Origin of the sequence: Erythrobacter donghaensis (assembly GCF_002155425.1) — a bacterium.
GTDB classification, from domain to species: domain Bacteria; phylum Pseudomonadota; class Alphaproteobacteria; order Sphingomonadales; family Sphingomonadaceae; genus Erythrobacter; species Erythrobacter donghaensis.
The window spans coordinates 267,501-376,237 of the sequence record NZ_MUYG01000008.1; the positions used below are offsets into that span (position 1 = coordinate 267,501).

At 67.0% G+C, this 108,737-nt stretch carries 107 protein-coding genes, 2 tRNA genes and 2 rRNA genes (1 of these 111 only partly in view); 49 read left to right on the top strand and 62 right to left on the bottom strand.

Annotation, left to right across the window (positions count from 1 at the left end; all coding sequences use genetic code 11):
- From BZF59_RS05700 to BZF59_RS05715, 4 genes are all read right to left on the bottom strand, one after another.
- A 23S ribosomal RNA gene (locus BZF59_RS05700) occupies positions 1-646 on the bottom strand; it reaches 2,145 nt to the left of the window's first position.
- A gap of 276 nt (positions 647-922) precedes the next feature.
- Positions 923-998 (bottom strand) — tRNA-Ala (locus BZF59_RS05705).
- A gap of 10 nt (positions 999-1,008) precedes the next feature.
- A tRNA-Ile gene (locus BZF59_RS05710) sits at positions 1,009-1,085 on the bottom strand.
- Between the two features lie 193 nt (positions 1,086-1,278).
- A 16S ribosomal RNA gene (locus BZF59_RS05715) occupies positions 1,279-2,763 on the bottom strand.
- The 16S and 23S rRNA genes sit together here with 2 tRNA genes alongside, the layout of an rRNA operon.
- A gap of 710 nt (positions 2,764-3,473) precedes the next feature.
- On the opposite strand from BZF59_RS05715, the gene BZF59_RS05720 reads away from it, so the two are divergent.
- The 3 genes from BZF59_RS05720 to BZF59_RS05730 all read left to right on the top strand — a co-directional run bounded on the left by BZF59_RS05720 (position 3,474) and on the right by BZF59_RS05730 (position 8,406).
- Entirely contained in the window at positions 3,474-4,448 is a 975-nt protein-coding gene (locus BZF59_RS05720; RefSeq protein WP_086607275.1) for a retroviral-like aspartic protease family protein, read from the top strand.
- Between the two features lie 60 nt (positions 4,449-4,508).
- Positions 4,509-6,368: an ABCB family ABC transporter ATP-binding protein/permease gene (locus tag BZF59_RS05725; RefSeq protein WP_086607276.1), complete on the top strand. Its 1,860-nt coding sequence runs from the start codon at positions 4,509-4,511 to the stop codon at positions 6,366-6,368.
- A 91-nt stretch (positions 6,369-6,459) separates the two neighbouring features.
- Entirely contained in the window at positions 6,460-8,406 is a 1,947-nt protein-coding gene (locus tag BZF59_RS05730; RefSeq protein ID WP_086607277.1) for a S9 family peptidase, read from the top strand.
- Here the strand turns inward: BZF59_RS05730 and BZF59_RS05735 are convergent, their stop codons facing one another.
- On the bottom strand, positions 8,407-8,802 hold the full coding sequence (locus tag BZF59_RS05735) for an ACT domain-containing protein (protein ID WP_211277357.1): 396 nt from the start codon (positions 8,800-8,802) through the stop codon (positions 8,407-8,409).
- Entirely contained in the window at positions 8,799-10,127 is a 1,329-nt protein-coding gene (gene hslU / locus BZF59_RS05740; protein ID WP_086607278.1) for an ATP-dependent protease ATPase subunit HslU, read from the bottom strand. The genes BZF59_RS05735 and hslU overlap by 4 nt, the downstream gene beginning before the upstream one ends.
- Positions 10,128-10,270: 143 nt before the next feature.
- Between hslU and BZF59_RS05745 the strand changes: the two genes are divergently transcribed.
- Entirely contained in the window at positions 10,271-10,729 is a 459-nt protein-coding gene (locus tag BZF59_RS05745; protein ID WP_143738105.1) for a hypothetical protein, read from the top strand.
- A 9-nt stretch (positions 10,730-10,738) separates the two neighbouring features.
- Here the strand turns inward: BZF59_RS05745 and hslV are convergent, their stop codons facing one another.
- Together hslV and BZF59_RS05755 are read right to left on the bottom strand one after the other, a co-directional pair.
- A complete protein-coding gene (gene hslV / locus BZF59_RS05750; protein ID WP_086607280.1) occupies positions 10,739-11,296 on the bottom strand; it encodes an ATP-dependent protease subunit HslV in 558 nt (185 codons plus the stop codon).
- Positions 11,297-11,352: 56 nt separating this feature from the next.
- On the bottom strand, positions 11,353-11,847 hold the full coding sequence (locus BZF59_RS05755) for an outer membrane protein assembly factor BamE (RefSeq protein WP_086607281.1): 495 nt from the start codon (positions 11,845-11,847) through the stop codon (positions 11,353-11,355).
- A gap of 254 nt (positions 11,848-12,101) precedes the next feature.
- Between BZF59_RS05755 and BZF59_RS05760 the strand changes: the two genes are divergently transcribed.
- Positions 12,102-12,629 carry a ubiquinol-cytochrome C chaperone family protein gene (locus BZF59_RS05760; RefSeq protein ID WP_086607282.1) on the top strand — a complete coding sequence of 176 codons (528 nt, stop codon included), beginning with the start codon at positions 12,102-12,104 and terminating at the stop codon, positions 12,627-12,629.
- The gene (locus BZF59_RS05765; protein ID WP_086607283.1) at positions 12,626-13,159 is read left to right on the top strand and encodes a YceD family protein; all 534 of its coding nucleotides are present in this window, start codon (positions 12,626-12,628) and stop codon (positions 13,157-13,159) included. Before BZF59_RS05760 ends, BZF59_RS05765 begins: the two co-directional genes overlap by 4 nt.
- A 3-nt stretch (positions 13,160-13,162) precedes the next feature.
- On the opposite strand, the gene BZF59_RS05770 is transcribed toward BZF59_RS05765, so the two are convergent.
- From BZF59_RS05770 to BZF59_RS05790, 5 genes are all read right to left on the bottom strand, one after another.
- On the bottom strand, positions 13,163-13,363 hold the full coding sequence (locus BZF59_RS05770; RefSeq protein ID WP_086607284.1) for a helix-turn-helix transcriptional regulator: 201 nt from the start codon (positions 13,361-13,363) through the stop codon (positions 13,163-13,165).
- A complete protein-coding gene (locus BZF59_RS05775; RefSeq protein WP_143738106.1) occupies positions 13,360-13,755 on the bottom strand; it encodes a hypothetical protein in 396 nt (131 codons plus the stop codon). Before BZF59_RS05775 ends, BZF59_RS05770 begins: the two co-directional genes overlap by 4 nt.
- Before the next feature lie 143 nt (positions 13,756-13,898).
- Positions 13,899-14,438 carry a single-stranded DNA-binding protein gene (gene ssb, locus BZF59_RS05780; RefSeq protein WP_086607286.1) on the bottom strand — a complete coding sequence of 180 codons (540 nt, stop codon included), beginning with the start codon at positions 14,436-14,438 and terminating at the stop codon, positions 13,899-13,901.
- 119 nt (positions 14,439-14,557) lie between these two features.
- Positions 14,558-15,220, bottom strand: a complete 663-nt coding sequence (locus BZF59_RS05785) for a COQ9 family protein (RefSeq protein ID WP_086607287.1) — start codon at positions 15,218-15,220, stop codon at positions 14,558-14,560.
- A gap of 1 nt (position 15,221) precedes the next feature.
- Entirely contained in the window at positions 15,222-15,794 is a 573-nt protein-coding gene (locus BZF59_RS05790) for an ankyrin repeat domain-containing protein (protein ID WP_245806044.1), read from the bottom strand.
- Positions 15,795-15,943: 149 nt separating this feature from the next.
- Here BZF59_RS05790 and BZF59_RS05795 point away from each other — a divergent pair, with 149 nt between their 5' ends.
- The 6 genes from BZF59_RS05795 (at position 15,944) to BZF59_RS05820 (ending at position 20,067) form a co-directional block, all read left to right on the top strand.
- Positions 15,944-16,561 carry an SCO family protein gene (locus tag BZF59_RS05795; RefSeq protein WP_086607289.1) on the top strand — a complete coding sequence of 206 codons (618 nt, stop codon included), beginning with the start codon at positions 15,944-15,946 and terminating at the stop codon, positions 16,559-16,561.
- Positions 16,549-17,031: a YcgN family cysteine cluster protein gene (locus tag BZF59_RS05800; RefSeq protein ID WP_086607397.1), complete on the top strand. Its 483-nt coding sequence runs from the start codon at positions 16,549-16,551 to the stop codon at positions 17,029-17,031. Before BZF59_RS05795 ends, BZF59_RS05800 begins: the two co-directional genes overlap by 13 nt.
- Positions 17,028-17,762 carry a M48 family metallopeptidase gene (locus BZF59_RS05805; protein WP_086607290.1) on the top strand — a complete coding sequence of 245 codons (735 nt, stop codon included), beginning with the start codon at positions 17,028-17,030 and terminating at the stop codon, positions 17,760-17,762. The genes BZF59_RS05800 and BZF59_RS05805 overlap by 4 nt, the downstream gene beginning before the upstream one ends.
- A gap of 211 nt (positions 17,763-17,973) precedes the next feature.
- Positions 17,974-18,438, top strand: coding sequence for a hypothetical protein (locus BZF59_RS05810; protein ID WP_086607291.1), 465 nt, complete (start codon positions 17,974-17,976; stop codon positions 18,436-18,438).
- 32 nt (positions 18,439-18,470) lie between these two features.
- Complete coding sequence (gene ribD, locus BZF59_RS05815) at positions 18,471-19,421, top strand: bifunctional diaminohydroxyphosphoribosylaminopyrimidine deaminase/5-amino-6-(5-phosphoribosylamino)uracil reductase RibD (RefSeq protein WP_211277360.1); 951 nt, start codon at positions 18,471-18,473, stop codon at positions 19,419-19,421.
- 22 nt (positions 19,422-19,443) lie between these two features.
- Positions 19,444-20,067 (top strand): riboflavin synthase, encoded by a 624-nt coding sequence (locus BZF59_RS05820; RefSeq protein WP_086607293.1) that lies wholly within the window; start codon positions 19,444-19,446, stop codon positions 20,065-20,067.
- On the opposite strand, the gene BZF59_RS05825 is transcribed toward BZF59_RS05820, so the two are convergent.
- The 4 genes from BZF59_RS05825 to BZF59_RS05840 all read right to left on the bottom strand — a co-directional run bounded on the left by BZF59_RS05825 (position 20,064) and on the right by BZF59_RS05840 (position 24,731).
- Positions 20,064-22,163 (bottom strand): S9 family peptidase, encoded by a 2,100-nt coding sequence (locus tag BZF59_RS05825; RefSeq protein ID WP_086607294.1) that lies wholly within the window; start codon positions 22,161-22,163, stop codon positions 20,064-20,066. The two genes, BZF59_RS05820 and BZF59_RS05825, sit on opposite strands and share 4 nt — an antisense overlap.
- Positions 22,164-22,242: 79 nt before the next feature.
- Positions 22,243-22,824, bottom strand: coding sequence for a Smr/MutS family protein (locus BZF59_RS05830; RefSeq protein ID WP_086607295.1), 582 nt, complete (start codon positions 22,822-22,824; stop codon positions 22,243-22,245).
- A complete protein-coding gene (gene mltA, locus BZF59_RS05835; RefSeq protein WP_086607296.1) occupies positions 22,821-24,020 on the bottom strand; it encodes a murein transglycosylase A in 1,200 nt (399 codons plus the stop codon). The genes BZF59_RS05830 and mltA overlap by 4 nt, the downstream gene beginning before the upstream one ends.
- A 57-nt stretch (positions 24,021-24,077) precedes the next feature.
- Entirely contained in the window at positions 24,078-24,731 is a 654-nt protein-coding gene (locus tag BZF59_RS05840) for a Tim44/TimA family putative adaptor protein (RefSeq protein WP_086607398.1), read from the bottom strand.
- 298 nt (positions 24,732-25,029) lie between these two features.
- Here BZF59_RS05840 and secB point away from each other — a divergent pair, with 298 nt between their 5' ends.
- From secB to BZF59_RS05865, 5 genes are all read left to right on the top strand, one after another.
- Positions 25,030-25,575, top strand: coding sequence for a protein-export chaperone SecB (gene secB, locus BZF59_RS05845; RefSeq protein ID WP_086607297.1), 546 nt, complete (start codon positions 25,030-25,032; stop codon positions 25,573-25,575).
- Between the two features lie 28 nt (positions 25,576-25,603).
- Positions 25,604-27,169 carry a murein biosynthesis integral membrane protein MurJ gene (gene murJ, locus BZF59_RS05850; protein ID WP_086607298.1) on the top strand — a complete coding sequence of 522 codons (1,566 nt, stop codon included), beginning with the start codon at positions 25,604-25,606 and terminating at the stop codon, positions 27,167-27,169.
- Positions 27,170-27,187: 18 nt separating this feature from the next.
- Entirely contained in the window at positions 27,188-28,204 is a 1,017-nt protein-coding gene (gene trpS / locus BZF59_RS05855) for a tryptophan--tRNA ligase (RefSeq protein WP_086607299.1), read from the top strand.
- Positions 28,205-28,356: 152 nt separating this feature from the next.
- A complete protein-coding gene (locus BZF59_RS05860; protein ID WP_245806045.1) occupies positions 28,357-29,007 on the top strand; it encodes a DUF4136 domain-containing protein in 651 nt (216 codons plus the stop codon).
- A gap of 105 nt (positions 29,008-29,112) precedes the next feature.
- The gene (locus BZF59_RS05865) at positions 29,113-29,493 is read left to right on the top strand and encodes an energy transducer TonB (RefSeq protein ID WP_086607301.1); all 381 of its coding nucleotides are present in this window, start codon (positions 29,113-29,115) and stop codon (positions 29,491-29,493) included.
- Between the two features lie 5 nt (positions 29,494-29,498).
- On the opposite strand, the gene BZF59_RS05870 is transcribed toward BZF59_RS05865, so the two are convergent.
- The 7 genes from BZF59_RS05870 to BZF59_RS05900 form a co-directional block, all read right to left on the bottom strand.
- A complete protein-coding gene (locus BZF59_RS05870) occupies positions 29,499-30,134 on the bottom strand; it encodes a hypothetical protein (RefSeq protein ID WP_086607302.1) in 636 nt (211 codons plus the stop codon).
- Positions 30,135-30,213: 79 nt separating this feature from the next.
- The gene (locus tag BZF59_RS05875; RefSeq protein WP_143738108.1) at positions 30,214-30,771 is read right to left on the bottom strand and encodes a hypothetical protein; all 558 of its coding nucleotides are present in this window, start codon (positions 30,769-30,771) and stop codon (positions 30,214-30,216) included.
- Positions 30,758-31,216, bottom strand: coding sequence for a dUTP diphosphatase (gene dut / locus BZF59_RS05880; RefSeq protein ID WP_086607304.1), 459 nt, complete (start codon positions 31,214-31,216; stop codon positions 30,758-30,760). The genes BZF59_RS05875 and dut overlap by 14 nt, the downstream gene beginning before the upstream one ends.
- The gene (locus tag BZF59_RS05885; RefSeq protein WP_086607305.1) at positions 31,213-32,895 is read right to left on the bottom strand and encodes a bifunctional phosphopantothenoylcysteine decarboxylase/phosphopantothenate synthase; all 1,683 of its coding nucleotides are present in this window, start codon (positions 32,893-32,895) and stop codon (positions 31,213-31,215) included. Before BZF59_RS05885 ends, dut begins: the two co-directional genes overlap by 4 nt.
- Positions 32,896-32,979: 84 nt before the next feature.
- A complete protein-coding gene (locus tag BZF59_RS16220) occupies positions 32,980-34,107 on the bottom strand; it encodes a hypothetical protein (RefSeq protein WP_158094280.1) in 1,128 nt (375 codons plus the stop codon).
- Positions 34,104-35,663, bottom strand: a complete 1,560-nt coding sequence (gene ubiB, locus BZF59_RS05895) for a 2-polyprenylphenol 6-hydroxylase (RefSeq protein WP_086607307.1) — start codon at positions 35,661-35,663, stop codon at positions 34,104-34,106. The genes BZF59_RS16220 and ubiB overlap by 4 nt, the downstream gene beginning before the upstream one ends.
- A gap of 4 nt (positions 35,664-35,667) precedes the next feature.
- Positions 35,668-36,423, bottom strand: coding sequence for a class I SAM-dependent methyltransferase (locus BZF59_RS05900; RefSeq protein WP_086607308.1), 756 nt, complete (start codon positions 36,421-36,423; stop codon positions 35,668-35,670).
- Between the two features lie 71 nt (positions 36,424-36,494).
- On the opposite strand from BZF59_RS05900, the gene mutM reads away from it, so the two are divergent.
- From mutM to BZF59_RS05925, 5 genes are all read left to right on the top strand, one after another.
- Positions 36,495-37,310, top strand: a complete 816-nt coding sequence (mutM, locus tag BZF59_RS05905) for a bifunctional DNA-formamidopyrimidine glycosylase/DNA-(apurinic or apyrimidinic site) lyase (RefSeq protein WP_086607309.1) — start codon at positions 36,495-36,497, stop codon at positions 37,308-37,310.
- 165 nt (positions 37,311-37,475) lie between these two features.
- Complete coding sequence (rpsT, locus tag BZF59_RS05910) at positions 37,476-37,736, top strand: 30S ribosomal protein S20 (RefSeq protein WP_086607310.1); 261 nt, start codon at positions 37,476-37,478, stop codon at positions 37,734-37,736.
- Between the two features lie 485 nt (positions 37,737-38,221).
- Positions 38,222-39,670, top strand: a complete 1,449-nt coding sequence (gene dnaA / locus BZF59_RS05915) for a chromosomal replication initiator protein DnaA (RefSeq protein ID WP_086607311.1) — start codon at positions 38,222-38,224, stop codon at positions 39,668-39,670.
- Between the two features lie 97 nt (positions 39,671-39,767).
- The gene (locus BZF59_RS05920; protein ID WP_086607312.1) at positions 39,768-40,187 is read left to right on the top strand and encodes a DUF983 domain-containing protein; all 420 of its coding nucleotides are present in this window, start codon (positions 39,768-39,770) and stop codon (positions 40,185-40,187) included.
- Positions 40,184-40,957, top strand: coding sequence for a HesA/MoeB/ThiF family protein (locus BZF59_RS05925; RefSeq protein ID WP_086607313.1), 774 nt, complete (start codon positions 40,184-40,186; stop codon positions 40,955-40,957). The genes BZF59_RS05920 and BZF59_RS05925 overlap by 4 nt, the downstream gene beginning before the upstream one ends.
- Here BZF59_RS05925 and BZF59_RS05930 read toward each other — a convergent pair.
- On the bottom strand, positions 40,946-41,650 hold the full coding sequence (locus BZF59_RS05930; RefSeq protein ID WP_245806046.1) for an NAD-dependent deacylase: 705 nt from the start codon (positions 41,648-41,650) through the stop codon (positions 40,946-40,948). The two genes, BZF59_RS05925 and BZF59_RS05930, sit on opposite strands and share 12 nt — an antisense overlap.
- Before the next feature lie 107 nt (positions 41,651-41,757).
- Between BZF59_RS05930 and dapB the strand changes: the two genes are divergently transcribed.
- From dapB to BZF59_RS05955, 5 genes are all read left to right on the top strand, one after another.
- Complete coding sequence (gene dapB / locus BZF59_RS05935) at positions 41,758-42,486, top strand: 4-hydroxy-tetrahydrodipicolinate reductase (RefSeq protein ID WP_086607314.1); 729 nt, start codon at positions 41,758-41,760, stop codon at positions 42,484-42,486.
- Positions 42,487-42,490: 4 nt separating this feature from the next.
- Positions 42,491-43,126, top strand: coding sequence for a DUF6891 domain-containing protein (locus BZF59_RS05940; RefSeq protein WP_086607315.1), 636 nt, complete (start codon positions 42,491-42,493; stop codon positions 43,124-43,126).
- A gap of 3 nt (positions 43,127-43,129) precedes the next feature.
- A complete protein-coding gene (gene nth / locus BZF59_RS05945; protein WP_086607316.1) occupies positions 43,130-43,777 on the top strand; it encodes an endonuclease III in 648 nt (215 codons plus the stop codon).
- An 86-nt stretch (positions 43,778-43,863) separates the two neighbouring features.
- On the top strand, positions 43,864-45,621 hold the full coding sequence (locus BZF59_RS05950) for a vWA domain-containing protein (RefSeq protein ID WP_086607317.1): 1,758 nt from the start codon (positions 43,864-43,866) through the stop codon (positions 45,619-45,621).
- 90 nt (positions 45,622-45,711) lie between these two features.
- Positions 45,712-46,134 carry a hypothetical protein gene (locus BZF59_RS05955; RefSeq protein WP_086607318.1) on the top strand — a complete coding sequence of 141 codons (423 nt, stop codon included), beginning with the start codon at positions 45,712-45,714 and terminating at the stop codon, positions 46,132-46,134.
- Here BZF59_RS05955 and BZF59_RS05960 read toward each other — a convergent pair.
- Together BZF59_RS05960 and dapE are read right to left on the bottom strand one after the other, a co-directional pair.
- Positions 46,131-47,387: a dicarboxylate/amino acid:cation symporter gene (locus BZF59_RS05960; RefSeq protein ID WP_086607319.1), complete on the bottom strand. Its 1,257-nt coding sequence runs from the start codon at positions 47,385-47,387 to the stop codon at positions 46,131-46,133. The two genes, BZF59_RS05955 and BZF59_RS05960, sit on opposite strands and share 4 nt — an antisense overlap.
- A complete protein-coding gene (gene dapE, locus BZF59_RS05965; protein ID WP_086607320.1) occupies positions 47,384-48,553 on the bottom strand; it encodes a succinyl-diaminopimelate desuccinylase in 1,170 nt (389 codons plus the stop codon). The genes BZF59_RS05960 and dapE overlap by 4 nt, the downstream gene beginning before the upstream one ends.
- A gap of 29 nt (positions 48,554-48,582) precedes the next feature.
- Between dapE and BZF59_RS05970 the strand changes: the two genes are divergently transcribed.
- Both BZF59_RS05970 and BZF59_RS05975 read left to right on the top strand, forming a co-directional pair.
- Positions 48,583-49,050, top strand: coding sequence for a cupin domain-containing protein (locus tag BZF59_RS05970; protein WP_086607321.1), 468 nt, complete (start codon positions 48,583-48,585; stop codon positions 49,048-49,050).
- Positions 49,047-49,655, top strand: a complete 609-nt coding sequence (locus BZF59_RS05975) for a LysE family translocator (protein ID WP_245806047.1) — start codon at positions 49,047-49,049, stop codon at positions 49,653-49,655. The genes BZF59_RS05970 and BZF59_RS05975 overlap by 4 nt, the downstream gene beginning before the upstream one ends.
- Here BZF59_RS05975 and BZF59_RS05980 read toward each other — a convergent pair.
- Both BZF59_RS05980 and BZF59_RS05985 read right to left on the bottom strand, forming a co-directional pair.
- A complete protein-coding gene (locus BZF59_RS05980) occupies positions 49,652-50,533 on the bottom strand; it encodes a S1/P1 nuclease (protein WP_086607322.1) in 882 nt (293 codons plus the stop codon). The two genes, BZF59_RS05975 and BZF59_RS05980, sit on opposite strands and share 4 nt — an antisense overlap.
- Positions 50,533-51,195 carry a glutathione S-transferase family protein gene (locus tag BZF59_RS05985; RefSeq protein WP_086607323.1) on the bottom strand — a complete coding sequence of 221 codons (663 nt, stop codon included), beginning with the start codon at positions 51,193-51,195 and terminating at the stop codon, positions 50,533-50,535. The genes BZF59_RS05980 and BZF59_RS05985 overlap by 1 nt, the downstream gene beginning before the upstream one ends.
- Before the next feature lie 108 nt (positions 51,196-51,303).
- Here BZF59_RS05985 and BZF59_RS05990 point away from each other — a divergent pair, with 108 nt between their 5' ends.
- Entirely contained in the window at positions 51,304-51,723 is a 420-nt protein-coding gene (locus BZF59_RS05990) for a VOC family protein (RefSeq protein ID WP_086607324.1), read from the top strand.
- 24 nt (positions 51,724-51,747) lie between these two features.
- Positions 51,748-53,811 (top strand): TonB-dependent receptor, encoded by a 2,064-nt coding sequence (locus BZF59_RS05995; RefSeq protein WP_086607325.1) that lies wholly within the window; start codon positions 51,748-51,750, stop codon positions 53,809-53,811.
- A 4-nt stretch (positions 53,812-53,815) separates the two neighbouring features.
- On the opposite strand, the gene BZF59_RS06000 is transcribed toward BZF59_RS05995, so the two are convergent.
- Genes BZF59_RS06000 through BZF59_RS06010 form a run of 3 tightly spaced genes read right to left on the bottom strand, consistent with a single transcriptional unit; the run spans position 53,816 to position 57,626 of the window.
- A complete protein-coding gene (locus BZF59_RS06000; RefSeq protein ID WP_086607326.1) occupies positions 53,816-54,556 on the bottom strand; it encodes a TonB family protein in 741 nt (246 codons plus the stop codon).
- A gap of 53 nt (positions 54,557-54,609) precedes the next feature.
- Positions 54,610-55,944 (bottom strand): sigma-54-dependent transcriptional regulator, encoded by a 1,335-nt coding sequence (locus BZF59_RS06005; protein ID WP_086607327.1) that lies wholly within the window; start codon positions 55,942-55,944, stop codon positions 54,610-54,612.
- Positions 55,941-57,626, bottom strand: a complete 1,686-nt coding sequence (locus BZF59_RS06010) for an ATP-binding protein (protein ID WP_158094281.1) — start codon at positions 57,624-57,626, stop codon at positions 55,941-55,943. The genes BZF59_RS06005 and BZF59_RS06010 overlap by 4 nt, the downstream gene beginning before the upstream one ends.
- A 208-nt stretch (positions 57,627-57,834) precedes the next feature.
- Between BZF59_RS06010 and BZF59_RS06015 the strand changes: the two genes are divergently transcribed.
- From BZF59_RS06015 to BZF59_RS06030, 4 genes are read left to right on the top strand one after another with little or no spacing between them, the layout of a single operon-like run.
- On the top strand, positions 57,835-59,217 hold the full coding sequence (locus BZF59_RS06015) for a dicarboxylate/amino acid:cation symporter (RefSeq protein WP_086607329.1): 1,383 nt from the start codon (positions 57,835-57,837) through the stop codon (positions 59,215-59,217).
- Positions 59,214-60,155, top strand: a complete 942-nt coding sequence (locus BZF59_RS06020; RefSeq protein WP_086607330.1) for an alpha/beta hydrolase — start codon at positions 59,214-59,216, stop codon at positions 60,153-60,155. Before BZF59_RS06015 ends, BZF59_RS06020 begins: the two co-directional genes overlap by 4 nt.
- A 2-nt stretch (positions 60,156-60,157) precedes the next feature.
- Positions 60,158-63,205, top strand: a complete 3,048-nt coding sequence (locus tag BZF59_RS06025; protein WP_086607331.1) for a TonB-dependent receptor domain-containing protein — start codon at positions 60,158-60,160, stop codon at positions 63,203-63,205.
- A gap of 26 nt (positions 63,206-63,231) precedes the next feature.
- The gene (locus BZF59_RS06030) at positions 63,232-64,389 is read left to right on the top strand and encodes a M14 family metallopeptidase (protein WP_158094282.1); all 1,158 of its coding nucleotides are present in this window, start codon (positions 63,232-63,234) and stop codon (positions 64,387-64,389) included.
- Between the two features lie 5 nt (positions 64,390-64,394).
- Here the strand turns inward: BZF59_RS06030 and BZF59_RS06035 are convergent, their stop codons facing one another.
- The 8 genes from BZF59_RS06035 to BZF59_RS16510 all read right to left on the bottom strand — a co-directional run bounded on the left by BZF59_RS06035 (position 64,395) and on the right by BZF59_RS16510 (position 71,758).
- Positions 64,395-66,230, bottom strand: a complete 1,836-nt coding sequence (locus BZF59_RS06035; RefSeq protein ID WP_086607333.1) for an ABC-F family ATP-binding cassette domain-containing protein — start codon at positions 66,228-66,230, stop codon at positions 64,395-64,397.
- A gap of 455 nt (positions 66,231-66,685) precedes the next feature.
- Positions 66,686-66,997, bottom strand: a complete 312-nt coding sequence (locus BZF59_RS06040) for a GIY-YIG nuclease family protein (protein WP_086607334.1) — start codon at positions 66,995-66,997, stop codon at positions 66,686-66,688.
- Positions 66,998-67,140: 143 nt separating this feature from the next.
- Complete coding sequence (gene yihA / locus BZF59_RS06045) at positions 67,141-67,821, bottom strand: ribosome biogenesis GTP-binding protein YihA/YsxC (protein WP_086607335.1); 681 nt, start codon at positions 67,819-67,821, stop codon at positions 67,141-67,143.
- Between the two features lie 5 nt (positions 67,822-67,826).
- Positions 67,827-69,590, bottom strand: coding sequence for a membrane protein insertase YidC (gene yidC, locus BZF59_RS06050; RefSeq protein ID WP_086607336.1), 1,764 nt, complete (start codon positions 69,588-69,590; stop codon positions 67,827-67,829).
- A gap of 68 nt (positions 69,591-69,658) precedes the next feature.
- Entirely contained in the window at positions 69,659-69,868 is a 210-nt protein-coding gene (gene yidD / locus BZF59_RS06055) for a membrane protein insertion efficiency factor YidD (RefSeq protein WP_086607337.1), read from the bottom strand.
- On the bottom strand, positions 69,865-70,269 hold the full coding sequence (rnpA, locus tag BZF59_RS06060; RefSeq protein WP_086607338.1) for a ribonuclease P protein component: 405 nt from the start codon (positions 70,267-70,269) through the stop codon (positions 69,865-69,867). Before rnpA ends, yidD begins: the two co-directional genes overlap by 4 nt.
- Before the next feature lie 251 nt (positions 70,270-70,520).
- Positions 70,521-70,655 (bottom strand): 50S ribosomal protein L34, encoded by a 135-nt coding sequence (rpmH, locus tag BZF59_RS06065; RefSeq protein ID WP_026092078.1) that lies wholly within the window; start codon positions 70,653-70,655, stop codon positions 70,521-70,523.
- Positions 70,656-70,753: 98 nt separating this feature from the next.
- A complete protein-coding gene (locus BZF59_RS16510; protein ID WP_086607339.1) occupies positions 70,754-71,758 on the bottom strand; it encodes a hypothetical protein in 1,005 nt (334 codons plus the stop codon).
- A gap of 172 nt (positions 71,759-71,930) precedes the next feature.
- Here BZF59_RS16510 and BZF59_RS06075 point away from each other — a divergent pair, with 172 nt between their 5' ends.
- Entirely contained in the window at positions 71,931-73,421 is a 1,491-nt protein-coding gene (locus tag BZF59_RS06075; RefSeq protein ID WP_086607340.1) for a YifB family Mg chelatase-like AAA ATPase, read from the top strand.
- Between the two features lie 45 nt (positions 73,422-73,466).
- A complete protein-coding gene (locus tag BZF59_RS06080; RefSeq protein WP_245806048.1) occupies positions 73,467-74,306 on the top strand; it encodes a hypothetical protein in 840 nt (279 codons plus the stop codon).
- Positions 74,307-74,313: 7 nt separating this feature from the next.
- Here the strand turns inward: BZF59_RS06080 and recQ are convergent, their stop codons facing one another.
- Positions 74,314-76,107: a DNA helicase RecQ gene (recQ, locus tag BZF59_RS06085; protein WP_086607341.1), complete on the bottom strand. Its 1,794-nt coding sequence runs from the start codon at positions 76,105-76,107 to the stop codon at positions 74,314-74,316.
- A gap of 76 nt (positions 76,108-76,183) precedes the next feature.
- Positions 76,184-76,735 carry a winged helix-turn-helix transcriptional regulator gene (locus tag BZF59_RS06090; protein ID WP_086607342.1) on the bottom strand — a complete coding sequence of 184 codons (552 nt, stop codon included), beginning with the start codon at positions 76,733-76,735 and terminating at the stop codon, positions 76,184-76,186.
- Positions 76,736-76,944: 209 nt separating this feature from the next.
- On the opposite strand from BZF59_RS06090, the gene BZF59_RS06095 reads away from it, so the two are divergent.
- Positions 76,945-77,289 carry a CC_3452 family protein gene (locus BZF59_RS06095; protein ID WP_086607343.1) on the top strand — a complete coding sequence of 115 codons (345 nt, stop codon included), beginning with the start codon at positions 76,945-76,947 and terminating at the stop codon, positions 77,287-77,289.
- A 189-nt stretch (positions 77,290-77,478) separates the two neighbouring features.
- Here BZF59_RS06095 and BZF59_RS06100 read toward each other — a convergent pair whose 3' ends face one another.
- The 3 genes from BZF59_RS06100 to galE all read right to left on the bottom strand — a co-directional run bounded on the left by BZF59_RS06100 (position 77,479) and on the right by galE (position 79,494).
- Positions 77,479-78,093, bottom strand: a complete 615-nt coding sequence (locus BZF59_RS06100) for an HAD family hydrolase (RefSeq protein ID WP_086607344.1) — start codon at positions 78,091-78,093, stop codon at positions 77,479-77,481.
- Between the two features lie 102 nt (positions 78,094-78,195).
- Complete coding sequence (ykgO, locus tag BZF59_RS06105; RefSeq protein WP_017666014.1) at positions 78,196-78,321, bottom strand: type B 50S ribosomal protein L36; 126 nt, start codon at positions 78,319-78,321, stop codon at positions 78,196-78,198.
- 165 nt (positions 78,322-78,486) lie between these two features.
- Positions 78,487-79,494 carry a UDP-glucose 4-epimerase GalE gene (gene galE / locus BZF59_RS06110; RefSeq protein ID WP_086607345.1) on the bottom strand — a complete coding sequence of 336 codons (1,008 nt, stop codon included), beginning with the start codon at positions 79,492-79,494 and terminating at the stop codon, positions 78,487-78,489.
- A gap of 84 nt (positions 79,495-79,578) precedes the next feature.
- On the opposite strand from galE, the gene BZF59_RS06115 reads away from it, so the two are divergent.
- From BZF59_RS06115 to BZF59_RS06125, 3 genes are all read left to right on the top strand, one after another.
- A complete protein-coding gene (locus tag BZF59_RS06115; RefSeq protein ID WP_086607346.1) occupies positions 79,579-80,217 on the top strand; it encodes a hypothetical protein in 639 nt (212 codons plus the stop codon).
- Positions 80,214-81,350 (top strand): M14 family metallopeptidase, encoded by a 1,137-nt coding sequence (locus tag BZF59_RS06120; RefSeq protein ID WP_086607347.1) that lies wholly within the window; start codon positions 80,214-80,216, stop codon positions 81,348-81,350. Before BZF59_RS06115 ends, BZF59_RS06120 begins: the two co-directional genes overlap by 4 nt.
- A 200-nt stretch (positions 81,351-81,550) precedes the next feature.
- The gene (locus tag BZF59_RS06125) at positions 81,551-82,087 is read left to right on the top strand and encodes an outer membrane protein (protein WP_158094283.1); all 537 of its coding nucleotides are present in this window, start codon (positions 81,551-81,553) and stop codon (positions 82,085-82,087) included.
- A 73-nt stretch (positions 82,088-82,160) separates the two neighbouring features.
- Here BZF59_RS06125 and BZF59_RS06130 read toward each other — a convergent pair whose 3' ends face one another.
- The 3 genes from BZF59_RS06130 to BZF59_RS06140 are packed head-to-tail and all read right to left on the bottom strand — an operon-like array spanning position 82,161 to position 83,842.
- Positions 82,161-82,604: a cytidine deaminase gene (locus tag BZF59_RS06130; protein WP_425429560.1), complete on the bottom strand. Its 444-nt coding sequence runs from the start codon at positions 82,602-82,604 to the stop codon at positions 82,161-82,163.
- Positions 82,583-83,305 (bottom strand): glycoside hydrolase family 25 protein, encoded by a 723-nt coding sequence (locus tag BZF59_RS06135; RefSeq protein ID WP_086607350.1) that lies wholly within the window; start codon positions 83,303-83,305, stop codon positions 82,583-82,585. Before BZF59_RS06135 ends, BZF59_RS06130 begins: the two co-directional genes overlap by 22 nt.
- A gap of 3 nt (positions 83,306-83,308) precedes the next feature.
- The gene (locus tag BZF59_RS06140) at positions 83,309-83,842 is read right to left on the bottom strand and encodes a UPF0262 family protein (protein ID WP_245806049.1); all 534 of its coding nucleotides are present in this window, start codon (positions 83,840-83,842) and stop codon (positions 83,309-83,311) included.
- Between the two features lie 137 nt (positions 83,843-83,979).
- Between BZF59_RS06140 and BZF59_RS06145 the strand changes: the two genes are divergently transcribed.
- On the top strand, positions 83,980-85,500 hold the full coding sequence (locus BZF59_RS06145; RefSeq protein ID WP_086607351.1) for a replicative DNA helicase: 1,521 nt from the start codon (positions 83,980-83,982) through the stop codon (positions 85,498-85,500).
- A 6-nt stretch (positions 85,501-85,506) separates the two neighbouring features.
- Here BZF59_RS06145 and BZF59_RS06150 read toward each other — a convergent pair whose 3' ends face one another.
- The 7 genes from BZF59_RS06150 to BZF59_RS06180 form a co-directional block, all read right to left on the bottom strand.
- A complete protein-coding gene (locus BZF59_RS06150) occupies positions 85,507-86,667 on the bottom strand; it encodes a GGDEF domain-containing protein (RefSeq protein ID WP_086607352.1) in 1,161 nt (386 codons plus the stop codon).
- Between the two features lie 157 nt (positions 86,668-86,824).
- Positions 86,825-88,015 carry a phospholipase D-like domain-containing protein gene (locus tag BZF59_RS06155; RefSeq protein WP_086607353.1) on the bottom strand — a complete coding sequence of 397 codons (1,191 nt, stop codon included), beginning with the start codon at positions 88,013-88,015 and terminating at the stop codon, positions 86,825-86,827.
- An 84-nt stretch (positions 88,016-88,099) separates the two neighbouring features.
- Complete coding sequence (locus BZF59_RS06160) at positions 88,100-89,515, bottom strand: cytochrome P450 (protein WP_086607354.1); 1,416 nt, start codon at positions 89,513-89,515, stop codon at positions 88,100-88,102.
- A 92-nt stretch (positions 89,516-89,607) separates the two neighbouring features.
- On the bottom strand, positions 89,608-90,240 hold the full coding sequence (locus BZF59_RS06165; RefSeq protein ID WP_086607355.1) for a hypothetical protein: 633 nt from the start codon (positions 90,238-90,240) through the stop codon (positions 89,608-89,610).
- Positions 90,231-91,265 (bottom strand): ferrochelatase, encoded by a 1,035-nt coding sequence (gene hemH, locus BZF59_RS06170; RefSeq protein ID WP_086607356.1) that lies wholly within the window; start codon positions 91,263-91,265, stop codon positions 90,231-90,233. Before hemH ends, BZF59_RS06165 begins: the two co-directional genes overlap by 10 nt.
- A gap of 79 nt (positions 91,266-91,344) precedes the next feature.
- Positions 91,345-93,630: a molybdopterin cofactor-binding domain-containing protein gene (locus BZF59_RS06175; RefSeq protein ID WP_086607357.1), complete on the bottom strand. Its 2,286-nt coding sequence runs from the start codon at positions 93,628-93,630 to the stop codon at positions 91,345-91,347.
- 4 nt (positions 93,631-93,634) lie between these two features.
- On the bottom strand, positions 93,635-94,642 hold the full coding sequence (locus BZF59_RS06180; protein WP_211277358.1) for an Mrp/NBP35 family ATP-binding protein: 1,008 nt from the start codon (positions 94,640-94,642) through the stop codon (positions 93,635-93,637).
- Between the two features lie 132 nt (positions 94,643-94,774).
- Between BZF59_RS06180 and hflK the strand changes: the two genes are divergently transcribed.
- The 3 genes from hflK (at position 94,775) to BZF59_RS06195 (ending at position 98,458) form a co-directional block, all read left to right on the top strand.
- A complete protein-coding gene (gene hflK / locus BZF59_RS06185) occupies positions 94,775-95,896 on the top strand; it encodes a protease modulator HflK (protein WP_086607358.1) in 1,122 nt (373 codons plus the stop codon).
- Between the two features lie 4 nt (positions 95,897-95,900).
- Positions 95,901-96,746 carry a protease modulator HflC gene (gene hflC / locus BZF59_RS06190; protein ID WP_086607359.1) on the top strand — a complete coding sequence of 282 codons (846 nt, stop codon included), beginning with the start codon at positions 95,901-95,903 and terminating at the stop codon, positions 96,744-96,746.
- A gap of 176 nt (positions 96,747-96,922) precedes the next feature.
- On the top strand, positions 96,923-98,458 hold the full coding sequence (locus BZF59_RS06195; protein WP_086607360.1) for a Do family serine endopeptidase: 1,536 nt from the start codon (positions 96,923-96,925) through the stop codon (positions 98,456-98,458).
- Positions 98,459-98,548: 90 nt separating this feature from the next.
- On the opposite strand, the gene BZF59_RS06200 is transcribed toward BZF59_RS06195, so the two are convergent.
- Both BZF59_RS06200 and msrB read right to left on the bottom strand, forming a co-directional pair.
- Positions 98,549-100,741 (bottom strand): transglycosylase domain-containing protein, encoded by a 2,193-nt coding sequence (locus BZF59_RS06200; RefSeq protein WP_086607361.1) that lies wholly within the window; start codon positions 100,739-100,741, stop codon positions 98,549-98,551.
- Between the two features lie 123 nt (positions 100,742-100,864).
- Positions 100,865-101,269, bottom strand: a complete 405-nt coding sequence (gene msrB, locus BZF59_RS06205; protein WP_086607362.1) for a peptide-methionine (R)-S-oxide reductase MsrB — start codon at positions 101,267-101,269, stop codon at positions 100,865-100,867.
- A 110-nt stretch (positions 101,270-101,379) separates the two neighbouring features.
- On the opposite strand from msrB, the gene BZF59_RS06210 reads away from it, so the two are divergent.
- Positions 101,380-101,580: a hypothetical protein gene (locus BZF59_RS06210; protein WP_086607363.1), complete on the top strand. Its 201-nt coding sequence runs from the start codon at positions 101,380-101,382 to the stop codon at positions 101,578-101,580.
- A gap of 33 nt (positions 101,581-101,613) precedes the next feature.
- Here the strand turns inward: BZF59_RS06210 and BZF59_RS06215 are convergent, their stop codons facing one another.
- A complete protein-coding gene (locus tag BZF59_RS06215; protein ID WP_086607404.1) occupies positions 101,614-102,282 on the bottom strand; it encodes a glutathione S-transferase family protein in 669 nt (222 codons plus the stop codon).
- A 76-nt stretch (positions 102,283-102,358) separates the two neighbouring features.
- On the bottom strand, positions 102,359-102,751 hold the full coding sequence (locus BZF59_RS06220; RefSeq protein ID WP_086607364.1) for a hypothetical protein: 393 nt from the start codon (positions 102,749-102,751) through the stop codon (positions 102,359-102,361).
- 110 nt (positions 102,752-102,861) lie between these two features.
- Here BZF59_RS06220 and BZF59_RS06225 point away from each other — a divergent pair, with 110 nt between their 5' ends.
- Positions 102,862-103,251, top strand: coding sequence for a VOC family protein (locus tag BZF59_RS06225; RefSeq protein ID WP_086607365.1), 390 nt, complete (start codon positions 102,862-102,864; stop codon positions 103,249-103,251).
- 130 nt (positions 103,252-103,381) lie between these two features.
- Here BZF59_RS06225 and metW read toward each other — a convergent pair whose 3' ends face one another.
- Positions 103,382-103,969 (bottom strand): methionine biosynthesis protein MetW, encoded by a 588-nt coding sequence (metW, locus tag BZF59_RS06230; RefSeq protein WP_086607366.1) that lies wholly within the window; start codon positions 103,967-103,969, stop codon positions 103,382-103,384.
- Positions 103,966-105,066 (bottom strand): homoserine O-acetyltransferase MetX, encoded by a 1,101-nt coding sequence (gene metX / locus BZF59_RS06235; RefSeq protein ID WP_086607367.1) that lies wholly within the window; start codon positions 105,064-105,066, stop codon positions 103,966-103,968. Before metX ends, metW begins: the two co-directional genes overlap by 4 nt.
- 108 nt (positions 105,067-105,174) lie before the next feature.
- Between metX and BZF59_RS06240 the strand changes: the two genes are divergently transcribed.
- Entirely contained in the window at positions 105,175-106,272 is a 1,098-nt protein-coding gene (locus BZF59_RS06240; RefSeq protein WP_086607368.1) for a pyridoxal phosphate-dependent aminotransferase, read from the top strand.
- Positions 106,269-107,177, top strand: coding sequence for a prephenate/arogenate dehydrogenase family protein (locus tag BZF59_RS06245; RefSeq protein ID WP_086607369.1), 909 nt, complete (start codon positions 106,269-106,271; stop codon positions 107,175-107,177). Before BZF59_RS06240 ends, BZF59_RS06245 begins: the two co-directional genes overlap by 4 nt.
- Positions 107,178-107,281: 104 nt before the next feature.
- Here BZF59_RS06245 and BZF59_RS06250 read toward each other — a convergent pair whose 3' ends face one another.
- Complete coding sequence (locus BZF59_RS06250) at positions 107,282-108,658, bottom strand: IS1182 family transposase (RefSeq protein ID WP_086606213.1); 1,377 nt, start codon at positions 108,656-108,658, stop codon at positions 107,282-107,284.
- Between the last annotated feature and the right edge of the window lie 79 nt (positions 108,659-108,737).

Consider the following 108,737-nt stretch of genomic DNA (forward strand, 5'->3'; position numbering starts at 1 on the left):
CCTAACGGCTTAAGCTCGCATGCTAGATTAAGTCACTGACCCATTATGCAAGAGGTACGCTGTCACCCCCTATGGGGCTCCAACTGCTTGTAAGCATCCGGTTTCAGGTACTGTTTCACTCCCCTAATCGGGGTGCTTTTCACCTTTCCCTCACGGTACTGTGTTCGCTATCGGTCATGTACGAGTATTTAGGCTTGGAGGGTGGTCCCCCCATGTTCAGACAGGATTTCACGTGTCCCGCCCTACTCTAGTCCTTCATCATCACTTTCGCATACGGGGCTGTCACCCGCTATGGCCAAACTTTCCAGAATGTTCTGCTAGTTGAAATGAAGGCACTGGCCTGGTCCCGGTTCGCTCGCCACTACTACGGGAATCTCTGTTGATGTCTTTTCCTCCGGGTACTGAGATGTTTCAGTTCCCCGGGTTCGCTTCACCAAGCCTATTTTATTCAGCTCGGTGATACCTTATCCACCTCGCCCGGCTGGCCCTAAAGCCAACTGGAAGAAATGGTGAAGGTGGGTTTCCCCATTCGGAAATCGCCGGATCAAAGTTTGCTCACAACTCCCCGACGCTTATCGCAGCGTGCCACGTCCTTCATCGCCTGTACATGCCAAGGCATCCACCAAATGCTCTTACCTCACGCTTGAGAATCCACACTATCAACGACAGGCCTGCATAAAAGCCTGACGCTTGAAGATAGTGGGAGAATTATCTCAGCCAGATAATCAATTTGATTGATTTGTGATGCACGATCGTGCGCCACAAGCCCGAGAGCTTGCGCGTTACAATCCATGCGCCACGGCATCGATTTAAAAACCCATTCACAATGTCAAAGATCGGCGACGCTGACTAATCAGCACGATCGCCTGCCCTGCCGAAGCAGGATCTGGTTTCGTTTCATCTATCGGAAATTTGATGTGCCTGGTGGAGCCTATCGGGATCGAACCGATGACCCCCTGCTTGCAAAGCAGGTGCTCTCCCAGCTGAGCTAAGGCCCCTTATAAGGCATGGTGGGCCTGAGAGGATTCGAACCTCTGACCTCACCCTTATCAGGGGTGCGCTCTAACCAACTGAGCTACAGGCCCACACCACCGCATCCGGCCGCCATTCCCGAAGGAACAGGCTGCCGCGTGGGCGTGAGCCGGCTCAGGCACACAGCACACCAGTGGCGTGCTGTATTCCGATTGATGAAAGGACATGAGGACGACGGCAATGTTCTTTGGAAGACCGCGAAGCACTTCCGGAGGCTAGCCCCGGCGCTTTCGCAAGTATCCTTAGAAAGGAGGTGATCCAGCCGCAGGTTCCCCTACGGCTACCTTGTTACGACTTCACCCCAGTCGCTGAACCCACCGTGGTCAGCTGCCTCCTTACGGTTAGCGCACTGCCTTCGGGTGAATCCAACTCCCATGGTGTGACGGGCGGTGTGTACAAGGCCTGGGAACGTATTCACCGCGGCATGCTGATCCGCGATTACTAGCGATTCCGCCTTCATGCCCTCGAGTTGCAGAGGACAATCCGAACTGAGACATCTTTTGGAGATTAGCGCATCCTTGCGGAATAGCTGCCCACTGTAGATGCCATTGTAGCACGTGTGTAGCCCAGCCTGTAAGGGCCATGAGGACTTGACGTCATCCCCACCTTCCTCCGGCTTATCACCGGCAGTTTCCTTAAAGTGCCCAACTTAATGATGGCAACTAAGGACGAGGGTTGCGCTCGTTGCGGGACTTAACCCAACATCTCACGACACGAGCTGACGACAGCCATGCAGCACCTGTCACTAGGTCCCCGAAGGGAAGAAATCTGTCTCCAGAAGTCGTCCTAGGATGTCAAAGGCTGGTAAGGTTCTGCGCGTTGCTTCGAATTAAACCACATGCTCCACCGCTTGTGCAGGCCCCCGTCAATTCCTTTGAGTTTTAATCTTGCGACCGTACTCCCCAGGCGGATAACTTAATGCGTTAGCTGCGCCACCCAAGCTCTATGAGCCCGGACAGCTAGTTATCATCGTTTACGGCGTGGACTACCAGGGTATCTAATCCTGTTTGCTCCCCACGCTTTCGCACCTCAGCGTCAATACTTGTCCAGCGAGTCGCCTTCGCCACTGGTGTTCTTCCGAATATCTACGAATTTCACCTCTACACTCGGAATTCCACTCGCCTCTCCAAGATTCTAGCTTCCCAGTTTCAAGGGCAGTTCCGGGGTTGAGCCCCGGGATTTCACCCCTGACTTAAAAAGCCGCCTACGTGCGCTTTACGCCCAGTAATTCCGAACAACGCTAGCTCCCTCCGTATTACCGCGGCTGCTGGCACGGAGTTAGCCGGAGCTTATTCTCCCGATACTGTCATTATCATCTCGGGTAAAAGAGCTTTACAACCCTAAGGCCTTCATCACTCACGCGGCATTGCTGGATCAGGCTTTCGCCCATTGTCCAATATTCCCCACTGCTGCCTCCCGTAGGAGTCTGGGCCGTGTCTCAGTCCCAGTGTGGCTGATCATCCTCTCAGACCAGCTATGGATCGTCGCCTTGGTAGGCCTTTACCCCACCAACTAGCTAATCCAACGCGGGCCCATCTAAAGGCGATAAATCTTTGGTCCGAAGACATTATCCGGTATTAGCTCAAATTTCTCTGAGTTATTCCGAACCTAAAGGCAGGTTCCCACGCGTTACGCACCCGTGCGCCACTAGACCCGAAGGTCTCGTTCGACTTGCATGTGTTAGGCATGCCGCCAGCGTTCGTTCTGAGCCAGGATCAAACTCTCAAGTTGTGTCACACACCAAACCAGCATGGGTATAACCCCACCCTCCAGTCTGGCATGAGCTGCAAGGAGCCAATACCTGCACTGTCAAACGTAATGGATACGAATGAACATGCTTACCATCCGGGCAGGCGTGGAGCCTGCGATCGGATGTGGCATCGGCTTGAATTAACCGGTTACCGGAGCCTTGAGGTCCCCGGACCGGGCGCCGTCGCCCACATGTCCCTTCATCAAAAACCAACGATGTCAAAGAGCCGCCAGACAGTAATAGCGGACAGCGCTTGGTTCCCCGATTTACACCGGGGGACCGGCTATCCGAATTTGTTGGCGACCGAAGCGTTGTTGCGGTGGCGGTGGAAGCCGTCAGCGCCGCGTCGGTGGAGCCCATCTATGAGGGGTTCGTGATTCGGTCAACGGCTTTTTGCAATTTTATTTCAGAGCCGCGCAAGAACCGCAGAATTCCGCCATTTTTTCCCTATTTTTGCGGGCCGTCCACCCCTTCGCACCGGGGCAGAGGCACGAATCAGACCCGTAAATCGGGGTGAATCGGGGGGTGAATCGCGTCTTAGACCCCCGTTTTGCCCGCTCAGACCCGCTTCGGACCGCGATCCTGCCGTGAATCACCCTGTGCCGCTCGGCCACCACGATTCGAGCCGTTGTTGGGACTATCGCGCGGCAGTGGTAGGATGGCGCCAACACACGCGGGAGAGTGCCTTTATATGAAACCACCTCTTATGCTGGCGGCCTGTGCCCTTGCCCTGCCGGGGATCGCCGCAGCCGAAACCCCCGCTCCGCTTCCTGCTGCGCCATCGGCCACCGGACTGGTCGATCCCGCCGCCGAGGTGCTCGCGATCGAGCATGAGCGCTACAGCCGCATGACGCTGCCCGTGATGGTCGAAGGGGTCGGCCCCTTTGCCTTCATGATCGACACCGGCAGTCAGGCCACGGCGATCACCCATGATCTGCGCGCGCGCGTGCCCCTACCCGCGGCGGGCCGCGCCACGCTGGTGGGCATGGCCAGCCGCCGAGAGGTGGAGCTTGCCAGTGTCGGGCGGATCGACTTCGGTTCGAGCAGCTTTACCGACTTCCTCGCCCCGGTGCTGGAGCGCGAGCATGTCGGCGCGGACGGGATCATCGGGCTCGACGCGCTGCAGGACTTCCGCGTGCTGATCGACTTCCGCAAGCAGACCATCGCAGTCGAGGACGCGACGGAAAAGCTCAAGCGCGGCGGGTTCGAAATCGTGGTGCGGGCGCAAGGGCGGCTAGGGCAGCTGCTGATCACCAACGCCATGGTCGAAGGGGTGCGTGCCACCGTCATCATCGATACCGGCGCGCAATCGAGCCTCGGCAATATGGCGCTGCGCGAAAGGATCCGATCCAAGCGTGCCGAGCAGGTGATCACCACCGACGTCAACGGTGTCGATATCGTCGGCCAGCTCGCCTTCGTGCGTTCGCTCGATATCGAGGGACTCTCGCTCACCAATGTGCCGCTGACCTTTGCCGACACTCCGGCCTTTGCCGCGCTTGGCCTGACCGATCAGCCGGTGCTCAGCCTCGGGATGCAGCATCTGGCGCTATTCGACCGGGTGGCGATCGATTTCAGCCGCAAGCGCATCATGTTCGACGTGCCCGCCGATATCGCGCGTGCCATGCGCGAGGCGAAGCGCGGCGGGAGCTACCGCCCGCGGTTCTGACCCGGCGTCCCCAGCGCTCATGGGTTGCGGTGATGGGCCTGCGCGCCCACATCAGGGGCCATGCCCCCCGAAACCGCCCCCGCCGCCGATCCTGCCAACCCGCATAAGAAGACTCGCGCGCGCGACGTGGAGAGCTGGCCGACGCTGAAGCGCTTCCTTCCCTACCTGTGGCCCAAGGATAATACGCCGCTGCGCCGCCGCATCGTGATCGCGATGACGCTGGTGCTGGCGGCCAAGGCCGTCACCCTCGCCCTGCCCTTTGCCTACAAGGGGGCGGTCGATGCCATGTCCGGCACGGCAAGCGAGGGGCTGACGGTCGCGCTCGCGCTGGTGGCTGCCTATGCGCTGGGGCGCTTCACCTCGGTCGCCTTCGACAACCTGCGCAATATCGCCTTCGAGCGGGTCGGGCAGGTCGCCTCGCTGCATCTGGCCGAAGACGTGTTCCACCGTCTGCACCGCCTGAGCCTCAGGTTCCACCTCGCGCGGCGCACCGGCGAGGTCACCAAGATCATCGAACGCGGGACCAAGAGCATCGACCAGATGCTCTATTTCCTGCTGTTCAACATCGCGCCCACCATCATCGAGCTAATCGCGGTAGGCGTGATCTTCTACATCAATTTCGGCATCGACCTGGTGCTGGCGACTGCAGTGACGGTTGTCGCCTATGTATGGGTGACGCGCGCGATCACCGAATGGCGCACCAAGCTGCGGCGCGAGATGAACGATCTCGACGGCAAGGCGCTGCACCGGGCGGTCGATTCGCTGCTGAATTACGAGACGGTGAAATATTTCGGCGCCGAAAAGCGCGAGGAAGAACGCTATTCGCAGGCCGCGCGCGCCTATGCCGAAGCGGCGATCCGGTCGGAGAATTCGGTCGGCCTGCTCAACATGGCGCAATCAGTCATCACCAACGCGCTGGTCGCGGGCGCGATGGCCTATACCGTGTGGGGGTGGAGCACCGGCAGCCTGACCGTGGGCGATCTAGTGCTGGTCAACACCTACCTGATCCAGCTGTTCCGCCCATTGGACGTGCTCGGCTGGGTCTATCGCACGATCCGCCAGGGGCTGATCGACATGGCCGAGATGTTCCGCCTGATCGACACCGATATCGAGGTGAAGGACAAGCCCGGCGCACCCGCGCTGATCGTCAATCGGCCGACCGTCGTGTTCGACAATGTCACCTTCGGTTACGATCCTGGGCGCACGATCCTCAACGGCCTGAGCTTCGAGGTGCCCGCCGGTTCGACGACCGCGATCGTCGGCCCTTCAGGCGCGGGCAAGAGCACGATCGGGCGGCTGCTGTTCCGCTTCTACGATCCGCTGCAAGGCCGCGTGCTGGTGGGGGGCGAGGATATCGCCACCGTCACGCAGGATTCGGTGCGCGCCGCGATCGGGATCGTTCCGCAGGACACCGTGCTGTTCAACGAGAGCCTTGCCTACAACATCGCCTATGGCGCCGAAGACGCGGATCTGGCGCGGGTCGAACAGGCGGCGCGCGATGCCGCGCTCACCCCGCTGATCGAACGCTTGCCGGATCGCTACGCCACCATGGTGGGCGAGCGCGGGCTGAAGCTGTCGGGCGGGGAGAAGCAGCGCGTCGCGATTGCCCGCACGCTGGTCAAGAACCCGCCGATCCTGCTGCTGGACGAAGCGACCAGTGCGCTCGACACCCGCACCGAGCAGGAGATTCTCGGCACGCTGAAGCGCATCGCGCAGGGCCGCACCACCATCGCTATCGCGCACCGCCTGTCGACGATTGCCGATGCGGACAACATCCTCGTGCTCGACCACGGCCGGCTGGTGGAAAGCGGCGATCATGCCGGCTTGCTGCGCGCGGGCGGGCTCTATGCCGAAATGTGGGCGCGGCAGGCGAACGAGCGGCGCGAGGATGATACGGCCCCGGCCGAGGCCGCCGAATAGGAGGCCATTGCCCCGCCGCCGGGCGCTCGTTACCTCTCGTGGCATCGCCCCCGCCGCCGCGCGGGGGGCCATGGAGAGAGAGCCCCGAACGATGAGTCACCTTCGTCTGCTTGCCGCCCTGCTTGCCACCGCCGCCGCGCCGCTGGCCGCGCAGGATGCAACTGCCCCTGCCGAGACCCCCGCCGTGCCGATCCCTGCTGCGCTCACCGCCGAGGCAATGCCGCCGATCCCGCTCGACATGGCCGAGCGTGCCCGGCCCTATCTCGAAGCGCGCGGCGCAGGCTTTGCCGGGTGGGATCCCAAAAGCCGCGCGGTGCTGATTGCCACCCGCTTCGCCAACGTCAGTCAGCTTCACCGGGTCGAGATGCCGATGGGCGCGCGCACCCAGATCAGCTTCGAGGCCGAGCCGGTGCGCGGCTCCTACGCGCCGGAAAAAGGTGACATCATCCTCGTCACCAAGGATCGCGGCGGGGACGAATATTTCCAGCTCCACAGCCTCAAGGACGGCCGCCTCACGCTGCTGACCGACGGGAAGAGCCGCAACCAGCCGGGCGCGTGGAGCGCGGACGGCGCGCTGGTCGGTTTCAGCTCGACCCGCCGCAACGGGGTGGATTCCGACCTCTACGTGATGGACCCGCGCGACCCCGCGACTGCGCGGATGGTGCACCAGAGCGCGGGCGGCGGCTGGGCGATCACCGCCTTCTCGCCCGACAAGGCGAGCGCCTATGTTGCCGATTACAACTCGGTGCAGGATGTCGACCTCTACCGCCTCGATCTCGCCAGCGGCAAGATGACCGCGATCGGCGATCCCAAGGCCGAGATCGCCTATGGCGGCATGGAAATCGCACCCGACGGCACCTTGTGGGTGACGAGCGATCAGGGCTCGGACTTCCAGCGCCTCGGCACGCTCGACCCGGCAACGGGCAAGTTCACCCCCGTCACCACCGAACAATGGGATGTCGACGGGTTCGACATCTCCGATGACGGCACGACCATCGTTTACGAGGTCAACGAGGCGGGCTCCGACCGGATGCGCATCCTCGATGTCGCGAGCGGCACGGTCACGAAGGTCGATGCGCTCCCCGCAGGCCAGATCGGTGGTATCGAAATCGCGCCATGGGGCGAGATCGGCTTCAGCTTTTCGAGCGCCAAGAGCGCGGCCGATGTCTGGTCATTGGACCCCAAGACGATGCAGCTGACCCGCTGGACCCGCAGCGAGACCGGCGGGCTCGACACCGAGGTCAATGTCGAACCGCGCATCGTCACCACCAAGAGCTTTGACGGGCTGGAGGTGTCGGGCCTGCTCTACCTGCCCGATCCGGCGAAGTTCACCGGGCCCCGCCCGCTGATCGTCAGCGTCCATGGCGGGCCGGAAGGGCAATCGACCGCGGGCTTCATGGGGCGCAACAACTACTACCTCAACGAGCTCGGCATCGGGGTGTTCTACCCCAACGTGCGCGGCTCGACGGGGTTCGGCAAGACCTTCGTCAGCCTCGACAACGGCCCCTTCAAGCGCGAGGATTCGGTGCGCGACATGGAGGCGCTGATCGACGCGGTGCGCGCCGATCCGGCAGTGGACGCCGACAAGGTGGGTCTGACGGGCGGCTCCTATGGCGGCTACATGTGCTATGCCGCCGCCGTGCAGTTGAAGGCCAAGCTCACCGCCACGCAGTGCACCGTCGCGATCAGCAACTTCGTCAGCTTCCTCGAGAACACCAATCCTTACCGTCAGGACCTGCGCCGGGTGGAATATGGCGACGAGCGCATCCCCGAACAGCGCGCCAAGCTGACCGAGATCAGCCCGCTGACCCGCGTCGGCGAGATCGAAAAGCCGATGTTCGTCATCACCGGTGCCAACGACCCGCGCGTGCCGAAGTCGGAAGCCGACCAGATGGTCGCCGCAATCCGCGCGAATGGCGGGGAGGCGTGGCACCTTGTGGCCGCCGACGAAGGCCACGGCTTCGCCAAGAAGGCCAATTCCGACTACGCCTTCCTCGCGCAGCTCGTGTTCTGGGAAAAGCACCTGCTGGGCGAATAGTCAGCCTGCTTGCGAGAGGCGCTGGAGCCGTTCCAGCGCCTCCTCGCGCCGTTCCCATGGCACGAAGATATGATCGTGGTGGAAGCCTGCCACGACATTGCAGGCGATCCCCGCGCTGGCGAGCGTGCCGGAGACCGCCGCCGTCAGCCCCACGCCGTCGAGCGCGGAATGCACCATCAGCGTGATCCGCGCGAGGTCGCCCGCCGTGCCCTCGCGCGCCTGCGGCATGATCGCGGTGACGCCTTCATCCTCGCGGATCAGCGCGAAGGCCTTCATCAGCTCCGGCGTCGGCTTGGCCTCGTCGAGCAGATCGAACCGCCAAGGCTCCGGGTGCAGCTGCGGGGCCATGCCCGCCAGCATCCCGGCAAGATCGCCGACCGGGCCGCTCCCGCTCACAGGATGTACTTGGAAAGGTCGGTGTTGCCCGCGAGCCCTTCGAGCCGGCCGCGAACGTAAGCCGCATCGATGGTGATCGTCTCGCCGACATGATCTTCGGCCTCGAAGCTGATCTCTTCAAGCAGCCGCTCCATCACCGTCTGCAAGCGCCGTGCGCCGATGTTCTCGACGCTCGCATTCACCTGCGCAGCGATGCGGGCGATTTCGGGGACGGCATCCTCGGCGAAATCGAGCGTCACCTGCTCGGTGCCCAGCAGCGCCTTGTATTGCGTCACCAGATTGGCACGCGTTTCGTTGAGGATCCGCACGAAATCCGCCTCGGTCAGCGCGCGCAACTCGACCCGGATCGGCAGGCGGCCCTGAAGCTCGGGCAGCATGTCCGAAGGCTTGGCGACATGGAACGCGCCCGAGGCGATGAACAGCACGTGGTCGGTCTTCATCGGGCCATATTTGGTTGCGACCGTCGTGCCCTCGATCAGCGGCAGCAGGTCGCGCTGCACGCCTTCGCGGCTGACGCTCCCGCCGCGCACGTCGCTGACCGCGATCTTGTCGATCTCGTCGAGGAAGACGATCCCGTTGGTTTCGGCATTGGCAAGCGCCGCGCGGGCGACATCGTCCTGATCGAGGCGCTTATCGGCCTCTTCGTCGACCAGCCGGTCCCACGCATCGGGCACGCGCAGTTTTTGGCGGCGGGTATTCTTCCGGCCCAGCGCCTTGCCCATCATGTCGGAGAGGTCGATCATCCCCATCTGGCCGCCCATATTGCCCATGTCGAAGGGCGCTGCGGGGGTGTCACGCACCTCGATCTCGACCTCGACATCGTTCATCGCGTTCTGGACAATCCGCTGGCGGAAGCTTTCGCGGGTCGCCTCGGAGGCGTTGTCGCCCACCAGCGCGTTGAGCAGCCGCTCCATGGCGGCGGTGCTGGCGGCCTCGCGTACGGCTTCACGGCGGCGCTCTTTCTCGAGCCGGATCGCTTCCTCGACCAGATCGCGGGCGATCTGTTCGACATCGCGGCCGACATAGCCCACTTCGGTGAACTTGGTCGCCTCGACCTTGATGAAGGGAGCCTCGGCGAGCTTCGCCAGCCGCCGGCTGATCTCGGTCTTTCCGCAGCCCGTGGGGCCGATCATCAGGATGTTTTTCGGCGTCACCTCGTCACGCAAATCCGCGCCGAGGCGTTGGCGGCGCCAGCGATTGCGAAGCGCGACGGCGACGGCGCGCTTGGCATCGGCCTGACCGATGATGTGTTCGTCAAGAGCGGCGACAATCGCCTTGGGGGTCAGCGCGCGCGATCCGGGCGCTTCGGGATGTTCGATCGGCATGGGGTCTTTCTGAATTGCGTCTTCGTTCCATGTGGTCCCCCATGGCGCGCGGTTCAAGCACCCGGGGACTGTGCGGTTTTGCGCTTGTGAGCGCTCGGGCTTGGGCATAGGCTGGCTGCCGACGACATCGGAAGGGGGTTGAAATGCGTATGATTTTCGCAGGCGCGCTGGGTCTGGCGCTGACGGGCTGCGGCCCTTCGTTTGAAGACAAGATCGTGGGCACCTGGGAATGCATTCCGGCCGATCAGCCCGAAAAGGTCTCGGTGGTGCTGACCATGATCTACGGCAAGGACGGCTCGGTGAAGGGCGGCATGGCGGTCAACGACACATCCGGCCCGCAGGCGCTCGAATTGCGCGGCAAGCTCGATGGCACCTGGACCTATGACGGGACGACGCTGGGCCACACCATGACCGAAAGCTTCGAATCGCTGGCGGTCGACGGCAAGACCCTGCCCGATGCCGAGGTGCCGCCCGAGGTGAAGGCCAATTTCCGCAGCCAGGACAGCTACGACGATCCGGTCGATCTCGTCGAAGACCAGTTGGTCTGGTACGAAGGCGAGGAGCGCAAGACCGTCGCCGCGCGCTGTTCCAAGAAGGTGTAAGGCCGGCCGCTAGACGGTCTCGACTGTCAGGTTGCCGTTGGTGAAGACGCAGATCTCCGCCGCGACCGCCATCGCCTTTCTCGCGATGGTCTCCGCGTCGCTCTCGTAATCGGCGAGCGCGCGGGCGGCGGCGAGCGCGAAATTGCCGCCCGATCCGATCGCGGCGATCTCACCGATGGGTTCAAGCACGTCGCCATTGCCGGTCAGCACCAGCAGCGTGTCATGGTCGGCGACGATCATCAGCGCTTCGAGATTTCGCAGATACTTGTCGGTGCGCCAGTCCTTGGCGAGCTCGACAGAGGCCCGCATCAGCTGGCCGGAATATTGCTCAAGCTTCTTTTCCAGCCGCTCGAACAGGGTAAAGGCATCCGCCGTCGCTCCTGCGAAGCCGGCGATGACGCTGCCGTCGCCGATCCGGCGCACTTTGCGCGCATTGGGCTTCATCACGGTGTTGCCCATCGACACCTGCCCGTCCCCCGCGATGACGGTCGTGCCGCCGCGCCGGACGCCGATGATGGTGGTGCCGTGCCATTGCACGAGGCCGTGGGCCGAGGGATCGTGTGTCATGCCGCGCAATATGGCGCGCAGGCTGTCAGGATCAAGCGGGCAGGATCAAGCCGCGCCTACGGCCCGCCCGCACCGCCGCCCGGCAAGCCACCGCCACCGACCTGGCCGATATTGCCGAACAGGTCTTCGAGGAAGCCGCGCTCGCGGCCCAGCGTCGGGGTCTTGTTGCCATTGGGGTCGAGATAGACCACCTTGTCCACGCCGCTGCGCCGCACTTCGGTCACCTTGCCTGCCGCATCGAACTGCACCGCCAGCACGCCATGCTCGCGAATACGCGGGCGGCTGAAGGGGCGCTGGCCGGTGATGCTCGAGACATAATACCACGTCGGCGTGCCGAATTGGCTCGTAAAGGTCGGGCGGCCCAGCGTGCCTTCGACCGAGCGCTGGTTGTCGATTCCGGGCTGGATGGTCGACGTCAGCAGCGGATCGTCGATATAGCCGCGCGACTCCCGGATCGCCGTGCAGCCGGGCAGCAGCGCCGCCGCGCCCGCCAGCATCAGCGCAAGTCCAGCCTTGCGCCCGTTCGTCCTGATCGCGCCTGCTTGTGTCATCTGCGCCAAACCGTCTCAATCCCGTCCTGCATTCGCGCACCCGCGCGCACTTGTCCCTTGGGGGAAGGCCTTTAAGGGTCTAGTCGCCTGCTGGCAACGCACCATATGGGAAAGCGGTGGCGGCATTGCGTTGAACCGCAGTTGAACGCATCCGCCGCTCGTGCGTTGGCGTAGTCAGCGATGGGCGTTGTCAGCAAGGGGTAGCGCGGCCCCGCGCATCATCGAACCCTCCCGCGTGAAAGGCTGTGCATCCGATGTCGTTCCTCTCCCGCCTGCTCGGCACTGCCCCTGACCCGCGCGAAGGCGTGCGGCCGCTGTGGCACCGCGTGATCGAGCTGGCCCGCGATCCCGACTATTTCACCCAGTGCGGGGTGGCGGATTCGATCGCCGGGCGGTTCGACATGATCACCGCCGTGCTGAGCGCGGTGATGGTGCGCATCGAAGCGTCCGACCTGCGCGCCGAAAGCGCGCTGCTGGCGGAATTGTTCGTCGAGGACATGGACGGGCAATTGCGCGAATTCGGCGTGAACGACGTGGTTGTGGGCAAGCGCATCGGCAAGCTGATGAGCGTGCTGGGCGGGCGCCTCGGGGCCTATCGCAGCGCGCTCAACGCCGGGGACATGGACAAGCTGACCGCCGCGATCGGGCGCAACGTTACCTTTGCCGAAGGCGCGGACGAAGCCGCCAGCGCCGCCGCCGTGGCGCGCCGCGTGATGGCGCTTTTCGAGCGGTTGAAGCGCTTCTCCGACGCGGAAATGCTGAAAGCGAGCGCGATCTGGTGAGCGCCGCCCTGCCCCCGTCCGAACTCGCGCGCTGGATCAAGACCCGCCCGCTCCCCGGCGCGCCGGTGGTGATCGAGGCGAGCGCCGATGAGCGCGCGGCGCTCGCGGCGCGGTTCGGCCTTGGCGCGGTCGAGAGCCTACGCGCCGAAATCGCGCTCGAACAGCGCCCCCGCGCGATCCGCGCGACTGGACGGCTGACAGCGGCGATCATGCAGCCCTGCGCAATTTCGGCGGAGGATTTTCCCGTCGCGATCGACGAGCCGGTCGACCTGCGCTTCGTCGCAGCGGACGCCCGCCCCGCGACGCCGGAGGAAGAGATCGAGCTCGAAGCCGATGATTGCGACGAGATCGAATATGACGGCGACATGTTCGACCTGGGCGAAGCGGTCGCCCAGACCCTGGGCCTCGCGATCGACCCCTATGCCGAAGGGCCGAACGCCGACGCCGCGCGGGCCGCGGCGGGGATCGTCAAGGAAGGCGAACAGGACGGCCCGCTCGCCGCGCTGCTGGCGGGGCTGAAGCGAGACTAGGCTTCATCCCTTCCACGGGTTGAAGAACAGCGCCTCCACCGGAACGTCGAAGAAGGCCGCCATGCGATAGGCCATCGGCAGCGAGGGATCATACTTGTCGGCCTCGATCGCGATGATCGTCTGGCGCGAGATTTCCAGCCGGTCCGCAAGGTCCGCCTGATTGAGCCCCCGCCCCTTGCGCAGGTCGCGCAGGCAGTTCTTCACTCCGTCTGCCCCCGCCCGCGCAACCGCCAGACCAGCCAGACGACGAAAAAGCCCGCGAACTCGGCAAAGAACAGATAGATCGCGCCGAGGCTGATGTCGCTATGGCGGCCGAAGAACACGGCGAGATAGACCAGCATCACCAGCGCGCCGAAGTTGCCGCCCCAATACCAGCTGATGAGCTGGCCCTGCTGCTGCAGATCGTCGGTCTTGCGCCACCACAGCCAGCCTGCCGCCATGACGAGGCCACACACCCCGACCAGCAGCGGGAACACCCAGACCGGATTGTCGCTCGCCCGCGCTGCCGGAACGATGAGGCCGATCACCACCCCCGCCAGCGCCGCCACGCCGAAGGAGAGCGCGCAGAGCATCCAATATTTCATCCGGTGAGACATGATCGCGGCTCCTTGGGCGGCTTCAGAATGTTCAGATGCTTTTACATTTCTCCGCGAATGTCAAAACCTTTTTACATCGCGCCCACGAAAAAGCCCCGCAATCGCTTGCGGGGCTTTTGGAATTGCCGTGTTGCCGGTGCCGATCAGAACGGGATGTCGTCGTCCAGATCGTCGTAGCCACCGCTGCCGCCCGAGGGCCCGCCGCCGAAGCCGCTGCCGCCACCGCCGCCGCCGCCGCCGCCCGAGGAACCGCCGCCCTGATCCCAGCTGCTACCGCCGCCCCCACCCGAACGACCGCCGCCCGAACCGCCACCCATCCCGCCGCCGCCACCGGCGCCGTCAAGCATGGTGAGCGTGCCACCGAGGCCCTGGATCACGATCTCGGTCGAGTAGCGATCCTGCCCGTTCTGGTCCTGCCATTTGCGGGTCTGGAGCTTGCCTTCGACGAAGACCTTACTGCCCTTCTTGAGGTAGCGTTCGACCACGCCGACCAGCCCTTCGGAAAAGATCGCGACGGTGTGCCACTCGGTCTTTTCCTTGCGCTCGCCGGTCTGGCGGTCCTTCCACTGTTCGGAAGTCGCGATGCGCAGATTGGCGACCTTGCCGCCATTGCCGAAGGTGCGGATTTCCGGATCGGCCCCCAGATTGCCGATCAGCATGACCTTGTTGAGCGAACCCGCCATCAAATACCCTTCCCGTCAATATCTTGATCCCGCGGCCGCCAAGATGCGCCGCGAATCCGAGTCAGGCAATAGGCAAGCTTGGGGCGCGGCGCATCCGCGCAGGACTGGTAATCCCCGGCTTACCGCGCCGGATAGCGCAGCCGTCCGAGGAACCGCGTCAGGCTCGGCAATTCGCGGTCCTTGTTCAGGAACTGCGCCTTGACCTTCTCGAACCGCATCACCCCGTCGATCCGCCGGTCGAGGAAGGCGTAGGTATCGGCCTTGCCCTCGCTGTCGTCATTGACGAACACGGCCAGTGTCGCCGAGTAGATTCCGGCGAGGATCGCGCGCTTGGTGTAGTGGTTGTAATCGGTCGCCGTGTCGCCCGCGAGCCGCCACATGATATCCGCCGATTGCCAGCCGAGCTTCAGCGCGCGGGCCGCGTTCTGCGGCTGCGCCATCACCGCAAGCGCGCGGCGCACGGCTTCGTCGATATGCGCGACCGCCTCCAGCCTGGAGGCGACCAGCGTGCGGATCCGTTCGCGGATCTTCAGCGTGGCGAGCTTTTCGGCGGGCCATTCCTCCGCCATCGCCTGATCGACGCTGGCGATCCATGCCGCGATCATGTCCATCGGCTTCGCCCCCGGAAAGGCGAGCCGCGCGATATCGACGTCGGCCCCCGCCATTTCGGCGGCGGCCACCAGAGCGGTCTCGTTCCACCCATCGAAAATCGCCGAGGCGGCAATATCAGGGGCGAGGGCGACGCGCAGTTCGTCGAGCGTCAGATCAGCAAAATCGGTCATGTCAGAAGGAAGGCCCATAGTCTTTCTTGGTTCCCGCCTCGCTGCGTTTTGCATCGGCGTTGGCGAATTCCTGCTTCATCAGCGCATTGCCGTTCTGAAGCTCCATATAGTCGCGCGCCGAGCGGCCGGAATTGTCGTTGCGGTCGGGATCGGCGCCCTTGGCGAGCAGCAGCCGCACCATCGCCACGTCGCGCGCGTGCACGGCGGCGATCAGCGGGGTTTCGCCCGTCTGGTCGGAGACATTAATCTGCGCGCCCTTCTTGATCAGCTCCTCGACCCCATCGGTAAAGCCGCGCGCGGTCGCCAGCTGAAGCGGGGTCATGCCCTTCTTGTTGCGGATGTTCGGATCGGCCCCGCGTTGCAGGAGAAACCGCACCCACAACAGATCGCCGCGCTGGACCACCAGATGCAGGCCGGTGTCGCCGCTGGTGATGTCGCGGGTGTTGATCAGCTGGCTGCCCGGCTGATCGAGCATCTCGGTCGCCTCGTTGCCGTCACGGTCCTTGACCGCTTCGAGAAACTTGTAGCCTTCCGACTGGAACTGCGCGGCCACCGGAGCGGTGAGCGCGAACATGCTGGCAATCGCGGCGATAGCCCCTAATTTGCGCAAAACACCATGAGGCAAGGTTTGATCCTTTCGCATTACCTGTCACACGTCAGCCGTGTGGGACGGCGCGCGAGGCTTAGCCGCAGCGCCTTTCGCAAGCCACCAGTTAGCAGAGCATGAACCGCAACAACAACCCTTCCGCCGCCCGCACCGTCGCTTTCGCCTTCGCCGCCGCCTGCGCGCTGGCGCTTGTCGGCTGCGACAGCGCGCCGCCTGCGCCCGAGCCACCGCTGGCAGGCGCCGCGATCGGCGGCGACTTCGCGCTGACGAACAGCGCCGGCGAGACGGTGAAGTGGAGCGATTTTGCAGGCAAATACCGGATCGTCTATTTCGGCTACGCCTTCTGCCCCGACATCTGCCCGACCGACATGCAGCGCGTCGCGCAAGGCCTCAAGCAGCTGAAGGAAAGCGACCCGGCCAAGGCGGGCAGGATCGTGCCGATCTTCATCACCGTCGATCCCGAGCGCGACACGCCTGCGGTGGTGGGCGAATTTGCCGCAGCCTTCTCTCCCGACATCATCGGCCTCACCGGCACGCCCGAACAGATCGCCGCCACCGCCAAGGCCTTTGCGGTGGGCTACAGCAAGGGCGAGCCGGTCGAAGGCGGGGGCTATCTCGTCGACCACACCACCGTCACCTACCTGTTCGGCCCTGATGGCGCGCCGATCGCCACCCTGCCGACCGACAAGGGCGCCGAAGCGGTCGCGGCGGAACTGGACCGATGGGTGAATTGAGAGACCGCTTCTGGGAGCTGCCGCTGGGCGAGCTGACCCGGCCCGAATGGGAGGCGCTGTGCGATGGCTGCGGGCGCTGCTGCCTGCACAAGCTGGAGGACGAGGACACCGGCGAGGTGGTCGACACCAACATCGCCTGCCGCTTGCTCGACACCCGCACCGCGCAATGCTCCGACTACCGCAACCGCAAGGCCTTCGTCCCCGATTGCCTGCGGCTGACCTTACGGATCGTCGAGCAGGTCAGCTGGCTCCCGCCAACCTGCGCCTATCGCCTGCGCGCCGACGGGCGGCCCTTGCCCGGCTGGCATTACCTCCTCTCGGGGGACCGCGATGCGGTGCGGCGTGCGGGCGTCTCGATCGTCGGGCGGGTGGTGAGCGAGGTCGATGCCGGGCCGATGGAGCATCACATCACCGAATGGCCCGCGCCTCGCAGGGACTGGCAAATCGATGCCGAAGAGGCCGGATCATGATCGACTGGCTGCGCGGAGCCTCGGCGCGGCAGGCGCTTGATCCCGAGATCGAGCTGGGCGGCACGCGCGTGCCGATCGTGCTCAAGCGGCTGCGCTCGGCGCGGCGGCTGACGCTGCGGCTCGCGCCCGATGGGTCGGAAGTGCGCATCACCATGCCCGCCTGGGCCGAGGGCCGCGAGGCGATCGCCTTTGCCCATTCACGCACGGGCTGGCTGGCGCAGCAGCTCGCCAAGCTGCCGCCGCGCGCCGCGCCAGCACCCGGGGGCGAGGTGCGCTACCGGGGGCAGGCGCTGCGGCTGGAATGGGCCGCGCAGCACCCGCGCCGCCCGGCGGTCGCCAATGACACCCTGCGGATCGGCGGGCCGGAGACCGGGCTGGAAGCGCGGCTCAAGCGCTGGCTCGAGGCCGAGGCGCTGGCGCTGGCCGAAGCCGACATGCGTGACTATTGCGCCGTCGCCGGGCTCGATCCCGTACCGATCGGGCTGACCCGTGCGCAGCGCCGCTGGGGATCGTGCTCGGACAAGAGCCGCATCCGCATCAACTGGCGGCTGGTGCAGGCCCCCGATTTCGTCCGCCGCTCGGTGGTCGCGCATGAGGTCGCGCATCTCGTCCATTTCGACCATTCGCCCGCCTTCCACTGCCTGCTGGCGCGCATCTTCGAAGGCGAGATTTCGGCGGCCGACCTGTGGCTGAAGGAGCATGGGCGCGGGCTCTACGCGAGCTTCGGTTAGAGCGGGTTGCTAGGCGCTCCGAATTGTGCAGGCATGGCGGCGATGGTTGCACCCCGCCTCTTCAACCTCGGCTTCATGACAACGGCGGCAGAGGGGTTGGTCCGGACCGGAGTTCTGTCCTTGGACATTGTCACACGTGTCTCCCACACGGCGCGGCGCGGGATAAGGCGCACCCTTTGCCAACGGCCTCCGCGCACCCTATAATGCAGTCATGCGCATCCTCCCCTCCCGCTTCAACCCCGTTGGCGGCATTGCCGATTTCTGGAACGAGATCCGGCGGCCCCAACCCTATCGCTGGCCGATTCTGGGCCTGTCGATCCTGCCGGTCGCGCTCGCGCTCTATTGGGGGGCGACGGGCACCACCGTCTATGCCGAGCCCGAACGGCCGAAGATCGAGTACATCACCACGCTCGACCCGACCCGCACCGACGCCGAGATCGCCGCGGAAAACCGCGCCAATCAGGAAATCAACGAGCTGCGCAAGGCCGAGGAAGCCCGCATCGCCGAGCGCAAGCGCGATTTGTACAAGGCGTTGGGCGCGGCGAGCGGCATGGATGTCGAGGCGATCGAAGCCAAGGCCGAGGCCGAACGCAAGGCCGCAGCCGAACGCGAAACTAAAGCCAAAGGGGCCGAGGTTGCTGCCGCTAATCGTCCGGGCGAAGGCACCGCCCAATAGCCGCCGCTCTGCCGCCTTCCGATCACGACTGGATCGCCGCCGCCGCGCGCCTCGCGGCGCGCGCGCGTCCCACGAGCCGCCCCAATCCCGGTGTCGCGGCGCTGGTGGTGCGTGATGGCCGTGTGATCGCGCGCGGCTGGACGCAGGCCGGCGGGCGGCCCCATGCCGAGGCGCAGGCGCTGGAAGGCCTCTCACCCGAGCAACTGACTAAGGCCACGCTCTACGTCACGCTCGAACCCTGTGCCCACACCTCGCCGCGCGGCCCCGCCTGTGCTGACCTGATTGCCGCCGCGCGTCCGGCGCGAGTGGTGGTGGGCCAGCGCGACCCCGACCCGCGCACCGCGGGCAAGGGGATCGCGCGGCTGGAGGCGGCGGGGATCGCGGTGACACTGCTCGACGATCCAGCATCGGCAGCCAGCCTTGCAGGCTTCCTCACCCGCCAGCGGCAGCGACGCCCATGGGTGACGCTCAAGCTGGCGATGTCGCTCGATGGCTGCATCGCGCTCGCCGACGGCACCAGCCAGTGGATCACGGGCGACGCGGCGCGCGCCCATGTCCATGCTCACCGTGCGCGGCACGACGCGATTCTGGTCGGCGGCGGGACATGGCGCAAGGATGCGCCCCGGCTCGACGTGCGCCTGCCGGGACTGGAAGCGCGCTCGCCCCGCCGGGTGGTGCTGTCCCGTGGCAATGATCCCGCCCAAGGCGTCACCGCCCTCCCCGCGCCCGAAGCCATCGCCGATCTGGAGGGGGTGCAATACCTCTATGTCGAAGGCGGCGCGGCCACCGCTGCCGCCTTCCTTGCCGCCGATCTGGTGGACGCGCTCCACATCTACACCGCCCCGATCCTGATCGGTGAGGGCCTGCGCGCGCTCGGTCCGCTAGGCCTCGCCGGATTGGCCGAATCCCATGGCCGCTGGCAGCTGGCCGAGCGCCGCCAGCTTGGCAGCGACCTCCTCACCGCCTATTGGCGCACCCGCTAGCTTCGCAAGGAACCGCCCGCTCATGTTCACCGGCATCGTCACCGCCATCGGCACCATCGCCGCCGCCGAGCAGCGCGGCGACCTGCGCCTGCGCATCACCGCCCCGCTCGACCCTGCGCGGATCGACATCGGCGCTTCGATCGCCTGTTCGGGCGTGTGCCTGACCGTAATCGAGCGCGGCGGAGAGCCGGGCGCGGCGTGGTTCGATGTCGACCTTTCGGGCGAGACCGTCAGCCGCACCGTGCCGGGGATGTGGAACGCGGGCGCTCAGCTCAACATCGAACCCTCGCTGCGGCTGGGCGACGAGCTGGGCGGGCACATCGTCACCGGCCATGTCGATTCGGTCGGCGAGGTGGTCAAGGTGGCGCAGAGCGGCGACAGCTGGCAGGTCGCGATCCGGGCGCGGGCGGACATGGCGCCCTTCATTGCCGAAAAGGGCTCGATCACGGTCAACGGCGTGTCGCTGACGGTCAACGACGTGCGCGACCGGGCCGACGGGGCGTGCGACTTCCTGCTCAACATCATCCCCCACACCGCCGCGGTCACCACGCTGGGCGCGCTGGCGGTGGGCGACCGGGTGAACCTCGAGATCGACGTGCTGGCACGCTATCTCAAGCGGATGCAGAGCCTCGCAGCGATGCGTTAGGGAGTGGCGGGCGCGCCTGCCTTGTAGCGCGCGAACCACGCCAGCACCGCCGCCGCCTTGGCCGCGCTTTGCGAAGGCCGCGCGGCGATTCCGCCGTGGCTGGCGCCGGGCACCTTGACCAGTGCGGTGGGCACGCCGCGCAGCCGGAGCGCGGTGTAATACTGCTCCGCCTCGCTCACCGGGGTGCGGTAATCCTCCGACCCCACCACCACCAGCGTCGGCGTGGTGACATTGCCGACGAGCGAGAGCGGCGAGAGCTTCCAGTAGAGCTCCGGGTTCTCCCAGGGCTGCGCGCCCAGCCAGTAGCGCCCGAAGAAGGCGGGGTTGTCGGCAGTGAGCACCTGCGTCGTCCAGTTGATCACCGGCTTCTGCGTGACGGCCGCCTTGAAGCGGTCGGTCTTGCCGACGATCCAGCTGGTGAGCACCCCGCCGCCCGATCCGCCGGTGACGAACAGCGCCTCGGGGTCGGCCACGCCTTCGGCAATCGCGGCGTCGACGATGCTGATGAGATCGTCATAGTCGTTGCCCGGATAGGCCTTGTCGATGCGATTGGCGAAGTCCTCGCCGTAGCTCGTCGACCCGCGCGGATTGGCCGATAGCACCGCGTAGCCCGCGGCGGCGTAGAGCTGGTTGTCACTGGCAAAGTGCGGGCCATAGGCGGCGAAAGGCCCGCCGTGGATCTCGAGGATCAGCGGCACCCGCGTGCCGGGGGTGTAGCCAGGCGGCAGGGTCAGCCAGCCTTCGATCGGCAACCCGTCGAAGCTGGAGGTGGCGGTGATCTTGCGCACCGCGCCCATCGTCTTCACGGCCTTCAACGCGGCGTTGAGGTCGGTGAGCGTGCGGGTCTTGCCGCCCCCCGCCAGCATCAGCTCCGCCGGAAAGGTCGGCGCGCCGCCGGTGAAGGTGATGGCATCATTGGCCGCGACCGAGAAGCTGCCGCCGGTATAGGGCCGGTCGAGCCCGCCGCCGCTCAGCCCCTCGGCAACATCGCGAATACGCCCGTCGAGCCCGATGCGCGCCACCCGCGTCTCGCCGCCGATGTCGTATTGGGCGTAGAGCCCGGTGCCATCCGCATCCCACACTACGCCTGCCGGGCTGTAGTCCCAGTCGGCGGTCAGGTTGCGCAGGCCTCCGCCGTCGGGAGCCATGACGTAGAGATCGTCATTCTCGTAAGCCCGCCCCGCATCATCGAAGCCGAGGAAGGCGATCAGCTTGCCATCGGGCGAGACCGCCGGGTCGTGGTCGGGCCCGTCGCGGCTGGTGAGCGCGCGCACCTGCCCGCTGGCGATATCGAGCGCGTGGATCTCGCTTTCGACCGGATCGCTCTGCCAGTCCGCCTTGCGGTTTGCACCGAAGAAGAGCGTCTTGCCATCGCGCGAGAAAGCCAGCGTGCCGCCATCATGATACTCGCCGAAGGTCAGCTGCCGCGCCGCGCCGCCGGTGGCTGGGATCATGAACAGCTTCTCGAACCCCGGCTTGAGATACCCCGCCCCGTCGACGCGGTAGGCGAGCAGATCATAAACCTCGAGCGGCTCAGCCCACTTCGCGCCTTCGGGCTTGCCGTCGGGGGCCTTGCCCAGCTTCGGCCCCTCGGCTGCCACCAACATCGAATAGGCGATCTGCGTGCTGTCGGGCGACCAGGTGATGCCCGAGGGGCTGGTGGGCAGGCCTGTCAGCCGCACCGCCTCGCCGCCTTTCAGCCACGTGACCCACAGCTGCGCGCTGCCCCCGCTTGTGGCGACATAGGCGAGGCGCGTGCCGTCGGGCGACCAGCGCGGGGCGAAGGCATCGCCCTCGCCCGTGGTGCCCGCCAGCGGCACCTGCTCGCCGGTGCGCGTATCGACCAGCCAGATCGTGCGGCGGGCGCGGTCGGTCATGATGTCGTTGGCGGCGCGCACATAGGCGATGCGGCTGCCATCGGGGCTGATCTGCGGGTCGCTCGCCATCGACAGGTCGAACAGATCGCGCGCGGTGAAGCGGGTCTCCGGGCCGGTCTGAGCGGCTGCCACAGCTTCGGCAGGCGCGTCCTGTCCCAGCGCGGGGGCGGCCGTCAGCAGCAGCGTGGCAGCGGCAAGGGCAAGCGAGGAGGACTTCATGCGGCAGGGCTCCCGTCAGGCAGGGGATGACAATGGCGGCAAGGCTAGCCGCCCTGCCCCCGCGCGCCAAGCGCCGGTTTCAGCCCCGGCGCTTGAGGATCAGGTAGAGCGCGCCCTCGCCCCCGTGGCGGATATGCGCGCGGCGCACCGCGGTGATCGCATCGGCGTGGCGGCTGGCGGCGAGCCAGTCGAGCAGCTTGGCGCGGATCGCCCCGCGTTTGGCCATGCGGTCAGCCGGATCGACCGGCCGCTCGCGCCCGGCCACCACCAGCACCACCCGCGCCTGCATCGCCCGGGCCTGATCGAGCGCGGTCATGATGCGGTCATAGGCGGTATTGAGCGTGTGGCCGTGCAGATCAAGCGTCAAGTCGGGTTCAAGCCGCCCGGCCTTCATCCGCCGGTCCCAGTGCGAATCGAGCCCCGGCGCACGCGGCGGCGGCGGAGCGGCAGGAGGCTTGGCGATGAGTGGTCGGGGAGCGGGCTTCGCCGGTTTGACGAATTTGCCCGGCGGGGCCGGCGTGGCCTTGGCCGGTTCGGCAATCCCAGCCTTGGCGAGGGCAGGCGGCGCGGGACGCTTCTTCCCCGGCAGCGGCTTCACGCTCGAAGCCAGATGCGCCCAGGCGGTCTGCTCGCCAGCGGTCAGCCCGCGCGGTGCCTTCATCGCCCGGAGAGCCGCGCGGCGGCGGCGCGCGGGATCAGCACCAGCGCGCGCCCGCGCCCGCTCATCCCGCCCGCGATCCGGCGCGCATCCTCGCCCGCACCCCAGAAGGTGTCGAACCGGTTCGCGCCCTTGATCGCCCCGCCGGTGTCCTGCGCGATCCACAGCCCGCTGGCCTCGGCCCGGTCGAGTTCGAGCCACACCGGCGCGCCCAGCGGGACAAAGGCCGGGTCTGCCGCGACCGAATTTCCGCGCCGCACCGGCACGCCGAGCGCTCCCAAGGGCCCGTCGCCGTGCAATTCCTGAAAGAAGATCCAGCTCTTGTTGAGGCGCATCAGATCGCGCCCTTCCGCGAGATTCTCGCGGATATAGGCCATGATCCCCTGCATCGATCCCGAATATTGCCCCGGCCCGCTGCCCAAAAGGCCGCGCTCGCGCATCACGCCGCCGATGCCGACATATTCGCGCCCGTTCTGCCCGGCATAGCCGATACGGATCACCTCGCCCTCGGGCGTGCGCAAGCGGCCCGAGCCCTGGATCTGGAGGAAGAAGAATTCCACCGGATCGGCGGCCCAGGCGATCACCGGCACGCGGCCCATCAGCGCCCCATCCTCGATCGCGGCGCGGTCATGGTAGAGCACGAAGCGGCCCTGTTCGTCATAGCGGCCCAGCGGCGGGCGGCCGGTGCGCTCGGCTGGCGGGATATCGTCGGGCCAGCCGCGCACCAGATCGGCGGGCATGGCATAGACCGGCACCTCATATCCGGCCCGCCGCGTGCGGCTGCCGGCGATCTCGGGCTCGAAATAGCCGGTGGCGAAGGCCTTGCCGTCGCCGACCTGCACCGGGGTGAAGTGTTCGGCGAAGAATGCGCGGGCGCCCGAAGGCGACGCCGAGCGCGCGGCCTCGCAGGCGCTGCGCCAGTCCTCGCGGCGGGTCAGCCCGCTGGCATCATCGCGGTTGAGCAGCTTGGGGCAGGATTCGATGAAGCTCGCGAGCGCGCCGCGCGCGTCGGCATCATTGACCCCAAGCCCGGCGAAAGCGGGGCCAAAGGCGACTCCGGTCAGCATTGCATTGGCGCCGACGGGTGCGGTTGGCAGGCTCGGCGCGGTCACGACCGGCGGAGGCGTAGTGCCTTGCGGAATGATCCGGCCACAGGCACTCAGCGCCAGAAGCAGGGCGACAGCAAGCACCGCACGCATGGTTCTACTCTCCCTTGCGGACAGGCCCTGCCGACCCGCCTTACGCCGTCGCCGAAATTAACCCTCGTCGGTTTCGTCGAGCAGCCAGTTGGGATCGCGCGAGGAAATATTGCGCGAGAAGGTCCACACGTCGCGGCTCTCGATCGCATCGTCGAGCGATCCGGCGATGACATTGCCATCTTTGTCGCGGGTGACGGCGGCAATATCGGCCACGAACAGCAGCGCGATGCGCGCCATCCGCCCGTCGAGCGAGGCCGAGTGGATGCGCACTTCCTCGATCCGGATCAGCGAGTTGGCGAGCGTTTCGCCCGCTGCCTCGCGCGCGTCAATGGCGGCGGTGAAGCCGGCATAGACATCATCGTCGCACAGATCGCGCAGGGTCTCGCGGTCGGCGTTCCAGAAGGCTTCGAGGATCATCCGGTAGGCGCCCTTGGCCCCATCGAGGAACTGGGCGAGGTTGAACTGGCTGTCTGCCGCCGCGATTTCGCGCAGCGCGCGTTCGACCGCGGGCATCACGCCTTCAAGCTCGACCATGCGCGGCGGCGCGACCGGAGCGGGCGCCGCAGCCGGGCGCACCGGCGCCTTTTCGTCCGATTCGAAGCGCTGCGGCACAGGCTCCTCCTCCTGCTCCGCCCGGCGGCCCAGCACCGAATAGAGGCGCAGGCCGAGGAAAGCGGCGACCATGGCGAGGATGATGATTTCGGGCACTATACCAATCCGATCTTCGAACAATGGAGAGGGGCAAAGCTACGGTGCACCTTTGTCCAACGATGCTACCCTGCCTTAAATGGGGCCCAATTACAATTCGACAACGCTGCATAGGTTCCGTTGCGGGCTTAACGGGACGGGCCGAGTGACGCAGGCCGGGCGTGCGGCGATGCAGGCGCGGTTGCGGCGGCTGCGCGCCCCTGCTAGGCGCTCGCGCAAGCGCAGGGCACCTGCCGGGATGCACCGTGCGCATGAACTGTTACCCTTTATTCCAGCAACCTTGCGAAAGACACCCAGCACCATGGCCGATGAAGAAGGCGTCCTCACCAACCTCGACAATCAGAACGCCGACACGCCGCAGCCCAATGGCGCCGATACAATGCCCGCGGTCGGCCTGATCACGCAATATGTGAAGGACCTTTCGGTCGAGAACCCCCATGCGCCCGACTCCTTCCAGTGGCCCGAGCCGCCGCAGATCGACGTGCAGTTCAACATCGGGGCCGAACCCGCCGGGCAGGACGTGCATGAGGTGACGCTGAAGCTGACGCTCACCGCCGCTTCGCAGCGCGGGACGATCTACGTGATCGATCTGGCCTATTGCGGGCTCGTGGGGATGCGCAACGTGCCCGAGGATCAGGCCCACGCCTTCCTTTATGCCGAAGCGCCGCGCCTGCTGTTCCCCTTTGCCCGCCGCGTCGTCGCCGATGCGGTGCGCGATGCGGGCTTCCCGCCGCTGCTGGTCGATCCAGTCGATTTCGGCGGGATCTATGCCCAGCAGCTCGCCGCGCGCCGCGCCGAGGAAGCTGCGGGCGGCGATCCGGTCAAGCCGGTCACCGGCAACGCCTGATCTGCACGCCCGGCACGGGGCCTGAGCGATGAGCCTGCTCAAGAACGTCGGCACCATCGGCGGGCTGACCGCTGTCAGCCGCCTGTTCGGCTTCGCGCGCGACATCCTGCTCGCGCGGGTGCTGGGCGCGGGCGGGGTGGCGGATGCGTGGCAACTGGCGTTCCAGCTGCCCAACCTGTTCCGCCGCCTGTTCGCCGAGGGCGCCTTCGCCTCCGCCTTCGTGCCGCTGTTCAACCGCCACATGGCCGCAGACGAGAACGCCGCGCGGCGCTTTGCCGGCGAGGTGCTGGCGGTGCTGCTGCCGATCCTCGTGCTGTTCGGCGCGGTGATGATGGTGGCAATGCCGTGGGTGCTGTGGGCCTTCGCCAACGAAGACCTGCGCGGCGATGCGGCGACGTATGACCTTGCTGTCACCATGGGGCGGATCGCCTTTCCCTACCTGATGTTCATGAGCCTCGCGACGCTGGTGGCGGCGATCCTCAATTCGCTGTCGCGCTTTGCCGCCGCCGCCGCCGCGCCGATCCTGCTCAATATCTGCCTGCTGACCGCGCTCACCTGGGGCGCGCTGCAACCCGCGGGCGAGGCGACCCGCGCCGCGACCGGCGTAGGCCTTGCCATCGCGGTGTCGGTCAGCGGGCTGCTGCAATTGCTGTGGCTCTACTGGTTCATGCGCCGCGCAGGCTTCCGCATTCCGCGATCCATGCCGCGCATCACCGCCGAGGTGAAGCAGATGGGGGTGCTGATCGTGCCTGCCGTGTTCGGCGCGGGTGTCTATCAGATCAGCCGCTTCATCGACCTCGCCTTCATCCGCGGTTTGCCCGACGGGAGCCTCACCTACATGGCGATGGCCGACCGCTGGAACCAGCTGCCGCTCGGCATCATCGGCATCGCGCTGGGCACAGCGATCCTCCCCGCGCTGTCGCGCTACATTGCCAAGGCCGAAGACGAGGAGGCGGTGCGCCTGCAGGCCAATGCGGTCGAGCTGGCGATGCTGCTGACGCTCCCCTGCGCGGTGGCGCTGTTCGTGACCGGCTTTGCCTTCGTGAAGGCCTTCATGGAAGGACAGGCCTTCACCGCCGAGGATGCGCAGACCACCGGGATGGTTACCTCCGCGCTGGTTGTCGGCCTGCCCGCCTATGTGCTGGTCAAGGTGCTGACCCCCAATTTCTTCGCCCGCGCCGACACCCGCACGCCGGTCTATACCGCCGCTGCTTCGCTGGTGGTCACCGTGGGCCTCAACATCGCGTTGGTGCCGGTGCTGGGCGTGGTCGGGCTGGCGCTGGCAGGCGCGATCGGGGCGTGGGTCAACATCGCGCTGCTGGGCACCATCCTCGCCCGGCGCGGCTATTTCCGCCTGCCGCCACGCGTGCTCGGCCGGATCGGGCGGATCGCGCTTGCTTCGGGCGCGATGGGCGCGGCGCTGTGGGGGTTGATGCAGGCGATCACGCCGTGGCTCGATGGCCCCTTCCTCACCCGCCTTGCCGCGATCGGCGCGATCCTTGGCGTCAGCTTCGTCACCTATGGCGCGGGCACGGTGCTGCTCGGGGTGCTCGACAAGGCGACGGTCCAGCGCCTATTGCGCCGCCAGCCTTAAGCAATTCACGGGAACATCATGCGCGTCGTCTCCGGCATCCAGCCCACCGGCAATCTCCACCTTGGCAATTACCTGGGCGCGATCCGCAACTGGGCGGCGATGCAGGATTCGCTGGAGCCGGGCTCCGAGGCGCTGTTTTTCCTCGCCGACCTGCACGCCCTGTCGCAGCCGCATGACCCGGCGGGCCTCAAGGCCGCGACGCTGGAAATGACGGCAGCGCTGGTCGCCTGCGGGATCGATCCCGACCGTTCGGTGCTGTTCAATCAGGCGCAGGTGCCCCAGCATGCCGAGCTGCAATGGCTCTTGAACGGCACCGCCCGGATGGGCTGGCTGAACCGCATGACCCAGTGGAAGGACAAGGCCGGCAAGAACCGTGAGGGCCAGTCCGTGGCGCTGTTCACCTACCCCGTGCTGCAGGCTGCCGACGTGCTGCTCTACCAGACCACCCACGTGCCGGTGGGCGAGGATCAGAAGCAGCACCTCGAGCTTGCCCGCGACATCGCTCAGAAGTTCAACAACGATTTCTGCCCCGAGGACGCGCCGGTCTTCACCCTGCCCGAACCGATCATCCCCGCAGAAGCAGCGCGGATCATGTCCCTGCGCGACGGCAGCGCCAAGATGTCGAAGTCCGACCCCAGCGACATGAGCCGCATCAACCTCGCGGACGATGCCGACACCATGGCGCAGAAGGTGAAGAAGGCGAAGACCGATCCCGAGCCCCTGCCCTCGGAAGAGGCGGGCCTCGCCGACCGGCCCGAGGCGAAGAACCTCGTGGGCATCTACGCCGCTTTGTCGGGCGATCCGGTGGCGGCGGTGCTAGCGCAATACGGCGGGCAGGGTTTCGGCGCGTTCAAGCCCGCGCTGGCGGACCTGCTGGTGACGACGCTCGGCCCGATCCGCGACCGCTTCGTGGCGCTGAAGGAGGATACCGAAGCGCTCGACGCGATCCTCGCCCGCGGCGCGGCCAAGGCGCGCGAGCGCGGCACGCCGACGCTCGATGCGGCCTACAAAGCGCTCGGACTGGTGCGACACTGACGCGGCATTTCTGCGACGAACCGCTGGCACGCCGCGACGAATATTCAATTCCGGTTCATTCGCGGGTAATATGGTATCGCGGGTAAGCGCCGTTGCCTTGTATGCAATGGCCTCCAGACAAGGGTTGTGCCATGTTGCCGAAGATGAACTCGATGAAGCCTCTTGCCCGCGTCGCGCTGCCATTGGCGCTCGCACTCGGGCTTTCCGCCTGCGCCACGCCGTTCAAGGCGGATGTGTCGCGCTTTGCCGTGCCGCTGCCTGCGCCGCAGGGGCAGACCTTTGCGGTCGTGCCGGAAGACCCCAAGCTCGCCGGCGGGCTTGAATTTGCCACCTATGCCAACGCCGTCGCGGCCGAAATGCAGCAGCTGGGCTACACCCGCGCCGCCTCGCCCGAGACGGCGGACATGCTGGTGCGCTTCGATTACGACGTCGACAACGGGCGTGAGCGGGTGCGCAGCACGCCGGGTGTCGGCGGTGCCTTCGGTCCGTGGGGTCGGTGGGGCGGTTGGGGCGGCGGCTTCGGTGCCTGGGGCTTCGGCTTCAACGATCCGTTCTTCGGCGGGCCCGATGTGCGCAGCTACACCGTCTACACCAGCGCGGTCGACCTGAAGATCGACCGCCGCGCCGATGGCCAGCGCCTGTTCGAAGGCAAGGCCGAAGCCGTGTCGCGCTCCAACCGCCTGCCGCGCCTGGTGCCGAACCTCGTGGATGCGCTGTTCACCGACTTCCCCGGCAATTCGGGCGAGACCGTGCGCATCACGATTCGCGACGATGGCGAAAATACCGTGCGCCCCACCGATTGATGGTGTAGACCAACAGACAAGAGTCCCTTGGACGGGAAAAGAGAGGCGGCGCCAGGGGATCGGCGCCGCCTTTTTTGTTGCGCCGGACAGGGGTATGCTGTGCCCATGATAGCCCGCTTCGCCATCGCCATGCTTGGCCTAGGCCTCTCCGCTCCGGCGCTGGCCGGGAGCGACCCGGTGCCGCTTGCGCCGGAGCGGTGGGTGTCGTCATATTGGCCGCACTGTCTCTATCACGGCTGCGGCGGCGAGGGGACGGTGCGGTTCGCGGTGACGGTGTCGCCGCAGGGCCGGATCACCGCCTGCACGATCCTCGAAAGCAGCGGCGATTCGCACCTCGACCGTGAGGCTTGCGAGCTGGTGACCCGGCGTGGGCGCTTCAATCCTGCGCGCGATGATGACGGCGAACCGGTCGAAGGACGGTGGGAATCGCGCATCACCTGGAAAGTCCCCGACGCACCGCCCGAAAGCGAAAGCCCCGCAGGCTGAGGCGATCAGGGTCCGGCGTCCTCCGCCGCATCGGCTTCCATCGGGTCGGCCTCGCTCTTCAGGGTGAAGTCGTTCGAATCCACCGCCAGCCTCGCATCATCCTGCCACGCGAGCGCATCCAGCGCGGCGGCGCGCAGGCGGGCGTAATCGTCGAAGATGCAGAACCGATCCTCCCGGCGCGCCGCCAGCGCCTCGGCCGCCTTGGAGCACAATACGCTGTAATGCTGGAACGTTTCGGCAGGTTGTCCGCCACTTACCCGGACGATACCATAGGCATAGGCGGTCTTGCCCTCATCACCCTCGACGGGAAATTCCACCAGAAAGGATCGGTCGGGCACAATCGGCGCGGCGTTTTCATCCTCGACCGCCTCCGCAGCGAAGAGCGCGGGCCGAGGTGGCTCTTCGCGCAGTAGATCGAAGGCGACATCGGAAGAGCCCCCGCCATCGGGGTCGGAAAATCGCAGGAAGCCCTCGTCGCCCGGCGCGATCAGTGCAGAGAGGCCCTCATCCCCGACATAGAGACCCATCAGACCGGGCGTATCGCGTTCGTCGACCGGGATCAGCCGGGTCTCCGCCACCCACCCCACGCATCCGCCGAGCAGCAAAGCCAAACCAGCGGCAAGCAGACAGCGCATGAACATCGGCGGGCCTCCCTTTGCATCGATGCTAACCGCCGCGCACGCCTGCAGCAATCGACCTGTCGGAGCGTCACATGGCGCCTCAGTCGCGCGCCGCCTCCGTCTCCTCCAGCAGCGCCAGCGTTTGCGGATGGGTGGAAAGCGCGGCGCTGCTCCAGTCGATGACGGTCGCATCGGACAGTGTGCCGCTGCGGGCGAACAGGACCAGCGAGCCTTCGATGGGGTAGACCGGCCCCTGCGGCCCGAAACAGGCGTCACCGCCATCATAGCTGCGCAGTTTGAGGCGCCGGGGCACGCGTGGTCCGCGCGCCTCGCTGTGGAGCCGCAGTGTCGCGACGCGGTATTGCGCGCCCCGCCGGTCTTTGCGCCAGCCGGACAGACGCACGACCTCGGCAAGGACGATCCGGTCGGCGGTGCGCCACAGCTGGTCTTCCCGCGCCAACTGAGCCGCTTCGGCCTGCACCCGCGCCCTTTCCTGATCGCGCCGCGCCTGCGCTTCGATGCGCACACGATAGACTTCCTCGGTTTCGCCGGGGAGCATGGGTGGGGGCGGAAGATAGGGCGGCGAGCACGCGGCGGCAGGGGCTGCAAGCAGGGCGATGCCGACCCCTGCGGCCAGCCACAGATCAGAGCTTGGCATGACCCCCGGTCGAGCCGAAGCCGCCCTCGCCGCGTGTCGTCGCGTCCAGTTGCTCGACCTCGTCCCACGCGGCCTGCACCACGGGGGCGAGCACCAGTTGCGCCACGCGGTCGCCGCGGGCGATGACGAAGGGCTCGGTGCCGTGGTTGATCAGGATCACCTTAAGCTCGCCGCGATAGTCGCTGTCGATCGTGCCGGGGGTGTTGGGCACGGTGATGCCGTGTTTCAGCGCCAGCCCCGATCGCGGGCGCACCTGAATTTCGTAGCCCTCGGGGATCGCCAGCGCGAGGCCGGTCGCCACCGCATGGCGCGCTCCGGGCGCGAGCGTCACGTCCTCGGCGCTGACCACGTCCATCCCGGCGGCACCTGCCGTGGCATAGGCGGGGAGCGGCAGGCCCGATCCGTGCAGCAGGCGCTTCACGGCAACCCTGACAGGTGGGCTCATTCCGCAGCCTCAGCGTGGAGCGTTGCCGCGATGCGCTCGACCAGCGCCATCGCGACCGCGGCCTTGGGCATTTCCTCGAGCGTTTCGATCCCGTCTGCGCTGATGATGCTCACACGGTTGCGGTCCCCGCCCATCACGCTTCCGCTGACATCATTGGCGATGATCCAGTCGGCGCCCTTGCGCTTACGCTTGGCCTTGGCGTTTTCGATCACCTTGTCGGTTTCGGCGGCAAAGCCGATCAGCAGACCGGGGCGGTTCACCCCGGCGGAGAGGTTGATGAGGATATCGGGGTTTTCGGTCAGCATCAGCACCGGCGGCGCCGATTCGCGCTTCTTGACCTTGCGGTTGCGGTAATCCCGCGGCCGCCAGTCCGCCACCGCGGCGACCATGACCGCAACATCGGCGGGCAGCGCCTGCCGCACGGCCTGGGCCATGTCGTTGGCGCTTTCGACATCGATGCGGTTCACCCCCAGCGGAGTCTTGAGCGCCACGGGCCCTGCCACCAGCGTCACCTCGGCACCCAGCGCGGCGGCGGCGGCAGCGATGGCGAAGCCCTGCTTCCCGCTCGAGCGGTTGGCGATGTAGCGCACCGGGTCGATCGCTTCCCAGGTCGGCCCGGCGGTGACCAGCACGTGTCGCCCGGCGAGCGGACGATAGCCCGCATCGACCCCGAAGGAATCGCCATCGGGCACTTCGCCCAGATCGGCCTCGATCTCTTCAGGCACTTCGGGGGCGAGGAATTCGGGCGCGGCCTTGCGCGGATCGACGGTGTGGTTGATCGCCCCCGCGTCGATCGGCGGCGCAGCCGCGGCGCTGCCCTTGCGCGCGAGCAGCGGTCCGCCCAGATCGGGCGCGAAGTCGGGGGTGGGTTCTTCCTCGGGCAGCGGCAGGTCCTCGGGCTCGGGCAGTTCCTCGAACTCGGCCTCGATCTCCTCGTGCGTGCGCTTGGCAGTGGAACGCGGGATGAGGCGCGACAGGAACCCGCCGAGACCGCCTTCGGGCATGGCGGCGCTGCCGTCATCCTCTTCCTCGGGCTCAAGCGCTTCGACCTCGAAATCGGGCGCAGGCAGGCGCGCGGGGGACGGGGCAGACGCAAGTGCAGGCTCGGGCACTTCAAGGCCGAGAGCGCCGGCGACTTCGCGCCAGATCGCCTCGGGCTCGGGCAGGCGGCCATAGCCGAATTCGCCGCAGGCCATCGGGCCTTCATCCGGGTGCAGCACGGTGACGCCCGCCGCCTTGAGCGTGGCGATGTTGCGACGGGTCGCTTCGTGCTCCCACATCCGCACGTTCATGGCAGGCACGGCCATCACCGGCTTGTCAGTGGCGAGGATCAGTGTGGTGGCAAGATCGTCGGCGATGCCATTCGCCATCTTGGCGACGAGATCGGCGGTCGCCGGGCAGACGACCACCAGATCGGCCTCGCGGCTGAGCTGGATATGCCCCATCTCGGCCTCGTTCTTGAGGTCGAAGAGGTTGGTATAGACCTGATTCTCGCTGAGCGCGGCGAGCGAGAGCGGGGTGACGAATTGCTGGCCGCCCTTGGTCAGCACGCAGGTGACCTCGGCCCCGCCCTTGCGGGCAAGACGCACCAGTTCGCAGGCCTTATAGGCCGCAATCCCGCCGCCCACGACCAGCAGGATGCGGGGCGCTTTGCCCAGTTTCGCCTCCTGTTTGCTCATAATGCCTCTGCCTCTTGCCCCGCTGTGCCGGATGTCAGCCATAACCGAGGCTGCTTCCATCGCAAAGCTTGGTTAACTTTGCCTTTAGCCCCGCGCAAAAGCACGGCCAGCCAGCTCGTAGAGTCCGCGCGGGGCGAAAGCCAGACCGATGCCATAGGCGGGGAGCGCCAGCTGCGACCAGTAGAAATTCTCCGGCCGGGCGAACAGCGCGACCATCGTGAACAGGCCGGCAAACCACAGCAATGCAAACAGCCCCAGCCGCCCGCCGATCGCGGCCCAGCCGACCAGCGGGAGGATCGCGATGGGCGCGGCAAGGGTCACGGGGAGCAGCGCCAGCCCGGTCAAGCGCGCCAGCGCCATCAGCGGCAGGCCATATCCGATCAGCGCATCCCACCCCTGCGAAGCGCCATCGCCCGGCATTCGTCCGGCCTCGACCGCAAGGTAATGCAGCACCATCCCGCCCGCGAACACCGCCAGCAGCATCGCCACCCCCGCCGCCTCGCGCCAGCGCCGCGCGGCCAGCGCGAAGACCAGCCACAGCAACACGAAGGGCACCGCCAGCTCGCGCACCGCCAGCGCCGCGGCGGCGGCGAGCAGTGCCGGCCACCAGCGCTCGGGCCGATAGAGCAGCAACGCGAAGGTCAGCCACAGGCCCGCCCACAATTCGTGGATCAGCCCCGCCAAAGGCACCACCGCCGCCGCGCCGCCGAATGCCAGCAGCACCAGCGCTGCCACTCTTTCCGGCAGCGCGACCAGCCCGTTCAGCCGGGTATTGGCCGCCCACAGGCAGGCGGCCACCAACCCCAGTTCCAGCCAGCGCACCCCGTCCACCCCGATGAGGGCTTGAAGCCACGCCAGCGTCGGCTGGCGCACCGCGACGAAGGGCTGGGTCGGATAGTTGCTGGCGCGCTGTTCGTCCATCGCGGCGGCGTAATAGCCCTCGCCCGCGCTTACCCGCGCGGCGATGCGGGCATAGAGCGCCAGATCGCCGTTAGACTTGGGACGCGCGGCGGCAGAGGCGGCCTCGGCCTTGGCGGTGATGCGTGCGCGTTCGGCCTGATCGACCGGCGCGGCGGCAGCCACGGCCCAGGCCATCGCTCCGGCAAGCAGCGCCAGCACCAGCACCGCGGCCCAGCGCGGCAGCCGGGCCAGCGGGCGGCCGAGCGCCTCCCACCGGTCCAGCAGCGTCACGCCCCCCGGCGCGAGGCTCATCCGATCCAGCCGAGCGCCACCGCGCCCCACATCGCGCCCGCACCCACCAGCGCGCCCAAGATGAGGTGGCCAAGAAGCCCGCTCCCTTCGCGCTTGTCGGTGATCAGCCGCACCTCAGGCAGCGGCGGCGGTTCAGGGGCGCCGCCCTTGGGCGGGAACATTTCCTCCACGCGCCGGATCAGGCCCGGCAGGCGCAGCAGGGTTTCGGTGTCCTGCTTGACCCGGTCCGCCAGCGCCGCTTCCGGCCCGAGCTCGTCACGGATCCAGCTGCGCACATAGGGCGCGGCGGTGTCCCACATGTTGATGTCGGGATTGAGCTGGGTGGCGATGCCTTCGACCATCACCATCGTCTTTTGCAGGAGCAGCAGGTGCGGCTGGGTCTGCATGTCGAAATCGCGGGTGATCGCGAACAGCCCGTCGAGCATCTGCCCGACGCTCAGCTCCTTCACCGGCTTGCCCCGCATCGGCTCGCCCACGGCGCGCAGCGCGGTCGCGAATTCGCCGACCGAGTGGTAGCTCGGCACATATTGCGCCTCGAAATGGATTTCGGCGACGCGCTGGTAATTGCCGGTGGTCAGCCCGTAGAGAATCTCCGCCAGCCATTGCCGCGCGCGCCGGTCGATCCGGCCCATGATCCCGAAATCGATCGCGACGATGGTGCCGTCATCCTCCACGAACAGGTTGCCCTGATGCATGTCGGCATGGAAAAATCCCGCGCTGATCGCCTGGGTCAGGAAGCTGATGACGAGCTTTTCCGACAGCGCCGCCAGATCATGCCCGCGCGAGCGCAGTTCGTCGACGCGGCTGATCTTGATCCCGTCGATCCATTCAATGGTCATCACCCGGCCATTGGTGCGGTCCCAGTCGATACCGGGGATGCGATAGCCGGGAACGCCCGCCATCTGTTCGGCCAGTTCGCTGGCGGAGGCCGCCTCGCGCCGCAGATCGAGTTCCGAGTTCGTCCAGCGCTTGAAATTGGCGATGGTCAGGCGCGGGCGCAGGCGGCTGGCCTCGCCGCCCATCGCCTCGACATGGGCCGCGGCCCATTCATAGGTGGTGATGTCGCGCGCGAATTTCTCGCGGATGCCGGGCCGCAGCACCTTGATCGCGACCTTGCGGCCATCGGTGGTGACGCCCTTGTGCACCTGCGCAATGCTCGCCGCGCCAACCGGCTCGGGATCGATTTCGGCAAACAGCTTGTCGATCGGCTGACCGAAGCTCGATTCAATCGCCGCCTTGATCTGCGCGAAGGGCACCGGAGGGAGCGAATCTTGCAGGCTCAGCAGATTGTTCGCCGCTTCCTCGCCGACCAGATCGGGTCGGGTGGCGAGGCTCTGCCCCAGCTTGATCGCCGCCGGGCCGATCGCGCGGAACGCTCCGGCATAGTCGCGCGTGCCGCCTTTGCCGGTCAGCGTTGCAAGCCGCGCCAGCCGCACGAACTGGCGCACCGGCGCGGGCGCATTGGGATCATTCTCGATCCCCACCAGGGCGCGCCTGCGGGCGAGCGTCACGCCCCAGCGGGCGAGGCGGATCAGGTGCGTGGCTGAACTCGTCACGCGCCTAGATCTTCCACCCCGAATGGATCGCCACCGCGCCGCCGAGGATGATTTCGGCCTTGGTGTTCACGAACCCGGCCGCGCGGATCATGCTCTCGAACTCAGGCGCGCGCGGGAACTTGCGGATCGATTCCGCCAGATAGCGATAGCTGTCCGCGTCCCCCGCAATCGCCTGTCCCATGCGCGGCATGATGTGCATCGAATAGAGATCGTAGATCTCGCGGAAACCCGACCAGTCGGTGACCGAGAATTCCATGCAGAAGAACCGCCCGCCGGGCCGCAGCACACGGTAGGCCTCGGCCAGCGCCTTGTCCTTGAAGGTGACGTTCCGGATGCCGAACACGATGGTGTAGGCATCGAAAGTGTTGGCGGAGAACGTGACCTCTTCAGCGTTCTGGTGCGAGAAGACGAGGCTGCCCGCCCCTTCCGCCTCGTCGCGCTCCATCGCACGCTCGGCACCCACATCCAGCATTTCCTGATTGATGTCGGCGACGGTGACGTTGGCGCCGCGATCCGCCATGCGGAAGGCGATGTCGCCCGTGCCGCCCGCCATGTCGAGGATGTTCTCGCCCGGCTGCGGCTTCACGCGCCTGACGAAGCGATCCTTCCACCCGCGATGCATGCCGAAGCTCATCGCGTCGTTCATGATGTCGTATTTCTTCGCGACGCTGGAGAAGACCTCACCCACGCGGCGGGTTTTTTCCTCGGGCGTGACATCTTCGAAGCCGAAGGAGACGGTGTCGTCAGTGCTGTGTGTCATGCGGCGTTCCCTAGAGGGAATTGAGCCGAGCGCAAAGGGTGTTACAGGGTGCGCCATGTGCGAAGTTTGCAATGCCTGAGCTGCCCGAGGTCGAGACGACGGTGCGAGGTCTCGCCGCTTTCCTTGAGGGCGAGCGGATCACGCGCGTCCAGCTTAATCGCCCGAATCTGCGCCGGCCCTTCCCCGCCGATCTGGTGCAGGTGATGACCGGCGCGACCGTGAGCGCCCTGTCGCGCCGCGCCAAATACGGGCTGATGCACCTCAATCGCGGCGCGACGATGATCTTCCATCTCGGCATGAGCGGGCGCTGGCGGATCGATCCCGAGGTGCCCGACACGCACGATCACCTGCTGCTGGAGACCGCCCACCACCGCTTCGCGCTGTGCGATCCGCGCCGCTTTGGCTCGGTCGATCTGGTGGGAACCGAGACGCTTGACGCCTGGCCGCAATTCGCAGCCCTCGGACCGGAACCGCTGGGGCCGGGGCTCACGCCTGCGCACCTCAAGGCCGCGCTCAAGGGCAAGACGCAGTCGATCAAGCTGTGCCTGCTCGACCAGCGGATCGTCGCAGGGCTAGGCAATATCTATGTCTGCGAGGCGCTGTGGCGCGCCGGGATCCGGCCGACCAAGCCGGCGGGCAAGGTGACGGGGCCGCAGCTCGCCCGGCTGGTGCCCGCGATCGTCGCGGTGCTCGAAGCCTCGATCCGCGATGGGGGTTCGACCTTGCGCGACTATGCCCGGCCCGACGGCGAACTCGGCTATTTCGCCAGCAGCTTCGATGTCTACGGGCGCGAAGGGCAGGCCTGTCGCCGCGATGATGGCGGGGTGATCCAGCGCATCGCACAGGGTGGGCGCAGCACGTGGTTCTGCCCTGTCTGCCAGAAATAGGCGAGAATCGTTGACCTCGCGGGCCAATCTGACTATGCGCGCTGCTTTCCGGCGGTAGGGCCCTACGTCCGCTCGCCCTTTTCGAGCAAACCGCCACCAGTTTTTCGGCACCATTTTCCCGGCCGCCCCAAGCGGCCCGAAGCAAACGCGAGACAGACACGAATTATGGCCAATACGCCGCAAGCCAAGAAGCGCATCATCCGCAACGCCAACCGCGCCGCCATCAACGGCGCGCGCATCAGCCGCATCCGCAGCTTCATCAAGAAGGTCGAATCGGCCTGCGAAGCTGGTGACAAGGAAGCCGCTGCCGCTGCGCTCAAGGCAGCCCAGCCGGAAATGGCCCGCGGCGTTGCGCGCGGCGTGCTGCACAAGAACACCGTGGCCCGCAAGATGTCGCGCCTGACGCGCCGAGTCGCCACGCTCTGACCCGATTCGCCCGCGATCCGCAGTTGCGCGCAGCGCAAGACTACGGGTTGATACGGCGTCACAAAGCTAACGGGCCGCGCTGTCGAAGCGCGGCCCGTTTGCTTTGTGGCAAATGCGACAAGCCTATCCTGAAAAAATGTCAGGATTCCTCGCGATTCGCATGGTAAAGAAGGTGTAATTCCATTGATTTCAAAGACTTGAATGCAAGTCTGCGGCATAGCGCCGAGTCAACAGGAATATTTCACTTTTTTTAAAAGTCCGCGCTTGCGCAAAGCCCGCCAGCGTTCTTTACAGGAACTCCAACCGGCGCGGGACAGCCCGGGTGGCACTTACAAACTGGCTGACAGGGGGGGACCCGGGATCGCCGATTCTGGGGAGTGAAAGGCAGTGCCTGTCGCATCGGTATTACAATTGGTCTGCGGGCAGCCTGCTCGCCGGGCGCTGGAAGAATTGGGGAAGAGGTTGTGCACAGGATCGACAGCAGGATGGACAAGGCGCGGGCAAATGGCCGTCAGGCCGATGAACATCTGATGGAAGACTCCGAAGCTGTAAATCTCGCGGCCGACTGGGCTGATATCAGTCAGGGCCTGCGCAAGGATCTCGGTCACCAGCTACACAGCCAGTGGATCAAGCCGATCCAGCTCGGCGCGCTGAACCGCGAATGCGGCACGCTCGATCTCTACCTGCCGACCGAATTCTCGGCCAACTGGGTGCGCGACCGGTTCCACGATCGCCTCCAGCTGGCCTGGAGCATCGCGCGCAGCGAAGTGCGCAAGGTCAATATCGTGGTGCATCCGGGCCGCCGCCAGCTGCCCGACCTGCGGCTTGACGATGGCCGCCGCCCCGCCAATGACGGCGCGAGCGCGATTGCGCTGGCCGCGGGCGCGCTGGGCGATGCGAGCTTCACCTCCTCGGTCGGGCTCGACCCCTCGCTGACCTTTGCCGCCTTCGTCACGGGCGAGGCGAACATCCTCGCCTGCAACGCGGCGCAGCGCATGGCCGCGCTCGAACAGCCGCAGTTCTCGCCGCTCTATCTCAAGGCGGCGACCGGTCAGGGCAAGACCCACCTGCTCCACGCGATCGGCCACGGCTATCTGCAAGCTCACCCGCGCGCGCGCATCTTCTACTGTTCGGCCGAGCGCTTCATGGTCGAATTCGTGCAGGCGCTGAAGTCGAGCCAGACGATCGAATTCAAGGCGCGGCTGCGCAGCTTCGACCTGCTGCTGGTGGACGATATCCAGTTCATCATCGGCAAGGCGAGCGCGCAGGAAGAGCTGCTCTACACGATCGACGCGCTACTGGCCGAGGGCAAGCGGCTGGTCTTCGCCGCCGACCGCGCTCCGCAGGCTTTGGATGGCGTCGAACCGCGCCTGCTCTCGCGCCTGTCGATGGGTCTGGTCGCCGACATCCAGCCCGCCGACATCGAGCTTCGCAAGAAAATCCTCGTTTCGAAGCTCACCCGCTTTGCCGCGATCACCGTGCCCGAAGATGTGGTCGATTTCCTCGCCCGCACCATCACCCGCAACGTGCGCGAGTTGGTGGGCGGCCTCAACAAGCTGATCGCCTATGCGCAGCTGACCGGGCAGGACGTGTCGTTGCAGCTCGCCGAAGAGCAGCTCACCGATATCCTCAGCGCCAACCGTCGCCGGATCACGATCGACGAGATCCAGCGCACCGTGTGCCAGTTCTACCGCATCGACCGCGCGGAAATGAGCAGCAAGCGCCGCGCCCGCGCCGTGGTGCGCCCGCGGCAGGTGGCGATGTATCTCTCCAAGGTACTCACCCCGCGCTCCTACCCCGAGATCGGGCGCAAGTTCGGCGGGCGCGACCATTCGACCGTGATCCACGCGGTGCGTCTGATCGAAGACCTGCGCCAGCGCGACGCCGACATGGACGGCGACGTGCGCAGCCTGCTGCGCCAGCTCGAGAGCTGATCGGCCACAGCCCTTCCCCCGGATTTGCACCGCTCTTTCGACAGGCCCATGCACAGGCCTGTCGACAGGTGGTCCACAGGTTGTAAACAGCCTGTCCATGCCTTCTCAGCGCCTTTCTCCCGAGTTGATCGAGCTGCCCTCGGGCTGGCTCCCCGCGCTGTGGCGCGGCGCGAAGTGCCGCTGCCCGCGCTGCGGCGAGGCACCGCTGTTTCGCGCATGGCTCAAGCCGGTCAACCGCTGCGGGCATTGCCAGCAGGACTGGTCATTGCAGCAGGCGGACGACTTCCCGGCCTATATCGGCATCTTCGTGGTCGGCCACCTGCTCGCGCCGGTGGTGATCGCCATGATTTCGGGCGGAGTCTCGGCGTTGCTGACGCTGACGATCCTGCTGCCGGTGGCAGTGGTGATGCTGCTCGCCATGCTCCAGCCGACCAAGGGCGCGGTGATTGCCTTCCTGTGGTGGCACGGCATCGGCGCCTTCAAGCAGGAGCGCCGGAAGGACGCGGGCGAACCATGAGCCTGTCCCCCGCCCGGCTCGAACGCTTCGCCCGCCATATCGTGCTGCCCGAAGTCGGCGGCGCGGGACAGGTGCGGCTGGCGCAAAGCAAGGTCGCGATCATCGGCCTCGGCGGGATCGGCTCGCCGGCGCTGCAATATCTTGCTGCGAGCGGGATTGGGCGGTTGGCGCTGGTCGATGACGATGTGGTCGATGTGTCGAACCTCCAGCGCCAGACGATCTTCACCACCCGCGACGTGGGCTATGGCAAGGCAGTCTCGGCGCGCCGCTGGCTCGCCAATTTCGACGATGCGCTGCATGTCGACGTGTCGGACGCGCGCATCACGCCGGACAACGCCGCCGGGCTGATCGCGGGGTCTGACGTGGTGCTCGACGGCACCGACAACTTCGCCACACGGCTTGCCGTCTCGGACGCCTGCGTGGCGAGCGGTATCCCGCTGCTTTCGGCTGCCGTGGGCCGGTTTCAGGGACAGGTCGGCGCTTGGACCGGGCACCTGCCGGGCGAGGCCTGCTACCGCTGCTTCGTCGGCGACGCCTTCGATGCCGAGGACTGCGACACCTGCGCCGACGACGGGATGCTCGGCGCAATGGCGGGCTGGGTCGCGACCTTTGCGGCGATGCAAGCGATCAAGGTGCTACTGGCGGGTGTGAGCGCGATGGGCGATCCGGGCTTCGGCAAGCTCCATATCCTCGACGGGCTCGATCCGGGGATGCGCACCATCCGCATCGCCAAGGACCCGGCCTGCAAGGCGTGCGGTTCACCCGCCTAGCACCTCGCCAACCCATTGCGGCACCAGCACGCTCGCCGGGCCGTGGCGCGATTCATGGAAGAAGCGCGAGCCTTCGGAGGGTTCGAGATTGAGTTCGAGCGTGCGCGCGCCGTTGCTGCGCGCTTCCTGCACGAAGCCTGCCGCCGGATAGACCGCGCCGCTGGTGCCGATGCTGACGAAGAGGTCGCACCGCTCCAGCGCCTGATAGATCCGCCCCATCTGATAGGGCATCTCGCCGAACCACACCACGTCCGGGCGCAGGGTCGGCGCGCGGCAGACGGGGCATGGCGGACGCTCAATCATAGTCGCCTGCCACGGCGCACGGGTCTCGCAAGACGTGCACAGCGCGCTCTTGAGCTCGCCATGCATATGCAGCACGCGCGCCGATCCTCCGCGTTCGTGCAGGTCATCGACATTCTGGGTAACCAGCAGCAGGTCGCCCGCGAATTCGCGCTCCAGCCGCGCCAGCGCCATGTGCGCGGCGTTCGGTGCGACCTCAGCGAGCGCGGCGCGGCGCATGTCGTAGAAATTGAGCACAAGGTTGGGATTGCGCGCAAAACCCTCCGGCGTGGCGACGTCCTCCACCCGGTGCTGCTCCCACAGGCCTCCTGAGCTGCGGAAGGTGTCGATCCCGCTCTCGGCGGAAATCCCTGCGCCGGTGAGGATGACGATACGTTCAATTCCTGCGCCCAAACCCGTCTCCGTTCGTCCTGAGCTTGTCGAAGGACTGTCTTTCCCTTTACGGCAGTGAAAGCAAGGGCGGGGCTCCGACAAGCTCGGCCCGAACGGAGGTTTGCGCAATGCTGCAATTCGGGGTGATCGGACACAAGGGCCGCATGGGACAGGCGCTGGAGACGGCGATTGCCGATGCGGGGCATGCCTTGTGCGTCGGCGTGGATGCGGGCGGCAATATCGGCCCGCTGGCGGTGCAATGCGACGTGCTGGTCGATTTCTCCGCGCCCGATGCACTCGCCGCAAACCTCGGCGCGGCGCGAGTGGCGGGCAAGCCGATCGTGGTCGGCACCACTGGGCTCGAAGAGCCGCATTTCGTGATGCTCGCCGAGGCCGCGCGCGCCATTCCGGTGCTGCAATCGGGCAATTTCTCATTGGGCGTCACGCTGATGGCGCATCTGGTGCGCGAGGCCGCCGCAAGGCTCGGGCCGGACTGGGATATCGAGGTGCTGGAGATGCACCACCGCATGAAGGTCGACGCCCCCTCGGGCACCGCCAAGCTGCTCGGCGAGGCGGCGGCGGCGGGGCGCGGCATTGCCCTGTCCGACAACATGGAGAGCGGCCGCCACGGCATGACCGGCAAGCGGGCCGAGGGCGCGATCGGGTTCGCCACCCTGCGCGGCGGCACCGTCGCGGGCGAGCATTCGGTGATCTTCGCCGGGAGCGAGGAGCGCCTGACCCTGTCGCACTCGGCGGAAAACCGCATGATCTTCGCGCGCGGGGCGGTGAAGGCGGCGGAGTGGCTGACGGGCAAACCCGCAGGGCGCTACACCATGAACGACGTGCTGGGGCTGTAGCGCGGTGGAGGACGATTTCGACGCCCTCGCCTATTACCGCGAAACGGTCAGTGTGATGGTCGCGGGCGGGTTCTTCAACGAGGATGATCTTGAAACCTACATCGCGGACATGGCCTTCGATCCCGATGGCGCGCCCCATGCCAATGCCGTGCGGGAGCATGCGCGCAGCGTGATGGAGGCCAAGCGCGCGGCCGAGGCCGGGTGGCCTGCCGTAACCGACTGGGACCGCCTCGCCCGCGCCTTCGACGCATTGGAGGCAAGCGGCATCCTCGCACTTCACAATGCAGGCATGACCACCAGCGATGCGCATGGCGATGCGTGGGACCTGATCGGCCGCGACCCTGCGGGAACGTGGCGCGGGTTCGCCTTCTATCACGGGCAGGACCTGGAACGGGCCGTGGCGGGAGACCCGCTGTTCATCGGCTTTGATGCGGTTGCCGAGGGGGCCAAGCCGAAGCGGGGCGTGGGCGAGGAAATCGTCGCGGCGCTGAAGGCGGAAGGCTTTAAGCCGGAATGGACCGGCGACCCCGAGACGCGGCTCGAGGTGCCCGGCATCATCTGGCAGAAACGCACCGACTGGGTGCGCCCCGCAGGACCGCCCGCCGCCGGGAACGGCTTCTGGCGCAGGCTGTTCGGCTGACACATGACCAAGGATCAAATCTTCGAATTCTTCCGCCGTCTGGCCGAGGACAATCCCTCGCCCCAGACCGAGCTGGAATATGGCAATGCCTATCAGCTGCTCGTCGCCGTGGCGCTGTCGGCGCAGGCGACTGATGTCGGCGTGAACAAGGCGACCCGCGCGCTCTTCGCCAAGGTCGCAACGCCGCAGCAAATGCTCGACCTCGGCGAGGACGGGCTGAAAGAGCACATCAAGACCATCGGCCTGTTCAACTCCAAGGCCAAGAACGTGATCGCGCTCTCGCAAATCCTCGTCGAACAATATGGCGGCGAGGTTCCCGATACGCGCGAGGCGCTGGTCACGCTCCCCGGCGTGGGGCGCAAGACCGCCAATGTGGTGCTCAATTGCTGGTTCGGGCAGGAAACCTTCGCGGTCGACACCCACATCTTCCGCGTGGGCAACCGCACCGGGATGGCCAAGGGCAAGACCCCCGAGCAGGTCGAGGCCAAGCTCGAAAAGCGCGTGCCCGCGCCCTTCCGGCGGGATTCGCATCACTGGATGATCCTCCACGGGCGCTATGTCTGCAAGGCGCGCACACCTGAATGCTGGCGTTGCACGGTCGCGGACCTGTGCTCGTTCCGCAAGAAGGTGCTGGAAAACCCGCGCGGGTAAGCCGCCCGATCCGTTGCGAATCCATACCATTAGGTGCCGTGCGCGAATCGGGTTAGCTTCCCCGGACATATCAGGGGAGATGAGCCATGCGCTGTTTCGTGTCGTCCCGCCGCGCTCTGATGCTGAGCGCCTGTCTGTCGCTAGCGGCCCTTCCCGCGATGGCGCAGGACGCGGCCCCTCCCGAAGATGAGGATGATTCCTCCAACGCGGTGATCGTCACCGCAACCCGCATCACGCAGGGCGGCGCCCAGGATGTGAAGCACTTCCGCTCGATCGCGCTGGATGAACTGGGCGAGGCGAGTTTGCCGCAGGCGGCGGGCTTCACCGTCGAAGGCCTGCTGAGCGAGCACGATCTGGTGCTGCCGTCCAAGAAGGCCTGCGCGCAGCTGTTCTGCGTCGCCACCCACGCCAAGCCATCGGCCCGCGCTGCGGGCGAGCATTTCATCGGCATCGGCTTCGACAGCGGGATCGATGCGGAGGCCTACAAGGCCGAGCCTATCAGCCTGATCGCGCTGGTCGACCGTTCGGGATCGATGTCGGGCGAGCCGATCGCGCGGGTCAAGGAAGGCCTCCATGCGGTTATCGACCGGCTGGGCGAAGGCGACCGGATGGGGATCGTGATCTACGGCACCACCTCACTCATCCACCAGCCGGTGATCGAAGTCGCGGGCAACAAGGAGGCGCTGCACCGCGCGGTCGATGCGATCGAAATCAACGGATCGACCTCGATGGAGGCCGGGATGCGGCTGGGCTACACCGCCGCCATGGTCGAGCTCGCGAACAGCCGCGGCAAGACCCGCATGATGCTGTTCACCGACGAGAACCCCAACACCGACGACACCTCGCCAGAAGGCTTCATGGCGCAGGCGATCGAGGGATCGCGCAATGGCGTGGGCCTCACCACCATCGGCGTCGGCGCGCATTTCGATGCGGGCCTCGCGACGCAGGTGTCGAGCGTGCGTGGCGGCAACCTGTTCTTTGTGCCCCGCGAAGGCTCGGCGAGCGAACTTTTCGCCAAGGAATTCGGCAACATGGTAAGCGAGGTCGCGCAGGATCTCGTGATCTCGATCGACCCGGCCGACGGGGTCAAGGTCGGCGCGATCTGCGGCGTGCCGGGCGAGCTGATCGCCGACGCGGGCAATGGCACGGTGACGGTAACCATCGGCAGCGCGTTCCTCTCCAGCAATGGCGGCGGGATCTTCGCCACGCTCGAAGGCGGCAGGAAGGATGGCGCGCTGGCGGACATTTCGGTCAGCTACACCGCCGCGACCACCCAGAAGCGCGAGAGCGATACCGACCGCGTGGCAGTGTCGGACGAGGGCATTCCGGCGAACCTCGTCAAGGCCGAGGTGCTGGTCGACCAATATGTCACCACCCGCGCCGCGTTGGCGCAATATCACGAGCGGCGCGATGCCAAGGGGGCCGCCGCGATGCTCGCCGCGCTGTCGGACCGGATCGCGTCCTCCGGCGTCGCGGGGCTCGATGGCGAGGTCGAACTGGTCGCCGGGCTTCAGGCCAAAGCCAACAAGCTTGCAGGCCTCGGCGGGCGCACGATGCCCTTCGAACTGTTCGGCGACTGGAAGGTGGTGCGCCACAAGGGCGTGACCGATGTGTCGCGCGGCGACCTCATCGCCATCACCGACGACGGCGAATTCATCACCGAGCGCACGCGCGGGCGCGCCAAGGGGGATGAAATCTACCAGAGCTACGCCGTCAACGAACGCCAGTTGCACATCGAGGGCACCGACCTCGTGTTCAACTACCGCATCCGCGGCAACCGGCTGTTTCTGCAGAATGGGCTGGACGGGGTGGAGATCGTGATGGAGCGCGACACCACCATCTGACCGGCGCGGGTGCAGGCAAGGGCGGGGCGGATTAAGGCGCGGTTCAAGCGGTGGGGCGATGATGCGGGTTTCCCCCGCAGGAGAACCGCCATGCCCCCACGACTGTTCGCCCTCGCCCCGCTGCCGCTGATCCTGTCGGCCTGCGCCCCGCCAGACCCCGCCGCCGAGGCCTCGCGCACCGCCGCAGCCATCGCCGCCGCGCCCGAGGTGACTGTGAAAGGGCCGGGCGAGCGCTGCATCAACCGCTCGCAGCTCCGCAATACGGTGGTGCGCTCCGAGCGGGTGATCGACTTCGAGATGCACGGCGGCAAGGTCTATCGCAACACCCTGCGCCAGAGTTGCCCCGGTCTCAATTTCGACCGCGCGATCGCTTACGAAACCTCGATCGACCAGCTCTGCACGCAGCAGATCGTCTATTCCCTGCAGAACATCGGCGGCGTCCCCCGGCGCGGCGCAGGCTGTTCGTTGGGCGAGTTCGTGCCCGTGGAATATGTGCGGAAGACCGAGGGCTAAATATCGTCCGCGCTGGCCAGTTCGGCCGCATCGAGTTCGCCGGTCAGCGCCGCCACGGTCACCGCCACAGCGGCGTCGCCGGTGATGTTGGTGGTGGTGCGCATCATGTCCATGATCCGGTCGATGCCCGCCACCAGCGCGATCGTCTCCAGCGGCACGCCGACCGCGCCGAACACCAGCACCATCATGATCAGGCCCGCGCCCGGAATCCCCGCCGCCCCGATCGCGCCCAGCGTGCCGAGGATCGAGATCGTGACATAGTCGCTCATGTCGAGCTGCACGTTGAAGGCCTGCGCCCCGAACAGCGTGGCAAGGCCGAGATACATCGCCGTGCCATTCATGTTGATCGTCGCGCCCAGGCTGATGACGAAGCTCGCCACCGAGTTCGAGACACCGAGGTTGCGCTCGGCGCAGCGCAGCGTGACCGGAAGGGTCGCGTTGGAGCTGGCGGTCGAATAGCTGACCGCCATCGCATCCACGATCCCGCGGAAGAAGCCGACCACGGGCTGGCGCGCGATGAACTTGATCATGCCGCCATAGAACAGCGCGATGATCAGCGCGCAGCCGAGATAGTTGAGGAACACCAGCTGGCCGAGTGCCTTCAGCGCATCGATCCCCAGCGTGCCCGCCACCCACGCCATCAGCGCGAAGACGCCGAAGGGGGTCAGCTCCATCACCACCATGGTCACCTTCTGCATCACCACGCTGCCGCTCTCGAAGATCTTGAGGACGGGATCGCCCTCTTCCTTCGCCATCAGGATCCCGATCCCGATCAGCAGCGAGAATACGATCAGCGGCAGCACGTTGACGTCCGCCATCACCTGCACCGGGCTGGAGGGCACGATGTCGAGGATCATCTGTTCGAAGCCCTGCGCGGTCTCCTGCCGCTCACGCGCGCGTTCGAGCGCGGCGGCGTCGAGTGCGACACTGCTCCCGTCGATCCCCGCGCCCGGCTGAGCTAAGGTGCCGATCGCAAGGCCGAGCCACACGGCCATCTGCCCGGTGACAAGGAACAGCAGCATCGCGCGCCAGCCGACCGAACCGAGCTTGCGCAAATCGCCGATGCTGGCGACGCCCGCAACCAGGCTGAAGAAGATCAGCGGCACCACCAGCATCTTGATGAAGGCGATGAAGATATCGCCCACGATCTTGATGCTCGCGGCCCCCGGCCCCCACAGATAGCCCACGACAATGCCGAGGATCAGCGCAGCGATGACCCGCTGCCAGAGAGGGATGCGCAGCCAGGCGTTCAAGCGGAGTTTCCTTCTTCAAGCGCCAGCGCGGCGCGGGCGATGCGGGTATAGATACGGGCCAGCGCGGCAAGATCGGGGATCGCCACCGCCTCGTCGCGCTTGTGCATGGTCGCGTTGCACAGGCCGAACTCGATCACCGGGCAGACAGCGCGCAGGAAGCGCGCGTCGGATGTGCCGCCGGTGGTGCTGAGTTCTGGCTTCATGCCGGTTTCGGCCTCGACTGCGTCGCTCACCAGTTTGGAGAAGGGGCCGGGCTCAGTCAGAAAGGGCTCACCCGAGATCACCGGGCGCGCGGTGCCGCCGTGCTTGGCGGCAATCGCCATGACCCGCTCGGACAGGCTCTTGCCGGTGTGGAGGTCGTTGAAGCGGATCGAGATGCGCGCCGCACCCGCTGCCGGGATCACGTTGTGCGCGCGGTTGCCGACGTTGATGTCGGTGATCTCGAGGTTGGAGGGCTGAAACCACTTCGTCCCGGTGTCGAGTGTCAGCGCGTCAAGCTCGGCGAGGATCGCCACCAGCTTCGGCAGCGGGTTGTCGGCAAGGTGCGGATAGGCGACGTGGCCTTGCGTGCCCGCGACGTCGATGAAGATGTTGACCGATCCCCTGCGGCCGATCTTCACCATGTCGCCCAGACGATTGACCGAAGTGGGTTCGCCGACGAGGCACAGGTCGGGCTGGATGCCCTCGGCGGCCATGTAATCGATCAGCGCGCGGGTGCCGTGGAGCGCGGGGCCTTCCTCGTCGCCGGTGATGATGAAGCTGATCGTGCCCGCCTCCGCAGGGACATCCGCGACGGCAGCGACCATCGCGGCGATCGCGCCCTTCATGTCGACCGCGCCGCGCCCGTGAAGCAGCTCGCCGCGCTCCTCCGGCGTGAAGGGATCGCTCGCCCACCCATTTTCTCCGCCGATCGGGCCCGGCGGGACGACATCGAGATGCCCGGCGAAGGCGATGTGGCGCGATCCCGGCGGTCCGGCGCGCAGAGCGAAGAGGTTTTCGACCGGGGCCTCGTCGCTTCCTTCCGGCCCCTCGCCGCGGGTAAAGCGGTGGACGGCGAAGCCCAAGGGGGCCAGCATCGCTTCGAGTTCGTCGAACACCGCGCCGGTCGCAGGCGTCACCGAAGGCGCGGCGATCAGGCGCTTGGCAAGGTCGAGAGTGTCGAGCATTACCCAAGGCCTAGCAGGAGTTGCCGCCAATGCCCAAGCTTGATCTTGCCGCCATTCCCCAGACCAATGCGACCGGCTATCCGCCGCCCTTCGACGCGGCGGTGGAGGGACGCTGGTATCGCCGTCTGGCGCCGGTCGCGGGCCTCTCGCTGATGGGGGCGAGCCACTGCACCCTGCTGCCCGGGGCCTACTCCTCGCAGCGCCACTGGCACCGCGGTCAGGATGAGCTGGTGGTGATGCTGGCGGGCGAGGCGGTGCTGATTGACGACACCGGGGAGACCCCAGTGGCAGCGGGCGACGTGCTCGCCTTCCCCGCAGGAGAGGCCAACGGGCACTGCCTCCACAACCGCTCCGAGACCCCATGCGTCTTCGTCGCCATCAGCGCAGGCAGCCGCGAGGCGGACAGCGGCGAATACTCCGACATCGACATGGTGTTCGACGCGGACGGATACGCCCGCAAGGACGGCACCCGTTACCCCGCCCAGCGCATTCCGTGATCGACCTCACAGGCTTCGCGCTGGCGGTCTTACTGGTGGAGCTGACACCGGGGCCGAACATGGCCTGGATCGTCACGCTCACATTGTCCGAAGGGCGGCGTGCCGGGCTGGGTGCGATCACGGGGATCGCGCTGGGCCTCGCCGCCAATGCGGTGCTGAGCGTGGCAGCGGCGAGCCTGATCCTCGCCCAAGGCCCCGCGCTGACCCGCGCCGTCTCGCTGCTGGCGGCGGCGATGATGGCGTGGCTGGCGTGGGAGGCCTGGCGCGACACGGGCGAGAGTGCGCCCACCGCCACCCCGCGCTCCGGGGAGCAGCGCCACGCGCTCGCCGGGTTCGTCATCAATTTCCTCAACCCCAAGTCGGCGCTGTTCCTGATCACCGTGATGCCCCAGTTCGTCACCGGCGTGCGGCCGAGCCTTGCACAGGGGCTGACGCTGGCGAGTGTCAGCGTCGCCATCGCCACCGCGGTGCACCTAGCGCTGGTGCTGGGGGCGGAGCGGGCGCGCGGCGTGCTGATGGCCGAGGCGCGGGCGCGGATCGTGCGCCGCGTGCTGGCGCTGGTGATGCTTGGCGTGGGCCTGTGGTTTGCGGGCAAGGCGTTCTAGCGCCGCCGATCGTCCTCGACCACCAAGGGCCCCGGCGCGAAGGCGCTGGTGAGCAGATCGGCGATCCTGAGCCCCGCCTGCTGCACCCGCCGCTTGGCGATCGGCACGCCGCGCACGATGTCTTCCTGCGTCAGCGCGGTCTTCTCCGGCAGGGGTGCGCTGCACAGGTCGTCGGTATCGAAGGCGGTCGGATAGACGAAGCTCCTCGCAATCTCCCAGCTTTCGCGGCCCCAATCGTCGGGCGTGCCCCCGGCCAGATCGGCGCGCTCGGCGGGCGTGTAGCGCCGCACCACCGGATCGGCGGGATCGCTGATCGCGCGCTCGGCCAGCGGGCCATCCCAGATCGAGTGCAGGTTCAGCCCCGGCTTGATCCCATAATCGGCCTCACGATCATTGCCGCCCCGGTCCTCGTTGTCGCCCGAATGGAGCGGCATGTGCACATCGCCCGCGAAGTGGATCATGAAAGCGAGCGCCTCCAGCCGCACCGCCGGCGGCAGGCTCTCGTCGGCAAGGATACGATGTGCGCGGGTGATCTGCGCGGTGACGCAGTTGCCGCCCGCGCAATTGCCGCGCGCATTGAAAGCCTCGCATACCGGCGCGGTGCGATAGTGCCAGGCAGCGGTGTAGCCCCAGCGCCAGCCCTCGCCGCGCACGCAATCGGCCCAGACTGCGGCATCCTCGATGGTCTTGAGCGGGCAGTCGGGCGTGCCGAGCTGCTTCTCGTAAGCGAGCAGTGCGCGGATCTTGGCGCGCACCTCAGGCGAGACATTGGCCTCGGCAATCGCGCCGGTTTGCTGGTGGGCGTAGAACCCCCATGCGCTCGCGGGCGCAGGCAGCAGGGCGAGCAGCGCCGCGCAGATGGAAAGGAGAACCCGCATCAGCGCACCATCTCGAACTGTTCGATCACCCATTCCTCTTCCTCGGCCGCGCCCGCCCATTCGCGCATCCAGTCATGCTCGGTGATCGCCTCCATATAGGCCTGCGCAAAACCCGGCACGCCGATGCCGTAGGTGACGAAACGGGCGACGACGGGCGCGTAGAAGATGTCCGCCGCCCCGAAGGTGCCGAACAGGTAGGGCCCGCTGCTGCCGTGCCGCGCGCGGGCTTCAGCCCACAGGGTGAGGATGCGCACGATATCGTGCTTGGTAGTGTCCGACAGGCCGGGCAGTTCCACCCGGCGGCGGATGTTCATCGGCATTTCGCGGCGCAAGCTGAGGTAGCCCGAATGCATCTCGGCCACCATCGCACGCGCCATCGCGCGCGCGGCCTCGTCCTTGGGCCAGAACCGCTCGCGCCCCACCTTGTCGGCGCAATATTCCATGATCGCGAGGCTGTCCCACACCACCGCCTCGCCGTCCCACAGGATCGGCACCTTGCCGCTGGAGGGCTGCACTTCGCCCATGTCCTGCTTCAGCCGGTCCCACTCCTCGCCCATGATGGGCACGGTGAGTTCGTCGAAATGCAGGCCCGACTGCTTGACCGCGAGCCAGCCGCGCAAGCTCCAGCTCGAATAGTTCTTGTTGCCGATGATGAGTTTCATGTCCGCTTGCTCCACCTTGCCGGGACTGATTATCGGGCTGCCGTAGATATTCAGGCTTTTCCTGTCGAGCGTGAACGGGCTATCGCGGGCCGATAAGGAGCCGCCGCCATGACCCTGCCCCCCTTCCACCTCGCCTTTCCGGTCGACGATCTCGCCGCCGCGCGCGCCTTTTACGGCGGCGTGATGGGCTGCGCCGAGGGGCGGTCGAGCGCGGAATGGATCGATTTCGATTTCCACGGCCACCAGATCGTCGCCCACCTCGCGCCGGGGCAGGCGGGCGACCGGGCCAGCAACCATGTCGACGGCCACGGCGTGCCGGTGCCGCATTTCGGGCTGGTGCTGACCATGGCCGACTGGGACGCGCTGGCCGAGCGGCTGCGCGCGGGCGGCTGCGATTTCGTGATCGAGCCGACCATTCGCTTCAAGGGCGAGCCCGGCGAGCAGGCGACGATGTTCCTGCGCGACCCTTCGGGCAATGCGCTTGAATTCAAGGCCTTCGCCGACCCCGCCAGCCTTTTCGCCACCTGACCCGCTAAGCTTGAAAGTCCCCCGATGAACACCCCCAAGCGCCTCACCCTCGGCGCGGCAGCGCTGTCGCTGTCCCTCCCCTTCCCCCTCGCCGCGCAGGACAGCCCAGACGGCGATACCGACTGGTCCGAGGATTTCTCCGACGAGGCCAGCCCTGCCGAGGCGATCATCGTCACCGGACGCGGGCTCGATCCCGCGCTGTCGAGCGCGATCTACGCCACCACCATCCTCGAACGCGAGACCATCATCGCCAGCCCCTCAGGCCGGATCGAGGATGTGCTCAGGGGTGTCGCGGGCTTCCAGCAGTTCCGCCGTTCGGACAGCCGCTCCTCCAACCCCAGCGCGCAAGGGGTGACGCTGCGCGCGCTGGGCGGCAATGCCACCAGCCGCGCACTGGTGTTGCTCGACGGGGTGCCGCTGGCCGATCCGTTCTTCGGCTACATCCCGCTCTCGGCGATTGCGCCCGAGACGTTGGGCACCATCCGCGTGACGCGCGGCGGCGGCTCGGGCCCGTTCGGCGCGGGTGCATTGGCCGGGACGATCGAGCTGGAGAGCGCCGAGCCCTCTGCCACGGCAGGGTTCCTCGGCAGCGCCGCGATCAACGACCGTGCCGAGACCGAGGCGAGCGGAGTGCTCACGCAGAAGCTTGGTAGCGGGTTTGCTATGGCCAGCGGGCGCTGGGACCGGGGACAGGGGTTCTTCACCACCCCCGCGGACCAGCGCGTCCCCGCCAGCGCGCGCGCCGCCTTCGACAGCTGGAATGCCGCCTTGCGCACCGTCGCCCCGCTGACCGACACGGTCGAAGTGCAGGCCCGCGTCGCCGCTTTTCGCGACAATCGCACGCTGCGCTTCGACGGCGCGGATTCCTTCAGCAATGGCGAGGAAGCCTCGATCCGCTTCGTCGGGCGGGGCGACTGGCAGTTCGATGCGCTGGCCTATATGCAGGCGCGCGATTTCGGCAATGTGGTGATCTCCTCGACCCGTTTTACCCCAACGCTGGATCAGCGCCGCACGCCTTCGACCGGGATCGGCGGCAAGTTCGAGCTGCGCCCGCCGCTGCTCGAAGCGCACGATATCCGCATCGGCGTGGACTACCGCCGCGCAGACGGGGAATTGCAGGAGGAGGCGATCAACACCGTCTCGGGCGCGATCACCGAACGCCGGCGCGCGGGCGGCGCGACGAGCAATCTCGGCATCTTCCTTGAAGACGACTGGCAGATCGGCCCGCTCACGATCAACGGCGGCCTGCGCGCCGATCGCACCAGCATCACCGACGGCTTCTACCGCGCGGTCAGTGCGAGCGGGGTGCCGGTCAGCACCCTCGTCGCACCCGACCGCAGCGACTGGGCGCTGAACTGGCGCGCGGGTGCGCTGCTCTACGCCACCCGCCGCCTCGATCTGCGCGCGGCGGCCTATACCGGGCTGCGACTGCCGACCCTCAACGAACTCTACCGCCCCTTCGTGGTCTTCCCGGTGGTGACGCAGGCCAATGCCGCGCTCGAGAACGAGCGGCTGGAAGGCTTCGAGATCGGGTTCGACTGGCAGCCGGTGAACGCGCTGGTGCTCTCGGTGACGGCCTACGACAACGAGGTCGAAAACGCCATCGCCAATGTCACGATCGGCCCCAACCTGCGCCGCCGCGCGAACCTGCCCGCAATCGAAGCGCGCGGGATCGAGGCCAATCTGGCGGCAAAGTTCGGTGCCTTCAGCATCGATGGCGCGCTGGCCTGGACCGATGCAGAGGTGCGCGGAGAGGGCGCATCGCTCCCGCTCGATGGCAACCGTCCGGCCCAGACCCCGGCCTTTTCCGGCACGCTGACATTGGGCTGGCGGCCTGCCGATGGCTGGCAGCTGGCCGGAACGCTGCGGCACACCGCCGCGCAATTCGAGGACGATCTCGAAAGCGACCGCCTGCCCCCTGCCACCACGTTTGACCTCTTCGCCGCCGCGCCGCTGTGGGGCAAGCTGTCGCTGATCGCCCGTGCGGAGAACCTGACGGACGAGGCCATCGTCACCCGCAATCAGGGCGGATCGATCGATCTCGGCGTGCCGCGCACGCTGTGGCTGGGTGTGCGCTACGGGTTCTGAGCGATCAGAACTTCAGGCGCGACTGGTAGGTGGCCGTCACCGCCTGCCCATCGGCATTGCGGCCCGGTTCGAAGCGGCTTTCATCGCTGAGCAGCTGGCAGACCTTGGCGTCGAGCGCCTCGGCCCCGCTCGAGGTGACGATCTCGCACGCCGCCACCCGGCCCTCGGGCGAGACGGTCAGGCGGAAGGCGACCTGATCGCCGGTGACGTCGCCGGTCGGCAGGTCGCCGGGGTTGATCGTGGGGAAGCGCAGGGGCTTGGGCTTCACCACCGCAATCGTCGCCGGGTCGCGCGGGGTCATCGCGGCGGCGCAGGCCTCCATTTCGGTGATCGCGGTCGGCAAGCCGTCAAGGTCGAGCAGGATCGGCCGCTCCTCGCCGAGGACGATGCTCGCGGTTCCCCCTGCGCCGAGCAGGCGGCGCAGCTGTGCGCTGGCAGGCGCGGTGAAGCCGGGCGTGCCGTCGCTGGTGCGCGCGCCTCTCGCCTCGAAGGCGATCTCCTCCGCGCCGACCACCAGCACCGCGGGTTGCTTCTCGCCCACCGCGATCGTCATGGCCGGGTGGTGCAGGCGCAACATGCTGCCGCCTTCGGGATTGAGCGCGACCAGCAGGAAGGCCTCGCCCGGATTGCCGCTGACCGCGCAGGAGCCGGGCGCATCGTAGAGCTTCCACGGGGATGCGGCGGGCGGCGGCTCCTGCCCTTGCGCGGCGGAGGCGAGCAGGGCGGCGGGCAGGGTTCGGATCATGCGCCGCAGGCTAGCGCGCGTGGGCGGCGCGGCCAAGCCTTGCGCGCATCGGGTCAGCGGAACCGTGCCGGTTTCAGGTCGTATCTGGCGAGCTTGTCGTAGATCGTCTTGCGCGGGGTTTGCAGCAGCGCCTGCACCGCGGCGATGTCCCCCCGGCACTGGCGCAGCGCATCTTCCAGCACGGTGCGCTCGAAATCGGCGACGGTTTGCGCCAGCGGGCGGCTGCCGCCGGGAACCGGGGCAGAGGCCGGGCTGTCCTCCGCGTGATCGACAAGGCCCAGCACGAAGGCGCGGGCATAGCCTGAGAGTTCGTTGAGGTTGCCGGGCCAGTCATGGGTCTGCACGTGCCGCCACACGCCTGCGCTGATCGCCGGAGCAGGCAGATCGAGTTCGCGCGCATGGCGGGCGACGAAGCGGCGGAAGAATTCGGGCAGATCCTCGCGCCGTTCGCTGAGCGGCGGGAAGGCGATCTGCACCGCGCCCAGCCGGTGCCACAGCGGATCGCGCGCGACCTCCGCACCCATGCTCCCGGCGAGGCGGGCGATGATGATGCGGATGTTCAATCGCCGGGGCTGCGCGGCGCCAATCGGGAGCACGGCGCGCTTTTCCACCAGCGACAGCAGCCGCGCGGTCAGCACCGCAGGCGCGGTCTCGATCTCGTCGAGGAACAGCGTGCCGCCATTGGCGCGCTCGATCAGCCCGGTGCGCGACAGGCCGCCGCCCGCCGGATCCCGCCCGAACAGCAGCAGTTCGGCATCCTCATGCGCCAGCACCCCGGCATCGACCGCAACGAAGGGCCGCGTCCGGCGCGGGCTGCATTCGTGGATCAGGCGCGCGGCGTGGCTCTTGCCGGTGCCTGCCGGGCCGGTCAGCACCACATCGATCTCCGAGCGCGCCACGCCTTCGATCACCGAGCGCAGCCGCTGGGCGATGGCCGAGCTGCCGGGGATCGCCCCCTCGGCGCTGCGCCCGGCCTCGTCGCGCAGCCGCCGGTTCTCGAGCGCCAGAGCGCGCCGCTCGGCCGCCCCCCGCACCGCGCGGATGAGGTCGGCCGAGGCATAGGGCTTGGTGAGGAAATCGGCCGCGCCGTTCTTCATCGCCGCCACCGCCATCGCGATATCGCCGTGGCCGGTGGTGAGGATCACGGGCAGATCGGGATCGACCTCGCGCAGCGCGGCGAAGAAGGCGATACCGTCGATCCCCGGCATCCGCACGTCGCTCACCACCACGCCGGGGTAATCCGCCGTCAGCCAGCCGAGCGCCGCGCGGGCATCGGGAAAGGCGGTGACCTCGGCCCCTTCGAGGCTGAGCATCTGCATCGTCGCCTCGCGCAGTGGCGGATCGTCTTCGACCAGCGCGATCTGGAGCGGGGAGGCGAGCGCGCTCATGCGGCGGGCATGACCATGGTGAAGCGCGCGCCCCCGCCGGACGTGTCTTCGCAGGTGAGATCACCGCCGAGCTGACGCATGATGTCGCGCGCAATCGCGAGGCCGAGGCCAATTCCCTCGGGCTTGCCGGTGACGAAGGGCTGGAACAGCGTGTCGCGCAGCGTCTCAGGCACACCGGGGCCGGTGTCGGTGACGCTGAGATGCAGCGCGGGCCCCTCGGCAGCGATGGCGAGCGCGATCTGGCCGCCGGGCGCGCAGGCCTGCACCGCGTTCTGGAGCAGGTTGACCAGCACCTGTTCCAGCTGGACATGGCGCGCCCGCACTTCAGCGGCGGCGGCCTCGGGCGCGGGGAGCGTCAGCGTCAGCCCCTTCTGGCGGATCTGGTCGCGCAGCAGCAGCAGCGATCCGTCGATCACCTCGGCCAAGGTGACAAGACGCGGTTCTTCGGCCGAGCGGCGGCTGAAATTGAGCTGTTCCTCGGTGATTTCGCCGATCCGGCCCGCCAGCGCAGCGATGCGGGCGAAGTTCTCTCCGGCCTCCTCGGTGCGTGCAGCATCGAGCAGGCGCTCGCCGTTCTCGGCAAAGACCCGCATCGCGGCGAGCGGCTGGCGGATCTCGTGCCCCAGCCCGGCGGTGATCTGGCCGAGCGTGGCGAGGCGGTTGGCCTGCTGGAGCTGCTCGCGCAAGGTCGCGGTCTGCGCGGCGGTGGCGGCGGCGGCGCGGGCCTCGCGCTGGCGCTGCCACAGCCATGCCCCCGCCGCCGCCAGCGCCAGCAGCGCGAGCGCGGTGACTCCCGCGAGCCTGCCGTTGGCGAGCGCCACCGACACGCGCGGGGCCGGGTCCGCGAGCAGGTGCAGCTCCCACCCCACCGGAGCGATGGGCTGGATTTTCTCGATCATCCTGACCGGAGAGGCCCCGCTCCCCAGCCCCGGCAACGCCAGCGGGCGCGGCTCGGCGACGCCATACCGTACCGCATCGCGCGCCGGATCGCGCGGACTTGCCGAACCAGGCGCTTGCGGCGCGGCGCGGAAGCGCCAGTCGGGATCGCTGGCGAGCAGCACGATCCCGCCCGCATCGGTCACGAAGACCCCGTCCTCGGCATCGCGCCATTTGGCCTCGAGGCTGTCGAATTCGACCTTTACCGCCACAACGCCCAAAGGCCGCTCCGCCGGGCCGACGCGCTGCGCGAGATAGAGCCCCGGGCGGCGGCTGACCGTGCCCAGCGCAAATTCGCTTCGGGTGCCATTCGCCAGCGCCCCGGCGAAATAGTCGCGGAAGCCGTAATTCGATCCGATGAAGCTGTCGGGCCGGTCCCAGTTGCTCGCCGACAGCGTCATGCCCTTCGCGTCCATCAGATAGATCGCGGCGGCATTGGTCTGCTGCGCCAGCGCGGCGAGGCGGCGGTTGAGCACGGCCTGCTGCCCGCGCTCGCCCGCCAGCAGTGCGGCGACCTCCGGGTCGGCGGCGAGCACGCTGGGCACGAGGGTGAACTTGTTGAGCTCGCTCTCCAGCCCGGCGGCAAGAATTGCGGCCTGGCTGGTGGCGGCGGCGCGGGTTTCCTCGAGCGCGCTGACCCGCATCGCCCGGTCGAGCGCGAGCATCGCCAGCCCCCCGATCAGCAGCACCGCCAGCCCGGCAATGCCCGCCAGATACCAGCGCCCCAATCTGCCGCCCGTCGCCAAACCCCGCTCTCCCTGTTGGAACCGCTTGTGCGCTTTTCCGCACGGGCCGCAAGATTTTTGTGCGGAAATCCGCACAAATTGCCCAGCGACCGCGGACAAGTCCCTGAAACTCCGTGGTTGGCCCAGAGTGTCACAAAAGCTTGCGGCGCGCCCTTCCCTCTCCGATCCTTGGGCGCAAAGAACAGATCAACGGGGGAGCCGGCGACCTATGGGTTCGCACACCATCACTGCAAGCGACGCTGCGCCGGTGCGCCTGCCGTTCTACCGGCAGCTTTACGTGCAGGTGCTCACCGCGATCGCGCTGGGCGCGATGGTGGGCCATTTCGCACCCGAATTCGGCGCCAGCCTCAAGCCGCTGGGCGATGCCTTCATCAAGCTGGTCAAGATGATCATTGCCCCGGTGATTTTCGTCACGGTCGCCACCGGGATCGCGGGGATGCGCGATCTGAAGGCGGTCGGCAGCGTGGCGGGCAAGGCCTTTGCCTATTTCCTCACTTTCTCCACGCTGGCGCTGATCATCGGCCTTGCGGTTGCCAATCTGGTGCGCCCGGGCGAGGGGCTCAACATCGACCCCGCCACGCTCGATACCGCTGCGGTCGCCGACTATGCCAACAAGGCCGAGGCGACGACGATCACCGGCTTCCTGCTCTCGATCATCCCCGAAACCCTGTTCAGCGCGGTCACCGACGGGCAGATCCTGCAGGTGCTGCTGGTGGCGATCCTCGCGGGCGTCGCCATCGCCGCGACCCGCCCGGCGAGCGATCTGGTGACCGATGTGCTCGCATCCTTCGGGCAGGTCATCTTCAAGCTCGTGAATATGCTGATGAAGCTCGCCCCGATCGGTGCGTTCGGGGCGATGGCCTTCACCATCGGCGAGTTCGGGATCGGCAGCCTCGCCAATCTCGCCGCGCTGGTGGGGACGTTCTACCTCACCTCGCTGCTGTTCGTGCTGGTGGTGCTGGGGCTGGTGGGGTGGTTCACCGGCTTCTCGATCCTCGCGCTGATCCGTTACCTGCGCGCCGAATTGCTGCTGGTGCTGGGCACCTCCTCCTCCGAAGCCGCGCTGCCGAGCCTGATAGAGAAGATGGAACTGGCCGGATGCCGCAAGGCAGTCGTCGGGCTTGTGGTGCCGACGGGCTACTCCTTCAATCTCGATGGCACCAACATCTACATGACACTGGCCGCGCTGTTCATCGCGCAGGCCGTGGGCGTGGAGCTGTCGCTGGCCGAACAGCTGACGCTGGTGCTGGTGGCGATGATCAGCTCCAAGGGCGCGGCCGGGGTGACCGGATCGGGCTTCGTGATCCTTGCCGCCACCCTTTCGGTGGTGCCGAGCGTGCCGGTGGCGGGGATGGCGCTGATCCTCGGGATCGACCGCTTCATGTCCGAATGCCGCGCGCTCACCAATTTCATCGGCAATGCGGTGGCGACGATCGTGGTGGCGAAGTGGGAAGGCGCGCTCGACGAGACCCGCCTCGCTGCCGCGCTGGCGGGCACGCCCATGCCGCTCCCGCCCGAGGATATCGAGCGCCACGAGCGCAGCGGGCCGGTGAGCGAGAAGCTCGCCAAGGTGCTGGAGAATACGCCATGATCCGCCTCGCCCTCGCCGTGCTGCTCGCGCTGTTCGCCCCCGCCGCGCTGGCGGCCGCGAACGATACCGAGCGCGAGGAAATCCGCCTGTGGCCGGGCACCCCGCCGGGCAATGGCAAGGTCGAAGGGCCGGAAGTCCTCGGCGAAAAAGGCGCAGGCTTCGGCGCGGTGTCGAATATCGCGACGCCCCGGATGCGCGTCTTCCGCCCCGCCCGGCCCAACGGCGCGGCGGTGCTGGTCGCAGGCGGCGGCGGCTATTTCCGCATCCAGCTGTGGAAGGAAAGCACGCCCGCCGCCGAGTGGCTCGCCGCGCAGGGCTTCACCGTGTTCGAGCTGATCTACCGCCTGCCGAATGACGGATGGGACTCCACCGCACCCTTCATGGACGCGCAGCGCGCGATGAAGATCATCCGCACCCGCGCGGGCGAATTCGGCATCGCGCCCGACAGGATCGGGATCATGGGCTTTTCGGCGGGCGGGCATCTGGCGGGCTTCACCGCCTATCAGCCGGGCCGCGCGCTTTACGAAGGCAAGGACCGCTTCGAGCACGTCTCGGCCCGGCCCGATTTCGCGGTGCTGCTGTTCCCGGTCGTGACCCTGCGCGCACCCTATGACACCACCCGCACCCGGCGCGAGATCGTGGGCGACAAGGCGACCCCCAAGGCCGAGGCCGCCTGGTCGCTGGACACCTACGCGGACAAACACGCGCCGCCGACCATCATCTTCGCCTCTGCCGACGATCCGACCACGCCGCCGGGGCACGGCATCTTGCTGTTCCAGACCCTCATCGCGGCCGGGGCGAGCGCGGAGCTGCACCTGTTCCGCGACGGCGGGCATGGCTGGGGTCTGGGCCAGCCCGATCAGGTCATCAGCCAGTGGCCGAAGCTTTTTTCCAAGTGGGCGCAATCACTTAAAATCATTGAAAAACGGGGAGAATAGGAATGTCCACCAATCGATTTGGCAGGTTCACCCTGCTGTGCGGCGCCAGCCTGATCGCGGCGCAGGCCGCCCACGCGCAGGAAGCCGAAACGCCGCCCGCACCCGCGGCGGAAGAGGAGCGCGTGATCACCGTCACCGGCACCCGGATTCAGGGCGCCAAGATCAACGACGTGCTGCCCGTCACCGTGGTCGACGAAATCGACATCGCCAACGTCGCGGCGACATCGGGTGACGAGCTGTTCCGCTCGATCCCGCAGGCGGGCGGGGTGGCCTTCAACGAACAGAACGACACCACCGTCAACAACGCCCGCGGCGATGCCGCCTCGATCAACCTGCGCGATCTCGGCACCGGCAATACGCTGCTGCTGATCAACGGCCGCCGCATGGTGCTGAACCCCGGCTTCCAGACCGAGCTTCTGGTGCCCGTGGTCAGCCCCGACACCAACGAAATCGCGCCCGGCTCCGTGCGCCGGATCGAAGTGCTGCGCGACGGCGCATCGGCGATCTACGGCGCGGATGCGGTCGCGGGCGTGGTCAACACTGTGCTGCGCGGCAACCGCCGAGGCGGCTTCATCGAAGGCGAATTCCGCGCCTCGGAAGGCACCAGCCTTGAAAGCTACGCACTCGCGGGCGGCTATGGCTTCGACTTCGCCGGGGGCCGCGCCAACCTCACGGTCTATGGCGGCTATTTCCATGAAACCGGCATGCCCGCGTCCGACCGCGATTATGCCGCCGACGACAACCGCCTGCCGCTGGTGGTGGGCACGCCGTTCGAGGGCGACAACCAGTTCAACAACCGCAACACCTTCGGCCCTTTCGGCCAGTTCGACATTCAGGCGCCCAACAACCGCACGCCGCTGAATGACGACGATTTCTACCTCCAGCCCAGCACCTTCCCCAATTGCCGGATCGATCTGGGCGACGGCCTGTGCGCGCGGGCGGGTATCACGCCGGATATCGCGGTGCGCTACAACACCAATTTCGGCACCACCATCATCAGCGAAAAGACCCGCTACAACGTGATGGGCCTGCTGAATTACGAGCTCACCAACAGCCTCGAAGCCTATTTCGAGGGGAGCTATTACCGCTCGGAGAGCGAGCGCTTCATCACGCCTGCCGCAATTCTCAGCGCGGTGCCGGTGGGGATCAGCCGCAATGCCTATTGGAACCCCTTCGGCCCCGTCACCTTCCCCGATGGTACGCCCAACCCCAACCGGATCGGCGGCACCACCATCCCCACCGGAGGGGCGGATGTGATCATGGAGCGCTATCGCTTCGTCGATGCGGGCAACCGCTCGGTCAACGTGACCAAGGATTCCTACCGCCTCGTCGCGGGCCTCAAGGGCAATTTCGGCTCGTGGGATTTCGACACCGGCTTCGTCTATTCCGAAGCGCGCACCACCGATCTTGAAGGCAACCGCGTGTCGCTCACGCTGCTGCAGGACGCGATCAACAGGTCGACGCCCGATGCCTACAACCCCTTCAACGGCGGCTGCGTGACCGGCGATCCGGGCAATGGCGATTGCACCCCCAATCCCACCAGCAGTATCGACCCGTTCCGCATCAGCGTGTTCCGCAAGGGCGGCACCAGTCTCGCGCTGGCCGACTTCAAGGTCAGCCGCTCCGACCTCTTCACCCTGCCCGGCGGCGATGTCGGGATTGCGGCGGGGATCGAATGGCGGCGCGAGACCTTCTTCGACGATCGCGACCCGCGGCTTGATGGCACGATCACCTGGACCGACAGCGTGATCCCGGGCGTGACCTTCGGCTCGGACGTGGTCGGCACCAGCCCCTCGCCCGACACCAACGGCTCGCGCGAGGTGTGGTCGGCCCATGCCGAAACTTTCGTGCCACTGGTCAGCGAGGACATGAACATCCCGCTCGTCAGCGCGCTCAACCTCCAGCTGGCGGGCCGGATGGAGCACTTCAAGGATATCGACCAGACCGCCATCGTCCCGCGCGTTGCCGCCTCGTGGACCACGGTGCCGGGGATCACCTTCCGCGGCGCATGGTCGCAGGGCTTCCGCGCGCCCAATCTGGTGCAGGTCAATGACGAAGGCACCACCCGGTCGAACACGCGCGACGACTTCGTGATCTGCGCCGCGCAGGTCGCCAAGGGCCAGCTCTCCAGCCTTGCGGTGTGCCCCGGCGAAGGCGTGATCAGCTTCCGTTCGGGCACCGACCGGCTCCAGCCCGAAGACAGCGAGAGCATCAACCTCGGCGTGGTGCTCGAACCCGGCTTCATTCCGGGGCTCACGCTGACGGCGGATTACTGGCGCGTGAAGCAGACCGGGCTGGTCGGCACCTTCGGCGATGACAACGCGATCGCGCTCGACCTGCTGCGGCGGCTTGCGGGCGGCACCAATCCGGCGGTGGTGCGCGCCGATCCCACCCCCGAACAGGTTGCGCTGTTCGCCGGCACCGGGCTGGCGGCGGCGGGTGAGATCCTGTTCGTCGACGATCCCTATCTCAACCTCGACAGCCGCGTTTCGAAGGGCTGGGACTTCGGCCTGTTCTACAACGTTCCCGATTTCGGCGCGGGGGACATCCGCCTGCGCTTCAACGCCGCGCGGCTGACCAGCTTCGTGCAATCGGCCGGAAACGAGGGCGAGGAACTGCTCGAAGGGATCGCAGCCGGGCTGCTGCCGCCCGAAGTGGTGGTCGGCGGCCTCGGCCAGCTGCTCGAGATCGAGGGGCGGCCCAAGTGGCGCTTCTCCAGCTCGGTCAACTGGGGCATGGGCCCGGTCGATGTCGGGTTGTTCGCGCAATATGTCGGGCAAGTGTGGGACACCAGCGTGAGCCGCGACGTGCCGTTCGAATCGGCCGATCCCAACATCAACTTCTTCCGGGTTGACGACATTCTGACCCTCAACCTCAACGTGTCCTATTCCTTCGAAAAGGGCGCACTGGATGGCACGCGCATCCGACTGGGGGTCAACAACCTGTTCGACAAGGACCCGCCGCTGGCGGACGAAAGTCTGGGCTTCTTCAGCGAACTCCATTCGGCCCGTGGCCGGGTGTGGCGGGTCGAAGTGCGCAAGAACTTCTGATAGGTCTCCGGCCCATGGGCAGCGCGATGCGACACCTGTGGGCCGGAGCAGCCCTGCTGGCGGGGGGGCTGGCGACGGCGGCTTGCAGTCCTGCGCCCCCGCGCACGGCCTCGGCGGCGGTGGCGGGCGACTGCCGCTCGGCCAGCGTCACCCTCGCCTTCGATTTCGACGGCGCACCGCCGATGGCCTGTGCGGTGACAGGGGAGCGCGCCTTTACGCTGCTCGTCACCCCCGAACACGCCCCGCCGATCAATCCCAGCCCGTGGTATGCCTTCCGCTATATCGCGGACGGCGATGCGCCGGTGAGCGTGACGCTGCGCTATCTCGAAAGCGGGCACCGCTATGCCCCCAAACTGGCGACCGACGGCGGATGGCGCGTGCTTGAGGCAGAGGTGAGCGCCGACGGCAAGACTGCCCGCTTCGATGTGCCGCCGGGCGCGGGTCTGGTCGCCGCACAGGACTTGCTGGTGCCGCTGCAAACGGGCGAGGCGCTGGCGCGGTGGAGCAAAACCTCCGGCGCGGCGGTGTTCCCGATCGGCAGCTCGCATGATGGCCGCCTGATCGAGGCGATCCGGCTCGGCCGCGTGGATGCGCCGCGGCTGGTGGTTTTGATCGGCCGTCAGCACCCGCCCGAGGTGACCGGCGCAATCGCGATGGAGGCCTTCGTCGATGCCCTCGCGGCGCGAGCGGGCAGCCTCGGGGATGTGCAGGTGTTGGTGGTGCCGATGCTCAACCCCGATGGCGTGGTGCGCGGCCACTGGCGCGCCAATCGCGGCGCGGTGGATCTGAACCGCGACTGGGGCCCCTTCACCCAGCCCGAGACGCGCGCTGTGAAAGCATGGCTCGGCACGCTGCCTTCCGGGGTGCGCCCGGTGCTGATGGTCGATTTCCACTCGACCGGGCGCAACCTGTTCTATGTGCAGGGGCCCGACGAAGCGACCCCGGCGCAGGCGGCGTTTCTGGCGCGCTGGCTGGGCGGGAAGGAAGAGGCCTTCCCCGGCTACCCCTTCACGCTCGAACCGCGCAACGCCAATCCCGGCAGCGGGACGACCAAGAACTGGTTCCACCAGACCTACGCCATCCCCGCCTACACCTACGAAGTCGGCGACAATGCCGACCGCGACGCTGCCGCCGCCGCCGCGCGCGCGCTGGCAGCAGATATGCTGGAAGCGCTGGCGGAGTAGGCGGCTCAGGCGGCTTGTGCGGCCTCCAGCGCGGCCCCGGCGGCCAGCCATGCCTCTTCGGCCTCGGCCAGCCGGTCAGCCGCTTCGGCCCGCTGCTTGAGCAGGCCCTGCATCGCCGACCCGTCCGCTGCGAGGATCCGCTTGTCCAGCTGCGCCAGATCGGCGGTCAGGCGGGCGATGGCGGCTTCCGCCTTGCTCTGCTCCGACTGCGCCGCGCGCAGGTCCGCACCCGCGTTGCGCGCGCCCTTGGCCTTGCCGCCGCGATCCGCCTTGGGCTGATTGCGACCCAGAATGAAGTCGATGTAATCATCCATGCTGCCCGCATATTCTCGCGCCGTCCCGCCATCCACCAGCACCAGCCGGTCCGAGGTCAGCTCGACCATGTGGCGATCGTGGCTGATCAGGATCACCGCCCCGGAATAGCCGTTGAGCGCCTGAATCAGCGCCTCGCGCGCGTCGACATCCAAGTGGTTGGTCGGCTCGTCGAGGATCAGCAGATGCGGCGCGTCGCGGGTGATCAGCGCCAGCGCCAGCCGTGCGCGCTCCCCGCCCGAAAGCTTGTCGACCCGCTGGTTCGCCCGCGGCCCGGAAAAGCCGAACCGCCCCAGCTGCGCGCGCACCGCGCCTTGCGAGGCCCCCTCCATCGCGCGGTTCATCAGGTCGAGCGGGGTGTCCTCCCCCGCCAGTTCCTCGACCTGATACTGCGTGAAATAGCCGACCTTGAGCTTGCCCGGCGCATTGACCGCGCCCTCCGCCGGGGCAAGCTGCGAGGCCAGCAGCCGCGCCAGCGTGGTCTTGCCGTTGCCGTTGCGGCCCAGCAGCGCGATCCGGTCATCGGCCTCGATCCGGAAGTTCAGGCGCTTGAGGATCGGCGGCGCCTCGCCATAGCCGACCGCCGCCTGTTCCAGCGTGATCATCGGCGATTTCATCTCCGCCGGATCGGGAAAATCGAAGCTCAGCGAGGGGTCTTCCATCAGCGCCGCGATCGGCTGCATCTTGGCGAGCATCTTGGCGCGCGACTGCGCCTGCTTGGCGGTCGAGGCGCGGGCCGAATTGCGCGCGACGTAATCGCGCAGCCGCGCCGCCTGCGCATCCTGCGACGCCTTGGCCGCCGCCAGCTGCGCCGCCCGCTCGGCCCGCTGCTTCTCGAAGGCATCATACCCGCCGGGATAAAGCGTCAGCTGCCCGCCCTGCAGGTGCAGGATGTGATCGACCACCTTGTTGAGCAGGTCGCGCTCGTGGCTGATCACCACCAGCGTGGCGGGGTAGGACTTGAGGAAGTTCTCCAGCCACAACGTCGCTTCCAGATCGAGGTGGTTGCTCGGCTCGTCAAGCAGCAGGATATCGGGCTCGGAAAACAGCAGCGCGCCCAGCGCGATCCGCATCTTCCACCCGCCCGAAAAACTGTCGACCGGGCGCTGCTGCATCTCCTCGTCGAAGCCGAGGCCATTGAGGATCTTGGCCGCGCGCGCCGGGGCGGAATAGGCGTCGATGGCGAGCAGGCGTTCGTGCACGTCGCCCATGCGGTCCATGTCGGTGCAGGTTTCGAGCTCCGCCAGAAGTTCGGCGCGCTCCGTGGCGGCGGCGAGAACGACATCCTCAGGCGTCATCGACCCGCTCGGCGCTTCCTGCGCGATATAGCCGATCCGCGCGCGCGACGGTTTGGAGATTTCGCCATCGTCGGGCTCGATCTCGCCGATCAGCGCCTTCATCAGCGTCGACTTGCCCGCGCCGTTACGGCCGATCAGCCCGACGCGCGCGCCCACCGGCACGGTCGCGCTGGCGCGTTCGAGAATGGCCCGGCCGCCAAGCCGCACGGTGACGTTGTCGATGGTAAGCATGGGCGGCCCCTTAACAGCCTATCGCCGCCCGCCCAAAGGAAAAGCCGTTTGCGAACTTCTCGGCGGTGACGGGCATGGCCGAGACCCGGTTGGAGAGCAACAACGGGCGATGCCCATGCCCTTCGCGCCAGTAGCAGCACCGCGCCAACCAGCGCATTAAGCGTTACAAAGCGGACACCGTGTCCGCTTAGTAGGCGCGGTTATTTATTTATTCTTTCAATGCCCTATACCGTTCCGCACCATGCGGACGGACAGGGGAGAGGGGGCTTGTCTGGCCTACGGCGGTCACGCGACCACCCTGACAGCGATGGGAAACAGCGGCGCGGACTTTAGCGGCTGAGTGAGGTGTAGGAAATGGTGGCAAAAGCTGGCGTTCCACCGAAAGCTGCCGTCCGGGAAGCGACCCCAAACCTACCATATCAAGTTCGTCGCCCCGTGCTTGACACGGGGCTTGGCTACTTCTGCTCCGTGTGGGGTGCGAACCATTGCTCCCAAAGGTCATTCCATTCGGGATTGTCCGCCTCGATCAGCGCAAACTTCCAGTCGCGCCGCCATTTCTTGACGAGTTTCTCGCGGGCAATGGCGCCTTCGATGGTGTCGTGGCGCTCGACATAGACCAGCCGCGTCTTAGCGAAGTCTTTGATGTGACGGGAACCCGTCCCTTCGCGGTGCTGATATACTCGGGCCAACGCATCCGCTGTGACGCCCACATACATACCGCCACGAAAGCGGTTCGCCATGATGTAGACCCAGCCGCCCTGCTCCATGCGCCGGGTATCGCGCCAACGCGGCAGAAAGAAAAGCCAAGCCCCGTGTCAAGCACGGGGCGACGGTGAGGAGAGGTGGCGGAAAACCACCCACCTTCTGCCATCAAAGCCCGCACCCCGGCCGCCCAAAAGCAGACCCGCCGCTAGCCCATCCAACCTTCGCCCAGCGCATCCGCCACCACGGCGGCGCGCAGGGCGGCGATGCCCATGCCTTTTTCGCTGCTGGTGAGGTGCAGTTCGGGGTAGGCGGCGACATGCTTGCGCACTTCGGCGGCGGTCGCTTCGGCGACCTTGTCGAGCTTGCTTGCCTTGATCTTGTCAGTCTTGGTCAGCACCACGCGGTAGCCGACCGCTGCCTCGTCGAGCATCTTCATCATCGCGCGGTCGACGTCCTTCAGCCCGTGGCGACTGTCGACCAGCACCAGCGTGCGCGCCAGCACCGCGCGGCCGCGCAGGTAGGAATTGACCAGCGCCTTCCACTTGTCGACCACCTTCACCGGGGCCTTGGCAAAGCCGTAGCCGGGCATGTCGACCAGCCGGAACAGCGGCAGCGCGCCCTCTTCCTCGGGCCGCCCGACATCGAAGAAATTGAGCTCCTGCGTGCGCCCCGGCGTCACCGAGGCGCGGGCGATCGCCTTCCTCCCGGTCAGCGCGTTGAGCAGCGAGGACTTGCCCACGTTCGAACGCCCGCAAAAGGCGATTTCCGGCACCACAGGATCGGGCAGGAATTGCAGCTGCGGGGCGGAGCGCAGGAAATCGACCGGCCCGGAAAAGAGCCGCGATGCCGCTTCCTCGGCTTGCGCGTAGTCCTCGGGGTCATCCACGCCCGCTACCCCTTCGCCGCTTTTTCGGCGATCGCATTGGCGGCCTTCAATTGCGGGTGCTTGGAGTAGAGATAGCTCTGCTGCGCGACAGTGAGGATGTTCGAGGTCACCCAGTAAAGCAGCAGACCCGCGGCAAAGGGCGCCATCACGAACATCAGCATCCACGGCATCAGCGCGAAGACCTGCTGCTGCACCGGGTCCATCACCGCCGGGTTGAGCTTGAAGGTCAGCCACATGGTGAGCCCCAGCAGGAGCGCGAGCGGCCCAATGGCGAAGAAGCCCGAGACTTCGAAAGGCAGCAGGCCGAACAGGTTGAGGATATGCGCAGGATCGGGCGCGGAGAGGTCGCGGATCCACAGCACGAAGGGCTCGTGCCGCATCTCGATCGCCAGAACCAGCACCTTGTAGAGCGCGAAGAACACCGGGATCTGGATGACCATGGGCAGGCAGCCGGACAAGGGATTGACCTTCTCGTCCTTGTAAAGCTTCATGATTTCCTGCTGCTGGCGCTGCTTGTCGTCCTTGAAGCGCTCCTGGATCTCCTTCATCTTGGGCTGCACGGCCTTCATCGCGGCCATGCTGGCAAAGCCCTTCTGCGCGACCGGGAACATCAGCCCGCGGATGATCACGGTGAGCAGGATGATCGCCACGCCGAAATTGCCGACCAGCCCGTTGAGCGTGCGCAGCAGCCACAGGATCGGCTTTTCGAAGAACTTGAACCAGCCCCAGCTGATCGCGAGACCGAAATTGGTGATGCCACCGTCTTCGTACTTGTCGAGCGTCCCGCTTTCCTTGGCGCCGGCGAACAGGCGCGTGTCCTGCGTCACGGTGCCGCCGGTGGGCACGGTGCTGGCGGCATAGAGCAGGTCGGAGCGGAACAGGTCGCCGGGCAGCGAACGGAAGCTCGCGTCGTCGACCTTGACGTTGCCCTTGCCATCGCCGGGCACCAGCGCGGCGAGCCAGTATTGATCGGTGAAGCCCAGCCAGTCGGGCGAGCCTTCGGGCACTTCCTGCCCGATTTCGGCCAGCTCCTTGTAGGAATGCGGATCCCACAGGGTCCCGCCGAACACGCCGACCGGGCCGGAGTGCGAGACGAACTGGTCGATCGTCGCATTGGTGCTGGTGCGCTTGATCAGCGCGAAGGGCTGAATGATCGCCGCCGCCGGGCTGTTGTTGGTCACCGACTGGGTGGCGGTGATCATGAAGTCCTTGTCGATGGCGAAGCGAATCGCATAGGTCACGCCGGCCGCATCGGTGTGCGTCAGGGTGACGGGCGTTTCCGGGGTCAGCTTGCCGCCATCGGCCTGCCATACGAGGTTGGAGGGCTGGCGCGCGCCGCCGCTGACGAAGCCGAATTCGGCGAAATACTGGACGCCGGTGCCCTCGGGCGCGAGCAGGCGGACGGGGCCCGAATCCTTCTCCACCGTCTCGCGGTAATCCTTGAGCACGATGTCATCGATCCGCGCGCCAACGAGGTTGATCGACCCGGCCACGCGCGGCGTGTCGATCGCGACGCGGTTGCTGCCAGCGAGCGCGGTCTTGAGATCGACCTTGCGCGGTGCGGCGGCCTCTCCCCCAAGCGTTGCGGCCCCGGCAGCGACCGGCTGTCCGCTCGTCGATGCCACAGGCGCAGCGGCGGGCGCGCCCGTTTCCGGCGTCACAGGCGCGGGCACGGCGGCTTCGGGGTAGAAATAGCTCATTCCCGCCTGCCATCCGAAGAGCAGCAGAACCGAAAGCACGACAGCGAGCAGAAGGTTGCGATTATCCAAGTGTATGCCCCGAGACTATGCGACGACAGGTGTATTATGGGGATAGAACGGTCCCGTTTCCAGACCCCCTAGGGCACCGGATCATGTCCGTGTCCGCCCCAGGGGTGGCAGCGCATTAGCCGCTTGAACGCCATCCATCCACCCTTGAGAGCACCATATTTGCCGAGCGCCTCAATCGCGTATTGGCTGCAGGATGGCGAGTAGCGGCACGAGGGCGGCAGAATGCGCGACGGGCCAAGCTGCCAGCCGCGCGCGATGAGGATCAGGAGCTGCTTCATTTGCGGCGATTCCCGCGTCTTGGCCTACGCCCGCCCGCCGGATCGCCGCGGCCTTCGCGCGCCCGTTCGAGCGCCTTGGCGAGCTCGTCTGCCATCAGCTGAAAATCGCGCTCCACCCCGCCCGCGCGGCCGATCAGCACGTGATCGTGATCGGCAAGGCCCTGCGTCGGCAGCGCGGCACGCAGCAATTCGCGAAACCTCCGCTTCATGCGGTTGCGCATCACCGCATTGCCGATCTTCTTGGTGACGGTGATCCCGTAGCGGATGCCCTGCCCGTCATTGGGCCGGGTCAGCAGCACGAACCCGGCCCGCGCATTGCGGGTGCCGGAATTCGCCGCAAGAAAATCGGCGCGCTTGGTGAGCGTCTGGATCGGAGGTGTGGCGTTTGTCGCCTGAGTCATTTGTTGAGGCCCTCAAACGCCGGGCGGCGGACATCCGTCCGCCTTGGATTCGACCCTTCGGCCGGCGCGCGCCAAGTCCTTTTGGCGCGCTTGCGAACCGCTGCGCGGTTCGGGGGGCTCTTTCCAAGACCTCGGCAAACGCAAACGGGCTCCCGAAGGGAGCCCGCAAGGGCGACTGCCCGTCGCGACCCGTGCCGCGAAAGCCAAGCGGGCCGGATGGCCCGCGCCCGGCGCCTGAGGGCGCCAGAAAATTACGCGCAGAGCTTCTTGCGGCCGCGTGCACGGCGGGCGCGGAGCACCTTCTGGCCGCCGGGGGTCGCCTTGCGGGCGAAGAAGCCGTGACGACGGGCGCGCACGAGATTGCTGGGTTGGAAGGTACGCTTCATATCATCCTCGAAACAAGAGACCGGCGAGTGTCCCGCGAGCCTGTGCCCGCACACCAACCGGGGCCGCATCGCTGCGACCGCAAATCAGACCGGGGCCGTTATGGGAAAGCCGCCAGAGAGTCAAGCAGCCCGGCACCCGGATCGGCGTAAGCCAGCCTGGGAGCGATCATCGGGGCCACGGGCATAGCACCCGGCAGCTCCCACGCCGCCAGCCGACCGAGCGACTGCGCCACCAGCCCGCCGAGCGCGTCGCCCGACCGGGCCAGTGCCAGCCGCACGCCCGCCGCCGCGTCGCCGTCGATCCGGCGGGTGGCGGGCACAATCCAGCGCTCCATCTCGTTGGCCTCCAGCCACAGCGCGCTGGCGTGGGGCACCGAGTTGGTCATGGCATAGAAGGCGCGGGCCTCATCGGCGCTCATGCCCATTTCGGCATAGTAATCGAGATAGAGCCGGTTTTCGGGCGCATCGGGCGCGAAGTCGGCCGGCTCGCGCCCGCGCTCATCCCGCCAGGAATGCACCGCGAACAGCGCGCCGGGCTCGGTGGTGCGGCGGGTGCCCGCGAGGAACAGCTCGACCGCGCCCGAGCGTGCCGATCCGCCAGCGGGGACATGAGTCGCAAGCCCCGCAGCGCGGATCGCGCGGCCCAACGCAAGGTTCGCCAGATCGTGATTGGTGCCCGGCGCATCGGCGAATTCGATCACCTCGAGCCCCGGAAAGGCGGCGAGCATCGCGGCAAAGGCCTGCGGGCTGGCCGCATCGGTCGAAGCGACCAGCGCCGCGCGCTTGCCGTCGATCACGCGGAAGGGGCCGAAACGCGCGATCCCCGCACTCATGGCGCTTTGGCGCGGAGCGTGAGCGATGAAGCGCACCGGCTCTTCGGTGACGGTGGTCTCAGTGTAGGAGCCGGGCGCGGGCTGGGCGAAAGCGGGGACAAACCCTGCATCGCCATCCTCGGCAACGCGCACCCATTCGCCGGTGGCCGGGTCCCATTCCTCGACCCAGCTGACCGTGGTCACCACCCGCGCGGTCTGCTGCGCCAGCGCCGGGGCGGCGGGCAGCAGCATCGCAAGGGCGGCAAGCAGCAGGGCAAGGGCGCGTTTCATGGCCCCGCACCATCACCCCGCGTCCTTTCCCAAATTGCCAAGATTTATGCTTTAGAAAACCCTTAGCGTCCCTGCGGAGGCGCGCGGCAAGGTTCAATTAATCCTGCGCATCGGCTCGACAAGCCTCTCACAAAGCTGCACAATCCGCGCCGGGGTTAAGACGGGGGCAGGCATGGTCGCATTGGTGAGGACGGTGGCCTACCTCGGGCTGGAGGCCCGCGCGGTGGAGGTGCAGTGCCACATCGGCCCCGGCCTGCCGCGCTTCAATGTCGTCGGCTTGCCCGACAAGGCAGTTAGCGAAAGCCGCGAGCGGGTGCAGGCCGCGCTCGCCGCACTGGGCCTCGCGCTGCCGCCCAAGCGGATCACGGTCAACCTCTCGCCCGCTGACCTTCCCAAGGACGGATCGCATTTCGACCTGCCGATCGCGCTGGCGCTGCTCGCGGCGATGGGCGTGACCGATGCCGAACAGCTGGGCGACTGGATCGCGGTCGGGGAACTCGCATTGGATGGGCGCGTGGTGGCGAGCCCCGGCGTGCTGATCGCCGCGCTCCACGCCAGCACGCTCGGCACCGGCCTCATCTGTCCTGCGGAACAGGGCCCCGAGGCGCGCTGGGCGAGCGGGGTGCCGGTGCTCGCCCCGCGCGATCTGACCGGGCTGCTGGCGCATCTAAAGGGCAGCCTCGTCCTGCCTGAACCGCAGCGCGGGCAGGTGAGCGAGCCGATGATGGGCAATGATCTGAGGCAGGTGAAGGGGCAGGAGGTTGCAAAGCGCGCGCTCGAAATCGCGGCCGCCGGGGGCCACAACCTGATGATGGTGGGCCCGCCGGGATCGGGCAAAAGCCTGCTGGCGAGCTGCCTGCCGGGCATCCTCCCTCCCCTCACGCCATCCGAGGCGCTGGAGGTGTCGATGGTGCAATCGGTCGCCGGGATGCTCGAATCGGGGCGCATCAGCCGCGCCCGCCCGTTTCGCGCGCCGCATCATTCGGCGAGCATGGCGGCGCTCACCGGCGGCGGGCTGAAGGTGCGCCCGGGCGAGGTCAGCCTCGCGCATCTGGGCGTGCTGTTCCTCGACGAATTGCCCGAATTCCAGCGCCCCGTGCTCGATTCGCTGCGGCAGCCGCTGGAGACGGGGCAGGTCGATGTGGCGCGCGCCAATGCCCATGTCACCTTCCCCGCGCGGGTGCAGCTGGTGGCGGCGATGAACCCGTGCCGCTGCGGCTATGCGGGCGATCCGGCGAGGAACTGCAACAAGTATCCGCGCTGCATTGGCGACTATCAGGCGCGGCTGTCCGGCCCGCTGCTCGACCGGATCGACCTTCACGTTCACGTCGGCGCGGTCAGTGCGCTCGACATGACGCTGCCCCCGCCTGCTGAGGGCAGCGAGGCCGTGGCTGCGAGGGTCGCTGCCGCCCGCCAGCGCCAGACCGCACGGGGCGTCAGGTCGAACGCGGAACTGGAGGGCGATCGGCTCGAACATCATGCCACCCCCGACGAAGCCGGGCGCAAGCTGCTGCTTCAGGCGGCGGAGAAGCTGCGTTTGTCGGCGCGCGGCTATACGCGGATGCTGCGCGTCTCGCGCACCATCGCCGATCTCGCCGAGTCCGAAACGGTTGGCCGCGTTCACATCGCCGAAGCCCTGTCCTATCGGCTGATGACAGGCTAAGAAGCGCGCGAAGGCCACCCCCCTAGCGGCCTTGTCAAAGGCGCATTGGCGATTTCGGACGATATTCTCGCAGTGGAGGCCGCGGAGCGGCGGGGCTTTGCCGCTCGTTGGGCCGGCCTGCGCGAAGCTGCGCGCTCTCGCAAGCTAACGAGCCTCGCCATTGCGCTGGCACTCGAAGCGCTGATCCTGCTGCTGCTCTTGACGCTGGGGACGCAATTCGCGGGCGAGCCGGACGAGAAGGTGGTGATCACCGAATTCGCCGCCTCCACTGTCACCCCTTCTGCCGAGCCGGAAACCGAGACCGAGCCCGAGCAGCAGGCAGAAAGCCCCGACAGCGCGCCGCAGCCGACGCCCGATCAGGCCCTGCCGCAGCCCGAGCAGCCCTTCGCCTCGCCCTTCGACACCAATCCGCGCCCGGCCCCGTCGCCCACACCCCAGCCCGAAGCGCGGCCCGATCCCAAGCCCTCGGCCAGCCCTTCGCCCAAGATCGGCGCCAAGGTCAGGCAGGGGCAGTCCTATGGCCCGGCCGACACCGGCGATCCGCGCAGGGCGGGCGACAGCCAGCAGGTCGGCACCGCGCCCAATGGCGAGCCGCTGTATGCCGCGCGCTGGTATCGCGAGCCGACCGATCAGGAGCTGGCGGGCTATCTCTCGACCGCCAGCGGGCCGGGCTATGCGCTGATCGCCTGCAAGACGGTGACGGGCTATTATGTCGAGGATTGCCAGCTGCTGAGCGAGGCGCCGCAAGGCGCGCAGATCGGCCGCGCGGTGATGGCCGCCGCGTGGCAGTTCCGGGTGCGTCCGGCGCGGATCGGCGGGCGCGAGCAATTCGGATCATGGGTGCGCATCCGAATCGATTATTCAGTGCGGCAACGCCCGCGCTGACCGCGCATCAGCCTGCCAGGTGCTCCCGCACCACGGCGACGAATTCCGGCCCCCACGTCTCCAGCTTCTTCGCGCCCACACCGGGAATTCGGCCCAGCTCTCCGAGCGTCTCCGGGCACTGGTGCGCCATGTCGCGCAGCACCGAATCGTGGAAGATGACATAGGCCGGGAGGCCATGTTCGCTTGCGAGCGCCTTGCGCTTGGCGCGCAGGGCTTCGAACAGCGGATTGCCGACCGGGTTGGGCGCGTCGTTCCCGCCGCGTCCGCGCCGTGACCGGCGCTGGCGCACCGGTGGCTCGGCAAGGGTGATGCTGCGCTCTCCCTTCAGCACGCTGCGCGCTGCGGGCCCGAGCATCAGCCCGCCATGCTCGGTCGCCGCCAGCATCCCGCGCGCCACCAGCGTGCGGGTCAGCGGGCGCAGCAGCCTTGCGGATTGCGCATCGACGATCCCGAACACCGACAGCCGATCATGCCCGCGCGAAGTGATCCGCTCGTCGTTCTGCCCGGTCAGCACCTTTTCGACATGGCCGATCCCGAAGCTCTGCCCGGTGCGATAAACCGCCGAGAGCAGCTTCTGCGCCAGCTCGCTCGCATCGACCACCTGCGGCGGATCGAGGCAATTGTCGCAATTGCCGCAAGTCTCGGGCGGATTCTCGCCGAAGTGGCGCAGCAGCACCGCGCGGCGGCATTCGGGGGTTTCGACCAGCGCCGAGAGGCTGTCGAGCTTGGCCTTCTCCACTGCCAGCCGTGCGGGTTCGACTTCGGCGAGCCACTGCTGCGCGCGGGCGAAATCGGAAACGCCCCAAAACAGATGTGCGTCCGCCGGATCGCCATCGCGGCCCGCGCGGCCGGTTTCCTGATAATAGGCCTCGATCGACTTGGGCAGCCCGGCATGGACCACGAAGCGCACGTCGGGCTTGTCGATCCCCATGCCGAAAGCGATGGTCGCGACCATCACCATGCTTTCCGAGGCGACGAATTCCGCCTGCACCCGCGCGCGGCGCTCCGGCTCCAGCCCGGCGTGATAGAACCCCGCCTCTCGGCCTGCGCGGGTAATCGCGGCGGCAAGGTCTTCGGCCTGCTTGCGGCTGGGCGCATAGACGATGCCTGCGCCCTCCAGCCGCTGGAGCAGTTCGGTAATCTGGCGCGTGCCATTGTCGCGCGGGGTGATGGCATAGCGGATATTGGGCCGGTCGAACCCGGCGACGATCAGGCCCTCGTCGGCAATGCCCAGCTGCTTGAGGATGTCCGCCCGCGTCGCCTGATCCGCCGTGGCGGTGAGCGCCAGCCGCGGCACATCGGGGAAGCGATCCAGCACCGGGCGCAGCATGCGGTAGTCCGGGCGGAAATCGTGCCCCCATTCGGACACGCAGTGCGCCTCGTCGATCGCGAAGAGCGCGATCTCGGCGCGCTCCAGCAGGTTCTGGAAACCGGGGGTCGAGGCGCGTTCGGGCGCGACATAGAGCAGATCGAGTTCGCCGCTGCGAAAGGCCTCGGCCGTCGCGGCATTATCGCTGTCGGCCGAGGTCATCGAAGCGGCACGGATTCCCGCTGCAGTGGCCGAGCGGATCTGGTCGTGCATCAGCGCGATCAGCGGGGAGACCACCACCGCTGTCCCGGCGCGGGCCAGCGCGGGGATCTGGTAGCACAGGCTCTTGCCCGCGCCAGTCGGCATCAGCGCCAGCGTGTGCGCGCCCGCCATCACCCGGCCGATCACCGCCTCCTGCTGCCCGCGAAAGGCGGGGTAGCCGAAGGTGCGATGCAGGATTTCGTGACATTCGGGAGGCAGGCTCACGCTCATGCGCGGGAGCCTTAGCCCAATGGGTGCGCCATGCCACCCGCAAGCGCGCAGCTATCGACCGGTTTTGCCGCGCGAATCAGCCCGCGCGTGCGGTCTTGGAGGCCAGATCGATCACATCGCCGTGGCCAAGGGCCTGACCGGGGGTCGCCAGCGTGCCGTCAGCGCGCTTGCCGAGATCGGCCGGGCGGGTCAGCCACAGATCCTCGTGGCCGAGGATGCGGCCATCATGGGCAAGGATCGAGACCGGGCCGATCGGCAGCCGGTCACGCTCGTCGACCAGCACGGGGTCTTCGATTACCCGTTCACCGCCGTATTTCTGCCCCCACTGGCGCAGCGCCAGCATCGCGGGGAGCAGGTCGAAGCCCTTTTCGGTCAGGCGATATTCGATCTTGCGGCGATCATCGGCGCAGGGCTCGCGCTTGAGAATGCCATGCTCGACCAGCTTGGCGAGGCGGTTGGAGAGGATGTTGCGGGCGATCCCGAGCTCGCTCAGGAATTCCTCGAAGTGCTTGAGACCGTTGAAGCTGGCGCGCAGGATCATGAAGGACCAGCGCTCCCCCATCACTTCGAGCGCCTGCGGCAATCCGCATTCGATCAGCTCGCGCAGCGGTTCTCTCAATTCACCCATTCGCCGTGTCCCTTCCCCGTCCGGGGTCATGTGTAACCGATTTTGCAGGCCGCACAAAAAAATTTCAGTTTTCAGTTGCAACTCACAACCTAGTTAGATAGGTAGCGAATAGCAACCGGTTTCGAATCGAAATGTTGCATTGCAAAATTAGACGAGTGAGACCACGGGGGCTCCTGCCCCCTCTTTGAAAACAGGCAAAGGATACCCCGATGATCAACACCCTCTCCATCCCCCGCTCCGGCAAGCTCGCAATCCTCGCTTCGGCGCTGGTCTACACCGGCCTCAGCTTTGGCGTGGCCACCGGCGCCGCTCCGCTTCAGGCGGCGGGCAGCCCCTATTACACCGCCACCCTCTCCGCCCCGACGAGCGAGACCAAGGCCGTGACCGACGGCGTGGCCTGGGCCTGCAAGGACGCGACCTGCGTCGCCAAGAAGACCAGCGCCCGCCCGCTGCGCGTGTGCCGCGCGCTGAACCGCAAGTTCGGCGAAGTCGCGACCTTCAAGGTCGATGGTCAGGACATCACCACCGAAGAACTGGCGAAGTGCAACGGCTGATCGCCGCCTGACCTGACACGATGTCCCTCTCTGTCGGCGCGCCTCTCCAGCCCGACAGAGCTCCACGACCCCCGGTACGCTCTCCCCAGTGCGTGGCCGGGGGTTTTGCATTTCGCGATCCTATGTGAGTCCCCGCGCAGGCGGGGACCTCAGGCCTTTCCACCAGCAGATCCCCGCCTACGCGGGGAATCACCGTTCGGTTTGCAGGAAACCCGCCGCCACCAGCGCCGCTTCCAGCGTGGCCGCATCGGTGAAGAGATGCGCGTCCCAGCCGCGCGCGCGGGCGGCTTCGATATTGGCCGGGTTGTCATCGGTGAAGAACAATTGCGCACCCGCGCGCCCGCTGCGTTCCTCGACGATTTCGTAGATCCGCGCCTCGGGCTTGGCGACCTTCTCGACGCCCGAGACGATGATGTCCTCGAAATGGTCGAAGATCGGCTGGGTCGGGCGGAACATCTGCCAGAACTCGTCGCCGAAATTGGTGAGACAGAACAGCGGCACGCCCGCGCCCGCCAGCCGCTCGACCAATTCATGCGATCCCTCGACCGGCCCCGGCACGGTTTCGTTGAAGCGCGTCGCATAGGCGCGGATGTGCGATTCGTATTGCGGGTAAAGCGCGATCCGTTCCGGCACCATGTCCGCGAGCGCGCGGCCGCGATCATGCTCGAAGTGCCATTCCTCGGTCACGACGTTGGCGAGAAACCAGTCGAGTTCCGCGCGGTCGTCGATCAGCTTTGAGAACAGCGCGCCCAGCTGCCACTGGAACAGCACCCGCCCGACATCGAACACCACGGCTTTCTGCATCACGCCCTCAAACGCCCATCTTCAAACGGCTGCGGCCCGCGCTCCGGGAAGGAGGCGGGACGCAGAATTCCTCAGCCGCCCTTGCCGGGCAGCCGCGCCGAATCAGCCCTGGCGGGCCTTGAAGCGACGGTCGGTCTTGTTGATCACATAGGTGCGGCCGCGACGACGGATCACGCGGTTGTCGCGGTGACGGCCCTTGAGCGACTTCAGGCTGTTGACGATCTTCATGGCGCTTTTTCCAAAAGAGAAGCGCGCCGGAATCGGTCCGACGCGCGGAAATTGAAGCGTGCCGTTAGCGGCGCGCGGGGCTGGCGTCAATGCGAACCTGCCCCGGGTTCTGGTTGGAGCATCGCTTTTGGCGGAAAACCGGTGCCCACTTTTCCGCGCGATGCTCTACGCCCCCAAATCGCCCAATTTGCGCTCCCACGCCAGCGCATGGGAGATGATCGTGTCGAGATCGGCGTGGGCCGGCTCCCAGCCCAACGTCGCCCTGAGCCGCGCGGGATCGGAGATCAGCGAATCGGGGTCGCCCGCGCGGCGCCCCTCGATCCGGCGCACCAGCTTGCGATTCGTCACCCGGTCGACCGCGTCGAGCACTTCGGTCACGGAAAAGCCCCGGCCATAGCCGCAATTCATCGTCAGCGAGCGCTGCGGATCGGCGATCAGCGACTCCAGTGTCAGCACGTGCGCAGCGGCGAGATCGCTGACATGGATATAGTCGCGCACCCCGGTGCCATCGTGCGTGGCGTAATCGGTGCCGAACACGCTCACCGATTCGCGCTTGCCCAGCGCGGCCTCGATCGCAACCTTGATGAGGTGCGTCGCGCCCGCCGTCGATTGCCCGCTGCGCCCCTGCGGATCGGCGCCCGCGACATTGAAATAGCGCAGCACGCCATAATTGAGCGGATGGGCGGCGGCGACATCGGCGAGCATCTGCTCGGTCATCAGCTTCGACCAGCCATAGGGATTGATCGGACGCTGCGGCGTATCCTCGCTCACCGCCGCGACATCGGGAATGCCATAGGTCGCCGCGGTCGAGGAGAAGATGACATGCGCCACCCCCGCCTTCACCGCCGCAGCGATCAGCGCCCGGCTTTTCGCGGTGTTGTTGTCGTAATATTTGAGCGGATCGGCGACGCTTTCGGGCACCACCACCGATCCGGCAAAGTGCATGATCGCGCGTGTCCCCTGCTCGGCAAAGATCCGCGCCAGCAGATCGGCATCGGCGATGTCGCCTTCAAAGAAAGGCACGCCATCGGGCACGGCGAAGCGGAAGCCGGTCACCAGATTGTCGATCACCGCCACCGGCCAGCCCGCATCGCGCAGCGCCAGCACCGCGTGGCTGCCGATATAACCGGCGCCGCCGGTGACCAGAACGGGGGGTTTGGCGGAACTCTGCATGTCGCCGGGCCTTATCACGCAAATGCGCTTAGAAATCGTCAATCAGGCGCTCTATAAGCGGCTGTGCACGAAAGGAACCCTGCCATGCCTCACCCCCGCCCGCTTCCCCTGCTGGCCGCTGCAGCTGCCGCTCTTTCCCTGTCGGCCTGCGCCACCTCGCCCTATACCGGCCCGGTGGAGGTCACCCGCTTCGTCGCCGCGCAGCCGCAGGCGCTGGGACAGGGCACGATCACGCTGGTCTTCCCCGACGAGGTCACCAACCAGGCCGCCCGCAGCGCCGTGACCGCCGCCGTCACTGCCGAGCTCACCCGGCTCGGCTACACCGTGCTGCCCGAAGGCGTCCCCGCGAGCCAGACCGCGACGGTGCGCACCAGCCGCAATCCCATCGCCGCCGCCCCGGTCGAGCGGCGCGGCCCGGTCAGCGTCGGTGTCGGCGGGCAGACCGGCGGCTTCGGCAGCGGGGTCGGCATGGGGGTCGGCATCAATTTGGGCGGCGGGCGCGAAGGCCCGGCGGCGATGACCGAGCTTTCGGTGCGCATCACCGAGGCCGCGGGCGCAACCCTGTGGGAAGGCCGCGCGCAGATCGCCACCGGGGTGAAGTCGCCCTTCTCGCAGGTCGACACCAGCGCCCGCACGCTCGCCGCCGGGTTGTTCAAGGACTTTCCCGGTGGCAATGGCGAGACCGTGACGCTCGACGCGAAAAAGCTGCAAGGACAAAAATGACCCTCTTCATCGACGCCGGTTTCGACAGCGGCAATATCGACGTGCTGGGGATCGAGGGCGCGACCGCGCGCCTTGCGATCCGCCGCGACAATGCCTCCGACTTCTTCCAGTGGTTCCACTTCCGCGTCAGCGCCCCTGCGGGCGAGGAAGTGGTGCTCAAGATCACCGGCCTCAACGCCAGCGCCTATCCGGGCGGCTGGCCGGATTATGACGCCTGCGTCAGCGAAGACCGCGCCTATTGGACGCGCGCGGCCTCCAGCTTCGACAAGGACGAGGACGGCGGCACGCTGACGATCCGCTACCTTCCGGCGGGCGGCGTGTTCTGGTGCGCCTATTTCGCGCCCTACTCGATGGAGCGGCATCACGACCTGATCGCCGAGGCCGCCTCGTCCAAGGGCGTCGATTACATCCGGCTCGGCACCACGCTCGACGGCCAGCCGATCGATTGCCTCGAGTTGGGCGAAGGGCAAACGCAGGTGTGGCTCTACGCCCGCCAGCATCCGGGCGAGACGCAGGCGGAGTGGTGGATGGAGGGCGCATTGGAGTGCCTAACCGATCCCGCTGATCCAGTTGCGCGCGCGCTGCGCAAGCACTGCCGCATCCACATCGTCCCCAATTGCAACCCCGATGGCTCGCGGCGCGGGCATCTGCGCACAAATGGCGTCGGCACCAACCTCAACCGCGAATGGGCCGAGCCGACCGCCGACCGCTCGCCCGAAGTGCTGGCGATCCGTAACCGGATGGACCAGACCGGCGTCGATTTCGCGATGGATGTTCACGCCGACGAGGCGATCCCGGCGGTGTTCCTCGCCGGGTTCGAGGGTATCCCCTCGTGGAAGGAAGAGCAGGGCGAGGGCTTCTACCGCTACCAGCGCATCCTCGACCGCCGCACGCCGGACTTCCAGACCAAGCTCGGTTACCCCAAGGCCCCGGCAGGCCGCGCGAATCTCTCGATGAGCACCAACCAGCTTGCCGAACGCTTCGGCGCGGTCGCGATGACGCTGGAGATGCCCTACAAGGACATCGCCGACTTCCCCGAGCCCGAACAGGGCTTCTCGCCCGAACGCTGCAAGCTGCTGGGCCGCGAATGCATGGCGGCGCTGGTGGAGTGGCTGGAGGCGCGGGAGGGCTGACACTGGTCTTCGTCCAGGATCTCGTCGTCAGTCGAAAACTGCCGGACGCGCGGCTTTACAGAAGTTCCGCGTCCGCAGCCCCCCCTGTCGCAAAGTTGCCACACCGCGTAACTTTGTGCAGCACCCTCTCGGTAAATAATTCTCGCGTCTTTCAACTTCGATTAGAGCGGCGAAAGTTCAACCAAACTGGGGAAAATACCTTGAAGACTTTTTCCGTTTCGCTCGCGCTTGCCGCGGCTGCGATCGCCGCTCCTGCTGCCGCTCAGGACACCGACAACGGTGGTTTCTTCGTCGGCGTCGTCGGCGGTCTCGACGTGATCAACCTTGAAGCTGCCGGCGAAGACGCCAGCGATTCGGGCGCCGTTTACGGCGTGACCGCTGGCTATGACTTCAAGGCGGGCAATGCGATCCTCGGCATTGAAGCCGAACTGACCGACACCTCGATCAGCAGCGACGTCGGCGATGCCGGTGTCGACATCTACGGCGGTCTGCGTCTCGGCCTCGAAATGGATGCCAACGACATCATCTACCTGAAGACCGGCTACAGCCGCGTCGATGTCGATCTGGCCGACGATCTCGAAGGCGTGCGCGTCGGCGCGGGCTTCGAGCACAATTTCGGCGGCTTCGTCGGTCGTCTCGAGTATCGCTATTCGACCTACAACATCAGCGAAGTGCTGGGCCTCGACGCGAACGACAACCGTCACCAGGTCGTCGTCGCGGTCGGCGCCAAGTTCTGATCGAGCGACAAATCGCAGTCAACGGACGGGCCGGAAGCATGGCTTCCGGCCCGTTTCTGTTTTCAGGTGCCGGTCAGGCGAGGTGCGAAGGCCCGAAGGCGTGCGGCAGCAGGGAGGATAGCGCCACCCGCCGCACGTCGTCCTTGCTCACGCACAGCACCAGCGGATCGGTCGCGCCCAACGCGGCGACTTCGTTGAGGACCTGACGGCAGCGACCACAGGGCGTGATCGGCTCGCGGTCGGCCTTGAGGCCCACCACCGCGACCGCGACGAGACCGCCGCGCCGCCCTTCGCCCAGCGCCTTGGCGACCGCGACGGTCTCGGCACACAGGGCAAGGCCATAGCTCGCGTTCTCGATATTGCAGCCGGTGATCACCGCGCCATCATCGAACAGCAGCGCCGCGCCGACGGGGTAGTCGGAATAGGGCGCATAGGCCTGCTCGGCCGCAGCGAAGGCGGCGTTGATGAGGGCCTGTTCTTGCGTTTCGTCGAGCGTCATTTCTGCACCACCACCCATTCGACCGGATCCTCGCTCGCCTCGGTGACCAGCGCGGAATTGGCGCTCCATAGCAGCCAGGGCCGCCCGGCATAGTCTGGCCGCGCCCGGTCGCGCGCCAGCCACAGATCGCGCGTGAGCGTGGTCGCGGTGTTGTGCCGCGCCTGAAAGGTGGGGGAGAGCTTGAGGATCACCGGCTTGCCCGCATGAGTCTCGATCTGGTTGATCAGCGTCATCAGCTCGCTTTCCACCGCCGCATCGCTGACCTTCGGATCGCAGCCATCAGCCACGCCGCCAAGCCCGATCGCCGGCGGCAGCAGGTCGGCATCGCGCGGCACCATTTGCGCGAAGGCCCCGCTCTGCACATCGGCGGGTGCGCAAGGATCGAAATTGAGCACCACGCCGACCTTCAGTCCCGCCGCACGCGCCGCCGCGAAGCGCTGGGCAAAGCTCGCGCCGCCGCGCGTGGCGAGCTCGTCGACCAGCGGCAGATAGACGAATTGCGCGCCCACCGCTTTCAGGGTGGGGAACTTGAACGAGGCGCCATCCGCCGGGAGCAGCGCGCCCTGTTCGGGATAGCGCCCCTCGTCGGGTCGCCAGCTGCGCATGTCCCACCACAGCCATGCCGCGAAGGCGAGGCCGAACAGCGCCGCCAGCGCCAGCAGCCGGAACATCCAGCGCCGCGGCGCGCGGCGCGCGGTCTTCTTGCCCCCTCGCGCCATGCCTCAGCCCTTGATGTGGAGCACGCAGATCAGCGTGAACAGCCGCCGCGCGGTGGCAAAATCAGTATCGACCTTGCCCTCCAGCCGCTCCAGCAGCAGCTCCGCCGCGCCGTTGTGAATGCCGCGCCGGGCCATGTCGATCGTCTCAATTTCGGCCGGAGTCGCCTTGCGGATCGCCTGATAATAGCTGTCGCAGATCGCGAAATATTCGCGGATCGGGCGGCGGAAGCGGGCCATGCCGATCAGCAGCGTTTCGAGCAATTGCCCGCCGGTGTCGGCGATGTCCATCGCCAGCCGCCCGTCGGTGACCGACAGGTGCAGGTGATAGGGCCCGCTCGCCCCGCGCTCGGCAGAGCGCAACGGCTTGAAGCTGTTTTCCTCGATCAGATCGTAGATCGCGACCCGGCGTTCCTGCTCGACATCGGCATTGCGCCACAGGATCGTCGCCTCGTCGAGCGTGACCTGGGCAATGCGATAGCCCCCCGCAGCACCGGGCGCGGAGGAAGCAGGCAGGGAATCGGGCGGGCGATCGGCCATGGTTCAACGCCTTCGCAGATGCAGGGCACGCACTTCAAGCACTTCGACGCACTCTCCCCACTATCCACAGCATGCGAAATAAATATTGGCGGCGATGGGCCTTGCTTTCGACCCCGCCCAGAGCGCATCAGGCCGCCATGGCCGAACCCGAAAAAGTCACCCCGATCAAGCCGCAAGCCGCCGATGGCGATGCGGCCCTGCCCAAGCTGCCCGCCAATATCGAGGCCGAGGCCGCCTTTCTGGGCGCGGTGCTGATCGACAACCGGGTGCTGGAAGAATTGCAGGTGCCGATCCGGGCCGAGCATTTCTTCGAGCCGCTGCATGATCGCATCTACACCCGCATTCTCGCGCTGCTGGAACGCAACGCCACCGCCTCGCCCGTAACCCTGCGCCCCTATTTCGAGGCGGACGAGGCGTTGAAGGAGCTGGGCGGCACGTCCTATCTCGCGCAGCTGACCGCCAGCGGCGCGGGCCTGCTCGCCCCGCGCGAGCTGGCGCAGCAGATCTACGACCTCGCCCTGCTGCGCGAGCTGGTGAGCGTGGGGCGCGGGCTGGTGGAAGGCGCGCTCGATACCTCGCAGGACACCTCGCCGATGGACCGCATCGCGCAGGCCGAAGCCGACCTGTTCCGGGTGGCCGAGGGCGCCGCGACCGGCCGCGAAGCCTCGACCTTCCGCGAGGCGGCGATGCACGCGATTAAGCTTGCCGAAATGGCGATGCAATCGGGCGGGGGCCTGTCGGGCAAGACCACCGGGCTTGCCACGATCGACCAGAAGACCTCGGGCCTCCACGCGTCCGACCTCATCATCCTTGCCGGGCGCCCCGGCATGGGGAAGACCTCACTCGCCACCAACATCGCCTTCAACTGCGCCGAGAAGCACCTCGACTGGCAACATCAGGGCGGCGAGTTCAACTATGGCGCGCCGGTCGCCTTCTTCAGCCTCGAAATGAGCGCCGATCAGCTGGCGACCCGCATCCTTGCCGAACAGGCCGAGATTTCCTCCGAATCGCTGCGCAGCGGGAAGCTGAGCCGCGAGGACTTCAACCGGCTCGCCAGCGCCAGCCAGCGGCTTGCCGAGCTGCCGCTCTATATCGACGACACGCCCGCGCTCACCATCGCGGCGCTGCGGACCCGCGCGCGGCGGATGAAGCGGCGGCACGATATCGGCCTCATCATCGTCGACTACCTGCAGCTGCTGCAAGGCTCGGGCCGGGCGAACGATAATCGGGTGAACGAAATCTCGGAGATCAGCCGGGGCCTGAAGACGCTGGCGAAGGAATTGCAGGTTCCGGTGATCGCGCTGTCGCAGCTTTCCCGTGCGGTGGAACAGCGCGAGGACAAGCGCCCGCAGCTTTCTGACCTGCGCGAGTCCGGCTCGATCGAGCAGGACGCGGACATGGTGTGGTTCATCTTCCGCGGAGATTACTATCACCTGCTGGTCAAGCCCGACACGCCCGACGCCAGCTCCACCCCCGACGTGCAGGAAAAATACCGCGCCTGGGAGGAGAAGTTCGAACAGATGGTCGGCCGCGCGACGCTGATCGTGGCCAAGCAGCGCCACGGTTCGACCGGCAACGTGCCGCTCCACTTCCAGAGCGACATCACCAAGTTCACCTCGCCCAATTTCAAGGACTATTCGGACTACGGTTACGAATAGGAGGGGTTATGCGCTGGCCGCAAGGCTGGGCACTTGCGGCTGGGTTTCAGCGCGCGTTTCGGCCTTGACCTGATAGAGCGCGCGGTCGGCAAACTCGAACAGCGCGTCGGCATCGGCGCCGTCCTCGGGCCATTGCGCCACGCCGATGCTCGCGCCGACCTGCAAGGGCACATCGTCGATGGCGTGCGGGCGGGCGAGCGCGATCAGGATGCGTTCCGCCAACGGCGCGTCACGCAGCGGCGAGTGCGGCGGGATCAGCACCGCGAATTCATCACCCCCCTGCCGCGCCACCAGCCCGTCATCCCCGATCGTCTCGCGCAGCCGATCGGCGATCGCGCACAGCAGCTTGTCGCCGATCGCGTGGCCATGGACGTCATTGACCGGCTTGAACCCGTTAAGATCGAGCAGCGCCAGTTTGAAGCCGGGTGCGTCTGCTCCCTTGCCAGCACCCTTCGCCAGCAGCGCGGCGATCCGTTCATCGAGCGCGCGGCGGTTGGCGAGGCCGGTGAGCGGGTCGGTGTGAGCCAGATCGCGGGTCTGGTGCTGCAATTGCAGCAGATCGACCAGCATCGCGTGGCCTTGCAGGATGAAGCGCACGAGGATCGCGGTGCCCAGCAGCAGCGACATCGCCGCCCCCACTTGCGCCGGCCGACCCGAGGCCAGCATCAGCATCGAAATCGGCACCACTCCGATCACCAGGTTGAGGATCGCGGCAAAGCGGATCGCGGACAGGCAATAGGCCGTCGCCAGCGAGCCCATGGCGATGATCATGGCGAAGCTGGAATGGTTTTCGACCGGCGAGGCAAACCAGTTGAGCACCGCCCAGCTGCTACACATCACCCCGACCCAGCCTGACACGCTGGCGGCCTTCTTCACGATCAGCTGCGCCCGGCGCAGGCTCATGCGGCGGCCGCGCGCAAGCCAGTTTTCGATCAGCCCCAGCACGCACAGCACCGCCAGCAGCGCGGGCATCCCGTATTTGATCCCCCAGTGCAGATCGGCCGCCCCCGCCCAGGCCGCCGTCGGCGTGGTGGCGAGCAGCATCAGATACATCATCGGGGTCTGGGTCTCGACCCGCCGCGCGCGCAGCAGGGTGAAATCGTCGCGGATAGCCGCCGGAATCGGCGGCACGAAGCGCGTGCGAAAAGTGTGAAATCCCCAACCCATTCCGGGGCTTCTACGGGTAGAGAATGAAATGCGCGTTAATCACGTGTGTTATCGTGGTTCACTGACGTGAACCGCATACCTCCCCACCCGGCCACCAATGATAACATCATGATATAGTGGCCGGGTGGGGAGGCGGGGCAGGCGGTATGAGCCGCACTCAGCGCGTGCCGAGCTTGCTCACCCGGTAATCGGCAAGGCTCATCCAGTAAGCCACCCGCCAGCGCATCCGGTTGACGAAAGTCGCCTTGCGGGCATAGCGCTCGCGCGTCATCGGGATGCTCGCCGCCTCCATATGATCGATCAGCCCGCGCAGGGCCTCCGCCAGCCCGGCATCCTCGATCCGCACCATCAGCTCCACGTTGATCCGGAAGCTGCGCTTGTCGAGATTGGCGCTGCCGACATAGCTCGCATCGTCCACCACCAGCAGCTTCATGTGCAGCTTGCACGGCTGGAACTCGAAGATTGTCACCCCGGCGCGCAGCAGCCTGCCGTAGAGCAGCCGCGCCATGTTGATCGCGGCGCCGATGTCGGATTTGCCCGCCATCACCATCCGCGCCTTGCCGCGCCGTGCCAACCGTTCCATCTGGCGGCGGAAGCTGCGCGGCGGGGAGAAATAGGCCGACACCGTGTCGAGCCGCTTCGCATCGACCAGATCCTGCCGGAACATCCAGGCCCAATGCCCGCGTCGCACCAGTGGCCCGCCGACCAGCAGCCGCACCGGGCCGTCCCCGCCGTCCCACTCCTTGACGATATCGCGCAGCTGCCGCAGCCGGCTGATCCGTCCGGCCGCCTCGCTATCGGTCCAGTCCTTGAGCAGGCCGAACCAGCGGGTGAACTGCTCGACCACCGGGCCTTCGATAACCACCGACAGATCGCACCAGCCATTGTCGCAAGGGGGCGCGAAATAGTGGTCCGAGACATTGGCCCCGCCGGTCATCACCCGCGCCTCGTCAGCGATCACGAACTTCTGGTGATTGCGCACCAGATAGCGCGTGCCCCACTTGGGCGAGAAGATCGCGAAGCTGCCGCCCGCCTCCCTGAGCGGCTCGAAGAATTCCTCGCCCGCGTCATTGCCGAAATCATCGACGAGCAGCATCACCGCGACCCCGCGCCGCGCCGCCGCAACCAGCGCATCGCGCACCATCGTGCCGGACTCATCGCTGTCGAACAGGTAGTAGAACACCTTCAGGCTCGTCTCGGCGCTGTCGATCAAGTCGACCAGCGCGCGCCGACGATCAAGCCCGTGCGGGTAGAAGATGAAGCCGTGGCCGGCCGCCTCGACCTCGAACGGATCGGGATCGCGATAGTCGTCCATGTCGGGGGTCGAGTCGGAGGGTTCAGGAGCCATGGCGCATGGCTTAGCCGCAATCGGGGGCCGGATAACAGGCCCTGCGCCAGAATGCGGCGGATGCGCCGTTCTGGTCGTCGGGTATCAGAGCGGCGTGAAGGTCACCTTCAACCCGTCCTTGGGCTGCGGGATCGGCCAGTCCTGCCATTCGGGATTGTAACCCTCGGCAGCCTCGATGCGGTAGCGCTGGAGGAGCTGGGCGAGCAGGATCTTCACCTGCATGTAGGCAAAGTGGAGGCCGAGGCACATGTGCGCCCCGCCGCCGAAGGGCACCCAGGCATATTTGTGCCGCGCCTTCACCTTGTCGGGCGTGAAACGCATCGGATCGAAGATCAAGGGCTTGTCCCAATACTCCTCCGAATGGTGGGTCCAGTAGATGTTGATCCCCACCATCGCGCCCGCCGGAATGCGGTAGCCGCCATATTCGAATTCCCTGAGCGCGCGGCGCGGCATCGAGGGCACCGGCGGCACCATCCGCAGCGATTCCTTGAAGGCCATTTCGGTCAGATCAAGCTTGCCGAGGTCATCGTAGTCGAGCGGGCGGGGATTGCCCTCCCCATCCGGCCCGCCGGTGACCGCCATGATCTCCGCGCGCAGCTTCTCCTGCCATTCGGGATTGGTCGCGAGGTGATAGATCAGCGAGGTTGCCGAGGATGTGATCGTGTCATGCGCCGCCATCATCAGGAAGTTCATGTGATCGACCACCTCGTCGACCGGCAGCAGGCTGCCGTCCTCGCGCGTCGCGGTGGCGAACTGGCTGAACATGTCCTGCCCGCCGCCCTCTTCGCGGCGGCGCAGGGTTTCCTTGGTGAAATAGTCGACCAGAAAAGCGCGGCCATCGACGCCCTTCTTCATCTTGGTGAAGGGCAGCGGCTTCCTCACCGGCGCGACCGAGGCCTGCACCATGTCGACGAAAGCCTCGTTGATGCGGTCGGCTTCCGGCCCCCACGGCAGGCCGATGAAGCTTTCCGCCGCCAAGTCGAGCGTCAGCTTCTTGATGTCGGGATAGAACAGCCGCGGCCCGGCCCATCCCGCCACTTCGCGCGCAATCCCGCGATTGAGCGCGCCCGAATAGTGCCGCATCGGCTCGGGCTTGAAGGCGATCGAGAGCGCGCGGCGATCGATCCGGTGGTGCTCGAAATCCATCAGCATCAACCCGCGCGGGAACAGCTGGTCGAGCACCGGGCCCCAGCCCTGCTCGCTCGAGAAGATCTTGTCCTTGTTGAACAAGAGCAGCTCGTTCGCCTCCGCCCCGATCAGCGCGATCTGCCAGCCGCCGAAAGCGCGGTTCTTGTAGACCTTGCCGTGGGTGTTGATCATCCGCTCGGCAAAGGCGTGCGGATCGGCGAGCATGGTGAAGGTGTTGCCGACCAGCGGCCAGCCGCCATCGCCCGGGATATGCGCAAGGTCAGCCTCAGTCAGGCGGCCCTCGCCCCAGTGGCGGGGCGCATCCGTGGGCGCGGTGTCGCGGGGCTTGGGGGCTTCGGCAAGGGTGGCCATGATGGGTCGGGGCTCCGGATGAAGGTTCGGATTCGCAACTGAGTCTGGTGTAAATGTCGCGGGCGGTCAATTCCCGTGCCGGGCGGCTGGCATCATTGATACGCCGACCAGTTGCCGCGCACCATGCCGATACCGCCGAGCCGAATCACCTCATCGACAAGTGGCATCAGCTTCTCCGGGCGCTTGCAGCCGATATTGACTGCGGAAAAGCGATAGCCCGCCGCATCGGCGCGCTCGAGCTCGAGCGTCTGGCAGTGCACGTAGAGCGTGTCAGGCGGATCGCCTGCGTGCCATGTGCCGACTTCGTAATCGAAGGTGCCCGATTGCTCGGCCAGCGTGTTTAGCGCCGCCATCGACTTGCGCGACAGCCGCCGCCGCTTGGGCTTGAGGTCCACCCACGGCGACCGGATATCCCTCCGCACGAAACCCCCGCCGACCACTTCGAGATACCCGCTGCCATCGGGCCGCGCGGTGATTGTGACGCTGCGCCAGAACAGATCATGGCCCGAGGTGAAGGTGAAACGCATCACCTGCCCGGCTCCATCGGGCAGCCCTTGCCACAGCGGCTTGAGGCCCGCTTCGCACATCCGCTTTGCAGAGAACCCGGCATACACCGCCCTCTCGCGGACCTGCGGCGGGAGGATTTCGCAGTCATCCGCGGCAGCGGCAGGGGCGGCCCAGCAGGCCGCCGCCAGCGCCAGCGCCGCAGCGCGCCTCAGATCCATCCACCCAACTCGCGGCGCAGCATCGCCTCGATCATCGCAAGGCCGTGGTCCGAGGTGTTGAGGCAATCGAGCACGGCGTAATCCTCGCCGCCCGCTTCGCAGAATTCCTCGCGGCCTTCGATCGCCAGTTCTTCCAGCGTCTCGACGCAATCGGCGGCGAAGCCGGGGGCGGCGACCACCAGCCGCTTGGTGCCCTTTTCGCCTTCCGCGATCAGCGTCGTGTCGGTCGAAGGCTCGAGCCACGCCGCCGGGCCGAAGCGCGACTGGAAGGTGGTCTCGAACCGCACGCCTGCGAATTCCGGCCGCGTGGCCAGTTCCTCGCGCAGCAGGCGGGCGGTCTTCATGCAGTGGCAGTAATAGGGATCGCCCTTTTCCAGCGTCTGCTGCGGCATCCCGTGGAAGCTCAGCAGCATCACCTCGGGCTTGAACGTCAGGGCCTGCACCTGCCGGGTCAGGTCGTCGGCCAGCGCGGTGAGGTAATTGGGATCATCGTGATAGGGCGGCACGAAGCGCAGCGCGGGCTGCCAGCGGAGCTTGCCGAGCACGCGGGCGATCTCGTCGAACACCGTCGCGGTGGTGGCGGCGCAATATTGCGGATACATCGGCGAAATCAGGATGCGATCGCAGCCGTCGGCCATCAGCGCCTTCAGCCGGCTTTCGATCGAGGGGTTGCCGTAACGCATCGCCCAATCGACCTGCACCTTCTCTCCGAAACGCCCGATCATCGCCTCGGCCTGCCGCGCGGTGATGTCGGCCAGCGGCGAGCCGCGTTCGGTCCAGATCTTCTGATAGGCCTTGGCGCTTTTCTGCGGGCGCGTGTTGAGGATGATGCCGCGCAGGATCAGCTGCCAGGCGATCGGCGGGATCTCGACCACGCGCGTGTCCGACAGGAACTGCTTGAGGTAGCGCTTGACCGAATCCGGATCGGGCCCGTCGGGCGTGCCGAGGTTGATCAGCAGCACGCCGATCTTGCCGCTCTTCACAGGAGGATGGTCGCCCGGAAGGCGCTGGGTCTGCCAGGTCATAGACCGCCTAACGGTTGGCAGGCGTTTGGTTTCCGGGCGCAGCCGCGGCCCGATGCCCTGTGTTGCAAAATTGTCGGGATCATATGCCGTCCGAAAGTAAAGGCAGGCGTCTCAACCGCAACCCCGTAGCCGAAAACAGCGCATTGGCAATCGCGGGCGGTGCGACCACGGTGCCAAGCTCGCCCGGATCGGCGGGCGGGGCTTCGCTGGCGATGAATTCGATCCGCATCTCGGGGCAATCGGTGAGGGTCGGCAGGCCCATCGCGCCGTCATCCGTCGCCTCGGGCAGGCCGCCGCGCAGCCGCACGGGGTTGCCCAGCGCGATGCCCATGCCAAACACCAGCCCGCCTTCGATCTGCTGCTTGGCGATATCGTGATTGACGATCCGGCCGATGTCGGCGGCGACCGAGAGGCGGATCACCCGCACCCCACCTTCGCCCTGCCGCGCGGTGGCGACGCAGGCGATGCGCGCGGCCTCCGGCCCCTCGCCGATCCGCGCGCAGGCGAGGCCCTGCCCGCTCTGATCCGTGCCGCCATCCCACCCCGCCAGCTGCGCCGCGCGTTGCAGACACGCCGCCAGCCGCACGTCGCTCCCCAGCATCGCCATGCGGAACGAGAAGGGATCGCGCTTCGCCTTGGCGGCGATTTCGTCGATGAAGCTTTCGATCGCGAAAATCGTCGGCCCGTGGGCATTGCCGCGCACCCGGCCGACCGGCAGGCCGATCTCCGCCGGGATGTGCTCCACCAGCAGCGCAGGGATCTGGTAGGGCGGCACCGCCCCCTCGCAGGCCATGGGATCGGGCTCGCCAGAGGTCTCGCGGATCGCGGCCATGCTGGTGAGATTGCCGAACAACCGCTTGCCGAATTCCAGCGCGGCGGGCGGCGTGGCGATGCGGATGCGCATCGCGTCGATCGCGCCGCCCGTGCCGTCCGGCCCGACCTTGGCGATCTGCGCGCCGAGCAGCAGCCACGCCGGAGCGCGGGGCTTGGCGCGGATCAGCTCGTCGCGGCGCGGCCAGGTCAGCTGCACCGGGCGGCCCAGCGCGCGGGCGATCAGCGCGATCTCGATCGCATGGTCGTGCTCCAGCCGCGCATCGAAGCTGCCGCCGGCGGGCATGGGGTAGAGCGCCACATCCTCGGTGGAGATGCCGATCGCGCGGGCGGCGGCGATGCGCGCCTGCTCGGGCGCCTGCGAGGCGATCCACAGATCGAGCCGCCCGTCGGCAAACCGGGCTGCCGCGGTCGCGCTTTCGACCGGGGCGGCATAGGCAGGTTCGACCTCGTAGCGGCGGCCGATATCGACCCGTTTCAGCGCCTCGCCGCCATAGCCCGTCTCGGCGATGACATGGGCCTCGCCCGCGGTCAGCAGGGTGTCGAGCCGGGCGGCGATATCGGCGCTGCCCACCGGCGTCGGCGCGGCGAATTTGGGCTTCATCGCGGCGAGCGCCGCCTCAGCGCCCCACCAAGTGTCGGCGGCGACCGCGAGCCAGCGCTTGCTTTCGACGATCCCCGCAAGCCCCCTCACGCCGCCGGCCGCCTTGCGGTCGAACCCGGTCAACTCCGATCCATCGACGGGGCCATGCCGGATCGAGGCGAACACCATCCCCGGCAGGCGCACGTCGCCGGCAAAGCGGTAGGTGCCATCGACCTTCGAGGGCAGGTCGATCCGGGGGTAGGCCGGCGCGGCATCGACATCGGCGGGCAGCGGCTGTTCGCGCGGGGGCTCTGGCCGCAGCGGCGGCGGATCGGGCGGGGTATAGCCTGCCGCCGCCTCGGCCAGCTCGCCGAAGCCCAAGCGCCGGTCGCCCAGCTTCACGAACCCGCCCTCAACCTCGCATTCCTCCCACGACGCGCCCCAGCGCGAGGCGGCTTCCTGCGCCAGCATCGCCCGCGCTGCCGCCGCAGCCTCACGGCAGGGCAGCTCATAGGCCGCGAGCGAGGTGCCTGCCGCCGTCGCGTTGAAGCGCTGACCTTGCGCGAAGCGCAGCGCGAGCAGATCGTCGCCGGCATCCGACAGCCCGGCGAAAGCCGGGTCCCACAGCGCCATCCACTTCTTCGCCAGCGGGACATTGGCATAGGCGCCCGAGACCGGCGCGGGTTCGATCGCGATCTGCCGCCAGTCCGCGCCCAGCTCGTAGGCGACGATCTGCGGGAGCAGCGTGGTGATCCCCTGCCCCATTTCCAGCTGCGGCACGGCCACCGTGACCACGCCGTCGGTGGCGATCTTCAGCCACGCGCCGAACACGTGCTCTCCGCTCGCCGCGACCAGCGGGGTGGCATAGCTGCGCGGCATCAGCCACCAGGCGACGATCAGGCCTCCGCCCGCCGCCGCCCCTGCCAGAAGTCCGCGCCGCGAAACCTGCATCGGCCTAGATCTTCCCCGTATCGAGCCAGCGGCCAAGCTTTTCGGCGATGGCGCGGAACGGTTCTGCCGTCTCGTCATCGCCCGCCGCCGGAGGCTCGCCCCGGTCGCCCGCGATCCGGGTGGCGAGCGTCAGCGGCACTCGGCCCAGGAAGGGGATTTCCAGCGCTGTAGCGAACCGCTCGACACCGCCCTGGCCGAAGGGATCGCTAACCTCGCCGCAATGCGGGCAGGCATAGCCCGCCATGTTCTCGACCAGCCCGATGATCGGCACCTCGCCCTGTTCGAACAATTGCCCGGCCCGCGCGGCATCGATCAGCGCGAGATCCTGCGGCGTGGAGACCAGCACCGCGCCATCGGGCTTGTGCGCCGAGAGCATCGAGAGTTGCACATCGCCCGTCCCCGGCGGCAGGTCGACCAGCAGCAGATCGGTGTCGCCCCAGTCGGCATCGACCAGCTGCGACAGGGCCTTGCCCGTCATCGGCCCGCGCCACGCCAGCGCCTTTCCCGGCGCAACGATGTGCCCCATCGAGAGCACCTTGACGCCATAGGGGCTGTCGATCGCCACCAACTGCGTGCCATCGGCGGTGGCGGCGGGCTTGATGCCTTCGGTCTTCAAAAGCTTGGGCTGCGAGGGGCCGTAGATGTCGCCATCGATCACCCCGACGCGGCGGCCCATCCGGGCAAGCGCGACCGCGAGATTGGTGGTCAGCGTCGACTTGCCGACCCCGCCCTTGCCGCTGCCCACCGCGATCAACCGGCGGCGGCGGCGTTCTCCGGTCAGCGCGATGCGCACTTCGTCCACATCATCGAGCGGCAGTAGTGCGGCAGTGATCGCGGCTTCGAGTTCGGCGCGGCCCGCATCGGACAGATCGCCCGCCTCGGCAACGATCACCGCGCGCCCCGAAACGATCCGGGCCGAGCGCAGACGATGGTTCATTTCGGGGCTGAGCGCAGCGCGGATCAGCGCCTCTTCGGCTTCGGGATTGCGGGGCGTGTCGGACGTGTTGTTCATCGCGCCACGCCTCTAACACCAAATTCACGCAGCGAACCCCTGTTTTTCGCCGATTGGCGTGCCTATAAACAGTCCATGCAAAGAACGGACGGTTGGAAAGAGCGTCTTGGCGCCGGTCTCAAGGGCCTGGCCATGGCTGGTAAAAAGAACCCCTGGGGCGGCTCGGGCGGAGGCGATGGTTCCGGCGAGGACGGGGCATCGGGCGATAGCAATGGGGGCGATGGGGGCAGCGAACGCGGCCCGCGCAACCCGTGGCTGCCCGGCGGGGGCGAGCCCGGCAAGCGCCGCTCGGCCAGTATCGAGGACATTTTCAGGAACCGCGGCCCCGAAGGCCCGCGCCGCGCTGGCGGCGGCGGTACCGGCGGCGGGCCGGGCTTCCGCCTGCCCGAACGCCCCGGCGGCAAGAGCTGGGTGCCGGTGATCCTCGGCGGCGTCGCGCTGATCTGGGTCGGGGTGACCAGCTTCCACGTGATCCAGCCCGGCGAGCAGGCGGTGGTGAACTGGCTCGGCGGCAAGTATTACGGCACGCTCGATTCCGGCATTCAGATGACCGCGCCCTGGCCGATCCACATGGTCGAAAAGGAAAACGTGACGCAGGTCCGGCTTGAGGAAATTCCCGGCACCAATACCGAGAAGCTGATCCTCACCGGCGACCAGAACCTCGTCGACCTCAGCTACCTGATCCGCTGGAACATCTCGGACCTCACGCTTTACAAGTATCAGCTCAATGACCCGCGCAACGCCCTGCTGGAAATCGGCGAGGCGGCGATGCGCGCCGCGGTCGCGCGGCAAAAGCTCGACACTGTGCTGACCGGCGCAGGCCGCGCCGAGATCGAGCAGGAAGTGCGTGAGCGGATGCAGGCGCGGCTTGATGCCTATCGTTCGGGTATCAGCGTGCAGGGGATCGAAATCAACAAGGTCGATCCGCCGGGCCGCGTGGAGGAAGCCTTCAAGGACGTCTCCAGCGCCCAGCAGGATGCCGACGCTGCGATCAACCGCGCCCGCGCGGTCGCGCAGCAGCTGCTCGCCCGCGCGCAGGGCGACGCGTCCGAGTTCAACGACATCTACGAGGAATACCGGCTCGCGCCCGAAGTGACGCGCCGCCGCCTCTATTATGAAACCATGGAGCAGATTCTGTCGAAGACCGACAAGACCATCGTCGAAGGGGGCAATGTTACCCCCTACCTGCCGCTGCCCGAGCTGAAGCGCCGCGCGCAGGCCGCGCCCGCCGCCGCACCACAGCAGGGGGAGTAAGGTGATGAAAGAGCTTCTTCAGAACACCAAGGCGTTGATCATAGGCGCTGTGGTCGTGGTGATCGCGCTGCTGTCGAGCGTCGTGATCGTGCCCGAAACGCATCAGGCGGTGGTGATCGCCGCCGGTAAGCCGGTGCGCACCTTCAACCAGTTCCGGCCCGATGTGCCCTATGGGCAGACCGGGGCGGGGATCAATTTCCGCGTTCCGTTCTACGAACAGGTGCGGATGATTGATCGCCGCGTGCTCGATGTCGACATGCAGCGCACGCAGGTGCTCTCGCGCGACCAGCAGCGGCTGCAGGTCGATGCCTATGCCCGCTACCGGATCATCGACCCGGTCAAGCTGGTCGAGCGTGCCGGGACCGAAGCCCAGTTCGAAATGCAGCTGCTGCCGATCCTCACCTCGGTGCTGCGGCAGGAGCTGGGGCGCGTGCCCTTCTCGTCGCTGATCAATGCCGAGCGCGGGACCTCGATGTCCAACATCACCGCCACGCTCGACACGCAGGCGCGCAATTACGGCGCGCAGGTGCTCGACGTGCGGATCAAGGCGGCGGACCTTCCCGAAGGCCGCCCGCTGGATGCAGCCTTCACCCGGATGGAAACCGACCGGCAGGAAGAAGCGACCACGATCCGCGCCGCCGGTCAGCGCGATGCGCAGATCATCCAGGCCGAAGCCGGCGCCGAAGCCGCGCGCATCTATGCCGACGCCTATGGCAAGGACCCGCAGTTCTACGATTTCTACCGGGCCATGCAGAGCTACCGCAAAACCTTCCTGCAGGGCGAGGGCCAGAGCACCATGGTCTTGTCGGAAGACAGCGAGTACTTCCGCCAGTTCAAGGGGCAAAGGTAGGCAATCGACCAAGCGCTGACCTGCGGCGATGGGCGCGGGGGGCGTTCAATCGGGGTTAAGCCGCGCGAAGGGCATTTTGGGGAGCACACCAGCCACCCGGCTGGCCCCGCGAAAAAGGTTTGCGGAACGCGCCGACACCGTCGCGCATTCTGCCAAAGGACAAGGACCAAGAGGACGTGAACAACGTGCGCTATGTATACGGACTGTCGAGCGCGCTGCTGGTGGGCGGCGCTACCCTTTCGCTGATCACCGGCTCGCCGCTGGGCGCGCAGGTGGCGCAGAACGACGGGGCAGTGATGGACCAGGTGGTGCCCGTTGCAGGCGCTCCGGCCAGCTTTGCCGATCTGACCGCGCAGTTGCAGCCCGCGGTGGTCAACATCGCCACGCGCCAGCGGGTCGAGGTGGCCAATAACCCCTTCGCCGGCACGCCCTTTGCCGAACTGTTCAACCGCCGCGGCGGAGGGGGCGGCGAGCCGCAGACGCGCGAGGCGCAGTCGCTGGGTTCGGGCTTCATCATTTCGGCTGACGGCTATGTCGTCACCAACAACCACGTGATCAATCCGCCCGACAGCCGCGCCAAGCTGGAATCGATCACCATCACCACCACCGACGGCACCGAATACGAAGCCGAACTGGTCGGCGCGGATGCGGCGTCCGACCTCGCGGTGCTCAAGATCAAGTCGAACAAGCCCTTCCCCTACGTGCGCTTCGGCGATTCGAGCGCGGCGCGTCCGGGTGACTGGGTGGTGGCGATCGGCAACCCCTTCGGCCTCAACGGCACGGTCACGAGCGGGATCATCTCGGCGGTCTATCGCAACACCGGCCAAGGCGGCGCCTATGACCGCTACATCCAGACCGACGCCAGCATCAACCGCGGCAATTCCGGCGGCCCGCTGTTCGACATGCGCGGCAACGTGATCGGCATCAATAACGCGATCTTCTCGCCCTCGGGCGGCAGCGTCGGGATCGGCTTTGCGATCCCCGCTGAAATCGCCGCGCCGATCGTCCAGAAGCTGCGGTCGGGCGAGGAAATCCAGCGCGGCTACATGGGCGTGCGGCTCCAGCCGATCGACGAGGATTTCGCCGCCTCGCTCGGCCTGCCCAAGCGCCGGGGCGAGCTGGCCCAGACGGTCGAGGACGGCAGCCCCGCTGCCAAGGCCGGGATCCGTTCGGGCGACGTGCTGACCAAGGTCAACGGCAAGGACGTGACCGCCGATCAGACCGTCAGCTTCCTCGTCGCCAACCTCCAGCCGGGCACCTCCATTCCGGTCGAAGTGCTGCGCGATGGCAAGCGGGTGAACATCAACGTCACGCTCGGCAAGCGCCCGACCGAGGCGGAACTGCTCCAGCAGAACCAGACCTTCGACCCCGAGGCGGAAGAGCCGATGGCCCCGGGCACTTCAGACGGCACGATCGAGCAGAAGCTCGGGATGCAGGTGATGCCGATGAACGCCGGGGTGGCCCGATCGCTTGGCGTGGCGGCCGATTTGCAGGGCGTGGTGATCGCGGCGGTCGACCCCAATGGCGATGCGGCCCGCAAGGGCCTGCGCCGGGGCGACATCATCCTGTCGGCCAATTATCAGGCGACCCCCACGGTCGAGGCGCTGCTGGCGCAGGTCAATGCCGCCACCGCCGAGAACCGCGAGGCGATCCTGCTGCGCATCCAGCGCCGCACCACCCCGCCCGCCTTCATCGCGGTGCGCCTGCGGTAAGCGGGACAGCGACACGACAAACGAAAGGGCGCTGGGAGATGATCCCGGCGCCCTTTTCGTATCGCCTTACTGACCGCGCTATTGATCGCGTTACTGATCTCCGGGCTTGATCGCAGGCTGCGGCGGCGGACGACGCGGCGGGTCGCGCTGCGGGTCTCGTTGGGGGCGGGGGTTCTGCGGCAGCGCACCGCCGGTCGCCTGTTCGAGGAACTCCTCGCTTGCCGCAGGGGGTGCATTGGCCCCGCGCTCGCCGTCAGGGCCGAAGGGGTCCGGCCCGGTTTCGCGCGTGCCGGGCTCGACCATGTTGCCCTGTTCGTCGATGTAGTAATAATCGTCCGGGCTGCCGAACATCGCTTCCTCGTCGGGCTCCAGCTGCCATTCGGGCAGGTTGAGCGTGACGTCGAATTCCTCGACCGGGCGGCTCTTGACGGCATAGCGCATATAGGCGGCAAAGGCCTGTGCGGGGGCGCGGCCGCCCTGGAGGCCGGGGACGGGCTTGGCATCGTCGCGGCCCATCCACACGCCAGTGGTGATCCCGCTGGAAAAGCCGATGAACCAGCCATCCTTGTTCGACGAGGTGGTGCCGGTCTTGCCCGCCACCGGCCGCCCGATCTGCGCCGCGCGGCCGGTGCCGGTCTGCACCGCAGCTTGCAACAGATCGGTTATCCCGGCGACGACATAATCGGGCACCTGCGGCGAGGGGCGCACCTCTTCGTGACGGTAGAGCACCTCGCCATCCGCGCCGGTCACCTTGGTGATACCATAGGGCTGGACCGCCGAACCCTTGGCCGCGATCCCGGCGAAGGCCTGAGTCATCTCGATCACCCGCATCTCCGAGGCGCCCAGCACCATCGAGGGGTTGGTGTCGATCTTGGAATTCACCCCGAACCGCCGCGCCATCGAAGCGACCGTGCCGAACCCGACCTCGTTGCCGAGCTGCGCCGCGACCGTGTTGATCGAGAAGGCGAAGGCGGTGCGCAGATCGGTCTCGCCCACGTTGCGCCCGTTGGAGTTGCGCGGGCTCCAGCCGCCGATGGTCACCGGCGTGTCGTTGACCTTGTCCTCGGGGGTGTATCCCGCCTCGAGCGCCGCGAGATAGACGAACAGCTTCCACGCCGACCCCGGCTGGCGCAGCGCGGCGGTGGCGCGGTTGTAGTTGCTGGCGACGTAATCCGTGCCGCCCACCATCGCGAGGATCGCGCCGTCACGGTCGAGGCTGACCAGCGCGCCCTGCGCCCCGTTCGGAGTGTTCGCCTCGATCGCGGCGGTCGCGGCGCGTTGCATCCCGACATCGAGCGTGGTCCACACCTCGATCGGCTCGTAGGTTTCGGGCAGGATGATATCGAGCTGCGGCAGCACCCAGTCAGTGAAGTAGCGCACCGAATTCTGCCCGGCGTCCTGCTTCAGCTGCACAGTGCCGACATCGACCTGCGCCTGATCGGCGGTGATGTAGCCCTGTTCCTGCATCAGCTTCAGCACCACCTGTGCGCGGTCGACCGCGGCCTGCACGTCGGCGGTGGGCGAATACTGGCTGGGGGCCTTTACCAGCCCGGCGATGATCGCGGCTTCCTCGACGCTGAGCTCGCTCGCCGGGTGGCTGAAGAATTTGCGGCTGGCGCTGTCGATGCCGTAGGCCCCGCCGCCGAAATAGACCTTGTTGAGATAAAGCTCGAGGATCTGCTCCTTCGAGAACTTCCATTCCAGCGCCATCGCCAGCACCGCCTCGCGCGCCTTGCGGTCGGGGGTGCGGTTGTTGTTGAGGAACAGGTTGCGCGCGAGCTGCTGGGTGATGGTCGAGGTGCCGCCGATGCGCGAGCGTGATCCTGTCACCCATTCCACCACCGCACCGGTCAGGCGCACCGGATCGACCCCGAAGTGCGATGTGAAACGCTTGTCCTCCACCGCGACCATGGCGTTGGTCATGGTCTTGGGGATTTCGCCATATTCGAGCCATTCGCCGAAGCTCGGCCCGATCTCGACCAGCTCGCGCCCGTCGCGTGCGCGCACCACGATAGTCTGGCCCGACTGGGTCGCCTTGAGGGTGCCGTAATCGGGCAGCGAGGAGGCGGCAAAGCCGACCGCGAAGGCCAGCACCACCAGGCCCAGAACCGCCAGCGCGCCGCCCCACAGGAACAACCGCTTCAGCCACACCCGCCAGCGCGGCGGGCCTGCGCCTGGCCCTTTGGGCGCAGCATCAGGGGATGGCGCGGCATTGCGCTCGGCCGCCGCCCGGCGGGAACCGCGCGCGCCTTTGTTCTGCAACTGCTCACCCCGTCTCGACATTCAGCCTGCCCATCCAAAGCCCCCCGGCGAAGGGGCAGCAAAACGCCCCTGTGCATAGGGAAGTTCTAACCGGGGGTGAACCCGCAAGCACACCGATCTCCCCCGCCATGACGGCGCATTGGCTCAGCTGTCGGCCGGGGTGAAGATCAGCGCGGCGGAATTGATGCAGTAGCGCAAGCCCCCCTGCTCGGGCGGGCCGTCGGGAAAGACGTGGCCCAGATGCCCGCCGCACTTGCCGCAGCGCACTTCGGTTCGGACCATGCCGTAGCTGACGTCGCGGTGCTCTTCGATCACCTCCTCGTCGGCGGGCTTGGTGAAGGCGGGCCAGCCACAGCCGGAGTTGTACTTGGCGGTCGAATAGAACAGCTGCGTCCCGCAGGCGGCGCAGTGATATTCACCCTCGTCATAGAACTTGTCGTATTCGCCGGTGAAGGCGCGCTCGGTCCCGGCCTCGCGCAGGATATGATACTGCGTCGGGGTAAGCTTCTCGCGCCATTCGGCGTCGTTCAGTTCGAGCTTGTCCATCATGCCATCTCCCGGATGCGCCTGTCTGGCGTCACGGTAACCATATGGCCCCTTGCGGGCGCGGGGCAAGTCTGACAGCTTGCTATGGGCCGATAAGCACGGGGGAAATTGCCATGCAAGACAACAAGACGCCCGTTACCGTTCTGCGCGTTCTCAGCATGATGCTATTCGTTTTGGCTCTCGCTGTTCTGGGAGCCCGGATGTTTGCCGGGATCGACGTTCCGCTGCCGACGATTCTGGGGCTGGTTACGGTCGGGTTCGCCGTGCTGACGGTAGCCCAGTTCAATGCCAACAAGGCCAAGAACAAGGATTAGGTTGCGGACCGCGCGCGCCGCGCCGTGCGCCCCTTATCCGTCCAGCAAAGCGTAATGCGCAGGCGGCTTGATCGTCTCCATCCGCTCTGTGAGCAGCGGGCGGAAGCTCGGGCGGCTCTTGAACACGGCGTACCAGCCGCGCGACTGTTCGTGCCCGGCCCAGTCGATCCCGCCGAGGTAATCGGCGACCGAAATCTGCGCGGCGGCGGCCAGATCGGCGAGGCTCATGGTCGATCCCGCCACCCACGGACGGTTGTCGATCAGCCAGTCGAGATAGTCGAGATGCCCGTGCGCCATCTTCATCGCGTTGCGCAGCGCGCCGCTGTCGGGCGGCTGGCGCAGGATCCGCTTCTTCATGCGCTCTGACAGCAGGGGCGCAGTGACATCGGCGTAGAAATTCTCGTCGAACAGCGCGACCAGCCGCCGGATTTCGGCGCGCTGGGTGGCGGTGCCGTTGATCATCGGATTGCGCTCTACCGTCTCCTCGAAATATTCCGCGATCGCGCGACTATCGGGGATGACGATGTTCTTCTCCGGATTGACGATCACCGGCGTGCGCCCGGCCGGGTTCAAATTGAAGAACATGTCCGAGGCCGACCACGGGTCCTCGCGCAGCAGATCGAAGGGGATGTTCTTCTCGCTCAGCAGCAGCCGGATCTTGCGGCTGAAGGGGCAGAGCGGGAATTGATGGAGTTGCCACATGGTGGCCATTCCATGCCCCATCTGCCGCAGCGAATCCAGCGGGTCGCGCGGCGGGTGCGGGGATATGTTGCCGGATTTACAGCCCTGCGGCGGACTTCATCAACTCGCAGGCTGGCATCATCTGCGCGACCCGCTGTTCGCCCTCGGGGCCGTTGTTGCTTTCGACCCCCCTGGCGGCAATCATCACGATGTTTTCGCGCGTCAGGCCTGTGTCCATCAGCTGCGCCATCACCCGCACGAAGAATTCGCGCCCGCCGCTGGCGGTGACCTCGGGATAGCCCGCGCCGCGCGGATCGCCCGCCTTCTGCCACTGGCCGATGGTGGCATAGGCTACCGCGCAGCGCGCGGCAGCCGCGTCGGCGACGGGAAGCTCCTCGATCGTGATGGTCTCGGCGGGCGGCGGCGGGGCGGCAGCCGGCGGCGGAGCATCCTGAAGCGCGAGCGCGGCGGCGAAAAGGGGCATGAGCATGGCCTCTCCTATGCCCTGCCACCTGAACCTGTGGCTACCGAAATCCACGTTGCGGGTGCGGGCGATCCGTCCTAATCCGCAACCTGTCTTATGAGAGGAGACGCAATTCCATGTTCAGTCACATCATGATCGGGACCAGCGATTTCGATCGCGCCAAGGCCTTCTACGACACCGTGCTCGCCACGCTGGGCGCGGGGCCGGGGATGATCAACGTCGCCGCCACCGGGCACAAGCGCGCCTTCTGGATGCACAATGGCGGGATGTTCTCGATCAGCGAGCCGATCAACGATCAGCCCGCGACCTGCGCCAACGGATCGACCGTCGGCTTTGCCTGCGACAGCCTCGAGCAGGTGCAGGCCTTCCACGATGCAGCCGTGGCGGCGGGCGGAAAGTCGATCGAAGATCCCCCGGGCCCACGCACCGGCGCGATGGGAACGCTGAACCTCGGCTACGTGCTTGATCTCGACGGGCACAAGCTGTGCATGCTGCACAGGGCTTGATGTGAAGGGGTCACTGGCGTGACCCCTCAGACCTCCCGCCCCACCTCCCCGCCCGGCCACCATAACATAGTGGTACTATTGGTGGCCGGGCGGGGAGGTGGGGCGGGAGGTCTGCGCCACCGAAGGTGGCTCATCTACTCAATTCGAACACAGCAAACTCGGCGCGCCAGTTAGCCGCTGGCGCGCCGATCTGCTTCTCGTTCGAGAAGAACCACGCGCGTTCGATCCGCGCGCCTTTCAGCTTAGCAAGGTCGCGAAAGTCCTCGACCGTGACGTGGTGGATGTTCTCGGTCTCATACCAGCTGACCGGCAGCGCCCGCGTCACCGGCATCCGCCCGCCCAGCAGCAACGCCGCGCGGGTGCGCCAGTGGGCGAAGTTGGGAAACGAGACGAAGGCGCGCCGGCCGACGCGCAGCAGCTCGTCGAGCATCAGGTCGGGCCGGGTCGCGGTCTGGAGCGTCTGGCTGAGGATCGCGTAATCGAACGCCTTGTCGGGGTAGTTGGCGAGGTCGAGATTGGCATCGCCCTGCACCACGCTGAGACCGCGCGACACGCAGCGTTCCACCAGCGCGCCGTCGAGCTCCATCCCGCGCGCATCGCAGCCGCTTGTCGCTTCCAGCTCCGCCATCAGCGCGCCGTCCCCGCAGCCGATGTCGAGCACCCGGCTGCCGGGCGTCACATGCGCGGCGATCGCAGCGAGGTCGGGGCGCAAGCTCATTCCACAAACCCCTTCACCACCCGGTCAAGCTGGTCGTGTTCGAGCAGGAAGCTGTCATGCCCGTGCGGCGCGGACAGTTCCACGAAGCTGACCTTCGCCCCCGCTGCATTCAGCGCGTGGACGATGTGGCGGCTTTCGGCGGTGGGGTAGAGCCAGTCGGTATCGAAGCTGACGAGGCAGAACCGCGCCTGTGTGCCTGCAAAGGCATCGGCCAGCTTGCCGCCATGCTCCTCGGCGATGTCGAAGTAGTCCATCGCGCGGGTGATGTAGAGGTAGCTGTTGGCGTCGAACCGCCGGGTGAAGCCGCTGCCCTGATACCTGAGGTAGCTTTCCACCTGGAACTCGGCGTCGAAGCCGAAGCCCTTGGCCTCGCGGTCCTGCAGGCGGCGGCCGAACTTCTCGGTCAGCCCCGCTTCGGAAAGGTAGGTGATATGCGCCGCCATCCGCGCCACGGCGAGGCCGTTGTCGGGCCGCGCGTCGCTCGCGTAGTAATCGCCCTCGGCCCATGCGGGGTCGGCCATGATCGCCTGTCGCCCGACTTCATGGAAGGCGATGTTCTGCGCGGAATGGCGCGCGGTTGAGGCGATCACCAGCACGCGGGCGGCGCGCTCGGGCCAGTTGGCGGCAAGGCTCAGCGCCTGCATCCCGCCCATCGACCCGCCGACGACGGCGTGGAGCTTCTCCACCCCCAGCCCGTCGAGCAGCGCGACAAGCCCGCGCACCATGTCGCGGATGGTGATGACGGGGAAGCGCATCGCGTAGGGAGCGCCGTCGGGCGCGAGGCTGGCGGGGCCGCTCGATCCCATGCAGGAGCCGATGACATTCGCGCAGATCACGAAGTGGCGGTCGGTGTCGATCGGCTTGCCCGGCCCGACCATCCGCTCCCACCACCCCGGCTTGCCAGTGATCGGATGCGGGCTGGCGAGGTACTGATCGCCGGTCAGCGCATGACACACCAGCACCGCGTTGCGCTCGTCCGCCGCCAGCGTCCCATAGGTCTCGTAGGCGATCTCGCAGCCTTCCAGCGCCTGCCCGCTGTCGAGCGGCAGGGGGTGCGGGACTTTGTAGACCGGGGAGACAGGCGGAGCGGCGTTCATTGGCCGTGCGACTTGGGGTAGCCCCCCGCGCGTGTCAATCGGCACCGCAGGCGCCCGCGCGTTTTCGCGCTGTATTCGCACCCGCAAACTGGCTATCGCGCACGTCCGATGTCGAGACCCGAACCCAAACCCTGGATCAGCGCGATCCACGCCTATGTCCCCGGCAAGTCCAAGTCGGCGAGCGGCAAGCCGCTGGTGAAGCTGTCGGCCAACGAGAACCCGCTGGGCTCCAGCCCTGCGGCGCTCGCGGCGCTGGCCGAGGGGCACGTGGCCGCCGACTACCCCGATCCCGATGCGCGGGCTTTGCGGGAGGCCATCGCTCAGGTTCACGGCCTCGACCCGGCGCTGATCGTCTGCGGCACCGGCTCGGGCGAGCTGCTGCACTGCGCGGTGCAGGCGCTGGCCGGGCCGGGGGACGCGGTGGTGATGTCGCGCTACTCCTTCTCGCTCTACCCGCTGCTGGCGCAGAAGGTCGGGGCCACGCCGGTCTTCGCCGAGCCCGAGGGCCACGGTGCCAGCGTCGACAACCTGCTTGCCGCCGTCACGCCAGCGACCCGCGTGGTGCTGCTCGACAACCCCAACAATCCCGTAGGCACCTTCCTGCCGCCCGCCGAGGTCGCCCGCCTCCACGCCGGGCTGCCTGCCGACGTGCTGCTGGTGGTCGACGAGGCTTACGGCGAATATGTCGACCCCGCCTTCCAGACTCAGGCCTTCGCCCTCGCGGCGAAGCACGAGAACGTGCTGGTCAGCCGCACCTTCTCCAAGGCCTATGGCCTCGCCTCGGAGCGGGTCGGCTGGGTCACCGGCTCGGCGCATCTGATCGATCTCGTCAACCGCCTGCGCGGCGCGTTCAACGTCTCGGTGAGCGGACAGAAGGCCGCGCTCGCCGCGCTGGGCGATCAGCAATTCGTCGAACGCAGCCGCAACCACAATGCGACGGAGCGCCAACGACTGGCCGATGCCATCGCGATGCTCGGCAACCACGGTATCTCCACCAGCCCCAGCGAAGCCAACTTCCTCCTCGTCCATTTCGAGGGCGACGTGACCGCCACCCAAGCGCTCGACGCGCTGGCCGAAGCCGGATACGCCGTCCGCCACCTGCCCTCGCAAGGCCTGCCGAACAGCCTGCGCATCACCATCGGCACCACCGCAGCGACAAGCGACGTCATCGCCACGCTGCGCCAGCTGTGCGGAGAGGCGGCATGACCATCCGCTCGCTCGCGATCATCGGCCTCGGCCTGCTCGGCGGGTCGATCGGGCTCGCGACCAAGGCGCGCGCGCCGCACATCGCCACCACCGGCTGGGACCGCGACCCCGCCGTCCGCGCGCGGGCCGCCGAGCGCGGGCTGGCGGACACCATCGCCGATACCCCCGAGGCCGCCGTGGCGGGTGCCGACCTTGTGATCCTGTGCGTCCCCGTTGGCGCGATGGGCGAGGCGGCGCGGGCCATTGCCCCGGGCCTGAAGCCCAACGCCATCGTCAGCGACGTCGGCTCCTCCAAGGCCGCGGTCGCCGCTGCGCTGGCCGAGGCGCTGCCGCAGGCCACCATCATCCCGGCCCACCCCGTCGCTGGCACCGAGCAGTCCGGGCCGGACGCGGGCTTCGCCACCCTGTTCGCGGGCCGCTGGTGCATCCTCACCCCGCCCGAGGGCTGTGATGCAGGCGCGCTTCAGGCCCTGTCGGACTTCTGGACGCAGCTCGGCTCCAAGGTCGAGCTGATGGACGCCGCGCACCACGATCTCGTGCTCGCCGTCACCAGCCACATCCCGCACCTTATCGCCTACACCATCGTCGGCACCGCCAGCGATCTCGAGGACGTGACGCAGAGCGAGGTCATCAAGTACTCAGCGGGCGGTTTTCGCGATTTCACCCGCATCGCCGCCTCCGACCCGGTGATGTGGCGCGACGTGTTCCTCAGCAACAAGGGCGCCGTGCTGGAGATGCTGGGGCGCTTCACCGAGGATCTCACCGCAATGCAGCGCGCGATCCGATCGGCCGATGGTGACGCTTTGTTCGACCTCTTCACCCGCACCCGCGCGATTCGCCGCGCGGTGATCGAACAAGGCCAGGACGACGAACGCCCCGATTTCGGCCGCGAACACGGGGATTGAAGGGCGGCGGCTTTGGCCTGTTTCCAGCCGATTGTGTTGAAAAACCCGGCGCTGAGATCGGCGCTGGCGCGAGCCTGAGCGGCGCTCTGAGGCTTCGCCCCCGCTTATGCGGGGGCTGTGGTGGCTGGCATGGGGATCAGCTTGGCCATTTTCCGGAGGTTTTGGGCGGTGGCTGCGAGGAGGAACTCGTCTCTTGCGCCGTTTGGACCTCGCAGGCGCAGGCGATCCATCCTGAGGATGCGCTTGAGGTGCGCGAACAGCATCTCGACCTTCTTGCGCTGGCGGCGCGAGACCAGATAGGCGTCGGTCGTGGCGATATCGCGGGCCAGATCACGGGCGCCCTCGTGGACTGAACGCAGGATCTTGCGCGCTGGTTGGGTCGGGCAACAGCGCGGCTTGAGAGCGCAGGCACTGCAGTCGAGCTTGCTGGCGCGGTAACGCAACATGCCGTTCTCATCGACGAACGGACGTTCCTCGCGATAGACCTTCTGCCTCTGGCGCAGCCGCTTGCCAGCAGGGCAGATATAGCTGTCATCCTCATGGTCGAAGGTGAAGGCCGAACGCTCGAAGGTATCATCGCGGCGGGCAGACTTGTCGAACACAGGGATGTGCGGCTCGATGCCGCGCTCCTCGACCAGCCAGGACAGGTTCCTTGCATCGCCATATCCGGTGTCGCCCACGAGCCGCTCGGGCCAGAGGCCGAAGCGCTCCTGCGTCCGGTCGATCATGCGGCGCTGGGCGGTCACCTCGGCCTGACGGATGGCGGTGGTCGCCTCGACATCGACGATCACTGCGTTCTGGAGATCAATGAGGTAGTTGGTGGCATAGGCGAAGAAGGCACGCTCGCGGCTTGCCGCTGTCCAGCGTGCGGCCGGATCGGCCACCGCCAACTGCTTGGGCGGCACCGGGGTTGCGCCCCCGAAGGCCGCATCGTCGAGCACAGCCAGATACTCGCGAACGGCATGGCTGGTGGCCGGGTCCGGCAAGCCATCGGCCTGATCGACGGCATGCTGGCGGTTCACATCGGCGCGCACGAGGCTGCCATCGACCGCGAACCCTTCACCGCCGACCAGTCCTTCGGCGATGCAGCGCGCCACGGTCGTCTCGAACAGCTGGCGCAGCAGATCACTGTCGCGGAAGCGACCGTGACGGTTCTTCGAGAAGGTCGAGTGGTCGGGCACATCGCCTTCCAGCCCCAGGCGGCAGAACCAGCGATAGGCGAGGTTGACATGCACCTCCTCGCACAGCCGCCGCTCGGACCGGATGCCCATGCAGTAGCCGATGATCAGCATCCGGATCATCAACTCGGGATCAACTGACGGTCGTCCGGTCGAGCTGTAGAAGGGACGCAGATGTTCGCGAATGCCCGACAGGTCGACGAACCGATCGATCGAGCGCAGCAAATGATCCTGCGGAACATGCCGCTCCAGGTTGAAGCTGTAGAACAGGGCCTCCTGCGCCACCGTCCGCTCACCCATCATCCGACCGTCTCCGCTTGTCTGCCAAGACATAGAATCAATACTTTAGCCCGATTGCAAGGAGGAGTTTTTCAACACAATC

What these genes read in the sequence shown, in the direction of transcription:
- BZF59_RS06120 (WP_086607347.1), top strand. Translation starts at nt 80,214, where the DNA reads ATGACCCTCTTCATCGACGCCGGTTTCGACAGCGGCAATATCGACGTG.
- ykgO (WP_017666014.1), bottom strand. Translation starts at nt 78,321, where the DNA reads ATGAAGATCGTCAACAGCCTGAAGTCGCTCAAGGGCCGTCACCGCGAC.
- BZF59_RS06210 (WP_086607363.1), top strand. Translation starts at nt 101,380, where the DNA reads ATGCAAGACAACAAGACGCCCGTTACCGTTCTGCGCGTTCTCAGCATG.
- BZF59_RS05985 (WP_086607323.1), bottom strand. Translation starts at nt 51,195, where the DNA reads ATGAAACTCATCATCGGCAACAAGAACTATTCGAGCTGGAGCTTGCGC.
- BZF59_RS05920 (WP_086607312.1), top strand. Translation starts at nt 39,768, where the DNA reads ATGCCTTCTCAGCGCCTTTCTCCCGAGTTGATCGAGCTGCCCTCGGGC.
- BZF59_RS06000 (WP_086607326.1), bottom strand. Translation starts at nt 54,556, where the DNA reads ATGATCCGAACCCTGCCCGCCGCCCTGCTCGCCTCCGCCGCGCAAGGG.
- BZF59_RS06220 (WP_086607364.1), bottom strand. Translation starts at nt 102,751, where the DNA reads ATGCTCATGCCCCTTTTCGCCGCCGCGCTCGCGCTTCAGGATGCTCCG.
- BZF59_RS06020 (WP_086607330.1), top strand. Translation starts at nt 59,214, where the DNA reads ATGATCCGCCTCGCCCTCGCCGTGCTGCTCGCGCTGTTCGCCCCCGCC.
- trpS (WP_086607299.1), top strand. Translation starts at nt 27,188, where the DNA reads ATGCGCGTCGTCTCCGGCATCCAGCCCACCGGCAATCTCCACCTTGGC.
- BZF59_RS06100 (WP_086607344.1), bottom strand. Translation starts at nt 78,093, where the DNA reads ATGCAGAAAGCCGTGGTGTTCGATGTCGGGCGGGTGCTGTTCCAGTGG.
- hemH (WP_086607356.1), bottom strand. Translation starts at nt 91,265, where the DNA reads ATGACCTGGCAGACCCAGCGCCTTCCGGGCGACCATCCTCCTGTGAAG.
- BZF59_RS05950 (WP_086607317.1), top strand. Translation starts at nt 43,864, where the DNA reads ATGCGCTGTTTCGTGTCGTCCCGCCGCGCTCTGATGCTGAGCGCCTGT.
- BZF59_RS05990 (WP_086607324.1), top strand. Translation starts at nt 51,304, where the DNA reads ATGACCCTGCCCCCCTTCCACCTCGCCTTTCCGGTCGACGATCTCGCC.
- BZF59_RS05825 (WP_086607294.1), bottom strand. Translation starts at nt 22,163, where the DNA reads ATGAAGTCCTCCTCGCTTGCCCTTGCCGCTGCCACGCTGCTGCTGACG.
- BZF59_RS05720 (WP_086607275.1), top strand. Translation starts at nt 3,474, where the DNA reads ATGAAACCACCTCTTATGCTGGCGGCCTGTGCCCTTGCCCTGCCGGGG.
- BZF59_RS06075 (WP_086607340.1), top strand. Translation starts at nt 71,931, where the DNA reads ATGGTCGCATTGGTGAGGACGGTGGCCTACCTCGGGCTGGAGGCCCGC.
- BZF59_RS06215 (WP_086607404.1), bottom strand. Translation starts at nt 102,282, where the DNA reads ATGTGGCAACTCCATCAATTCCCGCTCTGCCCCTTCAGCCGCAAGATC.
- BZF59_RS06175 (WP_086607357.1), bottom strand. Translation starts at nt 93,630, where the DNA reads ATGCAGGTTTCGCGGCGCGGACTTCTGGCAGGGGCGGCGGCGGGCGGA.
- BZF59_RS05875 (WP_143738108.1), bottom strand. Translation starts at nt 30,771, where the DNA reads ATGCCAAGCTCTGATCTGTGGCTGGCCGCAGGGGTCGGCATCGCCCTG.
- BZF59_RS05870 (WP_086607302.1), bottom strand. Translation starts at nt 30,134, where the DNA reads ATGTTCATGCGCTGTCTGCTTGCCGCTGGTTTGGCTTTGCTGCTCGGC.
- BZF59_RS05900 (WP_086607308.1), bottom strand. Translation starts at nt 36,423, where the DNA reads ATGACACACAGCACTGACGACACCGTCTCCTTCGGCTTCGAAGATGTC.
- BZF59_RS06005 (WP_086607327.1), bottom strand. Translation starts at nt 55,944, where the DNA reads ATGAGCGCGCTCGCCTCCCCGCTCCAGATCGCGCTGGTCGAAGACGAT.
- msrB (WP_086607362.1), bottom strand. Translation starts at nt 101,269, where the DNA reads ATGATGGACAAGCTCGAACTGAACGACGCCGAATGGCGCGAGAAGCTT.
- BZF59_RS05860 (WP_245806045.1), top strand. Translation starts at nt 28,357, where the DNA reads ATGAAGCCTCTTGCCCGCGTCGCGCTGCCATTGGCGCTCGCACTCGGG.
- BZF59_RS06025 (WP_086607331.1), top strand. Translation starts at nt 60,158, where the DNA reads ATGTCCACCAATCGATTTGGCAGGTTCACCCTGCTGTGCGGCGCCAGC.
- BZF59_RS05755 (WP_086607281.1), bottom strand. Translation starts at nt 11,847, where the DNA reads ATGACACAAGCAGGCGCGATCAGGACGAACGGGCGCAAGGCTGGACTT.
- BZF59_RS05785 (WP_086607287.1), bottom strand. Translation starts at nt 15,220, where the DNA reads ATGACCGATTTTGCTGATCTGACGCTCGACGAACTGCGCGTCGCCCTC.
- BZF59_RS06200 (WP_086607361.1), bottom strand. Translation starts at nt 100,741, where the DNA reads ATGTCGAGACGGGGTGAGCAGTTGCAGAACAAAGGCGCGCGCGGTTCC.
- BZF59_RS05760 (WP_086607282.1), top strand. Translation starts at nt 12,102, where the DNA reads ATGTCGTTCCTCTCCCGCCTGCTCGGCACTGCCCCTGACCCGCGCGAA.
- rpmH (WP_026092078.1), bottom strand. Translation starts at nt 70,655, where the DNA reads ATGAAGCGTACCTTCCAACCCAGCAATCTCGTGCGCGCCCGTCGTCAC.
- BZF59_RS06015 (WP_086607329.1), top strand. Translation starts at nt 57,835, where the DNA reads ATGGGTTCGCACACCATCACTGCAAGCGACGCTGCGCCGGTGCGCCTG.
- BZF59_RS05775 (WP_143738106.1), bottom strand. Translation starts at nt 13,755, where the DNA reads ATGTCTCACCGGATGAAATATTGGATGCTCTGCGCGCTCTCCTTCGGC.
- BZF59_RS06040 (WP_086607334.1), bottom strand. Translation starts at nt 66,997, where the DNA reads ATGGAGCAGGGCGGCTGGGTCTACATCATGGCGAACCGCTTTCGTGGC.
- metX (WP_086607367.1), bottom strand. Translation starts at nt 105,066, where the DNA reads ATGAACGCCGCTCCGCCTGTCTCCCCGGTCTACAAAGTCCCGCACCCC.
- galE (WP_086607345.1), bottom strand. Translation starts at nt 79,494, where the DNA reads ATGCAGAGTTCCGCCAAACCCCCCGTTCTGGTCACCGGCGGCGCCGGT.
- mltA (WP_086607296.1), bottom strand. Translation starts at nt 24,020, where the DNA reads ATGCGTGCGGTGCTTGCTGTCGCCCTGCTTCTGGCGCTGAGTGCCTGT.
- hslU (WP_086607278.1), bottom strand. Translation starts at nt 10,127, where the DNA reads ATGCCGATCGAACATCCCGAAGCGCCCGGATCGCGCGCGCTGACCCCC.
- BZF59_RS05885 (WP_086607305.1), bottom strand. Translation starts at nt 32,895, where the DNA reads ATGAGCAAACAGGAGGCGAAACTGGGCAAAGCGCCCCGCATCCTGCTG.
- BZF59_RS05830 (WP_086607295.1), bottom strand. Translation starts at nt 22,824, where the DNA reads ATGAAGGCACCGCGCGGGCTGACCGCTGGCGAGCAGACCGCCTGGGCG.
- BZF59_RS06165 (WP_086607355.1), bottom strand. Translation starts at nt 90,240, where the DNA reads ATGGATCTGAGGCGCGCTGCGGCGCTGGCGCTGGCGGCGGCCTGCTGG.
- BZF59_RS05925 (WP_086607313.1), top strand. Translation starts at nt 40,184, where the DNA reads ATGAGCCTGTCCCCCGCCCGGCTCGAACGCTTCGCCCGCCATATCGTG.
- BZF59_RS06035 (WP_086607333.1), bottom strand. Translation starts at nt 66,230, where the DNA reads ATGCTTACCATCGACAACGTCACCGTGCGGCTTGGCGGCCGGGCCATT.
- secB (WP_086607297.1), top strand. Translation starts at nt 25,030, where the DNA reads ATGGCCGATGAAGAAGGCGTCCTCACCAACCTCGACAATCAGAACGCC.
- BZF59_RS05980 (WP_086607322.1), bottom strand. Translation starts at nt 50,533, where the DNA reads ATGCGGGTTCTCCTTTCCATCTGCGCGGCGCTGCTCGCCCTGCTGCCT.
- BZF59_RS16510 (WP_086607339.1), bottom strand. Translation starts at nt 71,758, where the DNA reads ATGAAACGCGCCCTTGCCCTGCTGCTTGCCGCCCTTGCGATGCTGCTG.
- nth (WP_086607316.1), top strand. Translation starts at nt 43,130, where the DNA reads ATGACCAAGGATCAAATCTTCGAATTCTTCCGCCGTCTGGCCGAGGAC.
- BZF59_RS06250 (WP_086606213.1), bottom strand. Translation starts at nt 108,658, where the DNA reads ATGATGGGTGAGCGGACGGTGGCGCAGGAGGCCCTGTTCTACAGCTTC.
- BZF59_RS05865 (WP_086607301.1), top strand. Translation starts at nt 29,113, where the DNA reads ATGATAGCCCGCTTCGCCATCGCCATGCTTGGCCTAGGCCTCTCCGCT.
- metW (WP_086607366.1), bottom strand. Translation starts at nt 103,969, where the DNA reads ATGAGCTTGCGCCCCGACCTCGCTGCGATCGCCGCGCATGTGACGCCC.
- yidD (WP_086607337.1), bottom strand. Translation starts at nt 69,868, where the DNA reads ATGAAGCAGCTCCTGATCCTCATCGCGCGCGGCTGGCAGCTTGGCCCG.
- BZF59_RS05795 (WP_086607289.1), top strand. Translation starts at nt 15,944, where the DNA reads ATGAACCGCAACAACAACCCTTCCGCCGCCCGCACCGTCGCTTTCGCC.
- BZF59_RS06095 (WP_086607343.1), top strand. Translation starts at nt 76,945, where the DNA reads ATGATCAACACCCTCTCCATCCCCCGCTCCGGCAAGCTCGCAATCCTC.
- BZF59_RS05790 (WP_245806044.1), bottom strand. Translation starts at nt 15,794, where the DNA reads ATGTTCGCGCTCACCGCTCCGGTGGCCGCGCAGTTCCAGTCGGAAGGC.
- BZF59_RS05730 (WP_086607277.1), top strand. Translation starts at nt 6,460, where the DNA reads ATGAGTCACCTTCGTCTGCTTGCCGCCCTGCTTGCCACCGCCGCCGCG.
- BZF59_RS06140 (WP_245806049.1), bottom strand. Translation starts at nt 83,842, where the DNA reads ATGGCCGATCGCCCGCCCGATTCCCTGCCTGCTTCCTCCGCGCCCGGT.
- BZF59_RS06030 (WP_158094282.1), top strand. Translation starts at nt 63,232, where the DNA reads ATGCGACACCTGTGGGCCGGAGCAGCCCTGCTGGCGGGGGGGCTGGCG.
- BZF59_RS05820 (WP_086607293.1), top strand. Translation starts at nt 19,444, where the DNA reads ATGTTCACCGGCATCGTCACCGCCATCGGCACCATCGCCGCCGCCGAG.
- BZF59_RS06160 (WP_086607354.1), bottom strand. Translation starts at nt 89,515, where the DNA reads ATGGCCACCCTTGCCGAAGCCCCCAAGCCCCGCGACACCGCGCCCACG.
- dut (WP_086607304.1), bottom strand. Translation starts at nt 31,216, where the DNA reads ATGAGCCCACCTGTCAGGGTTGCCGTGAAGCGCCTGCTGCACGGATCG.
- BZF59_RS06115 (WP_086607346.1), top strand. Translation starts at nt 79,579, where the DNA reads ATGCCTCACCCCCGCCCGCTTCCCCTGCTGGCCGCTGCAGCTGCCGCT.
- hflC (WP_086607359.1), top strand. Translation starts at nt 95,901, where the DNA reads ATGAAAGAGCTTCTTCAGAACACCAAGGCGTTGATCATAGGCGCTGTG.
- BZF59_RS06245 (WP_086607369.1), top strand. Translation starts at nt 106,269, where the DNA reads ATGACCATCCGCTCGCTCGCGATCATCGGCCTCGGCCTGCTCGGCGGG.
- BZF59_RS05970 (WP_086607321.1), top strand. Translation starts at nt 48,583, where the DNA reads ATGCCCAAGCTTGATCTTGCCGCCATTCCCCAGACCAATGCGACCGGC.
- BZF59_RS05805 (WP_086607290.1), top strand. Translation starts at nt 17,028, where the DNA reads ATGATCGACTGGCTGCGCGGAGCCTCGGCGCGGCAGGCGCTTGATCCC.
- BZF59_RS05725 (WP_086607276.1), top strand. Translation starts at nt 4,509, where the DNA reads ATGCCCCCCGAAACCGCCCCCGCCGCCGATCCTGCCAACCCGCATAAG.
- dapB (WP_086607314.1), top strand. Translation starts at nt 41,758, where the DNA reads ATGCTGCAATTCGGGGTGATCGGACACAAGGGCCGCATGGGACAGGCG.
- BZF59_RS06135 (WP_086607350.1), bottom strand. Translation starts at nt 83,305, where the DNA reads ATGGCGCGAGGGGGCAAGAAGACCGCGCGCCGCGCGCCGCGGCGCTGG.
- BZF59_RS06130 (WP_425429560.1), bottom strand. Translation starts at nt 82,604, where the DNA reads ATGGGTGGTGGTGCAGAAATGACGCTCGACGAAACGCAAGAACAGGCC.
- murJ (WP_086607298.1), top strand. Translation starts at nt 25,604, where the DNA reads ATGAGCCTGCTCAAGAACGTCGGCACCATCGGCGGGCTGACCGCTGTC.
- dnaA (WP_086607311.1), top strand. Translation starts at nt 38,222, where the DNA reads ATGGACAAGGCGCGGGCAAATGGCCGTCAGGCCGATGAACATCTGATG.
- BZF59_RS05995 (WP_086607325.1), top strand. Translation starts at nt 51,748, where the DNA reads ATGAACACCCCCAAGCGCCTCACCCTCGGCGCGGCAGCGCTGTCGCTG.
- BZF59_RS05800 (WP_086607397.1), top strand. Translation starts at nt 16,549, where the DNA reads ATGGGTGAATTGAGAGACCGCTTCTGGGAGCTGCCGCTGGGCGAGCTG.
- rnpA (WP_086607338.1), bottom strand. Translation starts at nt 70,269, where the DNA reads ATGACTCAGGCGACAAACGCCACACCTCCGATCCAGACGCTCACCAAG.
- BZF59_RS06150 (WP_086607352.1), bottom strand. Translation starts at nt 86,667, where the DNA reads ATGGGTTGGGGATTTCACACTTTTCGCACGCGCTTCGTGCCGCCGATT.
- BZF59_RS06155 (WP_086607353.1), bottom strand. Translation starts at nt 88,015, where the DNA reads ATGGCTCCTGAACCCTCCGACTCGACCCCCGACATGGACGACTATCGC.
- hflK (WP_086607358.1), top strand. Translation starts at nt 94,775, where the DNA reads ATGGCTGGTAAAAAGAACCCCTGGGGCGGCTCGGGCGGAGGCGATGGT.
- BZF59_RS16220 (WP_158094280.1), bottom strand. Translation starts at nt 34,107, where the DNA reads ATGAGCCTCGCGCCGGGGGGCGTGACGCTGCTGGACCGGTGGGAGGCG.
- BZF59_RS05745 (WP_143738105.1), top strand. Translation starts at nt 10,271, where the DNA reads ATGCGTATGATTTTCGCAGGCGCGCTGGGTCTGGCGCTGACGGGCTGC.
- hslV (WP_086607280.1), bottom strand. Translation starts at nt 11,296, where the DNA reads ATGACACACGATCCCTCGGCCCACGGCCTCGTGCAATGGCACGGCACC.
- BZF59_RS06145 (WP_086607351.1), top strand. Translation starts at nt 83,980, where the DNA reads ATGGCCGAACCCGAAAAAGTCACCCCGATCAAGCCGCAAGCCGCCGAT.
- rpsT (WP_086607310.1), top strand. Translation starts at nt 37,476, where the DNA reads ATGGCCAATACGCCGCAAGCCAAGAAGCGCATCATCCGCAACGCCAAC.
- BZF59_RS06240 (WP_086607368.1), top strand. Translation starts at nt 105,175, where the DNA reads ATGTCGAGACCCGAACCCAAACCCTGGATCAGCGCGATCCACGCCTAT.
- dapE (WP_086607320.1), bottom strand. Translation starts at nt 48,553, where the DNA reads ATGCTCGACACTCTCGACCTTGCCAAGCGCCTGATCGCCGCGCCTTCG.
- mutM (WP_086607309.1), top strand. Translation starts at nt 36,495, where the DNA reads ATGCCTGAGCTGCCCGAGGTCGAGACGACGGTGCGAGGTCTCGCCGCT.
- BZF59_RS06180 (WP_211277358.1), bottom strand. Translation starts at nt 94,642, where the DNA reads ATGAACAACACGTCCGACACGCCCCGCAATCCCGAAGCCGAAGAGGCG.
- recQ (WP_086607341.1), bottom strand. Translation starts at nt 76,107, where the DNA reads ATGAGCGTGAGCCTGCCTCCCGAATGTCACGAAATCCTGCATCGCACC.
- BZF59_RS05955 (WP_086607318.1), top strand. Translation starts at nt 45,712, where the DNA reads ATGCCCCCACGACTGTTCGCCCTCGCCCCGCTGCCGCTGATCCTGTCG.
- BZF59_RS05810 (WP_086607291.1), top strand. Translation starts at nt 17,974, where the DNA reads ATGCGCATCCTCCCCTCCCGCTTCAACCCCGTTGGCGGCATTGCCGAT.
- BZF59_RS06090 (WP_086607342.1), bottom strand. Translation starts at nt 76,735, where the DNA reads ATGGGTGAATTGAGAGAACCGCTGCGCGAGCTGATCGAATGCGGATTG.
- BZF59_RS06225 (WP_086607365.1), top strand. Translation starts at nt 102,862, where the DNA reads ATGTTCAGTCACATCATGATCGGGACCAGCGATTTCGATCGCGCCAAG.
- ssb (WP_086607286.1), bottom strand. Translation starts at nt 14,438, where the DNA reads ATGGCGGGTTCGCTCAACAAGGTCATGCTGATCGGCAATCTGGGGGCC.